This is a genomic window from Pseudomonas sp. AS2.8, from assembly GCF_014190935.1.
Taxonomy (GTDB): domain Bacteria; phylum Pseudomonadota; class Gammaproteobacteria; order Pseudomonadales; family Pseudomonadaceae; genus Chryseomonas.
On record NZ_JACHVV010000003.1, the window covers coordinates 449445 to 560304 of the forward strand.

Sequence of the window (110860 nt, forward strand, 5' to 3'; positions counted from 1 at the left end):
AACCAAGACGACTAAAAAAGTCGGGAGGAAAGATGGAAACTGTAGTTGGTTTGACCGCGATCGCCGTTGCTCTGCTGATTGGCCTGGGCGCTCTGGGTACCGCCATTGGCTTCGGTCTGCTGGGTGGCAAGTTCCTCGAAGGCGCCGCTCGTCAGCCGGAAATGGTTCCGATGCTGCAAGTCAAGATGTTCATCGTCGCCGGTCTGCTCGACGCCGTGACCATGATCGGTGTTGGTATCGCCCTGTTCTTCACCTTCGCTAACCCCTTCGTTGGTCAGATCGCCGGCTGATCACCCTCACGGGTGTAGGCAGGACTGATGGACAACGAACGAGCGAGGTGTTGGCGTGAACATTAATGCAACCCTGATAGGCCAGTCCGTTGCCTTCTTCATCTTCGTGCTCTTCTGCATGAAGTACGTGTGGCCGCCGATCATCTCGGCGCTGCGTGAGCGTGAGAAGAAGATTGCCGATGGCCTTGACGCTGCCAACCGCGCGGCTCGTGATCTGGAAGTGGCACAGCAGCAAGCCAACCAGAAAGTGAACGAAGCCAAGGGCCAGGCAGCCGAGATCATCGAGCAAGCCAACAAGCGTGCCGCTCAGATCGTCGAGGACGCACAGGCCAAGGCCCGTGCCGAAGGCGACCGGATCAAGGCGCAGGCTCAGGCGGAAATCGAGCAGGAAATCAACACCGCGAAGGACGCTCTGCGTGCTCGCGTCGGCGTGCTGGCCGTGGCCGGCGCCGAGAAGATCCTCGGATCGACCGTTGATGCCAATGCTCATGCCCAGTTGGTCGACCGACTGGCAGCGGAAATCTAAGCGAGGCCACCAATGGCAGAACTGAACACGCTGGCCCGGCCCTATGCCAAGGCGGCTTTCGAGTTCGCACAGTCCCAGCAGCAGCTGACCCAATGGTCGGCCGCGCTAGGGCTGCTCGCCGCGGTATCCCAAGATGGGACCGTGCGCCAGCTGCTTCAGCAGCCGCAGTTGACTGCGGACGCCAAGGCCGGATTGCTCATCGATGTATGTGGCGATCAGCTGGATGCACAGTCCCAGAACTTCGTTCGGACCGTGGCAGAAAACAACCGGATCGACCTGTTCCCGGCCATCGCCGAGATCTACGAGGCGTACAAGGCCGAGCAGGAAAAATCCATCGAGGCGGAAGTCACCAGTGCTTTCGCCCTGAGCGACGAACAGCAAGACAAACTCGCCAAGGCTCTCAGCGCAAGGCTAGGTCGACAAGTGCGACTAAATGCATCCGAGGATGCGAGCCTGATCGGTGGTGTGGTTATCCGCGCCGGCGACTTGGTAATCGATGGCTCCGTTCGCGGCAAGCTCGCGCAACTGGCCGAAGCGTTGAAACCTTGAGTTTGAAGGGGCAGTAGCATGCAGCAACTCAATCCTTCCGAAATTAGTGAAATCATCAAGGGTCGCATCGATAAACTCGACGTGACCTCGCAAGCCCGCAACGAAGGCACCATCGTCAGCGTGTCTGACGGTATCGTGCGGATCTTCGGTCTGGCCGACGTCATGTACGGCGAAATGATCGAATTCCCCGGCGGCATCTACGGCATGGCGCTGAACCTGGAGCAGGACTCCGTCGGCGCTGTGGTCCTGGGTAGCTACCTGGGTCTGGCCGAAGGCATGAGCGCCAAGTGCACCGGCCGCATCCTGGAAGTCCCGGTTGGTCCGGAACTGCTGGGCCGCGTCGTCGACGCCCTGGGCAACCCCATCGATGGCAAGGGTCCGCTGAACGCCAGCGCCACCGACGCCGTCGAGAAGGTCGCACCGGGCGTGATCTGGCGTCAGTCAGTCGACCAGCCGGTGCAGACCGGCTACAAGGCCGTCGATGCCATGATCCCGGTAGGCCGCGGTCAGCGTGAGCTGATCATCGGTGACCGTCAGATCGGCAAGACCGCCATGGCGATCGATGCCATCATCAACCAGAAGAACAGCGGCATCCGCTGCGTCTACGTTGCCATTGGTCAGAAGCAATCGACCATCGCCAACGTGGTGCGCAAGCTGGAAGAGAACGGCGCTCTGCACAACACCATCGTGGTGGCAGCCAGTGCGTCCGAATCGGCTGCCCTGCAGTTCCTGGCGCCCTACTCGGGTTGCACCATGGGCGAATACTTCCGCGACCGCGGTGAAGACGCCCTGATCGTCTATGACGATCTGTCCAAGCAGGCCGTGGCCTATCGCCAGATCTCCCTGCTGCTGCGTCGTCCGCCGGGCCGCGAAGCCTATCCCGGCGACGTGTTCTATCTCCACAGCCGTCTGCTCGAGCGCGCTTCCCGCGTTTCCGCCGACTACGTCGAGAAGTTCACCAACGGCGCCGTGACCGGCAAGACTGGCTCGCTGACCGCATTGCCGATCATCGAGACCCAGGCCGGCGACGTGTCCGCCTTCGTTCCGACCAACGTGATCTCCATCACCGACGGCCAGATCTTCCTGGAAGCCGGCCTGTTCAACTCGGGCATCCGCCCGGCGGTCAACGCCGGTGTCTCGGTATCCCGTGTGGGTGGTGCGGCCCAGACCAAGATCATCAAGAAGCTGTCTGGCGGTATCCGTACCGCGCTGGCCCAGTACCGTGAACTGGCGGCCTTCGCCCAGTTCGCCTCGGACCTGGACGAAGCCACCCGCAAGCAGCTCGAGCATGGTCAGCGCGTCACCGAGCTGATGAAGCAGAAGCAGTACGCGCCCATGTCCATCGCCGAGATGTCCCTGAGCCTGTACGCCGCCGAGCGTGGTTTCCTGAGCGATGTGTCCCTGGACAAGATCGGTAGCTTCGAGCAGGCCCTGATCGCCTACTTCAACCGCGATCACGCCGACCTGATGGCCAAGATCAACGTGAAGGGCGACTTCAACGACGAGATCGACGCCGGCATCAAGGCGGGAATCGAGAAGTTCAAGGCCACGCAAACCTGGTAAGCCGCGACGGGGGCGCCAGCCCCCGTTTGCCAACCCGATAGGTGTCACATGGCAGGCGCAAAAGAGATTCGCGGCAAGATCGCGAGCATCAAAAGCACACAGAAGATCACCAGCGCCATGGAAAAGGTTGCGGTCAGCAAGATGCGTAAGGCTCAGGCCCGCATGGCTGCCAGCAAGCCTTATGCCGAGCGCATCCGCGCTGTGATCGGCCACCTGGCCAACGCCAACCCCGAGTACCGCCATGCCTTCATGGTGGATCGCGAGGTCAAGCGCGTCGGCTACATCGTGGTCAGCTCCGATCGGGGTCTGGCCGGTGGTCTGAACACCAACCTGTTCAAGGCTCTGGTTCGCGACATGAGCGACCAGCGCGGCAAGGGTGTGGAGATCGATCTGGCGGTGATCGGGGCCAAGGGTGCCTCCTTCTTCCGCAGCTTCGGCGGCAACGTGGTCGCGGCCATCAGCCACCTCGGCGAAGCCCCGGCGATCAGCGATCTGATCGGCAGCATCAAGGTGATGCTGGATGCCTACCTGAACGGCCGTATCGACCGTCTGTACGTGGTGTCCAACGTCTTCGTCAACACCATGACCCAGAAGCCGACCATCCAGCAACTGGTGCCCCTGGTGCCGGGTGAGGGCGGTGAGCTGCAGGGCAAGCACTGGGACTACCTCTACGAGCCCGACGCCAAGACCCTGCTCGACGGTCTGCTGGTGCGCTACGTGGAATCCCAGGTGTATCAGGCCGTGGTCGAGAACGCTGCCAGCGAACAGGCCGCGCGGATGATCGCGATGAAGAACGCCACCGACAACGCCGGCGATCTCATCAAGGAGCTGCAGCTGGTCTACAACAAGGCTCGCCAGGCTGCGATCACCCAAGAAATTTCGGAAATCGTCGGCGGCGCCGCCGCGGTCTGACGGACAGCTTAAACATTCGAGGAACGCGAAATGAGTAGCGGACGTATCGTACAAATCATCGGCGCCGTGATCGACGTGGAATTCCCGCGCGACGCGGTACCGCGCGTCTTTGACGCCCTCAAGGTGCAGGGTGCCGAAACCACCCTGGAAGTCCAGCAGCAGCTGGGCGACGGCGTGGTCCGTACCATTGCCATGGGTAGCACCGAAGGCCTCAAGCGCGGCCTGAACGTGGGCAACACCGGCGAGGCCATCAAGGTCCCGGTCGGCGTCAAGACCCTCGGCCGCATCATGGACGTGCTGGGCAACCCCATCGACGAAGCCGGCCCCATCGGCGAGGAAGAGCGCTGGGAAATCCACCGCAAGGCCCCGTCCTATGCAGAGCAGGCCGGTGGTAACGACCTGCTGGAAACCGGCATCAAGGTCATCGACCTGGTCTGCCCCTTCGCCAAGGGCGGCAAGGTCGGCCTGTTCGGCGGCGCCGGCGTGGGCAAGACCGTCAACATGATGGAACTCATCCGTAACATCGCCATCGAGCACAGCGGTTATTCCGTGTTCGCCGGCGTGGGCGAGCGTACCCGTGAAGGGAACGACTTCTACCACGAGATGAAGGACTCCAACGTTCTGGACAAGGTCGCCCTGGTCTATGGCCAGATGAACGAGCCGCCGGGCAACCGTCTGCGCGTGGCCCTGACCGGTCTGACCATGGCCGAGAAATTCCGTGACGAAGGCCGTGACGTCCTGCTGTTCGTCGACAACATCTACCGCTACACCCTGGCCGGCACCGAAGTGTCCGCGCTGCTGGGTCGTATGCCGTCCGCGGTGGGCTACCAGCCGACCCTGGCAGAGGAGATGGGTGTCCTGCAGGAGCGCATCACCTCCACCAAGCTGGGTTCGATCACCTCCGTGCAGGCCGTCTACGTCCCTGCGGATGACTTGACCGACCCGTCCCCGGCAACCACCTTCGCCCACCTGGACGCCACCGTGGTTCTGTCCCGTGACATCGCCTCCCTGGGTATCTACCCGGCAGTCGATCCCCTGGACTCCACCTCGCGCCAGCTGGACCCGAACGTGATCGGCCAGGAGCACTACGACACCGCTCGCGGCGTCCAGTACGTGCTGCAGCGCTACAAGGAACTGAAGGACATCATCGCGATCCTGGGCATGGACGAACTGTCCGAGTCCGACAAGCAGCTGGTATCCCGTGCTCGTAAGATCCAGCGCTTCCTATCCCAGCCGTTCTTCGTGGCCGAGGTCTTCACCGGTTCGCCCGGCAAGTACGTGTCCCTCAAGGACACCATCGCCGGCTTCTCCGGGATCCTGCGTGGCGACTACGATCACCTGCCCGAGCAGGCGTTCTACATGGTCGGCGGCATCGACGAAGCCATCGAGAAAGCCAAGAAACTGTAACTGCCGCGCCCGGCGACGGGCGCTTTTAGAGGCACGCTATGGCCAAGACAGTCCAATGCGACATCGTCAGCGCGGAAGGGGAAATCTTCTCCGGCGCGGTGGAGATGATCATCGCCCACGGCCACCTGGGTGATCTGGGTATCGCCCCGGGCCATGCGCCGCTGCTCACCGATCTGAAACCGGGCCCCATCCGCCTGGTCAAGGCCGGGGGCGCCGAGGAGGTGTTCTACATCTCCGGCGGTTTTCTGGAAGTGCAGCCGAATGTCGTCGAAGTGCTGGCCGATACCGCCAGCCGCGCCGGTGACATCGACGAAGCTGCCGCTCTGGAAGCCAAGCAGCGCGCCGAGGCAGCGCTGAGCGACAAGGGCACGGAGTTCGACTACACCGCTGCCGCCACTCAGCTCGCCGAAGCCGCCGCCCAGCTGCGCACCATCCAGCAGCTCAAGCGGCAAGCCAAGCGCTAAGCGCAAGGTCAGGCTGTAACGACAAGGGTAGCTTCGGCTACCCTTTTCTTTTGTCGCCCGAAAAGTGGGCGAGAAATTTCGCGTAGTCGGACTTGGAAGGCGCCTGTCGCCTTCGGTTGCCGGCTCGTCTCTTCCTCCTGTCTCCGAGGTTCCGATGTCCCTGGAAATCGTCATCCTGGCTGCTGGCCAGGGCACCCGCATGAGATCCGCTCTACCCAAGGTGCTGCATCCCGTAGCCGGTCGCAGCATGCTGGGGCATGTCCTCGACCGTGCTCGTGAGTTGCAGCCGGCCGGCATCCATGTCGTCATCGGTCATGGCGCCGACCAGGTCCGCAGCCAGCTGGCCGCGGACGACGTCAGCTTCGTGGTCCAGGCCGAGCAACTCGGCACCGGCCATGCCGTAGCTCAGGCGGCGCCGGCGCTGACGGCGGAGCGGGTGCTGATCCTCTATGGCGATGTACCCCTGATCCAGACCGAGACCCTGCAGCGCCTGTTGCAGCAGGTGGATGACGGTCACCTGGCGCTGCTGACCGTGGAGCTGGACGATCCCACCGGCTATGGGCGGATCCTGCGCGATGAGCAGGGGCGGGTAACCGCCATCGTCGAGCACAAGGACGCCAGCGACGCCCAGCGCGCCATTCGCGAAGGCAATACCGGCATCCTCGCGGTACCCGGTCGGCGCCTGGCGGATTGGCTGGGTCGCCTGTCCAACAGCAATGCCCAGGGCGAGTACTACTTGACCGACGTCATCGCCCTCGCGGTGGCGGACGGCCTGACCATCGCCACCAGCCAGCCGGCGGATGCCATGGAAGTGCAGGGCGCCAACGATCGCCGGCAACTGGCCCAGCTGGAACGGCACTTCCAGCAGCGCGCCGCCGAGCGCCTGATGCTGCAGGGCGTGACCCTGCTGGATCCCCTGCGCTTCGATCAGCGTGGCCAGGTCGAGGCGGGTCGCGACGTCTCCATCGACGTCAATGTCATTCTCGAAGGCCGGGTGGTGCTGGAAGACGGCGTGAGCATCGGTCCGAATTGCGTGATCAAGGACAGCGTGCTCAAGCGCGGCGCCATCATCAAGGCCAACAGTCATCTGGACGGCGCCGTGGTAGGGGAGGGCGCCGACGTCGGTCCCTTCGCCCGCCTGCGACCGGGCAGCGAACTGGGCGCCAAGGCCCATGTAGGCAATTTCGTCGAACTGAAGAACGCCCACCTGCAGGCCGGCGCCAAGGCCGGGCACCTGAGCTACCTGGGTGATGCCAGCATCGGCCCGGACAGCAACATAGGGGCGGGCACCATCACCTGCAACTACGATGGTGCCAACAAGTTTCGAACCGAAATCGGCGCGGATGTCTTCGTGGGTTCCAACAGCTCGCTGGTGGCCCCGGTCAGCCTCGGCGCGGGCGCGACCACCGCAGCAGGCTCGGTCATCACGGCCGATGTGCCCGCTGATGCCCTGGCCCTGGGGCGGGCCCGGCAGGTCAACAAGACCAGCTGGCAGCGGCCGAAGAAGACCCCCAAGACTTGACGGCTGCTCGCTATTAGGTTTTGATTCGATCCATTATCTTTCGAATCGAAATTTATGACCCGTCGCAATACCGCGCAGCGCCGTCACGCCATCCTCGCCCAGCTCCAGGAGCAGGGCGAGGTCAGCGTGGACGGGCTGGCCCGTCAGCTGGAGACCTCCGAGGTCACCATCCGCAAGGACCTGGCCGCCCTCGAGCGCAATGGCCTGCTGCTGCGTCGCTATGGCGGCGCGGTGGCCATGCCCCAGGAGCTGCTGGCCGAGGCACCGCCCCAGGCGTCGCCCTTCAAGCAGGCCATCGCCCGGGCCGCGGCCCAGCGCCTGCGCGAACATGCACGGATCATCATCGACTGCGGCAGCACCACGGCGGCGCTGATTCCCCAGCTCGATCGCCGTCCCGGCCTGGTGGTCATGACCAATTCCCTGCAGGTGGCCATGGCGCTGCGCGAGCTGGAGCAGGAACCCATGCTGCTGATGACCGGCGGCACCTGGGATCCGCACTCGGAATCCTTCCAGGGCCAGGTTGCCGAGCAGGTGCTCCGCTCCTACGACTTCGACCAGCTGTTCATCGGCGCTGACGGCCTCGATCCGGAGCGTGGCACCACTACCTTCAACGAGCATCTGTCGCTGTCGCGGGTGATGGCCGAGGTGGCGCGGGAGGTGGTGGTCATGGCCGAAGCGAGCAAGCTGGGCAGGCGAATTCCCAATCTGGAACTACCTTGGGAAAGGGTGGACGTGCTCATTACCGACGAGCGCCTGCCCGCCGAAGCGGCCCGGGCGATCGAAACCCAGGGGGTACAGGTGGTCTGCGCCCCTGTGGAAAACTAGACAATCAGGTCATCCACAGCTGGCCCCGCTGGGTCGCTGTGGATAAACCAGCAACGGGAGGTAAGCATGTGTGGAATCGTCGGCGCCATTGCCGAGCGTAACATCACCGCCATTCTGGTCGAGGGTCTCAAGCGCCTGGAATATCGTGGCTACGACAGCGCCGGCCTGGCCCTGCTGGATGCCCAGGGCGAGTTGCAGCGTCTGCGCCGTATCGGCAAGGTCAGTGAACTGGAAGCGGCCTTGCTGGCCGATCCCCTGGCCGGTCGCCTGGGCATTGCCCACACCCGGTGGGCGACCCACGGTGCGCCCACCGAAGCCAATGCCCACCCACATTTCTCCCAGGGTGACGTGGCCGTGGTGCACAACGGCATCATCGAAAACCACGAAGCCCTGCGCGCCCAGCTCAAGGCTCAGGGGTATGTCTTCACCTCCCAAACCGATACCGAGGTCATCGTCCACCTGCTGCACCTCAAGCTGCAGGACAGTGGCGACCTGACCACGGCGCTCCAGTTGGCGGTCAAGGAGCTGCACGGCGCCTACGGCCTGGCGGCGGTCTGGCGCCAGCAGCCGGATCGTCTGGTGGCGACCCGTAGCGGCAGTCCCCTGGTGATCGGCCTGGGCCTGGGCGAGAACTACCTGGCTTCCGACCAGTTGGCGCTGCGTCAGGTGACCGATCGCTTCGTCTATCTGGAAGAGGGCGACGTGGCCGAGATTCGTCTGGATCAGGTCCAGCTCTGGGACGTGAACGGGGTGCCGGTCCAGCGCGAGACGGTGCAGTACCACGAAGGCAGCGAGGCGGCCGACAAGGGCGCCTATCGCCACTTCATGCTCAAGGAGATCCACGAGCAGCCCAGCGTGGTCCAGCGCACTCTGGAAGGGCGCCTGGGTGATGGACAGGTACTACCCGAGGCCTTTGGTCCCTCGGCGTCCGCCTTGTTCGCCAAGGTGCGCCAGGTGCAGATCGTCGCCTGTGGTACCAGCTTCCACGCCGGTTCGGTGGCGCGCTACTGGATCGAGGAATACGTAGGGATTCCCTGCCAGGTGGAGGTGGCCAGCGAATTCCGCTACCGCCGTGTCGCCGTCAGCCCGGACACCCTGTTCGTCACCATCTCCCAGTCCGGTGAGACCGCCGATACCCTGGCCGCGCTGCGCATGGCCAAGCAATCCGGCTATCTGAGCAGCCTGGCGATCTGCAACGTGGCGACCAGCTCCCTGGTGCGCGAATCCCAGCTGAGCTTCCTGACCCAGGCGGGTCCGGAGATTGGCGTGGCCTCGACCAAGGCCTTCACCACCCAGCTGGTCTCCCTGCTGCTGCTGACCCTGAGTCTGGGACGCTGCCAGCAACGCCTGGATGCCGGTGTCGAAGCCGAGCTGGTGGCCGAGCTGCGACGGCTGCCGGCGCGCCTGGACGAAGCCCTGGCCATGGACAAGACCGTCGAGAAGCTGGCGGAGTCCTTTGCCGAGAAGCACCACACCCTGTTCCTGGGACGCGGCGAGCAGTACCCGGTGGCGATGGAGGGCGCGCTCAAGCTCAAGGAGATCTCCTACATCCACGCCGAGGCCTATCCGGCCGGCGAACTCAAGCACGGTCCGCTGGCGCTGGTGGATGCCGACATGCCGGTAGTGACGGTGGCGCCCAACAACGAGCTGCTGGAAAAGCTCAAGTCCAACCTGCAGGAGGTGCGGGCGCGGGGTGGTCAGCTGATCGTCTTCGCCGACGAGCGCGCTGCCTTCGAGGAAGGCGAAGGCACGCGGATCGTGCCGATGCCGCACATCCATGACGCCCTGTCGCCGATCCTCTACACGATCCCGCTGCAGTTGCTGTCCTACCACGTGGCCGTGTTCAAGGGCACCGACGTGGATCAGCCCCGCAACCTGGCCAAGTCGGTAACCGTGGAATAAGTGGTTCCACGTGGAACCTCAGGGCACGCGCCAGCGGCCCTGATTCTGCTGGCTGCAGGCGACGGCCAGAAAGCGGCCGTCGCCGGGCTCGCCGTAATAGTGGATGTCCTGTCGATAGGGCACGCCAGGACTGCGTGCACCCTGGCAGATACCGATCTCGCCGACCGGGCAGCGGTCGACGAAGCTGACCTCGGTCTGCTGACCCTTGAGCTGCGGCTGGCAGAAGCCGTCGCGAAACAGCGGGGCGGGGATGTCGATGTTGCTCTGGCAGATCTGCACGTCCACACTGCCCTGACGACTGCGGATCACGCAGGCATCGGCGAGTGCCAGTGACGGCAACAGCAGCAGCGGGATCAGCGATCGCCACATTCCAGCCCATCTCCTCGATCAAATCGCCACTCTAGCATTCGACCTCTCGCCATGCGCCTCGCCGATATCAAGACCCATGTGATCGCCGGTCCTCTGGGGGCCGGCAAGACCACCCTGATCCGCCAGTTGTTCGCCCAGCGTCCCGCCCATGAGCGTTGGGCGATCCTGGTCAACGAATTCGGCCAGGTCGGACTCGACGCGGCGCTCATGACTCCGGACGACGAGGGCCTGAGTATTGCTGAGGTCCCGGGCGGTTGCCTGTGCTGCGTCCAGGGTGTGCCCCTGCAGGTGGCCCTCACGCGGTTGTTGCGGCGCGCTCGGCCGCAGCGGCTGATCATCGAGCCCTCAGGTCTTGGCCATCCCGCCAGCCTCTGTCGGCTACTCCAGGCCTCGCCCTGGGCCGGGGTGCTGAGCTTGCAACCCCTGGTCTGGGTAGTGGACGCCCGGCAGGTGCTGGAACGCCAGCCCCTGCCGGAGGCCCAACAACAGGCGCTGGAGCAGGCCGGTCTGGTCGTGCTCAACAAGAGCTCCGGTCTGGACCGCACCCTCCTGCCTGCGCAACTGGGCAACCGGCCGCTGTACTGGACCGAAGAAGGGCGGATCCCCCTGGCCGAACTGCCCCTGGCAAACACCGAGGCATCGGCTGGCGGCGAGTTGCCCGAGCCTGGCACCGCCACCAGCCCGCAGGCACTGCTGCTGCCGGGGCGTCCGCTGCGCTTCAGTCATACCCAAGAGGGACACCAGGCCGTCGGTTGGCGCTGGCATCCCAGCCACAGCTTCGATGGGCTGGCGCTGCTGGCCCTGCTGGGTGGTCTTCCTGGGCTGATCAGGCTGAAGGCGGTCCTGCAGCTGGCGGATGGCTGGCAGGCCTACAACGGTCTCGCCGGGGAAGGTCGCTGGGAACCGACCCTATGGCGGCGTGACAACCGGCTGGAGCTGATCCTGGAGGAGAGGCCGGACCTAGAGGCCCTCGAAAAGGATCTGCGCGGGACCATTCGCGACATTTGAGGTTGCCAAATTTGTTCAGTTAATGATAATGATTATTAAATTTACTTCCTCTGCGTATTGCTCACATGGCTCCGACGTCGCTTGCCAAGCCTGAACCCTTCGTAATTGCCGCGCGTTCTGACGGTGACGAGGTGGAATCCGTCCAGGGACCCGTTAGGGCCGGCGACGTGGAGCCGGTGGCAGGGGTCAATGCCGAGCGAAGCGAGCCTTCGGCCACCATCTTGTCGTTCCGCATGCCCGAGCGTAATGAAGAGATCCTGACCCCGGTACTGACCCCGGTCGGTGCGGCCGAGCCGGGCGAGCAGCCACCGCGTGGCCGCGGCTGGGGCGCCGCCTCGGCGCTGTCGCTGATCATGCACGCCAGTATGGCAGCGGCCCTGTTCCTGGTGGTCCAGGCGCCGCCGGAGTTGAAGATCGCCAAGGGTGACGAACCCATGCAGGTCAGCTTCATCCAGTTGCCCAAGCCGGTTCCCGAACCCCCGGCGCCGACCCCGGCACCGCCCGCGCCGCCGCCACCACAACCCGAACCGCCGCCCCCGGAGCCACCCAAGCCCGTGGAACCGCCGAAGCCGGTGGAGCCGCCCAAGCCGGTGGTGGAAAAGCCCAAACCCAAGCCGAAGCCCAAGCCGGTCGAGCACAGCCAGCAGAAGCCGCTGCCGAAAAAGGTCGAGCCTGCACCGGAGCCCGTCGCCCAGGCCGCGCCGTCACCGGCACCCGCGCCTGCGGCCAGCGCCGCACCCAGTCAGCCGGCACCCGCCGCGGCACCATCCGGCCCGCCAAAGACCGCGGGCCTGCCTACCGGCAGCATCGACGACGCCGATATCCGGCCGGTCAAGATGACACCGCCGGAATATCCGGAAATGCTCCGTCGTCGCGGTGTGGGTGGCGAGGTGCGGGTGATGTTCACCGTGACCGCGGACGGTCGACTGGCCGATATCCAGGTGCTGGAAGCCTCCAACAAGCAACTGGAGCGCGCCGTGCTCGAGGTACTGGGTGAATGGCGCTTCGCCCCGCGTGTCTCCGGTGGTCAGATCGTGCCGCGCAAGGCCACCAAGACCTTCAACTTCAAGATCCAGCGCCGCTAGGTCGTCAGGCGACGGAGCCCCTGGGCTGGGCCTCGTGCTCCCCGGGCCGCTCCAGGCCCAGATAGCGGAACATGCCATGGGCGATCTCGCGTTCGCCCATGATCACCTCGTCCACGCCATTGGCTTCCAGATGCCGGATCTCGTCGTCGTGATGGGCGCGGGCGAGGATGTGCAGATCCGGCGCCAGCTCCCGCGCCCGGCGACCGATCTCGGCAGCTTCGAAGCCGTTGGGAATCGCCAGCAGCAGCGCCCGCGCCTCCTTGAGCCTGGCCCGCGCCAGTACCTTGTCCTGGGTCGCGTTGCCGAGGATCACCTTGAACCCCTGCTGGCGTAGCGCCGTGACGTGCTCGGGCTCGTCCGAGATGACTATCAGCGGCGGACCCTGGTGGTCCAGGCGATCGCAGATGTAACGACCCACCCGCCCATAGCCCACCAGCACCAGGTGACCGCTCTGCTCGACCGGCTCGGGTTCGTCGTCCAGTTCCGGGGCATGCTTGCCCTTGGCATTGATCAGCCGTCGGCCTTCGCGGCGTTCCATCCAGGGCTGCAGGCGATCGATGCCGTGAAACAGCAGCGGATTGAGGATGATGGAGATGATGGCGGCGGCCAGGATGAGGTCGTGAGCGCTCTGGTCGAGCAATTTCAGCGACAGGCCGAGACTAGCGAGGATAAAGGAGAACTCGCCGATCTGCGCCAGGCTGGCGGCGATGGTCAGGGCCACGCTCAGCGGTCGGCGATAGGCCAGGACGATCAGGGTCGCGGCGATCGACTTGCCAAGGACGATGACTGCCACCGTGGCCAGTACCGCCAGGGGTTGTTCCAGCAGGATCTCCGGATCGAACAGGCAACCCACCGAAAAGAAGAACAGCACGGCGAAGGCTTCGCGCAGAGGCAGCGAATTCTCCGCGGCGTCGTGGCTGAGTTCCGACTCGTTGAGCACCACGCCGGCAAAGAAGGCGCCCAGGGCGAAGGACACCCCGAACAGCGAGGCCGAGCCGTAGGCGATGCCCATGGCGATGGCCAGGGTCGCCAGGGTGAAGAGCTCGCGCGAACCGGTACGGACCACCCGGGCCAGCAGCCAGGGGATTACCCGCCGGCCCACCAGCAGCATCAGGGCGATGAAGGCACCGACCTTGAGCGCGGTGAGGCCTAGTTCCAGGCCCAGGCTCTGGCCCGACTCTTCGCCGCTGTCGCCACCCAGCGGCCCGGCCAGCGCCGGCAGTACCACCAGGGCCAGCACCATCAGCAGGTCTTCCACGATCAGCCAGCCCACGGCGATCCGTCCGCGCCGGCTCTCCACCATCTGCCGTTCTTCCAGCGCCCGCAGCAGCACCACGGTACTGGCTACCGACAGCGACAGGCCAAAGACCAGGCCGCTGCCCAGGCCCCAGCCCAGGAAATGGCTCACGCCCATGCCCATCAGGGTGGCGGCGGCGATCTGCACGATGGCGCCGGGAATGGCGATGCGTTTGACCGCCAGTAGATCCTTGATGGAGAAGTGTAGACCCACGCCGAACATCAGCAGGATGACGCCGATCTCGGTCAATTCCTTGGACAGCTCGGGATCGGCGACGAAGCCGGGCGTGAAGGGGCCGGCGGCCACTCCGGCGAGCAGATAGCCGGCGATGGGCGGCAGGCGCAGGCGGGTGGCCAGGGTGCCGAAGGCGAACGCCAGGACCAGGCCGATCGCCAGGGTGGATATCAGGGGGGTGTCATGGGACATGCTGGCTCCAAGGATTTGGATTGCCAGATCCTGGAGCCGCTGCCGTCGAACGACGGCGACCTAGCCGGCAAAACTCAAAAGGTTTCCTTGAGTGCCTGATAGCGCTCTTGAAGTTCCCGACGGATCTGCCGGCGCTGCTGGGCCTGCACACAGCGCCGCTTCTCGTCCGCGGTCACGGGTTCGAGCTGGGGGACGGGGCAGGACTTGCCGTGCTCGTCCACCGCCACCATGGTGAAGAAGCAGCTGTTGGTGTGGCGCACCGAGCGTTGCTGGATGTTCTCGGTGATGACCTTGACGCCGATCTCCATGGAGGTGGTCCCGGTGTAGTTCACCGAGGCGAGAAAGGTCACCAGTTCGCCGACATGCACCGGCTCGCGAAAGATCACCTGATCCACCGACAGGGTCACCACATAGCGTCCGGCATAGCGGCTGGCACAGGCGTAGGCCACCTCGTCGAGGTGCTTGAGCAGGGCGCCGCCGTGGACATTGCCGGAAAAGTTGGCCAGGTCCGGGGTCATCAGGATGGTCATGCTCAACTGGTGGTTGCCGGCTTCCATGGGCGAATCCTCGAGGGGGAAATCCTGTAGACGGCGCAGCGGCGCCGTCTGTCACAGCCATCAACGGCCGGCGGAGAGCCCGAAGTCGATGGGCAGGTCGGCGCCGGAAATGGCCGCCGCCTGGGGCTGGCAGAGGAAATAGACGAACTCGGCCACCTCTTCCGGCTGGATGAAGCGCGCGGTTTCGCCCTGCGGATAGCGATTGAGCAGGTTGCGACGATAGCCCGCCGGATCGCCGCTGCCGTAGTGGGCAGCCTGGAAGTCCAGCATGGGGGTGTCGATATCGCCTGGCGAGACGGCGTTGACCCGCACGCCATCGCGCGCCAGTTCCACCGCCAGATTCTGGCTGAAGAAGCGCACCGCCGCCTTGGCGGCACCATAGGCCGCCGCACCGGCGATGGGCTGACGCCCGGCGCCGCTGGCGACATTGATGATGACGCCGCGGTTTTCCTTGAGGAAGGGGATGGCCGCCGAGCACATGAAGAAGGTGGCCTTGAGATTGACCGCCATCACCAGGTCGTAGTCGTCCTCGGTAAAGGTCTCCACCTCGCCTTCGCGCCAGATGCCTGCGGCGTTGATCAGGGCATCCAGGCGCCCGGTGCGGGCCATGACCTTGCTGACCAGGGAACGGCAGCCCTCGGCGCTGGAGATATCGGCGGTCACGCTGGAATCCAGGCCGACGATGCCGTTCAGCCCATGCAGGCCCTCGGCATCGCGGTCGGCGGCGGCAACGCGCCAGCGACTCTGGGCGAAGCGTTGCGCCAGGGCGCGGCCGAGGCCGCCCGCGGCGCCGGTGATCAGGACGACGGGAGTGCTCATGACGCTTCCTCCGGAGTAATGGCCTTATCCAGACCCGTGTCGGGCAGGGTCGTTCAGTACCGGCCCGGTCAGCCTTCCAGCCAGACGTCGCGGGCCCAGATCCAGACCGAATCCCAGGATTCGTCGGTCAGGTCGCCGTCTTCCCACAACAGTACCTCGCCTTCCTGGCTGACGCAGTAGTAGCCGTCGTCGCTGGCGCAGAGGGGAATGTACTCCCGCGGCAGGCCTTCGTCCCAGGCAGTGGCGGCCACTTCCGGCAGATAGGTATGGGACTGGGGGTCGGTGACGGTCACCGGCTCGATACGGCCATAGACCACGTCGCTGACGGTCAGCAGGAATTCACGGAATTCCGGCGGCAGGCTGATGAGCAGCTCTTCCTCAATCTCGACCAGCAGGTCTTCGTCGGGCAGCTCCAGGGGTACGGGAACGGGTTCGTTTTCTTCACGCAGGCGTTCGATGACGTCTTCCATAGCAGGCCTCTCTCGAAATGCGCACCGGATAAAGGGAAAAGAGGCGCGCAAGGTTAGCAGTTCAGTCCGGGATAACGGCAGCTTCCGTGCGGACTTGATAGCGGTTTCGAGAGATGTTCGGCAGGCGGCGCCCATGAAAAAGCCCGGCGTAGAGCCGGGCTTTTCGGTGCAGCGCTGTTATCAGGCGTTCTGGCGGATACCGGCCAGCAGCCAGGGCTGGTTCTCGCCAGCCATGCGCTCCATGCGCCAGCTTTCGCTGAACGGCTGGCCCTGGTCGAAGCGCGATTCCTTGGATACACCGTTGAAGGTGATGGTGGCGATGGTCTTGCCTTGCAGGTCCTCGACACCGTCCAGGGTAGCGTTCAGGTTCTCGATGTAGGTGGACTGAAAGCCTTCGCCCAGGGCCGCGCGCTCGTCACGCAGCCACTGCAGCATCTGCGGGGTGACGAACTCGGAGATCTTGTCCATCTCGTTGGCGTCCCAGTGCTGCTGCAGGCTCATGAAGTGATCACGACCGGCGGCCACGAAGCGCTCGGCATTGAACCAGCTCGGCGCGTTGATCACCGGTGCGGCACCGGCAGCGGCACCGCCGAACAGACCGCCATTGTTGGGCTGGTTGGGCATCTCGCGCTGCATGGGCGCATGACCGGCGACGGCGGGCTGCGGACCAGCCTGCTGCTTGCGACGGGCGATCAGGCGGAAGATCACGAAGGCGATGAGGGCCAGGATCAGGAAGTCGAAGAACTGGAAGCCTTCGAAGCCGTCACCCATGAACATGGAGGCCAGCAGACCACCGGCGGCGATACCGGCCAGCGGGCCGAGCCAGCGCGAAGCGCCACTCGGACGGGCAGCGGCGGCGGCGCCAGCACCGGCGGCAGGAGCGGCCATGCCCGGCTGCTGGGTCGGTGCGGCCTGGCGGGTCTGGTGGATGGGCGCGGCGCCAGCGGACTTGCCGGCGCCCATGCGTTTGGCATTGGCATCCAGGCTGAGCGTGAGGCCCAGGCACAGGATCATGAAGAAGCTCATCAGGCGTTGCATGTGGTGTTCTCTCTGTGAAGAGTCTGGTGTTGGATACATCTTGCGCTGCCCGGTCAAGTACAGCCAGCGTGAATTGTTTCGGTATTTTGCCCTGTCGGCGTTCCCTGGAAGCAGGCCGCCAAGTGCGTGCGACCGTTGAAAATTTCCAAGCACATCAATCTATTACAGATTTTTGCAAAATCCGTCACAAGAGTTTACAGATGCTAGTCTGGGTCTCCAGTCAGCGCAGGTGTCGGGAGAGTGCCCGGCCCGTCATAGGAGGGCCCGGCCGATGCATGCTTTAGCTTTTATCCAGGACATGGCCGTCATCATGCTGGTGGCCGGCGTGGTGACCATCCTCTTCCACCGCCTCAAGCAGCCCGTGGTCCTGGGCTATATCCTCGCCGGCTTCATCATAGGACCCCACACCCCGCCATTCGGTCTGATCCACGACGAAGAAAGCATCAAGACCCTCGCCGAGGTGGGGGTCATCTTCCTGATGTTCAGCCTCGGTCTGGAATTCTCGCTACGCAAGTTGTTCCGGGTGGGCGCCACGGCCTTCATCGCCGCCTTCCTGGAGATCAGCCTGATGCTCTGGCTGGGTTATCAGGTGGGGCAGATGTTCGGCTGGTCGCACATGGATTCCCTGTTCCTCGGCGCCATCCTGGCCATCTCCTCGACCACCATCATCGTCAAGGCGCTCAACGAGCTGAAGATGAAGCACGAGCGCTTCGCCCAGCAGATCTTTGGCGTGCTGATCGTCGAGGACATCCTCGGCATCGGCATCATCGCCCTGCTGTCGGGTCTGGCGGTGAGCGGCTCGGTGGAGCCGGGCGCGGTGGCCTCGACCCTGGGCAAGCTGAGTCTGTTCATGATCGTCGCCCTGGTCATCGGCATCCTGCTGGTGCCGCGCCTGCTGGCCTACGTGGCCAAGTTCGAAAGCAACGAGATGCTGCTGATCACGGTGCTGGGACTCTGCTTCGGCTTCTGCCTGCTGGTGGCCAAGCTGGAATACAGCGTGGTGCTGGGCGCCTTCCTGATCGGCGCCATCATGGCCGAATCGCGCCAGCTGCTGCAGATCGAAAAGCTGGTGGAGCCGCTGCGCGACATGTTCAGCGCCATCTTCTTCGTCGCCATCGGCCTGCTGCTCGATCCCAAGGTGCTGGTGGAGTACGCCTGGCCGATCACCGTGATCAGCGTGGCCGTGGTACTGGGCAAGATCCTCGCCTGCAGCCTGGGTACCCTGATCGCCGGCAACGACGGCCGGACTTCGCTGCGGGTCGGCATGGGGCTGGCGCAGATCGGCGAGTTCTCCTTCATCATCGCCACCCTGGGGATCACCCTGGGCGTCACCAGCCACTTCCTCTATCCGGTGGCGGTGGCCGTGTCGGCGGTCACCACGCTGCTCACCCCCTATCTGATCAAGGCCGCCGATCCGCTGGCGCTATGGATCGGTCGCTGGCTGCCGCAGCCGCTGCAGCGGGTGCTGGGCATCTATGGCGAATGGCTGCGCAGCATCCAGCCCCAGGGCGAGAAGGCGGTCCTGGCCGGCATGATGAGACGCATCCTGCTGCAGGTCGGCATCAACCTGTCGCTGGTCATCGCCATCTTCCTCGGCGGAGCCTATTTCGCCGGCGGACTGGCGGGCTGGCTCAGCACCTGGATCGCCGATCCCGACCTGCAGAAGGCCTGCATCTGGGGTGGCGCGTTGCTGCTGTCGCTGCCCTGCCTGATCGCCGCCTATCGCAAGCTCAAGGCCCTGGCCATGCTGATGGCCGAACTCAGCGTCAGGCAGAACCAGGCCGGGCGCTATACGCAGCCGGTGCGGCGACTGGTCAGCGAGTTGATCCCGCTGCTGTCGCTGGCCGGCATCCTGGTGCTGCTGGCCGCCCTGAGCAGCAGCATCCTGCCGCGCGGTGAGCTGTTGCTGCTGATCGGCCTGGTCGCGGTGGTGGTGATCGCGGTGCTGTGGCGCTGGTTCATCCGCGTCCATTCGCGGCTGCAGATTGCCTTCATCGAGACCCTGGAGCAGGACAAGGGCGGACATCATTAGGCCGCTTTTGCGGAATCCAGCCATTGCCGGCCGGGGATCGACGCGGCAGAATCGCTCTAAGTCGCCCGTTTGAATGAACGGGACGATGGCAAGGGAATGCGCAATGCAGGAAATGGGCTTGGCCGCTTTCTGCCGTCCGGCAATCTCCCACCGGCGGTCAGGCCCTTTTCCTGCGCCCCTTCAAGGTCGCCAGGCGAGCAACAGCACGCCCCCGCCGATGGCGGCGATGCCGCACCACTGGCGCAGGTCCAGGCGCTCACCCAGCAGCGCCACGCCAAAGATCGCCACCAGCACCACGCTCAGCTTGTCCACCGGCGCCACCAGCGACGCCGGGCCCAGCTTGAGCGCCCGGTAGTAGCACAGCCAGGACAGGCCGGTGGCCACGCCCGAGAGCAGCAGGAACAGATAGCTGCGCCCGGCGATGCTGGCCAGGGGTTGCGCCTGCCCGGTGGCCAGGACGATGGCCGCCAGGACCACCACGACCACCAGGGTGCGCAGCAGGGTGGCGAAATCGGCGTTGACGTGTTCCACGCCCAGCTTGCCGAAGATGGCCGTGAGGGCGGCGAAGGCCGCCGCCAGGAGCGCCCAGAACAGCCAGGAGGTCGTCATGGCTAGAGGGGTTCGAGCTTGGCGTAGCTTACCATCAGCCACTTGCTGCCTTCGGACTTGAAGTTCACCTGCACCCGGGCATGGGCGCCGGAGCCCTCGTAGTTGAGGATGACGCCGTCGCCGAACAGCGCGTGGCGGACCGGCTGACCGAGGCTAAAGGTGGTTTCCGGCACCGGTGCCTGGGCGAAGAGGTTGGGGCGACTGCCGGCGAAAGGCTGCTTGACCGCATTGGACAGGCGCACCTCCTGGATCAGACCGTCCGGTACCTCGCGGACGAAGCGCGACACCTTGTTGTAGGTCTCGCTGCCGTAGAGGCGGCGCGTCTCCGCATAGCTCATCACCAGGCGGCGCATGGCGCGGGTGATGCCCACATAGGCCAGGCGACGTTCCTCTTCCAGGCGGCCGGGTTCCTCGAGGCTCATCTTGTGCGGAAACAGCCCTTCTTCCATGCCGGCGAGGAACACCAGGGGGAATTCCAGGCCCTTGGCGCTGTGCAGGGTCATCAGCTGGACACTGTCTTCGTGACTGTCGGCCTGGGTGTCCCCGGATTCCAGGGCGGCGTGGTCGAGGAAGGCCGCCAGGGGCGTCATCTCCTCGTCACCGCTGAAATCGAAGGAGCGCGCGGCGCTGACCAGTTCTTCCAGGTTTTCCACCCGTGCCTGGCCTTTCTCGCCCTTTTCTTCCTTGTGGAAGGTGACCAGGCCGGTCTGCTCGATGATCTGCTGCACCAGGTTGTGCAGGGACAGGTCCTCGGCCTTGAGTGCCAGGGTATCGACCAGCTCGACGAAGACGTTGAGCGCCGAGGCGGCGCGACCCGACACCGCGCGGGCGCCGACCAGGTCGTGCAGCGCCTGCCACAGCGAGGTGTTCTGGGCCCGCGCGGCGCTGCGCAGCGCCTCCACGGTCTTTTCACCGATGCCCCGCGGCGGCACGTTGATCACCCGCTCCAGGGCGGCGTCGTCGTGGCGATGCTGGATCAGCCGCAGATAGGCCATGGCGTTCTTGATCTCGGCGCGCTCGAAGAATCTCAGACCGCCATAGATGCGATAGGGGATCTTCTCGCGCAGCAGCGCCTCTTCCAGCACCCGCGACTGGGCGTTGGAGCGGTAGAGGATGGCCATCTCGCTGCGCCGGCTGCCCTTCTTGAACTCGCTCTCGATGGTTTCGACGATGTAGCGGGCTTCGTCGTGCTCGTTGAAGCCGGCATAGAGGGTGATGGCCTCGCCTTCACCGGTATCGGTCCACAGCTCCTTGCCGAGGCGGCCGAAGTTGTGGGCGATCAGGCCGTTGGCGGCCTTGAGAATGGTGTCGGTGGAGCGGTAGTTTTGCTCCAGACGGATGATCTCGGCCGAGAAGTCCTCGTTGAACTGCTGGATGTTCTCGATCTTGGCACCGCGCCAGCCATAGATGGACTGGTCGTCGTCGCCCACCACCATGAGGCTGGCGCCGTTCTGGGCGAGGTGCTTGAGCCAGGCGTACTGGACGGCGTTGGTGTCCTGGAATTCGTCCACCAAGAGATGCTGGAAGCGCCGCTGGTAGTGCTCCAGCAGGCTGGGATTGTTGCGCCAGAGATCCAGGGCGCGCAGCAGCAGCTCGGAGAAGTCGATCACCCCGGCGCGGGCACAGGCGGCCTCGTAGGCTTCGTAGATGCTGCGCATGGTGCTGAGGAAGAGATCGCCGGCGGCCTGGATATGCTGTGGCCGCAGGCCTTCGTCCTTCTGGCCGTTGATGAACCACTGTGCCTGGCGCGCCGGCCAGCGCTGCTCGTCGAGGCCCAGCTCGCGGATCACCCGCTTGACGATGCGCTGCTGGTCGTCGCTGTCGAGGATCTGGAAATTCTGCGAAAGCCCCGCTTCCTGCCAGTGGGCCCGCAGCAGGCGATGGGCGAGGCCGTGGAAGGTACCGACCCACATGCCCTGGGGACTCATGCCCAGCAATTGCTCGATGCGGTGGCGCATCTCGGCGGCGGCCTTGTTGGTGAAGGTCACCGAGAGGATGGAGTGCGGCGAGGCGCGCTCGACCTGGATCAGCCAGGCGATGCGGTGCACCAGCACCCGGGTCTTGCCCGAGCCGGCACCGGCCAGGACCAGTTGGCGACCCAGGGGCGCGGCCACGGCCTGACGCTGGGCATCGTTGAGGGAATTGAGCAGCAGGGAGATGTCGTCATTCATCGCCGCATTCTACCGATGCGGTAGAAGGAGCGCCAAACCGGACGGATGGGAGGCGAGGCGGGTGGCACAGGGCGGCCGAACCCCCAGCCAGCAGGGCTGGCCGGGGGTCAGGGAAAGGCTTGGGAATGGTGCGTCAGGCGGCGATCGGCGAGCGCCAGTCGTCGGAACCGGAGGTGCCGGAGACCTCGTGGGTCCAGACGATCTTGCGGTAGGTGAAGTAGACGTCTTCCAGGTGGGTAAAGTGCGCCATGCTCGGGTCCTGGCAGTTGGGCATGCGCGACTGGACGTCGACGATGATGGCGTCCTCTAGCTCGATGGTGAAGTAGTGCTCCTGGGTGCCGGTGGCCGAGGTGCGGTACCACTCCAGGCGGCACTTGCCGAGGCGTTCGCCGGAGGTGAGGGCGTTGAAGATCAGCGGCGAGGCCTTGTCGAAGACCTTGGTGATCATCAGCGGCTTGTGCACCCGCTGGCCGGTGGGCTGACCCGACTGGGGATCGCGGGGAATGATCACCTGGTGATTGAAGGCCTGGACCAGGATCTGGTCTTCGTGGCCTTCCTGGAAAATGTTGCCGACCGAGTCTTCGGTAAAGGTACCAGCGGTGATCAGGCCTTGCTTGGTGCCTTCGAGGGACAGATACGCGGGGGTTGGCATGGTGCTCTCCTTGCCTGGTGATAGGCCTTCATGGCCCGGTACCAGCACCTAACAAGGGCCATGCCAGAACTGAAAATTTCTTTCTGATCAGTGGATTGCAAAAGCACTACAAGGTGGAGGCCGGGTAACTGTGCGCCACTACGCAGGAATCTGTGCAAGGCCTTGCGCAGAGCGGTTCAAAAGCTGCTCCGGCTCAGGTAGCCGATTTTTGAGGCGACTACCAAGTGCCTGAGCCAGCTCGAAAAAGACCGTGCTGAATCGTAATGACCAAGAGCCTTGGCGACCGTTATGTAGTATAAGTACGACGCACTACATCCGCCCGCTAGACGAGATACGCCTGTGAACCTCATGCAACACATTGCTCAATCCCGCCACCTGCTGCGCAAGTCGGAGCTCAAGGTCGCCGAGCAGGTCATGGTGGATCCGGCTGCCGTCATGCACAGCTCCATGGCCGACCTCGCCCACAACGTCGGCGTCAGCGAGCCCACCATCGTGCGTTTCTGCCGCGCCATCGGCTGCGATGGCTTCCAGGATCTCAAGCTGCGCCTGGCGCAGAGCCTGGCGGCGGGGGCCAGTTTCGGCCAGTTCGCCATCCACGAGAACGATGCGGTAGAAGACTTCAGCCTGAAGATCTTCGACACTACCCTGCACACCCTCATGGACGTGCGCGAGCGCCTGGACATGCGGGCGCTGGAAACGGCCATCGAGGCGATCGCCAAGGCGCAGCGGGTGATGTTCTACGGCTTCGGCGCCTCGGGCTCGGTGGCCAACGACGCCCAGCACAAGTTCTTTCGCCTGCAGCTCAGCGCCACCGCCTATTCCGATCCACACATGCAGGCCATGTCGGCGGCGACCCTGACGCCTTCCGACGCCGCCATCTGCATCTCCCAGTCGGGGCGTTCCAAAGACCTGCTGATCACCGCCAATCTGGTGCGCGACAACGGCGCCGCGCTGATCACCATCTGCCCGGGGCAGACGCCGCTGGCGGACCTGTCCACGGTCAATATCGCCATCGACGTGCACGAAGACACCGACATCTATGTGCCCCTGACCTCGCGCATCGCCCACCTGGTGGTGATCGATGTGCTGGCCATGGGCGTGGCCATGTCGCGGGGGCCGGCGCTGGTCGAGCATCTCAAGAGCGTGAAGCGCAGCCTGCGCAGTCTGCGGCTGTCGTCGAAGTCGACCAAGCACAGCGACACCCAATAGTCGTCTAGCTGTCGCCAAACCGTCACCTGTTGGGGTGAAGCTGCCCATTCCGATCCAGCCCGGAGGAATTGGCATGACCGCTCTCATCCAGCAATCCAGCGTTCGTCTCGACAGCAAGACTCGCCGAAAGCTACAGGATCAACGGCGGATGAAATTCCGCCGCGCCATCGAAGCCCGTGCCGAAGAACAGCGACTCGCCGTGGAACTCGATGAACTGCTGTTTCTCAATCAGCTGCTGGACGAACGCCAGGCCCAGCGCCGGCAGCAGGCTCCAGGGCAATACCTAACGCATTGATCAGGCTGCGCTGGCCGCGCAGATAGTCGACGAAGGCCTGGGCCACCGGCGACAGCGGCTTGCCGCGGACCTGGACCACGCACCAGGAACGGCGCAACGGCAGCTCGGCGACATCCAGCTCGACCAGGCTGCCCGCGGCGAGATCGCTGCGAATGGCCTGGCGCGGCAGCAGGGCCAGGCCGAGTCCGGCGCGGACCGCCTCGCGTTGCGCTTCGAAGGCGCCGATCTCCAGCTGTTCGGCGAAGTGCGCGCGCTTCTGCTTGAGGTAGTCCTCGCAGGCCTGGCGCGTGCCGGAGCCGACCTCGCGCACCAGCAGCGGATAGGCCGTCAGGTCGCGCAGGCTGAGTCCTTTCCGGCCGGCCAGGGCATGGCCCGGACGCGCCACGGCGACGATGGCATTGTCCAGCAGTGGCAGGAAATCCAGGTCCGCGTTGCTCGGCACCCCGGACATCAGCGCCACGTCTTCGCGATTCTCCGTCAATCGCCGCAGCACCCGGGCATGGTTGCCCACGGTCAGCGCCAGGTCGACCTGGGGATGGCTGCTGCGGAACTGGCTGAACAGGTGCGGCGCCAGGTACTGGGCGCTGCTTTCCACCCCCAGCCGCAGCTGACCGTGCAGGGCGCCGCGCAGATTCGACAGCTGCATGTCCAGGCTGCCCAGTCGGGCGAAGAGATCGCGTCCGGTCTGGCGCAGGGCCTCGCCGGCCTCGGTGAGGTAGAGGGTGCGATTGACGTAGTTGAACAGGGGCGCGCCCACCACCTCTTCCAGCTGACGCACCTGCAGGCTCACCGCCGGCTGGGTCAGCGCCATGATGTCGGCCGCACGGCTGTAGGAGCGGGCCTCGCAGACGGCCTCGAATACCTGCAACTGGCGAAAGGTGAGCCGCATTAGGGGCTTCCGCATAGGCATCTTCGAGATCCATAAGGAATGACTTATGGAGTATCCAACAATTATTTATTTTCCATAAGAGAGACCCTGGCGTAGCTTCAGGTCACCGGCAATAACAAGCGGCTGCAGGCTGCAGCAGACAAGGAGCCAGGTGTGATCAAGAAGATACTTATCGCCAATCGGGGCGAGATCGCCGTGCGCATCGTGCGTGCCTGTGCCGAGATGGGCATTCGCTCGGTGGCGGTCTACTCCGATGCCGATCGCCAAGCGCTCCACGTGAAACGTGCCGACGAAGCCCATGGGATCGGCAGCGATCCGCTGGAGGGTTATCTCAATCCGCGCAAGCTGGTGAATCTCGCCGTGGAGACCGGCTGCGACGCCCTGCATCCCGGCTACGGCTTCCTGTCCGAAAATGCCGAACTGGCGGAAATCTGCGCCCAGCGCGGCATTCGTTTCATCGGGCCGTCCGCCGAGGTCATCCGCCGCATGGGCGACAAGACCGAGGCGCGGCGCAGCATGATCGCCGCCGGCGTGCCCTGCACCCCCGGCACCGAGGGCAACGTGGCGGACATCGCCGAGGCGCTGCGCGAAGGAGATCGCCTCGGGTATCCGGTGATGCTCAAGGCCACCTCCGGCGGGGGCGGTCGCGGTATCCGCCGCTGCAATTCCCGCGAAGAGCTGGAGCAGGCCTATCCGCGGGTGATCTCCGAGGCGACCAAGGCCTTCGGCTCGGCCGAGGTGTTCCTCGAGAAGTGCATCGTCAATCCCAAGCACATCGAGGCGCAGATCCTCGCCGACAGCCACGGCAATACCGTGCACCTGTTCGAGCGCGATTGCTCCATCCAGCGGCGTAACCAGAAGCTGATCGAGATCGCGCCCAGCCCCCAGCTGACCCCCGAACAGCGCGCCTACATCGGCGACCTGGCGGTGCGCGCGGCCAAGGCGGTGGGCTACGAGAACGCCGGCACCGTGGAATTCCTGCTCGCCGAGGGCGAGGTCTATTTCATGGAGATGAACACCCGGGTGCAGGTGGAGCACACCATCACCGAGGAAATCACCGGCATCGACATCGTTCGCGAGCAGATTCGCATCGCCTCGGGGCTGCCGCTGTCCTTCGCCCAGGAAGACGTCCAGCACCGCGGTTTCGCCCTGCAGTTCCGCATCAATGCCGAGGACCCGAAGAACAACTTCCTGCCGAGCTTCGGCAAGATCACCCGCTACTACGCGCCGGGCGGACCCGGGGTGCGCACCGACACCGCCATCTACACCGGCTACGTGATCCCGCCGTACTACGACTCCATGTGCCTCAAGCTGATCGTCTGGGCACTGACCTGGGAAGAGGCCATGGATCGCGGCCTGCGCGCCCTGGACGACATGCGCGTGCAGGGAGTGAAGACCACCGCGCCCTATTACGAGGCCATCCTGCGCGATCCGGAATTCCGCAGCGGGCGTTTCAACACCAGCTTCGTGGAAAGCCATCCGGAGCTGACCCAGTACTCGATCAAGCGCAACCCGACGCACCTGGCCATCGCCATCGCCGCCGCCATCGCCGCCCACGCCGGTCTGTAAGGACGACAGAACAATGAAAAGCATCCAGATCACCGACACCATCCTGCGCGACGCCCACCAATCGCTGCTGGCGACCCGCATGCGCACCGAAGACATGCTGCCGATCTGCGCCAAGCTCGACCAGGTCGGCTACTGGTCGCTGGAAGTCTGGGGCGGCGCCACCTTCGACGCCTGCGTGCGCTTCCTCAAGGAAGACCCCTGGGAGCGTCTGCGCCAGCTGCGCCAGGCGCTGCCCAACACCCGGCTGCAGATGCTCCTGCGCGGCCAGAATCTGCTCGGCTACCGGCACTACAGCGACGACGTGGTCGAGGCCTTTGTCGAGCGCGCCGCGGCCAATGGCACCGACGTCTTCCGCATCTTCGACGCGATGAACGACGTGCGTAACCTGGAAACCGCCATCCGCGCGGTCAAGGCCAGCGGCAAGCATGCCCAGGGCACTCTCTGCTACACCACCAGCCCGGTGCACACCGTCGCGGCCTTCGTCGACCAGGCGCGGCGCATGGCCGACTTGGGCGTGGACTCCATCGCCATCAAGGACATGGCCGGTCTGCTGACGCCCTATGCCACCGGCGAGCTGGTCAAGGCGCTCAAGGCGGCCCTGAGCCTGGACGTGGTGGTGCACTCCCATGACACCGCCGGGGTGGCCGCCATGTGCCAGCTCAAGGCGGTGGAGAACGGCGCCGATCGCATCGACACGGCCATCTCCAGCCTGGCCTGGGGCACCAGCCACCCGGGGACTGAATCCATGGTCGCGGCCCTGCGCGATACGCCCTACGACACCGGCCTGAACCTGGAGCTGCTGCAGGAGATCGGCCTGTACTTCCATGCGGTGCGCAAGAAGTACCACCAGTTCGAGAGTGAATTCACCGGGGTCGACACCCGGGTGCAGGTCAACCAGGTGCCGGGCGGCATGATCTCCAACCTGGCCAACCAGTTGCGCGAGCAGGGCGCGCTCAATCGCATGAACGAGGTGCTGGAAGAGATCCCGCGGGTGCGCAAGGACCTGGGCTATCCGCCCCTGGTGACCCCGACCTCGCAGATCGTCGGTACCCAGGCCTTCTTCAATGTCCTGGCCGGCGAGCGCTACAAGACCATCACCAACGAGGTGAAGCTTTATCTGCAGGGCCGCTACGGCAAGGCGCCGGGCGCCATTTGCGAGCAACTGCGCAAGCAGGCCATCGGCCAGGAAGAGGTGATCGAGGTACGGCCGGCCGATCTGCTCAGCCCCGAGCTCACACGGCTGCGCACCGAGATCGGCGACCTGGCCAAAAGCGAAGAGGATGTGATGACCTTCGCCATGTTCCCCGACATCGGGCGCAAGTTCCTCGAGGAACGCGCCGCCGGGACTCTGGTGCCGGAAGCCCTGCTGCCCATTCCCAGCGCGGATGGTGTGGCCGCGGTGGGTGGCCAGGGCGTGCCGACCGCCTTCAGCGTCGACGTGCACGGTGAGACCTATCAGGTGGACATCACCGGTATCGGCCTCAAGAGCGAAGGCAAGCGGCACTTCTACCTGTCCATCGACGGGGTGCCGGAAGAGGTGGTGTTCGAGGCCAGTGGCGACTTCGTCGCCGAGGGCGGTCAGCGGCGGCGCCAGGCGGAGCGTCCGGGCGACGTCAGCACCACCATGCCGGGCAACATCGTCGAGGTGCTGGTCAAGGAGGGTGATCAGGTCAAGGCCGGGCAGGGCGTGCTGGTCACCGAAGCCATGAAGATGGAAACCGAGATCCAGTCCCCCATCGCCGGCACCGTCACCGCGGTACGGGTGGCCAAGGGCGACCGGGTCAATCCGGGTGAAGTCCTGATTGAAATCGAAGGCTGAGATCCCTTCGATTTCCCTTGGGGCCACTAGGCCCCTTTTTTTATGGGCGGTTTCTATCCATTCGATTGAGAAAAAGCACTAACACCTCTCGATAGGGTCTGCTATTTAATATAGCCAAGGCTATAACGATCCCGGGAGGATTCGCGATGCTGAAAGAACTCAAGAAACGCGCCCTGCGCGGTCTGCTGGACAAGCTGCTCGACGGACACGCCGAACGTCGCGCGCTGGAAACCCCGCCCGAGCGTCCTCGCGGCATGACGGCCCACGCCGCGCACTGATCCCCGCCGATCAGGCAGGGGCCGCTCAGCCTCTACCGCACTCATAGGCGCCTTCGCTGTGTCCTGAGCGAGGCGCCTTTTCCTGTTCGTCTCTGTCCTAGACCCCTCTCATCCCAGGTTACAAAGTCTCCCTGCACCTCTGATAGGTTGTGCTATCTAATTTAGCCAAGGCTATAACCACCGAGAGGCGGGCAGGATGCTAGAGAAGACGAGACGCTGGACCCTGGTGGGTCTGCTGGGATTGCTGTTGGCGAATGCCGCCCAGGCCGCCGAGCCGTTCAAGGTGGTCACCACCTTCACGGTGATCGCCGACATGGCGCGCAACGTGGCGGGCGACGCCGCGCGGGTGGAATCCATCACCAAGCCCGGCGCCGAGATCCACAACTACCAGCCCACTCCGGGCGATCTGCTCAAGACGCGCGATGCCCAGCTGGTGCTGTGGAACGGCCTCAATCTGGAGCTCTGGTTCGAGCGCTTCTTCAGCCGCATGAAGGACGTGCCCAGCGCGGTGGTCTCCCGGGGCGTCGAGCCCATCGCCATCGCCCAGGGCCCCTATGCCGGCAAGCCCAATCCCCATGCCTGGATGTCACCCCGGGCAGCGCTGATCTACGTCGACAACATCCGCGATGCCTTGATGCAGCACGACCCGGCCCAGGCCGACACCTATCGTCGTAACGCCGAGGCCTACAAGGCGCGCATCACCGCCACCCTCGAACCCCTGCGCCAGCAACTGCAGGCGATTCCCGAACAGCGGCGCTGGTTGGTGTCCAGCGAGGGCGCCTTCAGCTACCTGGCGCGCGACCTGGGGCTCAGGGAGCTCTATCTCTGGCCGATCAACGCCGATGCCCAGGGCACGCCGCAGCAGGTCCGCCGCGTGATCGAGATGGTGCGCGCCGAGCGGATTCCGGCGGTGTTCAGCGAAAGCACGGTTTCCGCCGCACCGGCCGAGCAGGTGGCGCGGGAGAGCGGCGCCCGCTACGGCGGGGTGCTCTATGTGGATTCCCTGAGCGCGGCCGAGGGGCCGGTGCCCACCTATCTCGACCTGCTGCGGGTCACCACCGAAACCCTGGTGAAGGGGCTGGCGCCATGATCGCGCTCGACGGGGTCGGCGTGACCTATCGCAATGGCCATACCGCCCTGCGCGACGCCAGTCTGGTGGTGCCCGGCGGCTCCATCACCGCCCTGGTGGGCGTCAATGGCAGCGGCAAGTCGACGCTGTTCAAGGCGATCATGGGCTTCGTGCCCCTGCGCAGCGGCCAGGTGCGGGTCGATGACCTGCCGGTGGCCCAGGCGCTCAAGCGCAACCTCGTCGCCTACGTCCCCCAGAGCGAAGACGTGGACTGGGATTTTCCGGTGCGGGTGGAAGACGTGGTGCTCATGGGTCGCTATGGCCGGATGAATTTCCTGCGCCTGGCCCGCGCCGCCGATCACCAGGCGGTGGACGCCGCTCTGGCCCGGGTGGGGCTGACCGAATTGCGCAAGCGGCAGATCGGCGAACTCTCCGGTGGCCAGAAGAAACGCGTCTTTCTCGCCCGCGCCCTGGCCCAGGACAGCCGGGTGATCCTCTTGGACGAACCCTTCACCGGGGTGGACGCCACCTCCGAGCGCGCCATCATCGAGTTGCTCCAGGCCCTGCGCGCCGAGGGTCGCTCGATGCTGGTGTCGACCCACGACCTGGCCAGCATCGAGCGCTTCTGCGACCGCACCGTGTTGCTCGATAGGACCGTGCTGGCCCAGGGGCCGACGGCCGAGGTCTTTACCCGCGAAAATCTGGAACGCACCTTTGGCGGCGCCCTGCGGCTGTTCGAGGCTGGCCAGGCGGAGCCGCGGCGGCGGGAGCGTGCCTGATGGAAGGGCTGCTGGAACCCCTGACTTACGGCTACATGAGAAATGCCCTGGGCGCGGCGGCGCTGGTGGGCGGGTTGTGCGCCTTTCTTTCCGCCTATCTGATGCTCAAGGGCTGGTCGCTGATCGGTGATGCCCTGTCCCACGCCGTGGTGCCCGGCGTGGCCGGCGCCTATCTGCTCGGCCTGCCGCTGGCGCTGGGCGCCTTTCTCGCCGGTGGCGCGGCGGCCGGGGCCATGCTCGGCCTGCGGCAGTACACCCGGCTCAAGGAAGACGTCATCATCGGGCTGATCTTCAGCGCCTTCTTTGGCGGCGGGCTGTTCCTGGTCTCGCTGGCACCGGTGGCGGTGGACATCCAGACCATCGTCTTCGGCAACATCCTGGCCATCACCCCCGAGGCCAGTCGCCAGTTGCTGATCATCGCCGCCGTCTCCCTGCTGGTGCTGCTGCTGAAGTGGCGCGACCTGCTGCTGGTGTTCTTCGACGAAGGCCAGGCGCGCGCCTGCGGCCTCAATCCCACCCTGTACCGGCTACTGTTCTTTACCCTGCTAGCGCTGAGCACCGTGGCGGCGATGCAGACGGTGGGCGCCTTTCTGGTCATCGCCCTGGTGGTGACGCCGGGGGCGACGGCCTATCTGCTCAGCGACCGCTTTTCCCGGGTGGTGCTGATCAGCGTGGCCATCGGCGTCGGCAGCGGACTGCTGGGCACCTACCTCAGCTACTTCCTTGACGGCGCCACCGGGGGCTGCGTGGTGGTCTTGCAGACCCTGATCTTCCTGCTGGCCTTCGTCCTGGCGCCGCGGCACGGCCTGCTGGCCAACCGCCGCCGGGCGCGCCAGACGGCGGAGGCGGGCTGATGGACTGGCTGCTGCTGACCCTGGAAGTCGATTTCCTGCGCCAGGCGCTGTTGATGGCCGTGCTGGTGGCGGTGCCCACGGCGCTGCTGTCCTGCTTCCTAGTGCTCAAGGGCTGGGCGTTGCTGGGCGATGCCATCGCCCACGCGGTGTTTCCCGGCCTGGTGCTGGCGTCGGCGCTGGGGGCGCCGCTGGTGGCGGGCGCCTTTGTCGCGGGACTGGGTTGCGCCCTGGCGACCGGCTATCTCAAGCGCCACAGCCGGGTAAAGCAGGACACCCTGATGGGCGTGGTCTTTTCCGGCATGTTCGGCCTGGGTCTGGTGCTGCACGCCAGGCTGCCCACCGAGTTGCACCTGGACCACATCCTGCTCGGCGACCTGCTGGGGGTGACCCCGGCGGCCTTCTGGCAAATGGCGGTGATCGCCGGCCTGGTGGTGCTGGCGCTGGGCTGCCGCTGGCGTGACCTGCTGGTGCTGGCCTTCGATGCGGCCCAGGCCCAGGCCCGGGCCCTGGGCCTGCGGGTAGGGCTGCTGCACTACGGCCTGCTCGGCCTGATCGCCCTGACCGTGGTGGGCGCCCTGCAGGCGGTGGGCATGGTGCCGGTGGTGGCCTTGCTGATCGCCCCGGGTGCCACCGCCTTCCTGCTGACCCGCTCCTTTGGCTGGATGCTGCTGGTGGCCACGGCGCTGGCCGTGACGGCGGCCCTGGGCGGGGTGCTGCTGAGCCTGGTGTGGGACAGCGCCCCGGCGCCGACCCTGGTGGTGCTGCTGACGGCCGGCTTCCTGCTGGCCCTGGCATGGCGCCTGTGGCGGGATCGACGTCGTTCGGGCGACAAGGGCGTTCAGGTGGCCTGATGTAATCGGCTGACCGGCCCTGCCAGGCACCTCCGGTCATGCTCGCCTCACCTCAGGAGAACCACAATGAAAACCGTCGCCCAGTTGCTCGCCTTGAAGACCCAGCAGGACGTCTACACCATCGCCCCCGACGCCTGGGTGCTCGATGCCCTGCGGCTGATGGCGGAAAAGAACGTCGGCGCGCTGCCGGTGATGCGCGACGGCGAGCTGGTGGGCATCGTCAGCGAGCGTGACTATGCGCGCAAGGTGGCCCTGCAGGGGCGCTCCTCCTACGCGACCCCGGTCAGCGAGATCATGACCGAGGCGGTCATCATCGTACTGCCGCAGCAGACCGTGGGTGATTGCATGCAGATGATGACCGACCACCACCTGCGCCACCTGCCGGTGATGGGCAACGGCAAGCTGATCGGGCTGCTGTCCATCGGCGACCTGGTCAAGGCCACCACCGTCCAGCAGGCGGAGCTGATCCGCCATCTGGAGGGTTATATCCGCGGCGAGTGACGGGTCAGCCGGTCCGTCCGGCCGTCACGGCGAGGGCGCTGAGCTGGCGCCCTTCGGCATCGAAATTCTCCGCCGCCAGCCAGCGCCGGAAGCCGGCGTCCACGGCGGGCCATTCGTGATCCAGCAGGCTGAACCAGGCGGTGTCCCGGTTGCGGCCCTTGACCACCCGGTGCTGTCGGAACAGCCCCTCATGGCGCATGCCCAGCCGTTCGGCCGCCCGCTTCGAACGGGCATTGGCGTTGTCGCACTTCCACTCCAGGCGCCGATAGCCCAGAACGAAGGCTTCCTGCATCAGCAGATAGAAGGCTTCGGTGGCCAGGGGCGTGCGTTGCAGGCGCCCGCCAAAGGCGACATGGCCGATCTCGATGCTGCCGTGTTCGGGGACGATGCTCATCAGGCTGAGTTGCCCCAGGGCGCGGCCATCGCGGGGATCCACCACGACGTAGAACAAGGGATCACGACCCTGGGCCAGGCCGGCCAGCCAGGTGTCGAAGGCGGCCCGCTCGGTGAAGGGGCCATAGGGCAGATAGTCCCACAGGGCCGGATCCTGGTCGTGCAGGGCCTCCCAGAGATCGTCGCCGTGACGCGGCGGGTCCAGGGGTTCCAGGCGTACATGGCGACCCTGCAGCAAACGGGGCTGGGGCGGAAGGGCCGGGGTCCAGTCGAGAGGGGTCATATTCTGTCTCCCAGCAGGTGGCGGTACTGGATGAAGCCGGAGCGGGTGGCGATGCGATCGTACAGCTGACGCCCCGGGTAGTTGGTCTCCTGGGTCAGCCAGTGCACCCGGTCGCAGCCATCCGCTTCGGCGCGGGCATAAACGTGCTCGATCAGGGCGCGGCCCAGGCCGCCGCCGCGGTGGTCCTGGGCGACATAGAGATCCTGCAGGTAGCAGTAGTCAGTTTCGGTCCAGCAGGAGGGGTGATAGATGAAGTGCACCAGGCCCAAGGGCTGCTCGCCGTCCCAGGCCAGGGCGCCATGCAGGGGCTGGGCGGGGTCAAGCAGCCGTTGCCAGGTGCGGGCATAGGTGGTTTCCGGCAGAACGGTCTCGTAGAAGGCCAGGTAGGCCTGCCAGAGGTCATGCCAGGCGGCGTGATCGGCTTCGCTCAGGGGGCGGATGGTCATGGGTGGCTCCAGGGTCAGGCGGGAGAGGGGATCAGGGCGGCCAGGGCCTGGTCGCCGGGTACCGGGCTGGCGGCCAGGCCCTGGCGGACGCCTTCGCGATCGGCGGCGTTGCGATTCTGGCTGAGCTTGGCGATGCCCTGGAGGCTGTCGAGGGGCAGGCGCAGGCCGCGGATGGCCCGCAGCATGCCCTGGACATAATCCGCGGGCGCATCCGCGACCCGCCAGGGGCGGGCACGCCCGGCTTCGTGCTGGTCGGTGAGGCGCTCCAGCAGCTGCAGCAGGCGCTCGGGGTCATCGAACACCTCGACGCTGCCGCGGGCGTGCACCGCCTGGTAGTTCCAGGTCGGCACCACTCGTCCATGTTCGGCCTTGCCGGGATAGAAGACCGGGCTGACATAGGCCTGGGGACCCTGGAACACCGCCAATACCTGTCCCGCTTCGACCAGCGCCTGGGCCTGGGGATTGCTGCGCGCCAGATGGCCGTAGAGGGTGCCATAGGGACCCTCGTCGGGCGCCAGCCAGAGCGGCAGATGGCTGACCAGCGGACCAGCCTCGGTCTGGCTGATGAGCAGCGCCAGGGCATGATCGCGCAGGTGCTGGTGCAGCCCGGGCAGGTCTTCGAGGCGAAAGGCGGGATTGGGATACATGGGCAGGAACTCCGGCAACGTCCGGCCATGCTAAGGTCGGCTTTGGCTCCCTGTAAGAGCCAATTTCCATGACTTTCAGGGTGCCAATCCATGCTGGGATTCGAGCCGTCGGGGCTGTTGCTGGAGCCGGGTCAGGGGCTTGCACGCCAGCTTTACCAGGGCCTGCGCGAGCGCATCCTGGCCGGCGAGCTGGCCGCTGGAGTGCGGCTGCCCGCCAGTCGCGAACTGGCACGGCTCCTGGACGTGTCGCGCAATACCGTAACCGCCGCCTACGAGCAGCTGCTGGCCGAGGGTTTTCTCGACAGCCGTCCGGGTGACGGCACCTATGTCGCGCCCGTGACCCGGGCGCTGGCCGCTCCCGAAGCTACGGCCAGGACCACACCCGTGCCTCTGGCCAGCGTGCCGCCCGGCGCGCCGTGCGCCTTTCGGGTCGGCCTGCCGGCGGTGGATCTGTTTCCCTTCGCCACCTGGGCGCGGCTGCAACAGCGTTTCTGGCGCCAGCCGGAACCGGCGCTGCTGGGCTATCGCGAACCCGGCGGCGAACCACGGCTGCGCCGCCTGCTCTGTGCCTATCTGCGCCAGGCGCGGGGCCTGGTCTGCGCGCCCGAGCAGATCCTCATCACCAGCGGCGCCCAGCAGGCCATCGAGCTCTGCGCGCGGTTGCTGCTGGCGCCGGGAGCCCTGGCGGCCATGGAGGACCCCGGCTATCGCGCCGCGGGCCTGGCCTTGCAGAGTGGCGGGGCACGGCTGCAGGGAATCGCGGTGGATGGGGCAGGGCTGGTGGTGGAGCAGTTGGCAGGGCAGCGGGACTGCCGGCTGGTCTATGTCACCCCTTCGCACCAGTATCCCACCGGCGCGGTACTGTCGCTGCCGCGACGCTTGGCGCTGCTGGACTGGGCGCGGCAGGCGGACGGCTGGATCGTCGAGGACGACTACGACGGCGAATACCGCTACCAGGGCGCGCCGCTGGCGCCCCTGGCCGCGCTGGATCGCCACGGTCGGGTGCTCTATGTCGGCACCTTTTCCAAGATCGCCTTTCCCGGCCTGCGCCTGGGTTATCTGGTGGCTCCGCCCGCATTGGTGCCGGCGCTGCTGGAGCTGCAACGGGCCGGCATCCGCCATCTAGACAGTGCCACCCAGACGGTCATGGCCGATTTCATCGAGCAGGGTCATTTCCAGCGCCATATCCGGCGCATGAGACGGGCCGCGCGCAATCGCCGCGATGCCCTGCTGGCCGGCTGGCCAGAGGTTGCCGGCTGCGCCTCGCCCGGTGTCCCGGTGGCCGGCCTGCATCTGTGCCTGCCGGTCACCCGCCTGGCCCGCGAAGCCGAGCTGGTAGAGCGGGCGGCCGCGGTCGGGGTGGAACTCAACGCGCTGTCGCGCTACTGGCTGCCCGAGGGCCCGACCCCGCCCGACGCCCGCGCCGGACTGGTGCTGGGCTTCGCGGCGGTGCCGGAGGCGCGGATCAAGGAGGCGCTGGCCAGGCTGCGGGGGGCCTGGGCCTGGGCCTGAGCGCTGCCGTCAGAGGCTTTTCGACTCCAGGTTGAGACGGTCCAGCAGGCCGGCGGCGCCCGCGGGATCCAGGGCCGCGGTCAGCGCGACTTCCAGGGTGTCGCTCAGACGCACGCGTTCCTTGGGCGCAAGACTTACCCGCAGACCGTCTTCCTCGCCGGAGGCCAGATCGACCAGGCCCTTGCAGAGGTCCTTGCCGCGCGCGCCCAGGTTCTGGAGGTCCTGCAGGCAGTCATTGCGCTGCTGCTGGTGCGCCGCGGCCAGGGCCCGGTCACGCTGCTTGTCGAAGTCGCCCGCGGTAGGGTCGAGCGGCAGGTAGCGGCGGGTCAGGGCCAGGCTGCGCTTGAAATAGCCTTGATCCTTGACGTCCACCTGCAAGCCCTTGAGTTCGGCGCGTTGCGCGCTCTGCTGCAGCTTGCCCAGCAGGCCGAAGGATGACAGCAGACCGCGCTGGCCAACCTGCTGGCCATTTTCGGCCATATCACTCAGGTCTTCGGCCAGACGGCGGACCTGAGCCAGCGACAGGCTCGCATCCACGTCCAGCAGCTCCGGCAGGTCCAGGGTCAGGCCGATGTCCGCCAGCTCATCCTCGACGTTCCATTTCAGCCGGCCGGAAAAGGGCGCCAGTTCGGCGCGCCCGCTGGCGAGCAGCAGACTGCCAACCAGGGGCAGGTGCAGCGCCGTCGAGCGCCCCTTGGCGTCGGGCGGAAAAGCCACGCCTTCGAACTGGACATCGGCCCGGCGGTGAGCGGGTTCATCCTTGAGGTCGGAGAGGGTCAACTGGGCGATGCTCGGCCCATCGCTGATGCGCACCTCGTGCAGCTTGATCGTGCCGCCCAGCGGTGAGGAGGACAGCGACTGCCAGCTGATCTTGTCCTGCAGGCGGTGTTCGAACAGCCAGTCGCGCAGACGTCCGTCGGCGACATGAGCGGCGTAGGCCTTGAGACCGAAATAGCCACCGACCACCACGACCAGCGCCGCACCGGCCAGGAGTTTGACGTTGAGAGTCCGTTTCATCAGAAGCGCTCCTCGCCGAGACCGGCATCCTTGAGCTGTTGGCGGGCCGCCTCGGGGGTCCAGGCGGGATCTTCGAATTGCACTCGTGCCAGCGCCAGGGGGTCGCGCAGGTCGCTGCAGCCTTCGCTGGTGCAGGGCTGCACGACCTTGGCCGTCAGGTGCGTCAGGGGCAGGTCGTCGGCATCACGCGCCTTCGGATCGAGCTGCAGGGTGCCGCTCAGGACATACCAGCCGGTCTTGGCCGGGATGCCGGCCGGTACCTGCGCCTGGATCGGATAGGGATAGTCGAGGGTCCAGCCGTCGCTATTCGTTTTGGTCACCCTGGCGATCAGGCGTACGGGATGGGTAGCGCCGCGCACCAGGTCGCCATAGTCGCCACCACTGCCCAGCGAGTAGTCCACATCGTTGACCTGCCGAGCCAGTAGCGCCTGGGGATTGCTACGCGCTTCCTGGGTCAGGCGTTCGTAGGTATCGAGCTGGTCACGGGCACGGAACGCCTGCTGCATCCGTGCCTGCCGGGCTTCGCGCTCACGCTCGCGTGCGGCCTGCTCGCGCTGGCGCGCCTGCTTCTCGTCCCACATGAACAGGTAATTGGTGGCCTGCTCGGGATTGAACTGCCAGGCCTTGCTGCGCCAGTTGCGGTCGACATTGACGCGATACAGCCAAAAGTCCTGACTGGATTCGTTGCTGTTCCAGGGGCGGGGAAAGATGCCCTTGGTGAAGTCGCGCACGGCCAGGAAGGTGAAGTGCGGAATCATCGTACCCAGCGCGTCGAGCTGTTGCTGGGTCTTGGCGATGATGGGGCGGATCTGGTCGAGCTGCCTGAATTGCTCGCTGTTGCCGGTCACGAACAATACATCCGGACCACTGGTCGACCACTGGCCGCGATAGCTGTAGCCGAGACGCAGCAGGCTGTAGCTGGCGGTCGCCGGATCGCTGGCCAGCAGGAACAGCGCCTGCTTCTGGCTATCGAAACCGACAAAGCGCAGCGGCGGCAAGGGCTTGTCCAGCGGCAGTCCGTTGAGGAAGAAACCCTTCCAGCGTTGCAACTGCTTGCCATCGCTCCGCTCCACGGCGAGTTCACCCTCGCCCTGGGCCAGGCCGTTCTCGCAACGGATACCGCTGGAGCGAACCTGCAGGTAGCGGCTGTCTTCGTCGGCCTTGAAGGGAACGCGGAAGGCGCAGCCCTGGTTGTCCTTGAGGGTGGTCATGAAATCGCTCTTGGCCAGTTCGGCTTCGCCATCGCCCGGGCGCCAGCCGGCGACATCGAAATCGGTGGCGATCTGACCGGCAGGCGCCTTGGCTGCCGCAGGTTCAGCTGCAGGTGCAGGCTCGACCTTGGCCGGCGCGACAGGTTTCGATTCGGCGACCGGGGCCGGTGGCGCTGCGGGTGCCGGTGCCTCTGGAACTACCGGAGGAGTGGCGGGCTTGGCTGTCTCAGGCGGCGCCGCCTTGGGCGGCTCGACGGGGGCCGGGGCAGGAGCTGCGGCGACGGCAGCCGGATTCTGTACCTGCGCGGTCCAGGCCGCAGCCTTGGTGGCCGTCCCGTTCAGCCGGGCGTCGGTGCTACCGGTCGCCGTCCAGGTCAGGCGTTCGGCCTGGTCGCACTGCTTGCCGAGCAATGCGCCGATCTTGGGCATCAGGCGTTCGACGGCCACGGCCTCGGCAGGCTTGCCATAGACGAAGCGCAGCGCCAGGTCGGGCGCGCACCAGGCGGCCGCAGGGTGATCGACGAAGACCTCGACGTCTTCGGCCTTGGAATAGGCGAGGCGGGTGCTTTCGGCCTGGGCAGCCGTGGCCGTGGCCAGCAGCGTCAGGGCCAGCAGGGTGGGTTTCATGGTCATCCTTCCTTAGATCAGTTCCCAGGCACCGTCAGCGGCCTGGCAGGCCTTGGTGGTCTGCTGATCCTGCTGACCGTCCTGGCTCAGGCTGTAGTTCAGGGTGCGGCAGGTGGTCTTGGCGGCGACCTTGTCCTGCACCGGCGCGGCATCGAGATCGGCCGCATCGAGGTCCACGCCCTGCTGCTTGGCGCTGGCCACGTCCAGGGTGTCCAGATCCACCGCAGGTGCCGGTTGAGCCTTGGTCTTGCCAGCGGTCGCCACTGTGGCAGCCGTCGCCGGAGTCACCAGGGGCGCGTAGACATAGCCGATGGTCACGCCCTTGCGGCCCACGGCAATCCAGTCGTTGCCGGTACGGCCCAGGGCAGTGAAGCGCGTACCCGTGGGCAGTCCACCGACCTTGGCGGCATTGTCGTTGGGCGCGGCGCGCAGATTGGCCGACTTGATTGACTGATAGGGCTTGTTGAGCAGGGTCAGCTGCTCGACCTTCTGCACCTTGGGTGTGCGCTTGACCGCCACCTGGCGGGCTTCGGTCTCGGTCGCCACCGGCACGATACGGGCGGTGGCGCCACTGTGGTCGGAGGTCCAGGTGGTCACCTGACCATCCTGGGCGTGCTCCAGCGCCTTTTGCGTCTGCACGGCCAGGGCCTCGCGATCACGCTGGTCGAGCTTGGCCCCCAGGGTCTTGCCCAGGGCGCCACCGGCGAGGGCGCCGGCCAGCATTGCGGCGGTACGGCCACTGCCACCACCGATCTGGCTGCCGATGAGGATGCCGGCCGCCGCTCCGACCACGGTGCCGACGTTTTCCTGATTGAGCCATTCGTTCTGCGACATGTTGGAGCAGCCAGTGACGGCGAGGCTGCCACCCAGGCAGAGAACGGCAAGGCGATGACGAGGCTTCATGGTGAGTCCTTTCCGAAGCAGGAATTTAGGAGAAGGGAATGGTAGAGGCTTGATCCAGGGGTGTTGTGATCGGGTTCACCGAAATCCGGTTTGGTATCAAAGGGCTAGCACAGTCCAGCAGGAACATCGGGAGGCTCTACCGCCCCCGATACGCTTTCCCGTAGTGCCGTTCCAGGCGCGACTGCATGAATTCCATGGCCAGGGACATCAGCCAGTAGAGCACCGCCGCGGTGGTCAGCATTTCCAGATAGCGATAGCTGGAGCGGCCATAGGACTGGGCAAGGAACATCACCTCCCAGACACCCATCACCGAGACCAGGGAGGAGTCCTTGAGCATGGAGATGAACTGGCTGGTGGTGGGCGGGATGATGCTGCGCATGGCCTGGGGCAGGGTGACGCGCCAGAAGATCACCCGTGGCGACAGGCCCAAAGCCAGCGCCGCCTCGCGTTGACCGGCGGGGACGCCGAGCAGGCCGGCGCGAAAGATCTCGCTGAGGTAGGCGCCATAGTTCAGCGACAAGGCGAGGATGCCGGCGCTGATGGCGCCGGGCACCACGCCGATCTGTGGCAGGCCCAGGTAGATCAGCAGGATCTGGATCAGCAGCGGGGTGCCGCGAAAGAAGGAGGCGTAGAAGGTCGCCACGCCATAGGCCAGGGCGCTGGACGACAGTCGGCCCAGGGCCGCGGCGAAGCCCAGCAGCACCGACACCAGGATGGAGCTGAGGCTGAGGAACAGCGTCAGGGCCGCGCCCTGCAGGAAGCCGTTGGGCCCCAGGCGCCAGCCCACCAGGTTGGGCAGGCGCGGCCAGACGCTGGCGAACTTGAGATCGAAGCCGAGCACGAAGACCACGCCCCCGGCCAGCAGCGCCAGCCAGGTCAGCCAGACACGGGTACGAAAGCTCAGCAGCGGACGCGATTCGACCGGGGGCGGTAGCTGACTCATTGGCTGATGTCGGCACCGATCCACTTGTCGGAGATCCGCTTCAGGGTGCCGTCCTGGCGCAGCCCGTCGATGATCTCGCGCAGCGTGGCGGCGAATTCCGGGTCACCCTTTTCGATGGCCACGGCGTTGGGCTCGGCATAGAGCGGCGCACCGGCCAGCTTGAACTTGCTGTCCTGGGCCAGGCGCGGCTGGGCGGTCACCAGGTTGGTCAGCACCGCGTCCAGGCGCTTGCCAGCGCCCAGGCCGAGGTCCTGGAAGGCGACGTTGTCGTCGGGGAAGGGCACCACCTGGACGTCGTCGAAGGGATAGCTCAGCGGTTTGTCCTCCTGGCCTTCGATGGTCAGGTCCTTGTTCAGGTAGCTCTCGTAGGAAGAAGCGCTAGTGACGCCGACCTTCTTGCCGGAGAGGTCCTTGGCGCCGTGGATGCGGTCGTCACCGGCGTTGACCACGATCACCGCTGGCGAGGCGTAGTAGTTGACCGGGAAGTCGAACACCTGGGCGCGCGCCTGGCTGGGCGTCATGGAGCAGATGCAGACGTCGTAGCGACCGCTCCAGCGACCGGCGGCGATTACGTCCCAGGAGGGGGTTTCCAGGCGCAGCTTGACGCCGAGCTTGTCGGCCACAGCCTTGGCCACGTCCACGTCGAAGCCTTCCAGCTGGTTCTGGGCATTGAGCTGGGAGAAGGGCGGATAGCTCTCCATGAGCACATTGACCAGCTCGCCCTTGGCCTTGATGCGGTCCAGGGTGGCCCCGGCCGAGGCCGAGGTAGCGACCAGCGCCAGGGTCAGGCCTAAGGCCGATAGCAGAGCGGTTCTCATGGGGGCGTCCTTTGCAAAGGGAAAGAGGGCCTGGTATTAGAGAGATATGAGAACCGATATTGAACTCTGTTTTGGTTATAAGGAAAAGTGAAATAGCTATATGGCTAACATGAATTTAGTTCTGCTCGACGGTGGCATGGGCCGTGAGCTGCAGCGCCGCGGCGCGCCCTTTCGTCAGCCGGAGTGGTCGGCCCTGGCCCTGAGCGAGGCGCCGGAGCAGGTGGAGGCGGTGCATCGTGCCTATATCGAGGCCGGTGCCCAGGTGATCACCAGCAACAGCTATGCGGTGGTGCCCTTCCATATCGGCGAAGCGCGCTTCGCCGCCGAAGGCGAGGCGCTGGCCGCGCGGGCCGGTCAGCTGGCAAGGCAGGCAGTGGTGGCCAGCGGTCAGCCGGTGCGGGTGGCGGGGTCACTGCCGCCGCTGTTCGGCTCCTATCGTCCCGACCTGTTCGAGCCGGCGCGGGTGGACGAGGTGCTGCAGCCATTGATCCGCGGCCTAACGCCCCACGTCGATCTCTGGCTGGCGGAGACCCAGAGCTCCCTGGCCGAGGTGCGCGCCATCGCCGCCGGGCTGCCCAGGGATGGTAAGCCGCTGTGGCTGTCCTTCACCCTCAAGGACGAAGACGTCGACGAGACCCCGCGGCTGAGATCCGGCGAGCCGGTGGCCGCGGCGGCGCAGCTGGCGGTGGAGCTGGGCGCCGGAGCGCTGCTATTCAATTGCAGCCAGCCCGAGGTGATGGCCGCGGCGCTGGATACCGCACGGGCGACCTTTGCGACGGCGGGGATCGAGATTCCCTTTGGCGCCTATGCCAACGCCTTCCCACCCCAGCCGGAAGAGGCCACCGCCAACGACGGCCTCGACCCCCTGCGTCCGGACCTGGATCCGCCCGGCTACCTGAGCTTCGCCCAGGACTGGCAGGCACGTGGCGCGAGTCTGATCGGCGGCTGCTGCGGCATTGGCCCGGAGCATATCGCGGTGCTGAATCAGCGACTGCGCGGCTGACCTTCGCGCTCAGTCGGCAAAAAAGCGGACAGCGCCCTAAGCGCTATCCGCTTTTTTCTTACCGCCAGATGCCGTTCAGACCTGCGCCTGGCCACCATCGGCGAACAGCTCGGCGCCGTTGACGAAGCTGGAATCGCTGGAAGCCAGGAACAGGGCGACCCTGGCGATTTCCTCCGGCTCGCCGACGCGACCCAGGGGGATCTGGCTGGCCAGGTGGTCCAGCAGGCCCTGTTGCTGGGTGGCATCCGGGCCGGCCAGTTCCACCAGACCCGGGGTGCGGGTGGCGCCGGGACTCAAGGTGTTGATGCGGATGCCGCGGCCCTGCAGCTCCAGGATCCAGTTGCGGGCGAAGGCGCGCACGGCGGCCTTGGACGCGCCATAGACGCTGAAGGCCGGGGTACCGGTACTACCCGCCGTGGAGCCGGCCAGGATCACCGAGGCATGGTCCGCCAGCAGCGGCAGGGCCTTCTGCACGGTGAACAGCACCCCCTTCACATTGCGATCGAAGGTGTCGTCGTAGTGGGCCTCGGTCACCTCGGCGAGGGGCAGCATGCTGCCACCCCCGGCATTGACGTAGAGCACGTCGAGGCGTCCGTGCTCGCGGCGAATGTGCTCATAGAGGGCATCGAGCTGGTCCAGTCGAGACGAATCCACAGCGATGCCGGTGGCGTTGCCGACCTGGGCGACCGCGGCGTCCAGTTCCGTCTGGCGCCGACCGGTGAGGATGACGTGGGCGCCCTGCTGGGCGAAGAGTTTGGCAGCGGCCAGGCCGATGCCACTGGTGGCGCCGGTGACGAGGGCGATCTTGTCGGCGAGCTTGAGGGTCATGGCTGAATCTCCGAGCGGTTGTGATCAGGTGGAGTCAGCCTATCGACCCTGGCTGTCTTGCAAAATAGAATGATTGGCAAGCCATCGTTGTAGAAATGAAATGAGCAGATTGCCGGATTTCGAAGGGTTGGCGATGTTCGCCAAGGTTGCCGAGGAGGGCTCCTTCGCCGCCGCGGCGCGGGTGCTGGGCGTGTCGGTGGCCACCGTCTCGCGGGCGGTGACGCGCCTGGAGGAGCGCCTCGGCGGGCGGCTGTTCAATCGCACCTCACGGCAGCTGGCGCTGACCGAATTCGGCCACGAGCTGGCCGCCCAGGCCGGCGATCTCTATCGCCAGGCGGAGGCGACCGAAAGCGCCGCCCAGGCGCGCGCCGTGCAGCCACGCGGGCAGGTGCGGCTGGCGGTGCCCATGGCCTTCGGCCTGCGGTGGGTGGCGCCGCTGCTGCCCGAGCTGCTGCGCCGCTATCCCCAGCTGACGGTGGATCTGCACCTGTCCGATGCCACCGTGGATCTGGTGGCGGAGGGCTTCGACGCCGCCCTGCGCATCGCCGCCTTGCCGGACTCCTCACTGGTCGCCCGGCGGCTCTGCGCGGTCAGCCAGCTGCTAGTGGCGGCGCCGGCCTATGTCGAGCGCCACGGCTGGCCAAGCCATCCGCAAGAGCTGACCGAACACGCCTGCCTGAGCTACGCCTACCGGGCGCGCAGCCAGGTGTGGCGCTTCAGCGGGGACGAGGGTCGCGAGGCAAGCGTGCTGCCGCGTGGCCCCCTGCGTGTCACCAATTCCGAAGCCCTGCTGCCGGTGCTGCTGGAAGGCCTGGCCATCGCCGAGTTGCCGGACTTCATCGCCGCCGACTACCTGGCCGATGGCCGGTTGGTGCAGCTGCTGCCGGACTGGCAGCTGACCCGTGGCGGCCTCTACTTCGTGACCCCCTCGGCGCGCAGTCGCCCGACCAAGATCCAGGTACTGCTCGATTTCTTCGTCGAGCACCTGAGCACCCCGGGCTGGCAGCGAGGCGAACAGCTCCTATCCGTGTCGGCTTCGTGACATCCGGCAACATCCACTCGCCTCCGCGCAAGGCTGGCGAAAGGTTGACCTCTTAGGATCCGCTCAAGACCCGCCCCCGTGAGCGGGCGACGTGCCTACAAAAATAACCAGGATTCTTGCCATGTCGTATCTGTCCCTCCAGGCGTCCCCGCGCGCCCGTCTCCCCTGGATTTTCGCACTCTCCGCGCCGCTGCGCCGCGGCTGAACCCTCCTTCTCTTCGCGAAAATTCAGAGGTATTCCCATGCTGACTTTCCTCGGCTTCGCCATGGTCATGACCTTCATGTACCTGATCATGACCAAGCGCCTGTCTCCGCTGATCGCCCTGACCATGGTGCCGATCGCCTTCGCCGTGCTCGCCTGGGCGCTGTCCAGCGAATTCGCCAGCCTCGGCCACGTCAAGCTCGACGCCCTCGGCCCGATGATGCTCGACGGCATCCGCAAGCTGGCGCCCACCGGCGTGATGCTGCTGTTCGCGATCCTCTACTTCGCCGTGATGATCGACACCGGCCTGTTCGACCCGGCGGTGCGCTGGATCCTCAAGCTGGTCAAGGGCGATCCGCTCAAGGTGGCCATGGGCACCGTCTTCCTGACCCTGGTGGTCTCCCTGGACGGTGACGGCTCGACCACCTACATGATCTGCGTGGCGGCCATGTTCCCGCTGTACCGCCGCCTGGGCATGAATCCGCTGATCATGACCTGCCTGATGCTGCTCTCCAGTGGCGTGATGAACCTGACCCCCTGGGGCGGTCCGACCGCCCGCGCCGCCAGTGCCCTGCACGTGGATCCGGCCGACGTCTTCGTGCCCATGATCGCGCCGATGCTGTTGGCCATCGCCTGGCTGTTCTTCCTGGCCTACCTCTATGGCCGCAGTGAGCGCGCGCGCCTGGGCATCCTGCAGATCGGCGAGACCGAAGGCGCCGACGTCACCGTCTCCCAGTGCGTCGAGGCCCGCCGCCCGCACCTGCGCTGGTTCAACGGCCTGCTGACCCTGGCGCTGATGGCCGCGCTGATCGTCGGCGTGCTGCCGATGCCGGTGCTGTTCATGATCGCCTTCGGCATCGCCATGACCGTCAACTACCGTTGCCTGAACATGCAGAAGCAGCGCATCGCCGCCCACGCCGAAAACGTCCTGGCGGTGGTCTCGCTGATTTTCGCCGCGGGCATCTTCACCGGCATCCTCTCGGGTACCGGCATGGTCGACGCCATGTCCAAGGGCCTGCTGGCGGTGATCCCGGACGCCCTGGGTCCGTACATGGCGGTGATCACCGCCCTGGTCAGCCTGCCGTTCACCTTCTTCATCTCCAACGACGCCTTCTACTTCGGCGTGCTGCCGGTGCTGGCCGAGGCCGCCGCGGCCTATGGCATCAGTCCGGTGGAGATCGCCCGGGCTTCCATCGTCGGTCAGCCCGTGCACCTGCTCAGCCCGCTGGTGCCCTCGACCTACCTGCTGGTGGGCCTGGCCAAGGTGGAGTTCGGCGACCACCAGCGCTTCACCCTGAAATGGGCCACCGTGACCTGCATGTTCCTGCTGGTCGGCGCTTTGTTACTGGGTGTGTTTCCGCTGTACAGCCGCTAGAGTTTTGCCAGAGCTACGACTAGCCTTGCCGGCTGTTCGAAAACGGCGCATCGCCCGATGCGCCTTTTCCATTGGAGCGCGCGCCCGAGCGCGCCTCAGCTAAGAGAGGATTCGCAATGGAATGGTTGACCAACCCGGAAATCTGGGTCGCCTTCTTTACCCTGACGGCCCTGGAGATCGTCCTCGGCATCGACAACATCATCATGATCTCCATCCTGGTCAGCCGCATGCCCAAGCACATGCAGGCGCGGACCCGTTTCTTCGGCCTGGCCCTGGCCATGGTCACCCGCATCCTGCTGCTGCTGTCGATCACCTGGGTGATGCGCCTCACCGCCGACCTGTTCTTCGTCTTCGGCCAGGGCATCTCCGGGCGTGACCTCATCCTCTTCTTCGGCGGCCTGTTCCTGCTGTGGAAGAGCAGTGCCGAGATCTACGAAGGCCTGGAAGGCGAAGACGAGCACGACGAGGACGCGCCCCAGAAGAAGGGCAGCGGCTTCATCGGCACCATCATCCAGATCGCCATCATCGACATCGTCTTCTCGCTGGACTCGGTGATCACCGCGGTGGGCATGGTCAGCCACGTGCCGGTCATGGTCGCGGCGATCATCGTCGCCGTGCTGGTGATGATGCTGGCGGCCGGCGGCATCAGCAATTTCATCGACAAGCACCCAAGCCTGAAGATGCTGGCGCTGTCCTTCCTGATCGTGGTCGGCACCGTGCTCATCGCCGAGGCCTTCGAAGTCCACGTGCCCAAGGGCTACGTCTACTTCGCCATGGCCTTCTCGCTGGCGGTGGAAGCCATCAACATCCGCCTGCGCGGCAAGGCCAAGGCGCGCGAGGCGGTCAAGCTGCGCAAGGAGCAGATCTGATCGCAGCGGCGGAACCCACCCGGCTCTCCGCCGCCTAAATCAGCAAGTCCCCACGAGCCCGAAGGTGCCCTGCCTTCGGGCTCGTGCGTCTGTGCAGAACGGTCATTACGATTTTGTGACAAGCTCGCCAGGAGCTCTTGGACACGCGCCGGGAGGGCGCCACGATGCTGACACTGCTCAATCTGCTATCCGCCGTCGCCCTGCTGGTGTGGGGCACCCATATCGTGCGCACCGGTATCCTGCGGGTATACGGCGCCAGCCTGCGCCGGGTGCTCAGCCGCAGCATGCAGCGCATGCCACTGGCCTTTCTCTCCGGCATCGCCGTTACCGCTCTGGTGCAGAGCAGCAATGCCACCGCGCTGCTGGTGACCTCCTTCGTCGCCCAGGGCCTGGTGCCGCTCACTCCGGCGTTGGCCATCATGCTCGGCGCCGACGTGGGCACCGCGCTGATGGCGCGGGTGCTGACCTTCGACCTGTCCTGGCTGTCGCCGCTGCTGATCTTTCTTGGCGTGGTGTTCTTTCTCGGGCGCAAGCAGACCCGCGCCGGCCAGCTCGGCCGGGTCGCCATCGGCCTGGGGCTGATCATCCTGGCGCTGCAGCTGATCGTCGAGGCGGCCTCGCCCATGACCCACGCGGCCGGGGTCAAGGTGCTGTTCTCTTCGCTGACCGGCGACCAGTTGCTCGACGCCCTGACCGGCGCGGTGTTCGCCATGGTTTCCTATTCCAGCCTGGCGGCGGTGCTGCTGACCGCCACCCTGGCCGGCTCCGGGGTCATCTCGCTCAAGGTGGCGCTGTGCCTGGTGGTGGGCGCCAACCTGGGCAGTGGCGTGCTGGCCTTGATGGGCGCCGCCAAGCAGGGCGTGGAAGCACGGCGGGTGGCGGTGGGCAGCCTGCTGTTCAAGCTCGCCGGCTGCATCCTGGTGCTGCCCTGGATCGGCCTGCTGGCCGACTGGCTGCAGGGCTATGACTTCAACGACGCCGAGGTGGTGATCGGCTTCCACGTCGCCTACAACCTGGTGCGCTGCCTGCTGTTCCTGCCGCTGACCGGGCCCCTGGCGCGCTTTTGCACCGCCATGCTGCCGGCCAAGGACAGCGCCGAGACCATCCTGCGGCCGCGCCACCTGGATACCGCCGCCCTGGACACCCCGGCTCTGGCGCTGACCAACGCCTCCCGCGAGCTCTTGCGCATGGGCGACGTCATCGAGCAGATGCTGCAGCACCTGCTGGTGCTGATCAACGCCGGCGACAAGCAACTGGCTCGCGAGGTGCGTCGTCTCGACGACGACGTCGATGCGCTCTACACGGCGATCAAGCTGTACCTGGCGCGCATGCCGCGCGACGACCTGGACGAGCGCGACAGCCGGCGCTGGGCCGAGACCATCGAACTGGCGATCAACCTGGAGCAGGCCGGCGATCTCATCGAGCGCATGGCCAGCGACGTCGACAGCAAGAAGATCGCGGCCCGGCGGTCCTTCTCGGCTTCCGGAGTGGACGAACTCTCCGCCCTGCACCGGCTGCTGGTAGACAGCCTCAAGCTATGCCTGTCGGTCTATCTCTCCGGCGACCTGGACGCGGCGCGGCGCCTGCGCCGGCTCAAGCAGCGCTTCCGCCTGCTGGAGCGGCGCTACGCCCATGCCCACGTCGAGCGGCTGCACCAGCAGGTGGTGGAGAGCTTCGAGACCAGCTCCCTGCACCTGGGCCTGCTCAGCGACATGCGCCGGGTCAATTCGCTGTTCTGCAGCATCGCCCACGGCGTGCTGGAGGCGGCCGATGCCGGCTACGCCACCGAGCACGAGCTGCCGGTGGAAGGGCGCGAGGAGTCGGGCGGGATTTGAGGCCGCGGTTTGATGCGCGGGTTCGTGGATGAGGCTGCTCCGTCATCCACCCTACGGGGCTGTTTCGATCATAGCGGTCATGGGCCGTAGGTTGGGTTGAGACAGTGCCATCGTCGAAGCCTAACATTGCCTAGGTCTGGGCGATGTTGGGCTTTGCTGCGCTCAACCCAACCTACGGCCGCCTCGGCGGAGCGCCATGGCCGCGATAACCCCTTCGCTCACTGCACCCGGCTATCGAGCTTCTGCAAGATTCGCCAGGCCGCCTCGATCCGTGCGGAATTCGGGTAGTTGCGATTGGCCAGGATCACCAGGCCGAGCTGCCGCTCCGGAATGAACAGCGCATAGGCGCCGAAGCCGTTGGTGGAGCCGGTCTTGTTCAACAGCCGGGCGCCGCTCGCCGGCAGCGGCGGATGCTGCCAGTCCACTGGTTGCGACTCCAGGGCCATCGCCGGGGTGTTGCCGGCCAGCAGCCGGGCCTTGGGCAGCGGATAGGCATAGGCCTCCCACGCCAGTCCCTGGGTCATGGGGCCGCTGCGGTAGTAGCCCTGCTGGGTGGCGTCGAGCGCCTTGGCCAGGGGCGCCGGCAATCGGTCAGGGTGCAGGTTCGCCTCGACGAAGGCGAGCAGATCGCCCGCGGTGGTCTTGATGCCATAAGCCTCTTCGGCATAGGCGCCCGGATTGACCCGCAGCGGCTGGTCGTTCTTGCCATGGCCCCAGGCGTAGTGGGCCTGCTCCGCCGCTGGCACCTGCAGATAGGTATGGCCGAGGCCCAGGGGCGTGAGCACGTGGCGCTGCAGGGCCGTGGCGAAGGGCTCGTCGAGCCGCTGGGCCGCCAGGGCGCCGAACAGGCCGATGCTGGGATTGGAGTAGAGGCGGCGGCTGCCGGCGGGGAAGGGCGGCTGGAAGGCGCGGTAGAAGGCCGTCGTCTGATCGTCCTGGGTCACGCTGTCGGGAAATTGCAGCGGCAGGCCGCCGGCGCTGTAGGTGGCCAGTTGCAGCAGGCTGGCCTGGCCGATGGCGCTGCCGGCCAGGGCCGGGCGCACCTCAGCGGCGGACTCGTCCAGCCGCAGGCGACCGGTCGCCGCCGCGTAGCCACCCAGGGTGGCGGTATAGGTCTTGCTCAGGGAGCCGATCTCGAACAGGGTGGCGGCGTCCACCGGCTGGCCGCTGCGGCGGTCGGCGGTACCGAAGTAGTAGAGCCGACGCAGGCCTGGGGAAGTAACGCCTATCGCAAGGCCCGGGATGTCCTGCTCGGCCATCACCGCGCGGGCGGCGGCGCGGACCTCGTCGTCGAGGGGATTGGCCGCGTTGGCCAGGAGTGGCAGGGTCAGGCCCAGGCCGAGCAGCAGGGAAAGACGCGGGAAAGCCGACATGCGGGAGCCATTCCTGAAGAGGGGAGGCCAGGAGTCTAGCCGAGCGTTGCCGCACCGGTATGAGACGTGGCCGGCGTTGGAAGATTTTGCAGCCGGCGCTGTCCATGGCTGGCTGGAGCCCGGTCCTCGACTGGACTACAGTCGCCTCTCACCTTTTCCAGGAGTCATCCCATGTCCGCAGCCCCCCTCGTCGAACAGATCCAACTGGGCCAATTGCCCGTCTGGCGCATCCGCGTCGGCCAGGCCGAAGCCCTGGTGGCCTGCCAGGGCGCCCATGTGCTGCGCTACGGCTTCGACGGCGAGCCGGACATCGTCTGGGGTAATCCGGAAGCCGTGTTCGAGCCCGGTACCCCGATCCGTGGCGGCATCCCGGTCTGCTGGCCCTGGTTTGGCGACCTGCTGAAGAATCCGGCCGAGGTGCAGGCCATGTGCACCACCACCGCGGACGCCCCGGCCCACGGCCTGGCGCGCCAGATCGCCTGGCAGGCCGGCGGCGTCGAGGTGGACACCGACCGGGTGCGCCTGGACTTCCACCACCGCACCTCCGCCGAGACCACCCCGGGCTGGCCCCATGCCACCGAGCTGACCCTCAGCCTGAGCGTGGGTGAGCGCCTGGAGCTGACCCTGAGCGTGCGCAACCTGGAAGATCACCCGCTGGTGCTGAGCCAGGCGCTGCACACCTATTTCGCCGTGAGCGACGTCCGTGAAGTAGGTATCGAGGGTCTGGCCAATGCCGACTACTACGACTGCCTGGACGGCTGGACCCGCAAGCGGCAGAACGGCGAGCCGACCATCACCGGCGAGACCGATCGGGTCTATGTCGGCCTGCCGGCCCGCCTGGCGATCCGTGATCCCCAGTGGCAGCGCCGGCTGTTCGTCGAGACCCGCAACAGTCATTCGGCGGTGCTGTGGAATCCCTGGATCGACAAGGCCGCGCGCTTGAGCCAGTTCGCCGATGACGCCTGGACCGGGATGCTCTGCATCGAGACCGCCCGGGTGATGGACGACGTCCTCACCGTGGCGCCGGGCGCCTCGGCCGAGATGGCAGTGAGCGTATGGCGCGAAGCGCTGTAAGGCACCGAGCGGGCGTCTCGGGCAGCCCTCACCCTGGTCTTCTCGGAGGGTGAGGGAGCGGCCAGCCCCTAGCCGATGATCACAACTCCTCGCACAGATTGCGTCCGATCCACTTGGCCACCGCCGCGCGCTCCAGTCCGCAGCCGAGCAGAGCGTGCAGTTTGCCCAGGGCGGCCTCGCGGGTCATACCGCGACCGGAGATGACCCCAGCGTTGGCCAGGCCGCTGCCGGCGGCGTAGGTGCCTAATTCCACTGTCCCGCGAGCGCCCTGGCTGAGGGCGACCACAGGGACTCCGGCGTCGCGCCATTCGGCGAGGGCGGCAAGAAAGTCGGCGTCGTCCGCCGGCCCCGTGCCGCTGCCGTAGCACTCCAGCACCAACCCCTGCACACCGCTGCTCGCCAGACCGCGCAGAGTGGCGCCGTCGACGCCCGGAAACAGCGGCAGCACCGCGACTCGCACCGGCTGACGTGGCTGGTCGAAGCGCAGCGCTGGTGGTGTTGCGACCAAGGCCTCGCCACTGCGCGGCCGGGCGCTTTCCACAAAGGCCTTCCAGCCGCTGCTGGCCTGCTTGGTGCAGCGTGCCGCCGGCAGGCGTTCGCCATGGAATTGCACCTGCACCCCCGGCGCTAGCCCACTGGCGAAGGCGGCGAAGCTATCCGCCAGGTTGCCGTCGGCATCGCTATCCGGCACGCCGGCCGGCAGCATGGAGCCGGTCAGCAGCACCGGAATGGCCAGGCCCAGCAGACGGAAGGCCAGGGCGGCCGCGCTGTAGGCCAGGGTGTCGGTGCCGTGCAGCACCAGCACGCCGCGGCAGGCGGGGTCGGTGGCTGCCGACAGGATCGCCTGGGCCATGCGCTCCCAGGCGGCGGGGGTCATGTTGGCGCTGTCGATCAGCGGCAGCAGCTCCTGCAGCCGCCAGGCCGGCGTGCCCAGGTCCGGACGGCTGGCCAACAGGGCGTCGATGCGCGCCTCGAAACCAGCGGCGGGGGCCAGGCCGGCGGCGGTCGCCTGCATGCCGATGGTGCCGCCGGTGTAGAGGATGTGCAGGTAGGGTGAGCTCATGAGGGACTTCCTGATAAGACTGCCCCCACACGAGGTGGGGGCAGGAAAACGGTCGCGGTCCGGGTCAGCGCGACCCGGCAGCGGCATCAGTGCGCCTGGCGCGGCTGGGCGGCGCGGGCTTCGGCGACGGTCTCTTCCAGACGCTCCAGCGCCGGCCAGGCCTGGCGATCCAGGTCCAGGTCGCGGAACTGATCGGCGTCGAACACCGGCTGGTCGACCCCGGCACGGCGCTGGGCGTCGTAGTCGTTGAGGATGCGCATGCCGACCTTGATCAGCATGGCCAGGGCGATCAGGTTGACGAAAGCCAGGCAGGTCATGGTGATGTCGGCGAAGGCGAACACTGTGGTCAGGTTCTGCATCGAGCCCCAGCAGATCAGCACCAGCACTAGGCCCCGATAGCCGAGCAGCACGGCCTTGCCGCGGCCGAGCAGGTAGCGCAGGCCGTTTTCGCCCAGGTAGATGTTGTAGAGGATGCAGGTGAAGACGAACAGCGACAGGGCGACGCTGATGAAGATACGGCCCCAGTCACCGACCACCGCGGCCAGCGAGTTCTGGGTCAGGACAATGCCGTCGCCTTCGAAGCCCGGAGTGTAGAAACCCGACAGCAGGATCAGCAGCGCGGTGCAGGTGCAGATGACGAAGGTATCGAGGAAGACGCTGAAGGCCTGCACTACGCCCTGGGCAGCCGGGTGCTTGACCGCGGCCACGGCGGCGACGTTGGGCGCAGCGCCCAGGCCGGCTTCGTTGGCGAAGACGCCACGCTTGACGCCCATGGTGATGGCGGCGCCCAGCAGACCGGCGAAGGCCGGCTCCAGGCCAAAGGCGCTCTTGACGATGGTCAGCAGGGTGCCGGGGACCAGATCGATCTGGGTGATGATCACATAGAGGGTGACGGCGATGTAGGCCAGGGTCTTGACCGGCACCAGAATGTCGGAGACCGCGGCGATGCGCTTGATACCGCCGATGAACACCAGGCCCAGCAGGATGGCGAGGGCGATCCCGGTGTACTGCACCGGCAGACCGAAGGCGTTTTCCAACGAATGGGTCACGGTAAAGGACTGCAGACCGACGAAGGCGAAGCCGTAGGTCACCAGCAGCAGTGCCGAGAAGATCAGCGCCATCCAGCGCTTGTTGAGGCCGTGCTGGATGTAATACGCCGGACCACCCACGTAGAGGCCGTCACCGTCGGCGCGCTTGTAGACCTGCGCCAGGGTGCACTCGAAGAAGCTGCTGGCCATGCCGACCAGGGCGGTCACCCACATCCAGAACACCGCGCCCGGGCCACCCAGGGTCACGGCCAGGCCGACGCCGGCGATGTTGCCGGCACCGACGCGACCGGCCAGGCTGAGCATCAACGCCTGGAAGGAACTCAGGCCGTCGCCGCTGTTGCGCAGGGAGTCCTTGAAGACGGTGAACATGTGCGGGAAATGGCGCACCTGCACGAATCGCGAGCGCAGGGTGAAATAGCTGCCCAGGCCGACGATCAGCACGATGAGCACGTGGCCGGACAGGAAGTCGTTGAGCATTTCTAGGTAGTGCATGAAGAATCCTCGAGCATGCTAGTGATGCTCCAAGGCCGGCTCGCAAGCCTTGGGGCTATTATTGTGGAATATCCCGCCAGGGCCTGCTCCCGGCGTGGGGAGACGACGGCAACAGGCTCTGGAACGGATCGGTCCGGGTGGAACGGGCAGTAAGACGGACCGGGCGCCTAGATTCGGCTATCCCACCGGCGTGAACAATTCCGCGCCTCGCTTCAAAATGGCGCGACTTGATGCTAGTTTTCTCGCCGTCTGTCAAGCTCGGGCCGGATTCATGAGCGACTTTTCCGCCAATTTGCAGCTGCTCTGCCAGCGCCACCGCTCGATTGCCGCCGTCTGTCGCGCCGTCGGCATCAACCGCGCCCAGTTCAATCGCTACCTCAACGGGCAGAGCCGTCCGTCGCCTTACAACCTGCAGCGCCTGGCGGAATTCTTCGGGCTGCCGGTGGGCGATCTGCAGCTGCCGCAGCGGCAATTCGCGGCGCGCCTGGGGGCGCCGGTCGGTCAGGAAACGGGGTGGGCCGGGCAGGCACTGGCCCTGTTTGGCGAGCGTCAGGAGGGCCTGGCGCGCTACCAGGGCTATTACCACGAATACTATCCGTCGCTGTCCACGCCGGGCGTGGTGCTCTGCGGACTGGTCTGGCTGTTCGCGGAAGCGGGCGTCTTCCGCTACGTGCGTTTCGAGCGCCTGCGTCGCCGGGACGAAGCCACCAGCCAGGCGCGCTTTCGCTACCTGGGCCTGGCCATGAGCCTGGAAAGCCGACTGTTCTTTACCGACTACGAATCCCTCACCGGCAACGAGTTGTCGCAGACGGTGCTGCTGCCCAGCGCGCGCAACCGCATCGATCGCCTGAACGGACTCAAGCTCGGCGTCAGCGCCTCCGACCGGCGCGAGCCGGCCTGCACCCGAGTGGTCTGGGAGTACCTCGGTACGCGGCCGCCACGGGGTCGGGCCTATGCCCGCATCGGCCTCTACGACTGGCAGGATCCCGGCTTGGACGAGGATCTGCGCCAGCGCCTGGCCAGCGTGGCTCTGGTCGACCGGGTTTATCGCCTGGGCTAGAGGGATTCCTCGATCGCTGGGTGGCAGCGATCGCAGTCTTCGAGGATGGCGCGGTCGCGCCCGGCCTGCTTGGCCCAGTAGAGCTGGCGATCGGCGGCCTCGATAAAGGTCTCCGCGCAGTCATGATCCGGCCGGGCGCAGGCGCCGCCGATACTCACCGTCACCCGCGGCCCGGCAGGGGGGCCGAGATGGGGGATCTCCAGGCGCCGTACCGCGTCGAGCAGGCGCTGCGCCAGTTTGGCAGCATCCTCCTCGCGCGACGGCGTACAGAGGATGGCGAATTCCTCGCCGCCGTAGCGGGCCAGGCAATCGCCGGCGCGCAATTCGTCGGCCAGGGCGGTGGCGACCTGTTGCAGGCAGCGATCGCCGGCCGGATGCCCGTAGCGATCGTTGAAGGCCTTGAAGTGATCGACGTCGATCATCAGCAGGAGCAGCGGCCGGGGCGGGGGATGGGCCAGGGCGGTGCCCAGGGCCTGCATCAGCGCCCGGCGATTGGCCACGCCGGTCAGGGGATCGGTGGCGGACTGCTGCGCCAGGAAGCGATTGGAAGCGATCAGTTCTTCGTTGCGCAAGCGGTCGCGCAGGATCAGCAAATAGCCCTGACGGCGGGCGCGCTCCATCCAGAAGTTGTTGAGCAGGGTAAAGCTCGCGGTGGCGAACGCCAGGGTCATGACCAGCGACGCCTCCAGGGCCGGCAGGGTGTGCATCTGGGTGGCCAGGCCGATGGCCAGCAGGGCGAACAGCGTGTGTACCGCGGCCTGGCGCAGGGGCGGGGCGATACAGCTGTTGGTGAAGAGCGTCATCAGCGGCATCGTCGCCAGCCAGAGGGCGCGATGCGCGGCATCGGTGGCCTCGACGTCGAGCAACGGCGGGAAATAGGCCAGCAGACAGGGCAGGATGCCCAACCACTCGCGCGCGGGATGTTCGGCGCGTATTACCCCGAGCGCCAGCAAGACCAGTCCGCCGCCAATCACCACCAGCGCGCTGAGCAGACTGATGAGCCAGAAGGCATCGGTCATCAGGATCCAGTCCCAGATCGAGAAGCTGGCGTAGGCAAGGATGGCCACGGTCAAGCTGATGCGCAGGTGCCGCCGGCGCGAACGGGCGATGTCGTGCTGGTAATGCCGTTCCAATACCGGTTCGAAGCGCAGGGCCCAGAAAGGGCGAGCCAGCGCTCGGTTGAGGGCAACACTGAGGGACATGACGCCGTACCTGGCAGGTAAATCCAATAGTCACTTCAGCACAATAAGTCCCTTAGCGCGATAGAGGGTTCCCGGACGCAGGGATGTAACCGCCGAATGGTAGCCCTTGGCTACCATTCGGATAATTGTGGACGTCGTAGCCGCTAGTTGCCGGCCTTGATGCGACTCCAGGCGCGGGTCCGTACCCGCTCGATGGGCTGCGGCAGCGGCTGCACGACATAGAGCTTCTTGAGCATTTCCGGGGTGGGCACCAGGTCGTGGTTGTCGCGGATAGCGGCGGTCACCAGCGGCATGCCCGGCTTGTTGGCGTTGGGATAGCCGAGGTAGTCGCTGATCCCGGCGATCACCTTGGGTTCGAGCAGGTAGTTGATGAAGGCATGGGCCTGGTCGACGTTGGTGGCACTGGCCGGAATGGCCCAGGTGTCGAACCAGATGGGTGCGCCTTCGCGCGGCAGACGCCAGTCCACCACCACACCGTTGCCGGCTTCCTTGGCCCGGTTGCCGAACTGGTAAAAGCTGCCGGAGTAGCCCACCGCCACGCAGATGTCGCCGTTGGCGATATCGGTCATGTACTTGGTGGAGTTGAAGTAGGCCATGTAGGGGCGGATCTTCAGCATCAGCGCCGTGGCCTTTTCGTAGTCCTTGGCGTTGGCGCTGTTGGGGTCCAGGCCCAGGTAGTGCAGCACCACCGGCAGGATGTCCGAGGGTGAATCCAGCATGGCCACGCCACAGCTCTTGAGCTTGGCCATGTTCTCCGGTTTGAACACCAGGTCCCAGCTGTCCACCGGTGCGTCCGCCCCCAGCGCCGCCTTGACCTTGGCCGGGTTGAAGCCGATGAGGATGGTGCCGTACATGTAGGGCACGCCATACTGGTTGCCCGGGTCGTTGACCTCCAGCAGCTTGAGCAACTCGGGATCGAGATTCTGCCAGTTGGGCAGCTTGCTCTTGTCCAGCTTCTGGAAGACCCCGGCCTTGATCTGGGTTTCCAGGAACTGGTTGGAGGGAATCACCAGGTCATAGCCGGAGCGCCCGGTGAGCAGCTTGGCCTCCAGCGACTCGTTGCTGTCGAAGGTGTCCCAGGTGACGCGGATACCGGTCTGCTTGGCAAAGTCCTTGGGCGTCTCGGGCAGGATGTAGTCGGCCCAGTTGTAGACCCGCAGTTCACCGGGATCGGCGGCCTGGACGGCGGTGGCGAGCAGGGCACCGCCGAGCAGGGCGGTGAGCGGACGCAGGAGGCTGTACATGGTCGGATTCCTCGCGATAGGGATCAGGCGCCGTCGAAGGCGGCCAGGACGTTCACCGTATTGATGCCGATCTCCGCCACGGCGTAACCGCCTTCCATGACGAACAGGGTCGGCAGGCCGAGCCGCGCCAGGCGTTCGCCCAGGCGCAGGTAGTCGTCGCTCTCCAGCTTGAACTGGGAAATGGGATCGGCCTTGAAGGTATCCACGCCCAGGGAGACCAGCAGCAGGTCCGGGGCATAGTCCTGCACGCGCGCCAGCGCTAGCTCCAGGGCGGCGCTCCAGCTGTCCCAGGCGCTGCCGGCGGGCAGCGGCAGATTGAGGTTGAAGCCCTGGCCCGCCCCGCTGCCGGTCTCGTCGGCATAGCCGAGGAAAAAGGGGAACTCGAAACCCGGATCGCCGTGCAGCGAGAGGAACAGCACATCGTCGCGCGCATAGAAGATGTCCTGGGTGCCGTTGCCGTGGTGGTAGTCGACATCGAGGATGGCCACGCGCCGGGCGCCGCCGTCGAGGGCGGCCTGAGCGGCGATGGCGGCGTTGTTCAAATAGCAGTAACCGCCCATGACATCGGCCGCGGCGTGGTGGCCCGGCGGACGGCAGAGGGCAAAGGCGCTGCGCGCGCCCGCGGCGACCTCGGCCCCGGCACTCAGGGCCACCTGGGCAGCGCTGTAGGCGGCCTGCCAGGTCCCGGAGGTGATGGGCGCGCCGCCGTCGAAGCTGTAGTAACCGAGGCGTCCGTGCAGGCTGGTGGGCGGCAGCACCTGGCGCAGGGTACGCGCCGGCCAGGTATAGGGCAGCAGGTCCACGGTCTCGCCGCGGGCCGCCCATTCGTCCCAGGCGCCGGCGAGAAAATCGAGATAGGCCGCGCTATGGATGCGTGCCAGCGGCGCCTGACCGAAGTCCTTGGGCGCCACCACCTCGCCGAGCTGCCGGCGGTGACACTCGGCGAGGATGAATTCGACGCGCTGGGGCTTTTCGAAACAGGGCTGCAGCTGGCCATCGATCAATTCGCAGCGGCCGTGGTGCAGGGCGTGGTCGGGACTGTGGTGGATGCGCATGGCGACTCCGGGCGGCGGGCTCTACCCAGATTCTTGCCAGCCTGGTGCCTCTGGACGAGAGGCGCAGCGGCCAAAAGGGGATAGATCCGGCCAGATTGCGCCCGGCGTCGGCTATTAGCCGCCCTTGGCTTCGTAGACCACGAACCGTTTCAGGGTCGGCTCCAGCACCTCCCAGGTGCCCTGGAAGCCACGCGGCACGACAAAGCTGCTGCCGGGCCCGAGACGGGTGGCGTGGCCCTGGTCATCAGTGACCAGACTCACCCCTTCGAGGATCTGGCAGTACTCCTCCTCGGTGTAGTTCACCCGCCACTTGCCCACCTCGCTGTGCCAGTGGCCGACGGCAAAGACACCGCTGCCATCCTCGTAGTCGAGCCAGAGGCTCTGCAGCGGGTCGCCTACCAGGCGCTTTTCCGCCGGCAGGCGGTATTGGTCGGTGGGTTGGCCACGGTCCGCGAGCAGGTGCAGGGCTGGCATGGCAGAGCCTCTCGTTGTGCAGGAACCGCCAGCATACGCCAGCCGCTAGAGTCGATAACCCCGCGGCGACTGTCCGCTCCAGCGGCGAAAGGCATGGCGGAAGCTGGCCGTTTCGCTGAAACCCATCACCTCGGCGATGCGATAGATGGGCAGCCGCTCCTGGGCCAGCAGGTCCCGCGCCCGCGCGAAGCGTAACTCGTCCAGCAATTGCTGATAGCCGCTACCGCCGGCCTGCAGGTGGCGACGCAGGCTGCGCGGGGCCATGCCGAGGTGGCCGGCCAGGGCCGCGAAGGAGGGTGGGGCCGCCAGGTCGGCGCCCAGCAGGGTGCGGATGCGGGCAAGCAGGGCGCGCTGGCGATCCTGCTCGGGGGCGAGGCGGCCGCACTGCTCCAGGGCGTCGCGATGGGTCACCGGATCGGCCAGTGGCAGCCCGCGGTCAAGCCAGGCAGCGGGAAAGGCCAGGCCGTTGAAGGTGGCGGCGAAGGCCAGGGGCGTGGCGCCGAAGCAGTCGCCATAGCGCGCGCGATAGACTGGCTCGGCGTGCCGAAAGGCCACCTGCACCAGCGGCAGGGACGTACCCAGGAGGTCGCAGCAGATCGCCAGGAGCGAGGCCAGGCAGCACTCGGCATTGCAGCGCTCCAGTTCCGGCGCGAAGGGATGGTCGTCGGCCCTGAGCCAGGCCAACTCGCCGTGGCGCTCCAGACGCAGGGTGAAATAGGCACCCAGCAGGCTTTGATGGGCCAGGGCTGCCTGTAGCGCCGCGCCCAGGGTCGGGGCGCTGAGCAGGGCATAGCCGAGCAGGCCGTAGCCGGAGACGCGCAGCCGCCAGCCCAGCAGCAGTCCCAGTTCGGGCGGGGCGACCGGCAGGGCGTTGGCGATGACCCGCTGTTCCTGGGCCAGGGTGATGAGCCGATGGGGCTGTTCGAGGTCGTCCAGCCGCAGGCCGCTGCCAGCCAGCAGGGGAGCCGCCCGGGCGGGCGTGTCGGCCGCCAGTTGCTGGAGGAGCAGGGACACCAGGTTGAGATTGATCAGACCGGACTGACGCATGCGAAAACTCCCCGGGGCGGTGGTAGCCTTCCAAGCAAGAAGGATACCGCGCCCGCGGGGAGTTGCCGTCCGTTACCGCTCAGGTCTGGCGTGCGGGACTCAGACCTTGGCTTTCAGCGGTACGAGCCGGGGGGCGATCATGTTTTCCGGGCGCAGGATGTCGTCCAGGGTCGCCTCGTCCAGCAGGTTCTCCTCGCGCACCAGCTCCAGCACGCCGCGACCGGTTTCCAGCGCCGTCTTGGCGATGCGGGTGGAGGTCTCGTAGCCGAGGTAGGGGTTGAGCGCGGTGACCAGGCCGATGGAGTGCTCCACCTGGCGGCGGCAGTGCTCGACGTTGGCGGTGATGCCGGTGATGCAGTGCTCGCGCAGCATGTCCATGGCGCGCTGCAGCAGGCGGATGGAGTCGAAGATCTTGTAGGCGATCAAGGGCTCCATGACGTTGAGCTGCAGCTGGCCACCCTCTGCCGCCAGGGTCAGGGCCAGGTCGTTACCGATGATCTCGAAGGCCACCTGGTTGACCGCCTCGGGGATCACCGGATTGACCTTGCCCGGCATGATGGAGCTGCCCGGCTGGCGCGGAGGCAGGTTGATCTCGTTGATGCCGGTGCGCGGACCGCTGGAGAGCAGGCGCAGGTCGTTGCAGATCTTCGACAGCTTCACCGCGGTGCGCTTGAGCATGCCGGAGAACAGCACGAAGGCGCCCATGTCCGAGGTGGCCTCGATCAGGTCGGCCGCCGGGGTCAGCGGCTGGCCGCTGATTTCCGCCAGGCGCTGCACGGCCAGGAGCTGGTAGCCGGGGTCGGCGTTGATGCCGGTGCCGATGGCGGTGCCGCCCAGGTTGACCTCGGTGAGCAGCTCCGGCGCCAGGCTCTTGAGGCGCGCCAGGTCTTCGCCCAGGGTGGTGGCGAAGGCATGGAATTCCTGGCCGAGGGTCATGGGCACCGCGTCCTGCAGCTGGGTGCGACCCATCTTCAGCACCTCGGCGAATTCCATGCCCTTGGCGGCGAAGGCGGTGATCAGGCTGTCCAGGCTGGCGAGCAGGGCGTCATGGCCGAGCAGCAGGCCCAGGCGGATGGCGGTGGGATAGGCGTCGTTGGTCGACTGCGCCATGTTGACGTCGTTGTTCGGGTGCAGGTGGCGATACTCGCCCTTGGCATGGCCGAGCAGCTCCAGCGCCACGTTGGCGATCACCTCGTTGGCGTTCATGTTGGTCGAGGTGCCGGCCCCGCCCTGGATCATGTCCACCACGAACTGGTCGTGGAATTCGCCGCGAATGATGCGCGAACAGGCGTCATTGATCGCCTGGTGCTTTTCCGCGGGCAGGTGGCCAAGCCGGTGGTTGGCGTCGGCCGCCGCCTGCTTGACCATGGCCAGGGCCACCACCAGCTTGGGGTAGTGACCGAGGGGCACGCCGGAGAGGCGGAAGTTCTGCACGGCGCGCAGGGTCTGGATGCCGTAGTAGGCGTCGGCAGGCACGTCGAGGGTACCGAGGAGATCTTTTTCGAGGCGGACGGATGATGCAGAGTCGGACATGATAGCGTTGGGCTTCGATCGAGCGGCGGGCGCCGCGATGCCCTAGAATCTAGGCCTGCCAGCCGATCCCGGCCAATGCCGATCCGCCAAGCCTCATGCCGGATCGGCATAACTCTGGTTGTGACCTTGCGAGATCAGACGACGTATGGGTGCCATGAACATCGAATTCAAATGGCTGGAAGACTTCGTGGCCCTGGCGGCCACCCACAGTTTTTCCCAGGCCGCCGAAAAACGCTTCGTCACCCAGCCCGCCTTCAGCCGCCGCATCCGCGCGCTGGAGGAAAGCGTCGGCCTGACCCTGGTGGACAGATCCCACACCCCGGTCAGCCTCACCGAAGCCGGTCAGCTGTTCCTGGTCACGGCGCGCAGCGTGGTGGAGCAGCTGGGCGAGACGGTACGGCACCTGCACCACCTCGAAGGCGGGCAGGGCGAGGTGCTGCAATTCGCCGCCGCCCACTCCCTGGCCCTGGGCTTCTTTCCGCAATGGATCGCCGGCCTGCGCGGGCAGGGCCTGGCGCTGGCCAGCCGGCTGGTGGCCACCAACGTCGGCGATGCCATCCACGCCCTGCGCGACGGCGCCTGCGACCTGATGCTGGCCTTCCACGATCCCGACGCGGCCCTGCAGATGGACCCCGAGCTGTTTCCCTCGCTGCACCTGGCGCAGACCGCCATGCTGCCGGTCTGCGCCACCGATGGCGAAGGTCGACCCATGTTCCAGCTGGACGGGCAGAGCAGCGTCCCCCTACTGGCCTACAGCGCCGGCGCCTTCCTCGGCCGTTCGGTGAATCTGCTCTTGCGCCAGCGCAAGCTGCGCGCCGTCACCCTCTACGAAACCGCCATGGCCGACAGCCTCAAGACCATGGCCCTGCAGGGCCTGGGCGTGGCCTGGGTGCCGCAGCTGTCGGTGGCGGCCGAACTGGCCCGTGGCGAACTGGCCATCTGTGGCGATGCGGCCTGGCAGGTCGGCCTGGAGATCCGCCTCTATCGCTGTGCCCTGTTGCGCAAGCGCCTGGTACAGCAGGTCTGGCGGCATCTGGAAAGCCAGAGCCACGGCGGCTGATCGACGCTATTGAACTGTGCTGATTTCGGCATTTTACTAGCCGACGTCCTGCAAGCCTTTTGCCGTCATCTGCGCGACACTGGCACCTCTCTCACGGAGGTCAGCCATGCAGCGCATCCGCGTCATCGACTCCCACACCGGCGGCGAACCCACCCGCCTGGTGCTGGACGGTTTCCCCGATCTCGGCCACGGCAGCATGGCCGAACGCCGCAGCCGTCTGGCTGGCGAACACGACGCCTTTCGCCGGGCCTGCATGCATGAGCCGCGTGGCAACGAGGTGCTGGTGGGAGCGTTGCTCTGTGAGCCGGTATCGCCCGCGGCCAGCGCTGGCGTGGTGTTCTTTAACGAGGTCGGCTACCTGGGCATGTGCGGTCACGGCACCATCGGCCTGGTGGTGTCCCTGGCCCATCTCGGTCGGATCGGTCCTGGCGATCACCTGATCGAGACCCCGGTCGGCGACGTCACTGCCACCCTGCATGACGACGGCAGCGTCAGCGTGCGTAACGTCCCGGCCTATCGCCATCGCCATGCCGTCCAGGTGGAGATTCCCGGCCATGGCCCGGTCACCGGCGACATCGCCTGGGGCGGCAACTGGTTTTTCCTCTGTGCCGATCACGGCCAGCGCATTGCCGCCGACAACCTCGACGGTCTGCTCACCTTCAGCCTGGCCCTGCGTGGCGCACTGGAGGCCGCCGGTATCACCGGTGAGCAGGGCGGCCACATCGACCATATCGAACTCTTCGCCGAGGATCCGGACGGCGCCGACAGTCGCAGCTATGTACTCTGCCCGGGGCGTGCTTATGACCGCTCGCCCTGCGGCACCGGCACCAGCGCCAAGCTGGCGTGCCTCGCGGCCGACGGTGACCTGGCCCCCGGCGCCGTTTGGCAGCAGGCCAGTGTCATCGGCAGTCGCTTCGAAGCGCACTATCAGCCCGGCGACGAGGGGCGCATCCTGCCGGTGATCCGTGGCCGCGCCCACGTCATGGCTGAAGCGACCCTGCTGCTGGCCGCGGACGATCCCTTCGCCTGGGGTATCCCGGGGTGAAGTCCGTGGCGGAGGTCCTCGTCGTCGGCGCCGGCATCGTCGGGGCCAGTTGCGCCGCGGCCCTGGCCGCGCGCGGCTGTCGCGTGCGGGTGCTCGACGCCGGCCTGCCCGGCGCCTCAGCCGCCGGTATGGGCCACCTGGTGGTGATGGACGATGACCCCGCCGAATTGACCCTGAGCGCGCGCTCCCTGGCGCTCTGGCGCGAGCTGGTACCCCAGCTGCCGAGCGCCGCCGACTACCGCAACTGCGGCACCCTCTGGCTGGCCCGTGACGCCGCCGAACTGGATCTGATTGAGGCGAAGCGCCAGCGTCTGGACGCCCAGGGTGTCGCCAACCAGCCCCTAAACGCTGCCGCCACCGCCGCTGCCGAACCTGCGCTGACGGCCCTGGCTGGCAGCCTCGAGGTGTCCGGTGACGGTCTGCTCTATGCGCCCGTGGTGGCCGCCTGGCTGCTGCAGCGCTCGCCGCTGATCGAGTTTCAGCGTGCCCGGGCGACGGCCATCGAAGGCTCGCAGGTGCGCCTGGACGACGGGCGCTGGCTGACCGCCGACGCTGTAGTGCTCGCCGCCGGCCTGCAGGCCGCCAGTCTCTGCCCCGACCTGCCGCTGGTGCCGAAGAAGGGCCATCTGCTGATCACTGATCGCTATCCCGAGCAGGTCCGGCACCAGTTGGTGGAGATCGGCTACGGCGCCAGCGCCCATGCCAGCAGCGGCGCCTCGGTGGCCTTCAACGTCCAGCCGCGACCCACCGGCCAGCTGCTGATCGGCTCGTCGCGCCAATTCGAGCGTCCGGACATGGCGATGGAGCCTGCAGTGGTTGGCCAGCTACTGCGCCGCGCCCTGGACTTCCTGCCGGGCCTGACCCATACCTCGCTGATCCGTGGCTGGACCGGCCAGCGCGCTGCCAGCCCCGATGGCCTACCGCTGATCGGCGCTCACCCCGACCAGCCCGGTCTGTGGTTGGCGGTCGGTCACGAAGGCCTGGGCGTCACCACCGCCCCGGCCACCGCCGAAGCCATCGCCAACGGACTGTTCGCCGAGTCTTCGACGTTCCACGTGGAACCCTTCGCGCCCTCGCGCTTCGCGACCGTCCCGAGGAGTCAGGCATGCTGACCCTGTTCATCGATGGCGAGCGTCTGGAGATCCGTCCCGGCAGCCTGCTCACCGCCGCGCTGGCCAAGAGCGGCAATCCCGCCGCGCGCCGTTCGGTAGGTGGTGAAGCCCGGGCACCTTTCTGCGGCATGGGCATCTGCCAGGAATGCCGGGTACAGGTCGACGGCGTGCGCCGCCTGGCCTGCCAGACGCCGTGCCAGGACGGCATGCAGGTGGAGCGCCTGTCATGAACGCCACGCGCTGCGATCTGCTCATCATCGGCGCCGGCCCGGCCGGTCTCGCCGCCGCCCGCGCGGCCAGTGGTCGGGGCCTGAACCTGGTGCTGCTGGACGACAATCCCTTGCCCGGCGGCCAGATCTGGCGCGCCCGGGCGGGCCAGGTCGCCGCCGAAGTCGGTCAATTGCCAGCAGACGTCACCCTGCTCACTCAGACCCGCGTCGCCGCGGTCCTGGGGGCGCGCCAACTGCTGCTGGAAGACGCCCACGGCAGCCGCACCCTGGACTTCGAGACCCTGATCCTCTGCACCGGCGCCCGCGAACTGCTGTTGCCGTTCCCCGGCTGGACCTTGCCTGGAGTAACCGGTGCGGGCGGCCTGCAGGCGCTGATCAAGGGTGGCGTGGAAGTGGCCGCTGAACGTATCGTCGTCGCCGGCACCGGTCCGCTGCTGCTGGCCAGCGCCGCCACCGCGCGCCAGGCGGGTGCCCGGGTCGCCCTGGTCGCCGAACAGGCCGGGCGCCGCGCCGTACTCGAGTTCGGCCTGCAGCTCTGGCGTTGGCCGAACAAACTGCGCCAGGCGCTGAACTTGGCCACTCCTCGCTATAGTCCCGGCACTTGGGTCGAGGCGGCGCTCGGCAGCGACCGACTCGAAGCCGTGCGCCTGCGCCAGGGCGAGCGTCGCTGGGAGGTCGCCTGCGACCGCCTGGCCTGTGGCTACGGCCTGGTGCCCAATGTCGAACTGGCCCAGAGCCTGGGCTGCGCGACCCTGGACGGCGGCGTGGCGGTGGATAGCCACCAGCGCACCAGCCAGCCGCACATCCTGGCCGCTGGCGAATGCACTGGCATCGGCGGCAACGAACTGGCCCAGGCCACCGGCCGTATCGCCGGTCTGGTCGCCAGCAGCCAGCTCGACGCCATTGCCAGTGTGCAAGCCGAGGCCCGTGCCTGGCGCCGCTTCGCTGCCCAATTGGCGCACACCTTCGCCCTGAATCAGGCCATTGCCCGTCTCGCCCAGCCGGATACCCTGGTTTGCCGTTGCGAAGACGTCACCCTCGGCGCCCTGGTCGGCCATGCCGACTGGACCCAGGCCAAGCTGCGCAGTCGCTGTGGCATGGGCGCCTGCCAGGGCCGCATCTGCGGCCAGGCCACCCGCGTCTTGCTGGGCTGGACGCCGCCGACGCCGCGCTTTCCCCTGCAACCCACCCGTATCGACAGCCTGCTGGCCCTGACCGAGGACGAGAGATGAATGCCGCCACCCACCTGGACGCCCTGAGCCGCGCCCGGCCCGCCGACCTGCCCGCGCTGCTCGCCAGCCTGAGTCTGGTGGCGCCGCTGCTCGATGCCATCCCCGGCGTGGTGTTCTTCGTCAAGGACTTGGACGCGCGCTATGTGCTGGTCAACCTGACCCTGGCCCAGCGCTGCGGCTATGAGGACGTCAGCGAATTGCTCGGCAAGACCGCCGAGGAAGTCTTCCCGGCGCCTTTGGGTGGCGCCTACGCCGAACAGGATCGCCGCGTGCTGCGCGAAGGCCTGGCACTGGACGACCAGCTGGAATTGCACCTCTATGCCGGCCGTACCCCGGGCTGGTGCCTGACCCGCAAGCTGCCGCTGCACGACGCCCAGGGCCAACTGATGGGCATGGCCGGCATCTCCCACGATCTGCAAGCGCCCGCCGCCGATCATCCGGCCCACGCCAAGGTGGCCGAGGTCGATCGCTATCTGCGCGAGCACTATGCCCAGCCGCTCTCGGTGGGCGAACTGAGCCAGCGGGTCGGCCTGTCGGTCTCCCAGCTCGAACGCCAGTGCAAGCGCATCCTGCGCCTCACGCCCCAGCAGTTGCTGCACAAGGCCCGGCTCGACGCCGCCTCGCGTCTGCTGGCCCGCGATCTGCCCGTCACCGAAGTGGCCCTGGCCTGCGGCTATACCGACCACAGCGCCTTCAGCCGTCAGTTCCGCCGTCTCACCGGCCTGTCGCCCCGGCAATACCGCGACTCTCTCAAGCCCCGTTCCCGTCTGGAGGAAACCCCCGCATGAGCACTCCCCGCGTTAACTGGAGCGGCGTCTTTCCCGCCGTCACCACCCAATTCAACGATGACTTCTCGGTCAACCTGGAGAAGACCCATGGCGTGATCAGCAACCTAGTGCGCGATGGCGTCTCCGGTCTGGTGATGTGTGGCACCGTGGGCGAGAACACCTCCCTGACCCTGGAAGAAAAGATCTCCCTGGTGGAGGTCGCCAAGGACGCCGCCGGCGGTCGCGTGCCGGTGATCTGCGGCGTTGCCGAATTCACCAGCCTCAATGCCACTCGTACCGCCCAGGCGGTAGGGCGCGCCGGCGCCGACGGCATCATGCTTATGCCGGCCCTGGTCTACTCGGCCAAGCCGCACGAGACCGCCGCGCACTTCCGCAGCGTGGCCAGCGCCCTCGACCTGCCACTGATGGTTTACAACAATCCGCCGATCTACAAGAACGACGTCACCCCGGACATCCTCATCTCCCTGGCCGACGTCGACAACATCGTCTGCTTCAAGGATTCCTCCGGTGACACCCGCCGCTTCATCGACGTGCGCAACGAGGTGGGTGACCGCTTCGTGCTCTTCGCCGGTCTCGACGACGTAGTGCTGGAAAGCATCGCCGTGGGCGCCGAAGGCTGGGTCTCGGGCATGTCCAACATCTTCCCCACCGAAGGCGAAACCATCTTCCGCCTGGCCAGGGCCGGTCGCTTCGCCGACGCCATGCCGCTCTACGAATGGTTCATGCCGCTGCTGCACCTGGACGCCCGTCCGGACCTGGTGCAGTGCATCAAGCTTTGCGAAGAACTCGCCGGCCGCGGCAGCGCCCTGACCCGTCCGCCGCGCCTGGCTCTGCCCGACGCGGACCGCGCCTTCGTCGAACGCCTGATGGCCAAGGCCCTGGAAACCCGCCCGCAGCTGCCGGATGTAGGGATCTGAGGCAAGGCGGTCATGGCGGCGAACCGACATGGCCGCGATGGACCGTAGGTTGGGTTGAGACGGCGCTATCGTCGAAGCCCAACATTGCCTGGGGTCCCGAGACACTGTTGGGCTTCGCTGCGCTCAACCCAACCTACGGCGGCTTATAAGAGCGGTCACAGCGCCGAATTACCCTGGCCGCGATAAGACAGCCCTGCAGGTCAGGTCACTACGGCAGTCGCCATAGACACCCGTGCGCTTACGCCACACAGATCCGCCCCTCTCCCGCCTGCGGGAGAGGGCTGGGGTGAGGGCGCTCTTCAAGGCGATCCCTTCCGAATCACCCAGGCCTCTAGCCCGCACTTCTCACCCCACACCACCACCCATTCCATGGGCGTTACAGCCTGTCCTGCAACCGACAGGCGATACCCGGCGCAGGGGCACGCTTCGCCACGCTTTCGTCTATACTGTCCCGCTCATTTCCCAAGCCACGTCCACCGCGTGGCTTCTTCATTTCAGAGGCACGACGATGAGCGCACTCGTAGGCGTGATCATGGGCTCCAAGTCCGACTGGTCCACCCTGAGCCACACCGCCGACATGCTGGACAAGCTGGGCATTCCCCACGAAGTGAAGGTGGTCTCCGCCCACCGTACCCCCGACCTGCTGTTCCAGTACGCCGAAGAGGCTGCCGGGCGCGGTATCGAGGTGATCATCGCCGGTGCCGGTGGCGCCGCCCACCTACCGGGCATGTGCGCCGCCAAGACCCATCTGCCGGTGCTCGGCGTGCCGGTGCAGTCCTCCATGCTCTCGGGCGTCGACTCCCTGCTGTCCATCGTGCAGATGCCGGCCGGTGTACCGGTCGCCACCCTGGCCATCGGCAAGGCTGGCGCCATCAACGCGGCGCTGCTGTCCGCCAGCATCCTCGGCAGCAAGTACCCCGAGTACCACGAGCGGCTGAACGCCTTCCGCGAAGAGCAGACCCGCACCGTGCTGGACAATCCCGATCCGAGGGAGCAGGCATGAAGATCGGCGTCATCGGTGGCGGCCAACTGGGCCGCATGCTCGCCCTGGCCGGCACGCCGCTGGGCATGAACTTCGCCTTTCTCGATCCGGCGCCGGATGCCTGCGCCGCTGCCCTGGGCGAACATCTGCGCGCCGACTACGGCGACCAGGATCACCTGCGCCAGCTGGCCGACGAGGTCGATCTGGTGACCTTCGAATTCGAGAGTGTCCCGGCCGAGACCGTGGCCTTCCTTTCGCAATTCGTGCCGGTCTATCCATCCGCCGAAGCCCTGCGCATCGCCCGTGACCGCCTGTTCGAGAAGTCCATGTTCCGCGACCTGGGCATTCCCACCCCGGCCTTCGCCGACATCCTCTCCCAGGCCGACCTGGACGCCGCCGTGGCCCGCATCGGCCTGCCGGCGGTACTCAAGACCCGCACCCTGGGCTACGACGGCAAGGGCCAGAAGGTCCTGCGCCAGCCGGAAGACGTCACCGACGCCTTCGCCGAACTGGGTAGCGTACCCCTGCTGCTGGAAGGCTTCGTGCCCTTCACCGGCGAGGTCTCCCTGGTGACCGTGCGCGGTCGTGATGGCGAGGTGGCCTGCTACCCGCTGGTGCACAACACCCACGAGAGCGGCATCCTGCGCCTGTCGGTGGCCAGTTCCGACCACCCGCTGCAGGCGCTGGCCGAAGACTATGCCCGCCGCGTGCTGGAACAGCTCGACTACGTTGGTGTGCTGGCCTTCGAATTCTTCGAGGTCGAGGGTGGCCTCAAAGCCAACGAGATCGCCCCGCGCGTGCACAACTCCGGGCACTGGACCATCGAAGGCGCCGAATGCAGCCAGTTCGAGAACCACCTGCGCGCCGTGGCCGGCCTGCCGCTGGGCTCCACTGCCAAAGTCGGCGAGAGCGCCATGGTCAACTTCATCGGCTCGGTGCCGCCGGTGGCCGCCGTCACCGCCCTGGAAGACTGCCACCTGCACCACTACGGCAAGGCCTTCAAGGCCGGGCGCAAGGTCGGTCACGCCACCCTGCGCAGTGCCGATGCCGCCACCCTGCAGACCCGCATCGCCGCCCTGGAAGCCCTGATCCAGGACTGATGCCAAACGGCTTCCGCACACGGAAGCCGTTTTCCCCTGAACCTCGAAGGATCACCGGTGGTCGGAGAGTACAACGACGCCTGCTGACCGGCGTTGTCTTACCAGCACTTAAACAGGGGATTCTTCACATGGGCATCATCGCAACCATCATCATCGGTCTCATCGTCGGCCTGGTTGCCCGCTTTCTCAAGCCGGGCGACGACAGCATGGGCTGGATCATGACCATCATTCTGGGCATCGTTGGCTCCGTGGTCGCCACCTACCTGGGCCAGGCACTGGGCATCTACCGTGCCGGCGAAGGCGCAGGCTTCATCGGTGCCGTGGTCGGCGCCATCATCGTGCTGTTCATCTACGGCATGGTGACCAAGCGTCGCTAAGACGCCGCTTCGCTTCGGCGAAGCCAAGTAGCACAGCGTTTCCGCCCCTGGTGTCGCCCGTCGACCCAGGGGCTTTTTCATGGGCGAGGCTCTGCTTTGCGGCCTGGCGACTGGACCCCTGGCCTGGCGCGCCGCACACTCGGACTTTTGCCTCCGACCTGCCGACCATGCCCAGACTGCTCATCACCCTGCTGCTCGCCAGCCTGCCGCTGCTGACCCACGCCGCCAAGGGCGAACCGCCGGAAACCAACTGGCTCGACCTGCTCACCGCAGAAGATCGCCACGCCCTGGAAACCATGCCCGAGATCAGCCACAACAGCCCTGAGGCCCCGGGTGGTTTTGGCTCGCCTGGCGGACTCAAGCAGAAGGACAGTGGCCTGCCCGAGGTGATGCACTCCACCCGCACCGTGGCCGCTTTGAATGGGCAGAACGTGCGGTTGGGGGGCTTCCCGGTGCCGCTGGAGACCGACGCCAAGGGCAATTTCCGCGAATTCTTCCTGGTGCCCTATCCGGGCGCCTGCATCCATGTCCCGCCGCCCCCGCCCAACCAGATCGTGCTGGTGCGCTACCCCAAGGGCGTACCGCTCCCCGACATCTACGAGCCCTACTGGGTCATCGGCACCCTGCACACCGAGTCGGTCGACAACGCCCTGGCCGAGGCGTCCTACACCCTGGACGCCAGCAAGGTCCGCAAGGTCGAAGAAAGCGATCTCTAACGATCGTAGGTTGGGCTAAGACAGCTCCACCGTCGAAGCCCAACAGCCAGAGGTGGCAGCGTAGGGTGGACAACGGCGCAGCCTTGTCCACCAACGATCACACGCAAACCCTAGGCCGACTGCCGCTCACCGTAGCGCTGCTCCAGATAGGCGATGATGTCGTCCGACTCGTACATCCACACGCTCTGGCTGCCTTCGTCGATCCGCAGGCAGGGCACCTTCACCCGGCCACCGCCCTGTTCCAGCTCGGCGCGCAGCTGAGGGTCCTTCTTGATGTCCTTGAGGCGGATCGGCAGGTTCAGCCGATGCAGCGCCCGGCGCGTCTTCACGCAAAAGGGGCAGGCCTGGAACTGATAGAGCGACAGATTCGCCAGCTCCGCCTCGATGGCAGCCTGAGCCTGCTCAGTGCGCTTGAGCTTGCGGGGCCGGGTCACCAGATCCAGGCCGACGATCACCTGGCCGAGGCCGTTGCGTAGCAGATTGATCAACGCGATTCACCTTGAGGGTCGTTCGAGCCGGGCAGTTTACCCTATCGACCCAGGGCTGCCGCTCCGCCAGTCGTTACGGAACGTCACCCGCAGGACAGGGCTCTACTAGAGGGATTAATTCCTCGATGGAGACCTGTTGCATGCCGCTGTCTTCCGCAGAGCGCGAAGCCTTTCGCCAGCTCGCTGCCGATCTTCCGGGTGTCGATCTTCCGGTCTATGAACAGTTCGCCAAGGACCCGCTGGACCCCATCATCGGTCTGGGCGATCCCGATGCGCCGCTAGGCTTCTTTGGTCGCGATCCGGGGCGGGACGAGGTGAAATACAGCGAGCCCTTCATCGGCAGCGGCGGCCAGATCGCCCGCAAGGTCCTCTATACCCATCTGCACGGCCAGCCCCCGGCCGACTTCGAAGCCACCCGCAGCCTGAGCCAGCAATTCTTCTGGGCCAACACCGTGCCCTACAAGCCGCTTGGCAACAAAGCCTGGTCGGAACGGGTGAAAAAGACCTTCCACCCCCTGATGCGCCGCCTGCTGATAGAGCACTGGCACGGCACCCAACTCATCACCCTCGGCCGTGAAGCCTTCCTCTGGTTCGGCATCGGCCAATCCAAGGAAGAGCGCGCCCGCCTGGAAGCCTTCTGGAAGAGCGAAGAACGCTTCGAAAGCAGCATCGAGGTCACCCTGGAAACGGAGGAGGGCGCGCGTAAGACACTGACCCTCGATCCACTGCCGCATCCGTCGCCGTTGAATCAGACGTGGTATACGAGGTTTCCGGGGTTGTTAGAAAGTAGAATAAAAAAACTCGTATAGGGTTATAACGTAAGCGTACGGCGAATTCACCTTCCGAACTCCCGCTTTAAGGGCGAGCGATTCACTACTACAGTTCTAGCCGGGCAGGCTCAAGTGTAGCAAGGGGAAGGGGCGGCCCTCGCCATCCAGCGGAGAACGACCTGTTTGAACAAATCCGTAATGTAAATAGAACCCTACCGCTTCAGGGTTCTGTTCATTCACATCAACACTCATCTGACTGCGCAAACTACGGGCATGATCCAGCAGTGCGCGGCCAATCCCTTTCCCTCGAAGATCTGGTTCGATGAAGAGCATCTCTACGTGGTTTTCATTGAGCCCGATGAACCCTAGCGGGCATTTCTCGGCATCTACCGTAACCCATAATTCAACAGCGGGTAGGTAAATATCGCGGAGCTGAGGAAGCAATGCCTCGATATCGGATTCTTGCAGGAAGTGATGTGTGGCGCGAACGGAGCGCAGCCAAATGCTGAGCAGCTGCGGATGGTCGGCGTTAGTAGCCTGACGAATGATCATAGAATCATCCTTTACAATTGATATCGGAAATGAGGCGCGCTAGTAGATAGCGACCGTAAAAGTGTCGGCAACTTGTATGACCGCTTCGCGAGTTAACGCCTGGGCGGTTCACGGCAGAGGTAGCCGGAAAGGAGGGAGGAAGGACGATACTGGGAGGCTTTGGGGGTGTCAAAAAAAGTTACGGAAGGGAATGGTGGAAGCATACCTGACAGATGGTGGCCGGGCCGGTAGGGATCTCACGCGGGACGCTAGAACCGGATGATGTCAGGAGCTTACGGTGACTTACCCGGACGCTTACGTTATAACAAGATTCTTATGCCATCTTGGATGCCGAAATAAAAGGGTTCTGGTCTTTTGTATGCTCCTTGTTTGGGGTAGGTCTAGGTACCTTTCTTATAGGGTTTTTAGGAAAAACCCAGATTGAAAATCGCTTGAGGCGAGTATAGATCACGAGTATTCAAAGGATTTGGAGCGCATCAAGGATTAGATAATTAGAGATCAAGTCAAGGCCATCGAAGAGTTAAAAAGAGAAATTCAAATCAGAGATAGAGCCGCAAAGATTGCTGATCTTTTATCGGAGTGGTTTTCATGGCCTGAGAGCCGAAAAAAGCTAAATTTGCTGACTTTCGAAGCTATTTTGTGGCTTCCTGATGAGATTCTTGAGGACCTCTCTGCAGTGCTTTCACATTCTCCAGATGCGCCTAATGTCAGACAGGTCTTAAGCAAAGTAAGAAAGCATTTGCTAGGGCCTACAAATTTAGGCCCAGAAAAATTTATAATTTTCAAGGATGATACTAGTAACTGTTCCAAAAAAATTACCCAAAATAAAATTTTTTAAAATATTTCTCTAAATAGTTTTAAAAGCATTAGATTCAATAGCTAGAGCCAGCCATATTCCGCCATCGACAAGGGCTCCCCATCCCCCACGATGAAATGATCCAGCACCCGCACATCGATCAGCGCCAGGGCGTCCTTAAGTCTCGTGGTGAGCAGGCGGTCGGCCTGGCTGGGTTCGGCGATGCCGGAAGGGTGGTTGTGGGTGAGGATGACGGCGGCGGCGTTATGGGCGAGGGCGCGCTTGACCACCTGGCGGGGGTAGACGCTGGCGCCGTCGATGGTGCCGTGGAACAGGGCTTCGAAGGCCAGCACCCGGTGGCGGGTGTCGAGGAACAGGCAGCCGAAGATCTCGTGGGGTTCGTGGCGCAGGCGGGCCTTGAGATAGTCGCGGACCTGCTGAGGGCTTTCCAGGGCCGAGTCGCGCTTGAGGCCTTCGGCCAGGTGGCGGCGGCCCATTTCCAGGACCGCCTGCAACTAGCTGAACTTGGCCGGGCCGAGGCCGAGGTGGGCGCTGAAGGCGGCGAGATCGGCTTCCAGCAGGGCTCTGAGGCTGCCGAATTCCCCGAGCAGCTGGCGGGCGAGGTCGACGGCGCTTTTGCCGGCCACGTCGGTACGCAAGAAGATCGCCAGCAGTTCAGCGTCGGTAAGGGCCTGGGAACCCTGTTCCAGCAGTTTCTCCCGCGGCCGTTCCTGGGCCGGCCAATCCTTGATGCTCATGGGTGCTCCTTGTCTGGCGAGGCGCCTGCGTCCTGCAGGCGCTGTGCTATCTTAACCGGATCATTCGCGGGTGCGCGCAGGCCTCGATTGGCCGCGTAATGCCCGTCCCAGACGGTTCGAACACGGAACAAAGGCTATATGCAGCGGCTCCATCGTAAACGCATCGTGCTGGGCGTCGGAGGTGGCATCGCCGCTTACAAGAGCGCCGAACTGGTGCGCCGACTTAAGGATCAAGGCGCCGAGGTGCGGGTAGTGCTGACTCGCGGCGGTCGCGAATTCATCACGCCGTTGACGCTGCAGGCACTGTCTGGCCTGCCGGTGCATCTGGATCTGCTGGACCCGGCCGCCGAAGCGGCCATGGGACATATCGAGCTGGCCCGTTGGGCTGATCTGGTGTTGGTCGCGCCGGCCACTGCTGATGTCATGGCGCGCCTAGCCCAGGGCGTGGCGGACGATTTGCTCACCACCTTGGTGCTGGCCACCGATGCTCAGGTAGCCCTGGCGCCGGCTATGAACCAGGCCATGTGGCGCGATCCGGCTACCCTGGCTAATGCCGAGCTCCTGCGCAGCCGTGGTATCAAGCTGTTCGGTCCGGCCAGCGGCAGCCAGGCCTGTGGCGACGTCGGCCCCGGCCGGATGCTGGAAGCCACCGACCTCGCCCAACTCGCCGCCGACTGCTTCCAGCGACTCGACCTGACCGGTCGCCACGTGGTCATCACCGCCGGCCCGACCCAGGAAAACATCGACCCGGTGCGCTACATCACCAACCACAGCTCCGGCCGTATGGGCTTTGCCCTGGCGGAAGCGGCGGCGGAGGCGGGCGCGCGCGTCAGCCTGGTGAGCGGCCCGGTGCACCTGCCGACCCCCGATCGCGTCGAGCGCATCGACGTGATCAGCGCCCGCGACATGCTGGCCGCCTGCGAGGCGCTGATGCCCTGCGACGTGCTCATCGCCTCGGCGGCGGTGGCGGACTATCGCCCCGAGGTCATCGCGCCGCACAAGCTGAAGAAGGACCCCACCCGCGGTGACGGTCTCCTGCTGGAGCTGGTGCGCAACCCGGACATCCTCGCTACCCTGGCAGGGCGCCCGGATCGGCCCTTCAGCGTCGGCTTTGCCGCGGAAACCCAGAACCTGCTGGAGTACGCCCAGCGCAAGCTGCGCGACAAGAATCTCGACCTCATCGTCGCCAACGACGTGGCCAATCCGGCCATCGGTTTCAACAGCGAAGACAACGCGGTCACCGTGATCGACCGTGGCCTGCACGAGATCCGCTTCGAGCAGACCAGCAAGGGCAAGATCGCCCGGCAACTCATCGCCCTGATTTCCACCCACCTGAAAGACACTGCCCAGACCCATGCATAGCCTTCAAGCCAAGATCCTCGACCCGCGCCTGGGGCGCGATTTCCCGCTGCCGTCCTATGCCACTCCCGGTTCGGCCGGCCTCGACCTGCGCGCCATGCTGCAGGAGGATCTGTTGCTGGAGCCGGGGCAGACCGTGCTGATTCCCACTGGGCTCGCCATCCATGTGGCCGATCCGTCGCTGGCGGCGCTGATCCTGCCGCGCTCGGGCCTGGGCCATAAGCACGGCATCGTGCTGGGCAATCTGGTCGGCCTGATCGACTCGGACTACCAGGGCGAGCTGATGGTCTCCTGCTGGAATCGTGGCCAGACCACCTTCACCGTGAGCGTGGGCGAACGTATCGCCCAGCTGATGCTCGTACCTGTGGTCCAGGCGCACTTCGATATCGTCGACAGCTTTACCGAGACCGAGCGGGGCGCTGGCGGCTTCGGGCATTCCGGTACCCGCTGACGCCAGACACGCAAGACGCGCCGTGACATAAAGGAGAAGAACGGCATGGCTAGGGGCAAGAACGGCAAGGATGTGCGCAAGGCGGCCCCCCGGGTCGCGGTTTTGCCCGGCATGGGCGCGGGGCTGCTGCTGGCGCTCGCGGGCCTGCTGCTGGCCGCGCTACTACTGTGGTTTCTGGTGTTGCAGCCGCAGGGCGCGCGCAACCAGGAGCAGCAGGCGGATCAGGCACTGCAGGCCCAGGCCGCCTCCCTCAATCAGCTGCTGGTCGGCCTGACCCGTCGGCTGCAGGGTGCCGCCGGGGATGCCCTGGTGCTACAGGCCTTGCAGGGCGACGATCCGGCGGCGCGCAAGGCGGCCGAAAGCCAGCTGCGCGAGCGCCTCGGCGTGGTCGATGTGCTGGTGGTGCCGGCCGGCATGCGCCAGATCGAAGACGGTCGCCCCGGTCCCCTCAACTATGCCGCCCTCGATCTGCTCAAGCGCCTGGAAAGCGGTCAGCGGACGCCGCCGGAAGCCTATCGGCTGGGCGATCGCTGGCTGGTCTACAGCGCTCAGCCCATCCGCCGCGGCGATCAACTGCTCGGCAGCGCCGTACTGGTGGAAGAACTGCCCGCCGTACTGCAGGGCTGGGCCACGCCACCGGCGAACGTCGGCCAGTGGCGCCTGCTGCAGCAATTCCCCGGCGGCAGCGTGCAGGTGCTGGCCAGTGGCGGCACCTCGGGCGATCCGGCGCTGACCCGCCGGCTTGCCACCGGCAGCCCGCTGTGGACGCTGGAGCTGGCACCCGCCGCCGAGGCCGGTGCCGATACGCCCCTGGGCCTTCCGCTGGTGGCGCTGCTGCTGGCGCTGTTTGGCGTGCTGACAGGCTTTTGGCTGTTTTCCCGGGAGCTGTCACGTCGGCTCCGTGACGACGTCCGCAGTCTGACGGCCTATGCCGAGGAACTTGAATCCAATCAGATAGCCAAAAGCCCGACTTTGCGCCTGGCGGTAATGGAACCCGTGGCCAAGTCGACGGCCCGATTGGCCAGCCGATCGGCCGGGTCGTCGCCGGACCTGTACGCCACCGCTCCCAACGATGCGGTGGCCAAGACCCTGGCGGAGTTTGCCGACAGAGGCCGCACCCAACAGAGCGAGCCGCTGTTCCAGACCACCGACATCCTCGATATCAGTATCCTCGACGAAGACCAGGATCTCCTGGGATTGGAGAAACCCCCGATGAGCACTACCCCGCAAGCCCCCCAACTCAACGCCAGCATCTTCCGCGCCTACGACATCCGTGGCGTGGTGGGTGACTCCCTGACCGCCGAAGCCGCCTACTGGATCGGGCGCGCCATCGGCTCGGAGAGCCTGGCACGTGGCGAGCCCAACGTGGCCGTCGGCCGTGATGGCCGCCTGTCCGGCCCCGAGCTGGTCGCCCAACTGATCAAGGGCGTGGCCGACAGCGGCGCCAATGTCAGCGATGTCGGCATGGTGCCGACCCCGGTGCTCTACTACGCAGCCAACGTGCTCGAAGGCAAGTCCGGCGTCATGCTGACCGGCAGCCACAACCCGCCAGACTACAACGGCTTCAAGATCGTCATCGCCGGCGAGACCCTGGCCAACGAATCCATCCAGCGTCTGCGCGAGCGCATCGAGACCGGCGACGTGGCCAGCGGCCAGGGCCAGATCAAGCAGGTCGACGTGCTCAAGAGCTACGCCGACTACATCCGCAACGACGTGGTGCTGGCCAAGAAGCTCAAGGTGGTGGTGGACGCCGGCAACGGTGTCGCCGCGGTCAATGCGCCCCAGCTGATCGAATCCCTGGGCTGCGAGGTCATCCCGCTGTTCTGCGAGGTGGACGGCAACTTCCCCAACCACCATCCGGATCCGGGCAAGCCCGAGAACCTGGAAGACCTGATCGCCAAGGTAAAGGAAACCGGTGCCGACCTGGGCCTGGCCTTTGACGGCGACGGCGACCGCGTCGGCGTGGTGACCAACGAAGGCAAGATCATCTATCCCGACCAGCTGCTGATGCTGTTCGCCAAGGACGTGGTCTCCCGCAACCCGGGCGCCGACATCATCTTTGACGTCAAGTGCACCCGCCGCCTGAACAACCTCATCGCCGGCTACGGCGGTCGTCCCATCATGTGGAAGACCGGCCATTCGCTGATCAAGAAGAAGATGAAGGAAACCGGCGCCCTGCTGGCCGGCGAGATGAGCGGCCACGTGTTCTTCAAGGAACGCTGGTTCGGTTTCGACGATGGCATCTACAGCGCCGTGCGTCTGCTGGAGATCCTCAGCCAGGAGAAGAACAGCGCCCAGCAGGTATTCGATACCTTCCCGGTAGACATCTCCACTCCGGAGATCAATATCCAGGTGACCGAAGAGAGCAAGTTCGGCATCATCGAGACCCTGCAGCGCGACGCCCAGTGGGGCGATGCCCAGATCACCACCCTGGACGGCGTTCGCGTCGATTACCAGAACGGTTGGGGTCTGGTGCGTGCGTCCAACACCACGCCGGTGCTGGTGCTGCGCTTCGAGGCAGAAACCCTCGAGGAGCTGGAGCGCATCAAGACGGTGTTCCGCAAGCAACTGCTGGCGGTGGAGCCGGATCTGAATCTGCCGTTCTGACCTCGGGTCAGCGGTAGCACAGAGGGCGCCTAGGCGCCCTCTGTCTTTTCTTAGTCGACCTTGAGAGGTGAGCCATGACCCTGAGCCGCGAGGATGCCTCGCACGTCGCCGAGGTGCTGTCCGAGGCGCTGCCCTATATCCGCCGGTTCGTCGGCAAGACGCTGGTGATCAAGTACGGCGGCAACGCCATGGAGAGCGACGAGCTCAAGGCCGGCTTCGCCCGTGACATCGTGCTGATGAAGGCGGTGGGCATCAACCCGGTGGTGGTGCACGGCGGCGGTCCGCAGATTGGCGACCTGCTCAAGCGGTTGTCCATCGAGAGCCACTTCATCGACGGCATGCGCGTCACCGACGCCCAGACCATGGACGTGGTGGAGATGGTCCTGGGTGGCCAGGTCAACAAGGACATCGTCAACCTGATCAACCGCCATGGCGGCAAGGCCATCGGCCTGACCGGCAAGGACGCGGGCCTGATCCGCGCCACCAAGCTCAAGGTCAGCCGGCAGACGCCAGAGATGACCAAGCCGGAGATCATCGACATCGGCCATGTGGGCGAGGTTACCGGGGTTAACATCGACCTGATCAACATGCTGGTGCGTGGCGACTTCATCCCGGTCATCGCGCCCATCGGCGTGGGTCCGGACGGCGAGTCCTACAACATCAACGCCGACCTGGTGGCGGGCAAGGTGGCCGAGGCGCTCAAGGCCGAGAAGCTGATGCTGCTGACCAACATCGCCGGTCTGATGGACAAGCAGGGCCAGGTGCTCACTGGGCTGTCCACCGAGCAGGTGAATTCGCTGATCGCCGACGGCACCATCTACGGCGGCATGCTGCCGAAGATCCGCTGCGCGCTGGAAGCAGTGCAGGGCGGCGTGCAGAGCGCCCACATCATCGACGGCCGGGTGCCCAACGCGGTGCTGCTGGAAATCTTCACCGACGTCGGCGTCGGTACGCTGATCTCCAACCGCAAGCGCTGAGCGCTTTCGGTCGGACCCAAAACGGCGCCCCAGGGCGCCGTTTTCATTGCTGGCCCGGGCTTACTGCTCCCAGCTGGCCTTAGGCAACGTCAGGCCGTGCTGGCCGTTGTAGGTCGCCCGCTTGGGCGACTCCCAGCCCTGCAGCAGCGCCTCCTCGACCCGGTAGATCTCCACTCCCAGCGGACGACAGACCTTGAGCGGGTCCTCAGCGTCCGGGCCCCACATCGCCAGGGACAGGTCGCCGCCCGGGCAGGTGGACAGGGCGCAGAGCACGTCGATCTCGGCGAAGAATTCCAGGTAGTCGCCGGGCTTGGCCGGGCAGGCCTTCATGAAGTACAGGTCGTCATGGTTGAGGCCGGTGCACTGGAAGATGTTCAGCACATCGTGGACATCGAACTCGGTGAGGCCGTGGGGCAGCACTGCGCGGGTCAGATTCGAATGGCAGTGGTGGTGGAAGTCCTCGCCGGTGAGCATCTTGTTGACGTAGGGATCGCAACGGGTGCCGAGCAGATCGTGCAGGCGGCCACCGTGTTCGTCGATGCCATAGCCGGCCAGGCTGTCGTCGGTGATGGTCAGCAGCGGACGCAGGAAGGGCAGGTTGGACCAGAGGCGGTCGTAGGTACTGACGTGGGCGCCCTGCAGTTGCCGGGTACGCGCGGCCCACATCCGTTCGCGCGGATCCTCGGCGTTCCACACGTTGAAATCTCCGACCTGAGGCCCGTGCGGAGTGGTGACGCGGAACAGATGGCCAGCGGGGACCTTCCAGGCGCGACCGGTACGGATCGGAATCTCGAATTGCTCGATCAGGGTGCGCCCGTCCTTGCGTTCACGCAGCCGATCGTAAAAGGCCTGATCGACCTGCAGGGCGGAGCCCTGGGTGGACTGGTAGGCAGCGGGGTAATCCTTGTACATGGGAGGTCTCCTCGGTCAGAGCGGCCTGGCTGCGCTGAGCAGATCCAGTAGCCGATTTTCGGAATCGTCGAGATAGCTGGCCATGGCCTCGCCCGCCGCCTGGCGGTGCCCGGCGGCGAGCAGGTCGTGGATCTGGCGGTCGCGGGTTATCCAGGGCCGCTGGAAGTGTTCCTCGTCGGGCGCGAGGGAAAACAGCAGGCGCATTTGGGCGGCAACGGTGGCGAAGAATTCATCGAACAGCGGACTGCGTAGCAGGCCGACTATGTGCTGATGGAAATGCAGGCTGTGGGTGCCGAGGGCGCGCCAGTCCTCGCGCGACTGCGCCAGTTCAGCCGCCTCCAGGGCATCCAGCATCCGGTCGGACTGGTATTCGCGCAGCGGGCGGCTGGTGAGGATGGCCTGCAGTTCCAGGGTACGACGCACCTTGAAGAGGTCGCGCACCTCGGCCAGGCCCAGGCGCCGCACCATGACCCCCTTGTGTCGCACATAGGTGGCCAGGCCCTCGCGATCCAGCTGGTGCAGCGCCTCGCGGATGGTGTTGCGCGAGGCGTTGTAGGCCTTGACCAGTTCAGCCTCGACCAGCGCCGTACCGGGTAGGAGGTGGCCGCCGATGATGTCTTCGCGCATTTCCAGAAGCAGCTGAGCCCCCAGGGACAATGCCGCCGTTTCCTTGCCGCTCATGAGTCTTGGCTATCCGATTGTTCAACAATGCATTGAAATCGGGCTTGCACGGTGCGTGCCAAGACTCTTGGGTGCAGGAGGCCGATCGCCCTGCATCAGGACGTCGGCTACTGGCAGTTGAGGGGGGTGATAGGCAGCCAGGCGTATGCCAGGTGTCAGGCGCAGGTCCGGGTGCTGCGCCCTGCCGGCTCAGCGCTCCGCGTCGGGAGCGCCTTCCAGCCGCTGCATGCGCGCGCGATCGGTGTCGAAGGCGGCGCTGGTGCTGGTGCGCAATTCGGCGTAGCGCTGCAGATCGGCCTGCAGACGCACCTGATCGGCCGCTGCGGCGTCCAGTCGTGCCTGCAGATCCGCCGGGAGCGCCTGGCCATTGCGCTGCTGCACCGCCGCCTGCTCCATCAACTGGCTTTGCAGCTGGCGTGCGGCCTCAAGGTTGGCCTTCTTGATCTGCATCAGGCCATCGAGCTCCGTCAGCTTGCGCGCCTTGGCACGGTCGACGTCCTCCACATTGCTGTAGAGCTTGCGCAACTGGCCATCGACGACCGCCTGCTGGCGCTCGCGCGCCTGGCGATCGAGTTCTGCGGCGGGCAGCGCTGGTGCGACCTTGCGGATCACCCGGCCCTGCTCGTTGAGCACGTCGTAGCCCTTGCCGGCGTACTCCGGCGGCACGCCCTGGCGATCGATGACCAGGGTGCCGTTACGGTCCAGATAGCGATACAGCTCGGCCGCCTGGCCGGCCAGCGGCAGGGCGATGAGCAACAGGCTGGCAGCGGCGCGACGTACGACCATGGCCGTCTCTCCTGGGGCTGGCGGCTAGATGCCGTATTGAGCGCGATAGTCCTGGACAGCGGGCAGGTGACGCTTGAGCTCGGCATCCTCGGCCAGGTATTCGAGCACCTGATCCAGGGCGACGATGCTGAGCACCGGAATGCCGTAGTCACGCTCGACTTCCTGGATGGCCGACAACTCGCCGCGACCACGCTCCTGGCGATTCAGGGCAATGAGCACCCCGGCCGCGCTGGCACCCTGGCCTTCAATGATCTGCATGACCTCGCGAATGGCGGTGCCGGCGGTGATGACGTCATCGATGATCAGCGCCCGACCGGTCAGGGGCGCGCCCACCAGCAGGCCGCCTTCGCCGTGATCCTTGGCTTCCTTGCGGTTGAAGCACCAGGGCACGTCGCGGCCATGGTGCTCGACCAAAGCCACCGCCGTAGCCGCAGCCAGGGGGATGCCCTTGTAGGCCGGCCCGAAGAGGACGTCGAACGGCAGATTGGCCTGGACCAGCGCATCGGCGTAGCAGCGACCGAGCTGGGCCAGCGCCGAACCGCTGTGGAACAGGCCGGCGTTGAAGAAATAAGGGCTGATGCGACCCGATTTCAGGGTGAATTCACCAAAGCGCAGAACTCCGCGCTCGATGGCGAAACGAATGAAATTACGCTGATACGCCTGCATATAAGTCCTTGCGCGGCTTGTATTTAGCTAAACCGGTTTAGCTCGGGTATCATACATCCACGATTTTTTGGGGGCCATTTATGCGGATCATCAGCTTGAACGTCAATGGTATTCAGGACGCTGTGGAGCGGGGCCTGTTGCCTTGGCTCAAGGCGCAGAATGCCGACGTGATCTGCTTGCAGGATACCCGCGCCTCTTCTTACGACATGGACGACCCGGCCTATGCGCTGGAGGGTTACATCCTCTATGCCTGCGACGCCGAAGTGCCGTCCCAGGGCGGCGTCGCGCTCTATACGCGGGTCCAGCCCAAAGCGGTGATCAGCGGCCTGGGCTTCGAGTCCTGCGATCGTTTCGGTCGCTATCTGCAGGCGGACTTCGACAAGGTCAGCATCGCCACCCTGCTGCTGCCTTCGGGCAAGCGCGGCGATGAAGATCTGAACATGAAATTCAAGTTCATGGACGACTTCACCCACTACCTGAACAAGCAGCGCCGCAAGCGCCGCGAGTACATCTATTGTGGCTCGCTGTATGTGGCGCATCAGAAGCAGGACGTGAAGAACTGGCGCGACTGCCAGCAGATCCCCGGTTTCCTGGCGCCCGAGCGGGCCTGGATGGACGAGGTGATCGGCAACATGGGCTATGTGGATGCCCTGCGCGAAGTGAGCCGCGAAGGCGACCAGTTCAGCTGGTGGCCGGACAGCGACCAGGCCGAGCACCTGAATCTGGGCTGGCGCTTCGACTACAACATCCTCACCCCGGGTCTGCGTCGCTTCGTCCGCTCGGCGCGCCTGCCGCGGCAACCGCGCTTCTCCGAGCACGCGCCGCTGATCGTCGACTACGACTGGACCCTGAGCATCTGATCCACACGGTGCCCTGAAACGAAAAAACCAGCCTGCGGGCTGGTTTTTTGTTGGGCGGCTATTTCACCAGGATCACTGGCAGCGGCACCTGATGGACCACGCGGTGCGCCACCGAGCCGAGCAGCAGGCCGCTGAGCGAGCCCAGGCCGCGGGTGCCCATAACCACGGTGTCCACCTGCAGTCGCCGCGCCGTCTCGCCGATGGTCTCGGCGATGCCGCCGAAACCGACGTGGGTCTGGGCCTCGATGCCGGCTTCTAGCAGAGCAGGGCGCGCTCTGACCAGGATGTCCTCGGCCTTGTCCTGCAGGCTGCCGCGCCATTCGCGCAGGATGCGGTCGTCGAAGGGCGCGCCATAGATCTCCGGCTCGTTCTGAACGTTGAGCAGATGCAACTCCAGCGTCAGCCCCGCCTTCACCAAGTCGAGGATATAGCGCAGGGCGTTGTCGGCGCTGGGGGAACCGTCGTAGGCGACCAGGACAGTGTGCATGGGGCATCTCCACGAGAGGGGTATGCCTTCATGCTAGACCCTGGCTGTCAGGGTCGCTTGATCCCGATCAAGCCCGTGGCCTCAATGCCCCACCCAGTTGCGCGCGCCCTTGGGAATCACCTCGGATTCGTCCAGCTTGCTGGCGAACATGCTCACGGCTTCCACGGCGTCGCTGGCGCCATCGCGGATCTGCACGATCACCGCGCCGGCCTGGTCCGCCAGCTCGACGCCCTTGGCCGCCCGGCCCTGGGTGCTCTCCATGCTGGCGACCGCCTGCTGGGTTTCACTGAGAATCCGGCCGATCATCTCGGCAATCTCCGCCGTTGCGCTGCTGGTGCGTCCTGCCAGCTGACGAACTTCGTCGGCGACCACGGCGAAGCCGCGACCCTGGTCACCGGCGCGGGCCGCTTCGATGGCGGCGTTGAGCGCCAGCAGGTTGGTCTGGTCGGCGATGCCGCGAATGGTGTTGACGATGGCGGTGATCTGCTCGGAACGCTGACCCAGCTGGCCGATCACCTCGGCGGAGGCGCTGACGTTGTGCGCGATCTCGCGCATCTCGCCCGCGGCGGCCTGGATGATCCGGGTGCCGTGCTCGGCGACCTTCTCGGTCTCGGCGGAGATGTGATAGGCCCGCGAGGCGCTGCGCCCGTCGCTTTCGTGCTTTTCCACCCGCTCGCTGATGTCGCTGGCGTACTTGACCACCTTGTACAGCCGGCCGGTGGCGTCGTACACCGGGTTGTAGCTCGCTTCCAGCCAGATCACCCGCCCATGCTTGCCCAGGCGCTTGAACTGGCCGCGAAAGAATTCGCCGGCATTGAGGCGGCGCCAGAAGTCGGCGTATTCGCTGCTGTTGACCAGGGCCGGCTCGCAGAACAGGCGATGCGGCTGGCCCTGGATCTCCTTCAGGCTGTAGCCCAGGGTGGCCAGGAAGTTGTCGTTGGCATCCAGGATGCGTCCGTCCAGGTCGAACTCGATGCGCGCCAGAGCGCGGTCCAGCGCCTTGAGTTTGCTCTGGGCTTCGCTGTCGCGCTCGACCTGGGCGGTGACATCGAGGGCGTACTTCACCACCTTGGCGATCTTGCCGCTGCTGTCGGGCAGCGGGTTGTAGCTGGCTTCCAGCCAGAGCGTACGGCCCTGGGCGTCCAGCCGCTGGAAGGTGCCGGAGACGAAATCGCCACGCTTGAGGCGCGCCCAGAAATCGCCATAGTCGCGACCCTGGACCACGGTGGCGGGGCAGAGACGACGATGGTGCTGGCCGACCAGCGCGTCGGCGCGGTAGCCGGTCAGGCGGAGGAAGTTGTCGTTGGCGCGCAGGACGGTGCCGTCGAGATCGAACTCGATCACCGCCATGGAACGCTCCAGTGCCTGGGTCAGGCCCTGATTGGCATGCTGCTCGGCTTCCAGCCGAGCGATGGTCTTCTTTAGATGCGCATTGAACATGGCAGAACTCGCTGGCTGGGACAAAGATGTAACCAGCCTATCGGCGCCAACGGAGCCGACTTGATAGGACCCGGCGAACGGCAGAACTCGCCCGTTGAGTGGCTGTCGCAAACGCGCCGGCCCGGGGCGTAAACAGGCATCTTGGGGTCTGGGGCGGGGCCTACCATCGCGGCAAGGGGGTGGTTTTCACCGCCACAGACTTTAGGAGCGCCGCGATGTTCAGCAAGCAGGACCAAATCCAGGGCTACGATGATGCGCTGTTCGCCGCCATGGGCGAGGAAGCGCGGCGCCAGGAGCATCACCTGGAACTGATCGCCTCCGAAAACTACACCAGCCAGCGCGTCATGGAAGCCCAGGGCAGCGTGCTGACCAACAAGTACGCCGAAGGCTATCCGGGCAAGCGCTACTACGGTGGCTGCGAGCATGTCGACAAGGTCGAGCAGCTGGCCATCGAGCGCGCCAAGCAGCTGTTCGGCGCCGACTACGCCAACGTCCAGCCGCACTCCGGCTCCCAGGCCAACTCGGCGGTCTACCTGGCGCTGCTGCAGCCCGGCGACACCATCCTCGGCATGAGCCTGGCCCATGGCGGTCACCTGACCCACGGCGCCAAGGTCAGCTCCTCCGGCAAGCTCTACAACGCCGTGCAGTACGGTATCAACACCGACACCGGCCTGATCGACTACGACGAGGTCGAGCGCCTGGCCCAGGAGCACAAGCCCAAGATGATCGTGGCGGGCTTCTCCGCCTACTCCAAGACCCTGGATTTCCCGCGCTTCCGCGCCATCGCCGACAGCGTGGGTGCCCTGCTGTTCGTCGACATGGCCCACGTGGCCGGTCTGGTCGCCGCAGGTGTCTATCCCAACCCGGTGCCCTTCGCCGACGTGGTGACCACCACCACCCACAAGACCCTGCGCGGCCCGCGTGGCGGCCTGATCCTGTGCAAGGCCAACGCCGACATTGAGAAGAAGCTCAACGCCGCGGTGTTCCCGGGCGCCCAGGGCGGCCCGCTGATGCACGTCATCGCCGGCAAGGCGGTGTGCTTTAAGGAAGCCCTGGAGCCGGGCTTCAAGACCTACCAGCAGCAGGTGATCAGGAACGCTCAGGCCATGGCCGGTGTGTTCAAGGCGCGCGGCTACGACGTGGTCTCCGGCGGCACCGACAACCACCTGTTCCTGGTCAGCCTGATCAAGCAGGGCATCACCGGCAAGGATGCGGACGCCGCCCTGGGTCGCGCCTGCATCACCGTGAACAAGAATGCCGTGCCCAACGATCCCCAGTCGCCCTTCGTGACCTCGGGTCTGCGCATCGGCACCCCGGCCCTGACCACCCGTGGCCTGGGCGTCAGTGAAAGCGAACGCGTCGCGGGCTGGATCTGCGACATCCTCGACCACCTCGGCGATGCCGATGTGGAAGCCCAGGTGGCGCGCCAGGTGGCTGCGCTGTGCCGCGACTACCCGGTTTACCGCTAGTCGCCGCGCGCCTGACGCAACCCTTATCCAACCCCTTTCCCTCTCGCGGAAAGGGGCGTCGTCTGCAGGAGTCTCCAGATGCAACGCTATTCCGGCTTCGGCCTCTTCAAGCACTCCCTGAGCCATCACGAGAACTGGCAGCGGATGTGGCGCACCCCGACGCCCAAGCCGGTGTACGACGTGGTCATCGTCGGTGGTGGCGGTCACGGCCTGGCCACCGCCTACTACCTCGCCAAGCAGTTCGGCGTGAAGAACGTCGCGGTGATCGAGAAAGGCTGGCTGGGCGGCGGCAACACCGCGCGCAACACCACCATCGTCCGCTCCAACTACCTGTGGGACGAATCGGCGCACCTCTATGAGCACGCCATGAAGCTGTGGGAAGGCCTGTCCCAGGACCTCAACTACAACGTCATGTTCTCCCAGCGCGGCGTCTACAACCTCTGCCACACGCTACAGGACATGCGCGATTCCGAGCGCCGGGTCAGTGCCAACCGCCTCAACGGCGTGGACGGCGAACTGCTCGACACCCGCCAGGTGGCCGAGGAGATTCCCTACCTAGACTGCAGTAAGAACACCCGCTACCCGATCTTCGGTGCCACCGTGCAGCGCCGCGGCGGCGTGGCCCGTCACGACGCCGTGGCCTGGGGCTTCGCCCGCGCCGCCGACGCCCTGGGCGTCGACCTGATCCAGCAGACCGAGGTCACCGGCTTCCGCAAGCAGGACGGCAAGGTAATCGGCGTGGAAACCAACCGCGGCTTCATCGGCGCCCGTCGCGTCGGCGTGGTCACCGCCGGCAACTCCGGGCACATGGCCAAGCTGGCTGGCTTCCGCCTGCCGCTGGAATCCCACCCGCTGCAGGCGCTGGTGTCCGAGCCGATTAAGCCCATCATCGACAGCGTCATCATGTCCAACGCGGTGCACGGCTACATCAGCCAGTCCGACAAGGGCGACCTGGTGATCGGCGCCGGTATCGACAGCTGGGTCGGCTATGGCCAGCGCGGCTCCTACCCGGTGATCGAACACACCCTGCAGGCCATCGTCGAGATGTTCCCGATCCTCTCGCGGGTACGCATGAACCGCCAGTGGGGCGGCATCGTCGACACCTCGCCTGACGCCTGCCCGATCATTTCCAAGACCCCGGTGGAAAACCTGTTCTTCAACTGCGGCTGGGGGACCGGCGGCTTCAAGGCCACCCCTGGCTCGGGCAACGTCTTCGCGGCGTCCCTGGCCTCCGGCGAGATGCATCCGCTGGCCAAGCCCTTCTCCATCGACCGTTTCCACACCGGCGCGCTGATCGACGAACACGGCGCAGCGGCCGTCGCGCACTAAGGAGCCCGAGCATGTTGTACATCCACTGCCCCCACTGCGGGGAATTGCGCTCCGAAGAAGAATTCCACGCCGCCGGCGAGGCGCACATCCCGCGTCCGCTGGATCCCGAGGCCTGCAGCGACGCGGAGTGGGGCGATTACATGTTCTTCCGCGACAACCCGCGCGGCCTGCGTCACGAGCTGTGGGTCCACGCTTCGGGCTGCCGCCAGTACTTCAACGCGACCCGCAACACCGAGACCTACGAAATTCTCGAAACCTATCCGATCGGCGAGCAACCCCGCTTCACCGAGCGAGGAGAGCGCACATGAGCCAGGTCCATCGACTCACCCAGGGCGGCCGCCTGGACCGCAGCCAGGCCATCACCTTCACCTTCAACGGTCAGACCTACCAGGGCTTCAAGGGTGACACCCTGGCCTCGGCGCTGCTGGCCAACGGCGTGGACGTGATCGGGCGCAGCTTCAAGTATTCCCGACCGCGCGGCATCGTCGCCGCGGGTGCCGAAGAACCCAACGCCATCATGCAGATCGGCGCCACCGAGGCCACCCAGGTGCCCAACGTGCGGGCCACCCAGCAGGCGCTGTACCAGGGCCTGGTCTCCGCCAGCACCAACGGCTGGCCGAGCGTCAACAACGACCTCATGGGCATCCTCGGCAAGGTCGGCGGCAAGATGATGCCGCCCGGGTTCTACTACAAGACCTTCATGTATCCGCAGAACCTGTGGATGACCTACGAGAAGTACATCCGCAAGGCTGCCGGCCTCGGCCGTGCGCCGACCCAGGTCGATCCGGACACCTACGACAACTTCAACCAGCACTGTGACGTGCTGGTGGTGGGCGGTGGCGCTGCCGGTCTGGCCGCGGCCCTGGCCGCCGGTCGCAGCGGCGCCCGGGTGATCCTGGCCGACGAACAGGAAGAATTTGGTGGCAGCCTGCTGGACAGCCGCGAGCGTCTCGATGGCGCCCCGGCCGCCGACTGGGCCGCCAAGGCCGTGGCCGAGCTGCAGGGCCTGGGCAACGTGGTGCTGCTGCCGCGCGCCACGGTCAACGGCTACCACGACCACAATTTCCTCACCATCCACGAGCGACTCACCGATCACCTGGGTGATCGCGCGCCCCATGGCCAGGTGCGTCAGCGCCTGCACCGTGTCCGCGCCACCCGCGTGGTGCTGGCCACCGGCGCCCACGAGCGGCCGCTGGTGTACGCCAACAACGACCTGCCAGGCAACATGGTGGCCGGCGCCGTGTCCACCTACATCCGCCGCTATGCCGTGGCCCCGGGTCAGCGCCTGGTGCTGTCCACCAACAATGATTATGCCTACCGCGTGGCCCTGGACTGGCTCGAAGCCGGTCGCCAGGTGGTGGCCGTGGCCGATGCGCGGCCCAACCCCCGCGGCGCCTGGGTCGAGGAAGTGCGCAAGCGTGGCGTGCGCGTCATGGGCGGTACCGCCGTGAGCGAAGCCCGTGGCAACACCCGGGTGACCGGGGCCAAAATCGCCACCATCGACCTGACCGCGTTCCGCACCCTGGGTGGTGGCGAGTGGGTCGATTGCGACCTCATCGCCACCTCCGGCGGCTACAGCCCGGTGGTCCACCTGGCCTCGCACCTGGGCGGTCGTCCGCAGTGGCGGGAAGACATCCAGGCCTTCGTGCCCGGTCCGGCGCCGCAGAAGCGCGTCTGCGCCGGTGGGGTGAATGGCGTATTCGCCCTGGGCGATGTCCTGGCCGACGGTTTCGAGGCGGGCGCCACTGCCGCAGCCGAAGCCGGCGCCAAGGTGGTCAGCGGCGAGCTGCCCCAGGTCGAGTTCCGCCAGGAAGAGCCGAGTCTGGCACTGTTCCAGGTGCCCCACGACAAGCCGTCGTCGCGCGCCCCCAAGCAATTCGTCGACCTGCAGAACGATGTGACCGCTGCCGGCATCGAGCTGGCCTGCCGCGAGGGCTTCGAGTCCATCGAGCACGTCAAGCGCTACACCGCCATGGGCTTCGGCACCGACCAGGGCAAGCTGGGCAACATCAACGGCTTGGCCATCGCTGCCCGCATCCAGAGCAAGGCCATCCCGGAAGTCGGCACCACCATGTTCCGCCCGAACTACACGCCTATCACCTTCGGCGCCATCGCCGGACGGCATTGCGGCCACCTGTTCGAGCCCAAGCGCTACACCGCGCTGCACGCCTGGCACCTCAAGCAGGGCGCCCTGTTCGAGGACGTCGGCCAGTGGAAGCGCCCTTGGTACTTCCCCAAGGCGGGCGAGGACCTGCACGCCGCGGTCAATCGCGAGTGCCTGGCCGTGCGCCGCAGCGTCGGCCTGCTCGACGCCTCGACCCTGGGCAAGATCGACATCCAGGGCAAGGATGCGCGGGAATTCCTCAACCGCGTCTACACCAACGCCTGGACCAAGCTGGACATCGGCAAGGCCCGCTACGGCCTGATGTGCAAGGAAGATGGCATGGTCTTCGACGACGGCGTTACCGCCTGTCTCGCCGACAACCACTTCCTGATGACCACCACCACCGGTGGCGCCGCGCGCGTCTTCGAATGGCTGGAGCTCTACCACCAGACCGAATGGCCGGAACTGGAGGTGTACTTCACCTCGGTCACCGACCACTGGGCGACCCTGACCCTGTCCGGTCCCAACAGCCGCAAGCTGCTGGCCAAGCTGACCGACATCGATCTGGACAACGCCGCCTTCCCCTTCATGGCCTGGAAGGAAGGGCAGGTGGGCGGGGTGCCGGCGCGGGTGTTCCGCATCTCCTTCACCGGCGAGCTCTCCTACGAGATCAACGTGCCGGCCAACTACGCCATGGGCGTGCTGGAGCAGGTGGTCGCCGCCGGCAAGGAATTCGACCTCACCCCCTACGGTACCGAGACCATGCACGTGCTGCGGGCGGAGAAGGGCTTCATCATCATCGGTCAGGACACCGATGGTTCGGTCACGCCCCAGGACTTGGGCATGGGCTGGGCGGTGAGCCTGAACAAGAGCTTCTCCTTCATCGGCAAGCGCGGCATGCATCGCGTGGACTGCGTCCGCGAGAATCGCAAGCAACTGGTCGGCCTCAAGCCCCTGGATGCCCGCGACGTCCTGCCGGAAGGCGCGCAACTGGTGTTCGAGCGCAACCAGCCGATCCCCATGGACATGGTTGGTCACGTGACCTCCAGCTACCACAGCGCGACCCTGGGCTACGGCTTCGCCATGGCCATGGTCAAGGGTGGGCTGGGCCGCATGGGCCAGACCGTCTACGCCCCGCTGGCCGATGGCCGCTACATCGCTGCCGAGATCGTCTCGCCGGTGTTCTACGACCCCAAGGGTGAGCGGCAGAACGTCGCCTAACGAGGATAGCGCCCCATGAACAACATCAATGTGTACGACCAATACTCCGCCAAGGCGCGCGCCGAATCCCCGCTGTTCCACGCCGAGCTGAACAAGCTCGTCGGTCGCGGCCCGGCCACTGCCGGGGTGACCCTGCGCGAGCGGGCCCTGCTGGGTCACCTGGTGCTGCGTGGCGACGCCCATGACGAAGGCTTTACCGGCGCCGTGCAGAGCGTAGTCGGCTTGGAAGTGCCCGGTCCGCTGGCGATCACCCAGAAGGGCGAGAGCTCGCTGCAGTGGCTTGGCCCGGACGAGTGGCTGCTGGTGGTACCCGGTGGCAGCGAGTTCGCCACCGAGCAGGCCCTGCGCCAGGCGCTGGGCGAGCGCCATGTCGCCATCATCAACGTCGGTGGCGGCCAGACGCTGGTCGAGCTCAAGGGACCCAAGGTGCGTGAAGTGCTGATGAAGTCCACCTCCTACGACGTCCACCCGGACAACTTCCCGGTGGGCAAGGCCGTGGGGACGGTGTTCGCCAAATCCCAGCTGGTGATCCGCCACACCGCGGAAGACACCTGGGAACTGGTGGTGCGCCGCAGCTTCGCCGACTACGTCTGGCTGTGGCTGCAGGACGCGAGCGCCGAGTACGGACTGCGCATCGAGGCCTGATCGGTCGCTGCGTCTAGTCGCTCTCTCGAACCCGACCTGCGTGATGCGCAGGTCGGGTTTTGTGATTCTGGCTTCATCTCCATGCAAAGGAATTCATCATGAGCCGCACGCCCGATACCTGGATTCTCACCGCCCAGAGCCCGAGTCGCCTCGGCACCGTGGACGTGGTTACGCGCTATCTGTTCGAGCAGGGCTGCTATGTCACCCAGCACCACAGCTTCGACGATCGCGAAGCCCAGCGCTTCTTCATCCGGGTGGAATTCCAGGTGCCCAGCGACTTCAACGAAGGCCTGTTCCGCGTCGGCCTGGACCTGCGCTTCACGCCCTTCGACATGACCTTTGAGCTGACTCCGCCCGGCTATAGAGCCAAGGTCGCCATCATGGTCTCCAAGGCCGACCACTGCCTCAATGACCTGCTCTATCGCCAGCGCATCGGCCAGTTGCCCATGGACGTGGTGGCGGTCATCTCCAACCATCCGGATCTGGAGCCGCTGGCGGCCTGGCACGGCATTCCCTATCACCATTTCCCGCTGGACCCCCAGGACAAGCCGGCCCAGGAAGCCAGGGTTTGGCAGGTGCTGCAGGAGACCGGTGCCGAGCTGGTGATCCTCGCGCGCTACATGCAGGTACTGTCGCCCGAGCTGTGCCGCCGCCTCGATGGCTGGGCGATCAATATCCACCATTCGCTGCTGCCGGGCTTCAAGGGTGCGCGGCCCTATCACCAAGCCTATGCCAAGGGCGTCAAGCTGGTGGGCGCCACCGCGCACTACATCAACAACGACCTGGACGAGGGCCCCATCATCGCCCAGGGCGTCGAGTCGGTGGACCATGCCCACTACGCCGAGGATCTGGTGGCCCGCGGCCGCGACATCGAGTGCCTGACTCTGGCCCGCGCGGTGGGCTATCACCTGGAACGCCGCGTCTTCCTCAACGCGGGGCGGACGGTAGTGCTCTAGGTCTTCCCGCTACCTCTCCAGGCAGGCTGTGAGATCGCCGAGGCGCTCGCAGCCTGCCTGTCTTGTGTCATCTCAATCCTGTCCCCGTCGCTCGGCAGCACTCATCAGGCGCTGCCGAAGAAGGCGCCTGCGCGTCTTTTGGCCAGGGCCAAAAGCGGTGCTCAGGATCATGGGAGGCGGGAGCCGGCCAGGCGGGCCTGCTAGCTCTGTTGGCAGTGGAGCAGGAGGGAGATGCGCACCCGCCTCTGCAGCGGAGAGACGGGTGGCGAGCGGGCGATCAGCCCGCCTGGGACAGGGTCGAGCGGACCGCGGGCGGGGCAACGTCTTCGCCGGCCTTTTCCAGATTCTTGCCCAGCAGGGCGTGGTAAAGCTCCTTGTCGCCGAGGATGCCCACGGCGCGGCCGTCGGTCTCCAGCACCAGCTTGTGCCCGGTGTGGTAGCGGATCTCCAGGGCGTCGCGCATGCGGATGTCGGCCGGTGCCAAGGTCGGCTGGCGCTGCAGGCTGGTGACCGGCATACCCGGGGTCCAGCGTTGCAGGGCCAGGCTCTCGCCGCCGCGGCGCAGGGCCTTGACCGTCTGGTTGTCTAAGGCGAGCCAGATGTCGTGGCTGCGCTCCAGGCAGATCTCGTTGCCCTCGCGCCCGCACTTGTCCAGGCCACGCATCAGGCTGTAGCCGCTGAGCACGTTGAGCGGATTGGTGTGGGCGACAAAGGTGCGCACGTATTCGTCCGCCGGGTTGAGCACGATGTCTTCGGGACGGCCGTGCTGGATGATGCGACCGTCCTTCATGATGGCGATGTTGGTGCCGATCTTGAGGGCTTCGTCGAGGTCATGGCTGACGAAGACGATGGTCTTGTTGACCTTGGCCTGCAGCTGCAGCAATTCGTCCTGCAGTTGCTGGCGGATCAGCGGATCGAGGGCGGAGAAGGGCTCGTCCATCAGCAGGATGTCGGCATCCATGGCCAGGGCGCGGGCCAGACCGACGCGCTGCTGCATGCCGCCGGAGAGGGAATCGGGCTTCTTGTTGCGCCACTGGGTCAGGCCGACCAGCTCGAGCTTCTCGTCCACCAGCTTCTTGCGTTCGGCAGCCGAGCGACCCTGCATTTCCAGGCCGAAGCCAACGTTCTCAGCCACGGTCAGCCAGGGCATCAGGGCGAACTTCTGGAACACCATGGCGATGCGCGTGGTGCGCATGTCCTTGAGTACCGCGGGCGAGCAGTTGGCGATGTCCACTTCGCTGCCTTTGTGCTCGATTAGCAGCTTGCCGCGGCTCACGGTGTTGAGGCCGTTGATGCAGCGCAGCAGGCTGGATTTACCGGAGCCGGACAGGCCCATCAGCACGCAGATCTCGCCCTTTTGGACCTCCAGGCAGGCGTCCTCGACACCCAGTACCTGCCCGGTTTCCTGGAGGATCTCGCTGCGACCCTTGCCCTGGTCGAGCAGCTCCAGGGCACGCTTGTTCTGCTTGCCGAAGATGACGTCGACGTGTTCGAAACGAATGGCGGTCATGACTTATTTAACCTCGCGTGGGGCGGGTTGCTTGCACACCCGGTCGAGCAGGATGGCGATCAGGACGATGGACAGGCCGGCTTCGAAGCCCAGGGCGATGTCCGCGGTGTTGAGGGCGTTCACCACCGGCTTGCCGAGGCCGTCGGCGCCTACCAGGGCGGCGATCACCACCATGGACAGCGACAGCATGATGCACTGGGTGATGCCGGCGCCGATGCTGGGCATGGCGTGGGGCAGCTCAATGCGGGTCAGCAGCTGCCAGCGCGAGCAGCCGAAGGCCTTGCCGGCGTCCATCAGCTCGGCGGGAACGTCCTGGATGCCCAGGCAGGTCAGGCGGATCGGCGCGGCCACGGCGAAGACCACCGTGGAAATCAGCCCGGGAACCACGCCCAGGCCGAACAGGGTCAGGGTCGGAATCAGATAGACGAAGGTGGGGACCGTCTGCATCAGGTCCAGGACCGGGCGCAGGCCGGTGTAGAACCAGGGCTTGTGCGCGGCGATGATGCCCAGCGGCACGCCCACGGCGATGCACACCAGGGTGGCGAAGACCACTTGGGCCAGGGTTTCCATGGTTTCCTGCCAGTACCCCAGGTTGAGGATCAGCAGCAGGGAGACGAGGGCGAAGATCACCAGGCCGATGCTGCGTTGCAGCAGATAGACCCCTACCGCGACCAGGGCAATGAAGGCCAGCGGGTTGAACCACATCAGGCCGGCGGTGAGGCCGTGGATGAGGCCGGACAGCACATCGGAGATCTTGTCGAAGACGCTGGCGCCATGCAGCGTCAGCCAGTCGATGAAATCGGCGATCTGCTGGCCGAGAGGGAGCTTGTGGTCGGTGATTAACATAACGGTGCCCGTCAGGTAGGAGTGGACAGGTCGAAGCACGAGAACCGCTGATTCGTGCTTCGGCTGTGGCAGTACCCGCCCGAACTGGCGCGGGACAGTCGAATGTTAGTGTTCGATCAAGGGGCCAGGGCGGTCTTCGCCGCCTCCAGCGCAGGCTTGCCATCGCGGGTGGTCACGCCGGCCAGCCACTGGTCGAGCACCTGCGGATGCGCCTTGAGCCAGGCCTTGGCGGCGGCGCTCGCGGCTTGTTTTTCGTTGAGGACCTTGTCCATCAGCTGGTTTTCCATGTCCAGGGTGAAGGACAGATTGGTCAGCAGCTTGCCCACGTTGGGGCATTCTTGGACGTAGCCCTTGCGGACGTTGGTGTAGATGGTGGCGCCGCCATAGTTGGGACCGAAGACGTCGTCGCCGCCTTGCAGATAGGCCATCTTGAAGCGGGTGTTCATCGGGTGGGGTTCCCAGCCGAGGAAGACCACCCACTGCTGGCGCCGCTCGGCGCGCTGGATCTGCGACAGCATCCCGGCCTCGCTGGACTCCACCAGCTTGAACTTGCCCAGGTCGAAGGTGTTCTTGTCGATCATGCCCTGGATCAGGCGATTGCCATCGTTGCCCGGCTCGATGCCGTAGATTTTGCCGTCGAACTTGTCGGCATTCTTGGCGATGTCGGCGAAGCTCTTGACCCCGGCGTCGTAGACGTACTGGGGGACGGCCAGGGTGTACTTGGCGCCTTCCAGGTTGGCGCGCACGGTCTCGACGCTGCCGTTGTCGGCATACGGCTTGATGTCTGCCGCCATGCTCGGCATCCAGTTGCCGAGGAAGACGTCGATATCCTTGTTCTGCAAGGACTTGTAGGTAACCGGTACGGAGATCATGTTGGTCGTGGTCTGGTAGCCGAGGGCGTGCAGCACCTCGCTGGTCACGGCCGTGGTCACGGTGATGTCGGTCCAGCCGACGTCAGCAAAGCGCACCTTGGCACAGGAAGCCGGCTCGGCCGCCTGAACAGCGAGTGGCGCCAGCAGGGCAGCACTCAAGAGCCAACGGGAACAACCTTTCATGGACACATCTCCTTGCGTTTGGCGGGGTACCTTTCGGTGCGCCCCACGTGTATTTATCTGTAACCCATCCCCCCAGGCTCGCCTACCGCCTGCGTCGCTACCAGTGTACGCGGCGTCGTAACCAGAAGCGGAAATGTCGTATCCAGCGTGAGCCCCGGGGCACGTCCGCACCCAGAGCGCGGCGGCCGAGCGAAAGAGGCGGGCAGCAGTGCTCTTTGCGGCGGCGGGCCGCTACCCAGAGGTGTCGGCGGTGGCTGAAGCGACCGCGAATCAGTTGGCCAGACTGGCCTTCACCGCAGCGCTGCCCGGTGCGCCGCTGCGGGTGGCGACACCCTTGAGCCAGGCATCGAGCCGTTCGGGATTGCGCTTGATCCAGTTGCGCACAGCGCGGCGCGGATTGTCCTTTTCGTTGAGCACCCGATCCATCAGCTGGTTTTCCATGTCCAGGGAAAACTCCAGGTTGCCCAACAGCCGTGCTACGTTGGGGCACTGCTGGGCATAGCCCTTGCGCACCACCGTGTAGACCGTCGCCCCGCCCTGATTTTGCCCGAAGTAGTCATCGCCGCCGTCGAGGTAGGCCAACTTGTGCCGGACGTTCATCGGATGGGGTTCCCAGCCAAGAAAGACGATCCACTGGTGGTCCAGCAATTCCTTCATCCGCACCTGGGTCAGCATGCCCTGCTCGCTGGATTCGTCGAGCTTGAAGTCGCCTAGGCCAAACGCGTTGCTGGCGATCATCTTCTTGACCAGGGCGTTGCCGTCATTGCCGGGCTCGATGCCGTAGAGGGTGTGATCGAAGCGGTCGGCGAAGCGGGCGATGTCGGCGACGTTCTTCACGCCGGCGTCATAGACGTACTGGGGCACCGCGAGGGTGTAGCGGGCGCCTTGCAGGTTGGCGTGCAGGCGTTCGACCGTACCCGCATCGACCAGCGGCTGGCTAAGCTTGGCCTGCGCCGGCATCCAGTTGCCGAGAAAGACATCGGCCTCGCCCGCGGCCAGGGCGTCGTAGGTCTGCGGCAGGGACAGGCGCAGTACCTCGGTCTCGTAACCGAGGGCGCTGAGCAGATAGCGGGCCGTGGCGTTGGTGATATTGAGATCCGACCAGCCGACATCGGCCAGGCGCACCTGCTGACAACTCTCGGCCTCGCCCGCTTGCACGGTCGAACTCAGCAATAGGCCGGACAACCACAGCGCTTGGGGGATTTTCATCCTGAACTCCAGGGTTCGCGAAGGGGAAGGGCACGGGTCACTGCACGTACCGGTCCGTCTGGCTCGGGCCTTGGTGGCTTTTCGCCATAAGTAGCCAGAAGGGCGACAGACGGTTGAAAAGCCTGACCTACAACCGTGCCCACTGAGTCGCCATGCCACATTTTGGCGCGCGTTGGTTACGTCCTGGTGTTACCGATGGAATACATCTGGCGAAGTGCCATCGGTAAAAGGTCGGTCTCGGACCCGAAAGGTCGCAAATAAAAACCCTAGCTAATCAACGCCATTGAGCGCTGCTGAATGGGTTATTCGCCCCAGACAGCCTGCCTGCGTGGGGGTTCACCCATTTTCGGCATGGGAATTGCGACATGACTTATGCGTCCGCGACACATCTTTCGCCCAACGTTGTCCGCCGCACCTCATTAGAGCCCAGCCAAGGGCCCCAGCCTGCGTGAAGGAGATTCAAACCATGTCGCCCATTCCCACCTCGTCACAGGCCCGTGCGATCCAGTCCATCGGCTTTCTGCTGCTGGACAATTTCACACTCATCTCCCTGGCGTCGGTGGTGGAGCCGTTGCGCATGGCGAATCAGTTATCGGGACGGGAGCTCTATCGCTGGTGCACCCTGAGCCTGGATGGCCGCCCGGTGCGCGCCAGCGATGGCCTGCAGATCACTCCGGACAGCGCTGTGAGCGCCGCTCCGGTCATGGACATGGTGATCGTCTGTGGTGGCGTGGGCATCCAGCGCAGCGTGTCGCGCGAACATTGCACCTGGCTGCAGAGCCAGGCGCGCCAGGGCCGCAAGCTTGGTGCGGTCTGTACCGGCAGCTGGGCCCTGGCCCGGGCCGGCCTGCTCGACGGCTACGACTGCAGTGTTCACTGGGAAACCCTGGCGGCCCTGCAGGAAGCCTATCCGCGCGTGGTGCTCAGCACCCGGCTGTTCACCATCGACCGCAATCGCTGCACCGCCTCGGGCGGTACCGCACCAATGGACATGATGCTGCACCTGATCGGCCGCGAGCATGGCCGCGAGCTGTCGGCGGCGATTTCGGAAATGTTCATCTACGAGCGCATCCGCAACGAGCAGGATCACCAGCGCGTCCCCCTCAAGCACATGCTGGGCACCAACCAGCCTAAGCTGCAGGAAATCGTGGCGCTGATGGAAGCCAACCTCGAAGAACCCATCGACCTCGACGAACTGGCGGTCTATGTGGACGTGTCCCGGCGCCAGCTGGAACGCCTGTTCCAGAAGTACCTGCACTGCTCGCCGTCGCGCTACTACCTCAAGCTGCGGCTGATCCGCGCCCGGCAGCTGCTCAAGCAGACCACCCTGTCGATCATCGAGGTGGCCTCGGTGTGCGGCTTCGTCTCCACCCCGCACTTCTCCAAGTGCTACCGCGAATACTTCGGCATCCCGCCGCGCGACGAGCGCCAGGGTCCGACCATCCAGCAGCCCATCGCGCTGATGCCGCTGTCCCAGGAGCTGTCGCTGATGCCGGCCTCGTCCGCGCTGGCGGCCCTGAGCCAGGCCCAGGGCGAATCCACCTTTGCCAGCGTACGGCTGTAAGTCGCCTCCGGCCGCCTAGCGACCGCTGGGCAGGCTGAGCAGCAGCGCCGCCGTCTGCAGATCCGGCTGGCCGTCGAAACGGCCCGGCCGGTACTTCATCTGGAAGGCGCCGATGACGTCGCGGGTGGCCGCATCGAGCACGCCGGTGCGGGGCACCGCATAACCGATCCGAGCCAGCTGATCCTGGAACCAGGCCGGCGGCGGCAGCACGCTGCCCAAGCTGGCCTGGCGCTGGGCAACCACCGCCGGATCCGGCCAGTTGATCAGGCCCGCCGCGGCCAGGCGCGCCCAGGGAAACAGCGGGCCTGGGTCCTGCTTGCGCCCCGGAGCGATGTCGCTGTGCCCGATGATGGCGCGGCGATCCAGGCCATGGCGTTGTTCGATGTCCTTGAGGAGCGGAATCAGCGCTTGGATCTGGGCTTCGCTGAAGGGATACCACTGGCGTCCGGCCGGGGTGTCGCGAAAGCCCAGGTTGACCATCTCGATGCCGATCGAAGTGGAGTTGAGCCAGGTGCGGCCTTCCCATTCGCTCACGCCCGCGTGCCAGGCACGGCGATTCTCGTCCACCAGGCGATAGACCGTGCCATCGGTGTCGATCAGGTAGTGGGCGCTGACGCCGGCCTGGGTCAGCAGCTTGAGCGATTGCTGGGAGCCGGCCGCGGTGTAGTGCAGCACGATGTACTGCACCCGGCTGTCCTGATCGCGGGCGGTATAGTCGTCATTGATGCGCGGACCGCTGGAGCAGCCGGCCAGGAGCAGGCCGCAGATCAACCAGGGGAGGAGCTTGAAGGGCTTTCGCACGATTACCTCGCGAACGTGGAAGGGGTCAGGCCACGTCCAGGCGATCGCGTCCGGCGCGCTTAGCGCGGTAGAGCGCCTGGTCGGCACGTTCGAATACGGTATCGGCATCCTCGCCCGGCGCAAAGGCCGCGAGACCAGCGGACAGGGTGATCACCACCCGTTCGCCCTTGAAATGGAAGGGACAGGCGGCGACTGCGGCGCGTAACTGCTCGATCAAGGTGACCCCGCCGGCAACCGGTGTGGCGCCCAGCAGCATGACGAATTCCTCGCCGCCGAAGCGGGCGATGAAATCGGTCTTGCGCAGGCGGCGCTGCAATTCGCTGGCGATGATCTTGAGCACCTTGTCACCGGCCAGGTGGCCGTAGCCATCGTTGATGCGCTTGAACAGATCGACGTCGAGCACCGCCAGCAGCAGGTCGCCGCCATGGCGTTGCCAGCGGGCCACCTCGAGGTCCAGTCGCTCGCTCCAGGCGGCGCGATTGGGCAGGCCGGTGAGGGGATCGCAGAGCGCCTTCTGCCGCTGCTCTTCCAGATGGCCGCGATACTGCTGGGCTTCGCGCTCCATGCCGGCGACGCGCTCGGTGAGGGCGCTGAGCCGTTCGCTGGCTTCCTGCTCGCGGGTCTCACGCTGGCTCTGCTGGTCGGCCAGGCTGGTCAGCAGGCCTTCCAGACGGCTGTCCAGCGACAGCTTGAGGCTGTCCAGGTCCGTCGCCTCCTGTACTTCGCTCTGCAGTTCGCTGACCTGGCCGCGCAGGGCGTCACCAAAGGCACGCTCCTGGGTCTGGCCATCCTGGCGCCCCGTATGGACGTCGTGCAAGCCGATCTGGAAAGCGGCAAGGCGCTCATTGAGGCGGCGCAGGTAGAGCTGGAATTCGCTCTGCCCGGAATGGTTAAGCGCCAGCACCAGCACCGAAAGGTCGTCGAGCACCGGCACCAGTTCGTACCAGTTCAGACTGCCCTGGATACGCTGGCGCAGGTGCTCGGCCTGAGGCTTGTGGCTGTCCGGCAGCGCCAGGTCGTCGAGCAGCCGCAGCAGGGTGGCTTCCAGATGGGGCGCAATGGCGCTGTAACCGGGTTCAGGTACCGGAGGCAGGGCATAGGCCGGATCGGCCTGGGCTGCCAGGGGCTCTGCTGCGGTTTCAGGTGGCGCGGCGGGGACACCTTCGACCGGCAGCGGCGGCGGTTCCGGCGTTTCCGCCGCTGGCGCGGCTGCCGTCGCCGGCGAGGCGTCTTCTACTACCGGACTCGACGTTGTCGCCGGCGCCTCTTCCGCAACCTCGCCTCGACCGCCCAGCAGGCGCTGCAGAAAGCCGGCGCGGGCGGGCTGTTCGGGGTGCAGATGGCTCAGCGCCTGTTGCTGCAGACGACTGAATTCGCCGAGCAGCGCAGGCAGTTCGCCCGGTTGGTCGGCTGCGGCCTGGGCGCGCTTGGCAAAGCCCTTGAGCGCCTTGCGCTGGTCGCGCGGCAATTCCAGGGTCTGCAAGAGCCGGCAGAGTTCGGCGAAGGCCTCGGCCACCTGACGCGCACGCAATTCGCGGCGCTGCTCGGAGTCGAGCACGGTGCGCTCCAGGCGCGGAATCAGCTTGGCGAGATCGGCGTCACTGTCGTCACGGCGGAGGATGTCGCGCAATTCGACCAGGCAGGCGTCCACCGCCGCGTCGTTGCCTTCGGCGGCCAGGCTGCTGCGCACGAGGCCACGACGCACCAGGTCCAGGCGGTTTTCCCACCGGCTTTCCAGGCGCTCGAGATTCTCGAGGCTCTCCAGGTATTTGCTTTTCCAGCGTTCGATGTCCGCGCGCTCCATCCGCCCGCTCCAAAGGCTTGAGGGTGGCCAGCAGGCAGGCGCCACGGGGCGGCCAGCCGACTTGATAGTGGCTAGGGTATCGGCGGTTGCGGGGAAAGTTTGAGCAGGACGACCGGAGGCCGCTTGAGAGGGACGAGCTGAGGAGCCGCCGCCGCGGGACGCGGCGGCGGGTGGCGCTTACTTGGCGGCGCGTTCTTTCTGGATCAGGAAGTCGGCGACCTTCAGGGTCTCGTCCGGACCACCCGAGGAGCCCAGGTCGAAGCGGTACTTGCCATTGACCACCATGGTCGGCACGCCGGTGATCTGGTAGGCCATGGCCAGTTTCTTGTCCTTTTCCACCTGACCCTTCACGGCGAAGGAGTTGTAGGTGCTGAGGAATTTTTCCCGATCCACGCCCTGGGTGGCGAGGAAGTCGGCCATCTCCTCGGGGGTGGCCAGCTTCTTGTGCTCCTTGTGGATGGCGGCGAAGACGGCGTCATGCACCTTGGCTTCCACACCCATGGCTTCCAGGGTCACGAACAGCTGACCGTGGACGTTCCAGATGCCGCCGAACATGGCCGGCACGCGCTTGAAGGAGACGTCGTCGGGCAGCTTCTTGGACCAGGCGTTGAGGGTGGGCTCGAAGGCGTAGCAGTGCGGGCAGCCGTACCAGAACAGCTCAACCACTTCGATCTTGCCGGGTTCGGACACCGGAACCGGACTGCTCAGTTCGGTGTACTGCTTGCCGGCCTGGATGTCGTCGGCATGGGCGGCCGCGCCGAACAGACTGGCGGCGGCGAACACGGCGGAGAAAAGCAGGTTGCGCATGAGACTACTCCTGGAAGAAAGCACGCCCACCAACCGGGCATGACGGATTGCGGGCATTGTAGCCGGGCGCATCGCCGCGCCTAGTCGCCGCAGCGCCCGAGGCCGGCCATGTTCAGGCTTCGTTCAGGTTACCAGGGGCGCGGCTCTCGCCCGGCGCATCCGATATACTGCTGACTTTGCCGCGCGCTCGCGAGTACCCCCATGTCCAGCTTCAAGAATCCCATCGTCGGTCTGTGCCAGCAGGCGTCCTTTCTCATCAGCGCCGCTAAGGTCGATCAGTGCCCGCTCGACAGCGGTCGCGAAGTGGCCTTCGCCGGTCGCTCCAATGCCGGCAAGTCCAGTGCGCTGAACACCCTGACCCACGCCAGCCTGGCGCGTACCTCGAAGACGCCCGGACGTACCCAGCTGCTTAACTTCTTTACCCTCGACGACGAGCGGCGCCTGGTGGACCTGCCCGGCTACGGCTACGCCAAGGTGCCGATCCCGCTCAAGCAGCACTGGCAGGAGCACCTGGAGGCCTATCTGAGCAGCCGCAATTCGCTTAGCGGCGTTGTGCTGATGATGGATATTCGCCATCCGCTGACCGAATTTGACCGCCTGATGCTGGACTGGGCCCAGGCCAGTTCCATGCCGTTGCACATCCTCCTGACCAAGGCCGACAAGCTGGCCTTCGGGGCCCAGAAGAATGCCCTGCTCAAGGTGCAGCGCGACGTACGCCAGGGCTGGGGCGATACCGCCAGCATCCAGCTGTTCTCGGCGCCCAAGCGCCAGGGGGTAGAGGATGCCCAACGCGTGCTGGCCCGCTGGCTGGGCCTCGACGAACCCAGCGCCGAGGCATAAAAAAACTCCGGACTTCCATTAGGGGAGGGGAGAAGTCCGGAGTTCAAGACTGGACCGCCAAGCAGGGGTCCAGCATCTGCCAACACTAAACAGCAAAGGAGCAGAACGGCTATCCACGCCGTTCAGCAGTTCAGACGGGGCACCAGGAAAAAGGTTCGCCCCGGCCGAACAGAAAGCCGGCGCCCTGACTAGCGGCCGCTGGCGAGCCCCAGACCCTCGTCGGCGCCCAGGTGCACGTTCATGCACTGGACCGCAGCACCCGCCGCGCCCTTGCCCAGATTGTCCAGCCGCGCCACCAACGTCATCCGCTCGGCATTGCCGAAGACGAAGAGATCGGCGCGGTTGGTGTCGTTGCTGGCCTGGACGTCGAAGAAGCCATTGTCCAGCTCCTCCTCGGCGGCCACCGGCGCCACGCGAATGAAGGATTCGCCGTCATAGTGACGGGCCAGCGCCGCCTGCAGATCGGCGGCAGTGGTACCCGGGCGCAGCTGGCTGGCGTGCAGCGGAATGGTCACCGCCAGGCCCTTGAGGAAGGGACCGACGATGGGGCTGAATACCGGCGCGGCGGTCAGACCGCTCTGTACCCGCATTTCCGGCAGGTGCTTATGGCCCTGGCCCATGGCATAGGGACGCGGACTCAGCAGGCGGGCGTCGCCGCCGGCTTCGTAGGCGGCGATCATCTGCTTGCCGCCACCGCTGTAGCCGGTCAGGGAAAAGGCCGACAGCGGGGTGTCCGGGGCCAGCAGGCCCGCGTCCACCAGCGGCCGGGCCAGCAGGATGAAGCCGGTGGCGTGGCAGCCGGGATTGGCGATGCGCTTGCTGGCGCGCAGCGCTTCGCGCTGACCGGGCGCCAGTTCCGGCAGGCCGTAGGTCCAGCTGCTGTCGGTGCGGAAGGCGGTGCTGGCGTCGATGATGCAGGTGTTGGGATTGGTCACCAGGCTCACCGCTTCCCGGGAGGCGGCATCGGGCAGGCAGAGAAAGGCCACATCGGCGGCGTTGAGGAAGCGCGCGCGTTCGGCCGGGTCTTTGCGCTTGCTCTCGTCGATGCGCAGCAGTTCGATGTCCGAACGACCGGTCAGGTAGTCCAGCAGACGCAGGCCGGTGGTGCCTTCCTGGCCGTCGACGAAAACTTTGAAGCTCATGGCGGTGCCTCTCGCGGATGGGCGCTGAAAGCCTCGATTGTAGCGACTCAGGCAGATCAGGCATACGTCGCGGAAAGCGGATACAGCCGTGTCTCGTCTGACCGGCGCAGTAAGCCGGATCAGAGCGGTTCAGGCAGGATCGATAGGTACAGATACAAAACTAAATGTTTTGTACGGATACAGTGTTCTGCAGCTGTAAGTGGTTCGGTCCTGCGTCAGCGGCGAAGCTGGGATACCTCCACTGCTTCGCTGGATATCGCCATGGATCGCCTCTTGCCTACCCTTACTTCCGTTCGCTTTCGTGCCTACCCGCTCGGCGTGCGTCCCCTACTCAGGTTGTTCATCCTCTGGCACCAGCGGGCCGTAACCCGCCGCCAACTGCAACAGCTGGACGCCCGGGCCCTGGCAGATCTGGGTCTAAATCAGGTTGATCAGTACCGAGAGGGCAGCAAGGGCTTCTGGCAGCGATGAAAATCCGCGGCAGGGTGAGACTTCCTCGGGCAGACGGTAGTCTTACTCAGGCCTATCCAGACGGGAGTCATCCATGAAAGCCTTGCACCTGGGCGCCGCTGCGGCGCTGTTCTGCCTGTCCACCGCCGCCTCGGCGTCGAGCTTCTATGTCACCACCGACATCATCGTCAACGCCATCGATGCGACCTCGGACACCACCTCGTCCATCACCGGCTCCTTCAAGAACGACAAGCTGGTACAGGAAGCCCGTGACGATGCGGCCACTTTCGTCGGCAGCGCCGGCGACATCCGCGGCGTACGCCTGGAGGCGGCGCTGGACCACCTGCGCAGCCAGGCACCCGCACTGCGCGAGGCTAGCGATGACCAGTTGGCCCAGGCGATCCTGGCGATCTGACGCGCAACACCGCGATACCCCCCGCGCCCCGTGCCTGCTAGCCCGGAGCGGGGGGCTGCGTTAGCCTTGGCGACCATCTGCCACCGGAGGGTCGTCATCTATGTATATCCGTCGTTCTGCCGCGCTGCTGCTCGGTCTCTGTGTTGCCACGCCGGTCCTGGCGTTCGACTCCACCACCGAGGGTCTGGTGAAGACCATCTACGGCACCAGCCAGCTCACCACTGGCCCCTTCCAGAACAAGCTGGTCCTGGCGGCGCGTGACGATGCCGCGGCCTTCGTCGCCACCGACGGCGCCCTGCGCGGTGCCCAGCTGGAGGAAACCCTCCGCGCCCTGCGCGCGGCTGATCCGGCGCTGCACGCCTCCGACCGGGAACTCGCCCAGGCGATTCTGAGTCAGTAGTCCGTTTCAATTCCGTGACATCCCTGGAGTATCCATGCGCCGTTCCCTGCTTATCGCCGCTGCCCTGACCCTGGGCGTTTCGAGCCTGGCTCAGGCCCAGACCCTGGTGGCCACCAGTAACATCGTGGTGCGGGCGCTGCAGCGCAGCATCGACTTCACGTCCGATACCACCACCTCCATTCGCGACGCCAAGATGATCCAGGCCGCGCGTGGCGATGCCGCCAGCTTTGTCGCCACCGACGGCGACATCCGTGGCGTCCAACTGGAAGAAGCCTTCCGTAGCCTGCGCGACCAGTTCCCGGCCGCGCGCCAGGCCAACGACTTGCAGCTGGCCCAGGCCATCCTGGCGCTGTGATGAACCGCGCCGGCCGGCTGCGGCAGTGGCTGGCTGGCCTTGCGGCCGGCCTGGCCCTCGGCGGGGCTCAGGCCGCCCTGCACCTCGAACTCGATACCCAGGGCCTGACGCCCGCGCAGATCCAGGCGACCCAGCAACTGCTGGCTGAAGCCCAGGCGCTGTTGCCACCCAAATTCAAGGCGGCGCTGGATGAGCGCATCCCGGTGCGCTGGAGCAGCGAGCTGCTGGAAGAAGCCTATGGCGAGGCGGACCGGCGCAATCTGCTGCTCAATCGCCGCCTGCTGCCCAGTCTGGTGGACGGCAGCGACACCCGCATCCAGACCGGCCGACCCCATGGCACCCAGCACCGCGAACTGCTGGCCACGGTGCTGCACGAGCTGACCCACTTCTATGACCGCGAGCGCGTCTGGACGCCTGAGCAGCGCCAGCTGATCCTCTCGTGCGGCGGCCTGGGACTGACTTCCGACCAGCTGCCAGTGAAATGCCAGGGCCAGGCCGGGCGCAGCTACACCCTGTCCGACGATCCACGGCTGCTGGACCTGGCCGGCTGGCAGGTAAAGACGCGTAAGCACGGCAATCGCGAGTCGAAGAATCTCTTCATCGCCCGCAGTCCCGATCTCTATGAAGTCACCAACCCGAAGGAATTCGTGGCGGTGAACATGGAGTACTTCCTGCTCGACCCCAGCTACGCCTGCCGGCGGCCGGCGCTGCAGCGCTACTTTGCCGAGCACTTCGGCTGGTCGCCTGCGCATGACGCCTGTCCAGGACGCTATCCCTATCTCAACGCCGGCAACGACTTTGGCGAGGCGCCTCTGGGCTGGCTCGATCCGGAGCGGGTCTATGCGGTCGACTACCTGTTGGCCGAGGGCAACGAGAAGGTCATGAGCCGCTGGGGCCACAGCATGCTGCGCCTGGTGGTCTGCGCCCCGGGCCGGCCGCGCGGCCCGGATTGCCGGCTGGACTTGCAATACCATCTGGTGCTGTCGTTCCGCGCCTTCGTCAACGACGTCCAGCTCTCCAGTTGGCGCGGCCTGACCGGCTCCTACCCGTCGCGGCTGTTCGTGCTGCCGCTGGCTCAGGTGGTGGACGAGTACACCAAGGTGGAGCTGCGCGGCCTGCAATCCGTGCCGCTCAAGCTGACCCGTCCGGAGATCGCCGACTTCCTCGAGCGGACCGCCCAGGTGCACTGGAGCTATGACGGCCAGTACTACTTCGTGACCAACAACTGCGCGGTGGAAACCTTCAAGCTGCTGCACGACGGGGTGCCGCGCCTGGCCGATGCCCAGCTCGATGTCATCACCCCCACTGGGCTGATGGATGCGCTGAGGTTCAAGGACCTGGTGGACACCTCAGTGCTGGACGATCCACGTGAGGCGCTGCGGCTGGGCTATCGCTTCGACAGCTTCCGCGAGCGCTTCCAGGCGATGTTCAAGGTGGCCCGGGAGCGCCTGAAGCTGCCCCAGGCGGATGTCGAGGCCTGGCTGGCACTGACTCCGCAGCAGCGTCGCGAGCAGTTCCAGCGCGCCGACCTGCGCGCCAGCGCCGCCTTGCTGCTGTTGGAGCAGGCGGCCTATCGCCGGGCGCTGCTGCAGGCGCAGACCGAGCTCAAGGATCGCTACCTGGGCCAGGACGCGGTGGACAAGGCGCGTTTCGGCAAGGCCGGTGGCGCCCTGGAGCAGATCCTCAAGGACAGCGGCTACCTGAGCCGTCCGGCCGAGCTGCTCGGCACCGACGGCTATGGCCTGCCGCAACCGGGCGAGTGGGAACAGTTGACCGCCGAGAGCCAGAAGCGCCAAGCGCACCTGCGCAGCCTCCGAGACACCCTCAACAACGAGGTCCGCCAACTGCTCTCGCCGGAGGCCCGCGATGGCCTGGACCTGACCGAAGCCAACCTGGACCTACTCGGCAAGCACCTGCGTGAGCTGAACAAGGCCAGTGGCGGGTTAGAGCTCAAGTAAGGCGGTTAAAGCGTTGGGCTTCGCGTTGCTCAATTCAACCTACGAGATTGGTGACGTAGGTTGAATTGAGGCGGCTCTATCGCCGAAGCCCAACAGCCCAAGCATCCGCTAGCGCTTCGGCGCCTTACCCTGGGGTTTGGCGGGTGCCGCGGGTTGCGGGCGCTCCAGCAGGGCCAGCAGCTGTTCTGGCGGGACTTCCTGGCCGTTGAGCATCAGCCGCCCAGCGCTGTAATTCAGGGTAGCCACCAGATCCTCGCCTTCAGCCTTGAGCAGGCCGCTGTTCAGGCCGATGCCGGCCAGCGCTTCGGCGGTGGCCTGAGCCTGCTGCTGCATGGCCGGCTGGGTGCGCTGGGCGCCCGCCTGGAACAGCACGCCATCCACCAGGCTGCCTCGCGCCACCGACAGGCGCGCATCGAGACCGGCCAGCATCTGGGCCGCGAGTTGCTCGGGCGGCAGATCGTAGGTCGCCGGCTTGGCCAGGGTCAGGTCCAGGCGCAGGTGGTTGCTGCCGCCTGGGGTGTCGAGACGCAGATCATCCACCACCAGCTGGGGACGCGCGGCGAGCACATCGCCGAGATGTTGCTGCAGGGTAGCCTGGGTGGTGGGGTCGAGGCCTTGCTCGGTATCCAGCTGCAGGTGCTGCAGCAGGGCATTGAGCTGAGCCAGGGCCGGGCTGTCGAGATTGCTGTAGTGACTGCTCAGGGTCGCCTTGCCCAGGGTCTGGCCGGCGATATTAAGCTGACTGAGGCTCGCGTTGAGCGTACCTGCCAGTTGCTGGCCCTGTTGCCGGGTGTCGCCCTGAATCTGCAGATCTCGCAGCTCGACTGCGGGCTTACCGGGCATGGCCAACAGCAGGCGGCCGAGACGCAGCTGCCCTGGACCAAGCCAGAAGCCATCGGCATTGCGACGGTTGTCGCCGGTCAGGCCGAAGCCTTCGGTCTCCAGCTTGGCCCAGCCATCCGGCGTGCGCACATTGAGGCTGAATTGCCCGACGGTGCTGTCCAGGCGCAGCCGACTGGCTTCCATGTCGGTATTGAAGGTGGCATTCAGGCCGGAGAAGGCCACCGCGCCCTGGGGCTGGTCCACGTGCAGGGCGGCCAGGGCGAGACCGCCGTCCACCGCGCGGTCGTAGCCCAGGGTGGCGTCGAGCTGTACAGGTTCGGCGCCCTTGGCCAGGGTGAAGAGATCGGCCGTGACCGGCGTGCGCGCCAGGGTGAAGCGGTTGACCGCCATGACCGGCGCCAACTGCAGGGACTTAAGGCGGGTCAGGGGGAGGGGGCCATGCTGGATGTTGTCGAGCACCCGCAGCACCTCTACGGGCGGCCGATCCTCGGCCTGTACGCTCAGACTGAAGGTGGCGGTGCTGCTGAAGATACCCCGCTGCAACTCGACCAGCTGGAGCTGCAAGGGGTACTCGGGGAGTTGCGCCTGCAGAGCCAGCTGGGCCTGACTGGAGGCCTGGCGCAATTCGCCTTCCAGCCGAGTGCCGGTGTACCAGGCGCCACCCACGGCGGTGCCGACGGCGACCAGGGCCACACCGGCGAGAGTGGTAAGTAGCGGTTTCTTCATGGTGACCAAATCCCTTTGTATGAGGCTCACGGCGGCGCGCGGCCGATAGGAGGCGGAGTGTACGAGAGCGCCAGGTGGATGCCGAGGGGGAGCAGCCGGTATCGGCTCGCCGGGCTGCAGACTGTGATGGCTTTCCGACCATGCCGGCGCAGAGTCGACGACCAGCTCCGCTGGGTGCTAGCGTGCCGCGATCCCCACTGCCGGAACCTCCGCCATGACCGCTCTCCTGTGCCTGCCTGCCATTTCCATCCTTGCGCTGCCGGGGGTGCCGGCATGAGCAGTCAGCGTCCGGTCGAGGGTCTGCAACTCCCCGCTGAACTCCTGGCCCGCGCCGAGGCGCTGCTGGCCCAGGGTGGACGTCGCCTGCTGGGTATCGCCGGTACTCCCGGCGCGGGCAAGTCGACCGTCGCTGAACTCTTGGCCGCAGCGCTGGGCGAGCGCGCCGTGGTCGTGCCCATGGACGGCTATCACCTGGCCAATCGCGAGCTGGCTCGTCTGGGCCGCGCCCAACGCAAAGGCGCGCCGGACACCTTCGACGCCCGCGGCTATCGCGCCCTGTTGCAGCGGCTGAAGACGCCAGTGGCCGGAGAGACCGTCTATGCGCCGTTGTTTAATCGCGAGATCGAAGAACCCATCGCCAATGCCATCCCGGTCCACGCCGAGACCCAGCTGGTGATCAGCGAGGGCAACTACCTGCTCTTGACCCAGGCGCCCTGGAGCGATGTCGCCGAGGTGTTCGACGAGTGCTGGTATGTGCGTGTCGATCCTGAAGAGCGTCGCGAACGGCTGGTCGCCCGCCACATGCACTTTGGCCGCAGCCGTGCGGACGCCGAAGCCTGGGTGGAAAGCACCGATGAGCCTAATGCACGACTGATCGACGGCGACCGGGCGCGGGCGGATCTGGTGGTGGAATGGCGGGATGGGGCGGCTGCCGGCAAGGCCTAAGCCTGTGCCCGCTGCCATTCGGTCGGACTCGCGCCGGTGATGCGGCGAAAGGCGCGGGCCAGGGCCGAGGGACTATCGTAGCCGACCTCGT

At 65.9% G+C, this 110860-nt stretch carries 107 protein-coding genes and 3 pseudogenes (1 of these 110 running past the window's edge); 62 read left to right on the plus strand and 48 right to left on the minus strand.

The window, feature by feature from the left end; genetic code table 11:
- Window positions 1–32: 32 nt before the first annotated feature.
- The 10 genes from atpE (at window position 33) to glmS (ending at window position 9960) form a co-directional block, all read left to right on the plus strand.
- On the plus strand, window positions 33–290 hold the full coding sequence (gene atpE / locus FHR73_RS14495) for a F0F1 ATP synthase subunit C (RefSeq protein WP_003097235.1): 258 nt from the start codon (window positions 33–35) through the stop codon (window positions 288–290).
- A gap of 55 nt (window positions 291–345) precedes the next feature.
- Complete coding sequence (locus FHR73_RS14500; protein WP_007160122.1) at window positions 346–816, plus strand: F0F1 ATP synthase subunit B; 471 nt, start codon at window positions 346–348, stop codon at window positions 814–816.
- A gap of 12 nt (window positions 817–828) precedes the next feature.
- Window positions 829–1365, plus strand: a complete 537-nt coding sequence (locus FHR73_RS14505) for a F0F1 ATP synthase subunit delta (RefSeq protein ID WP_007160121.1) — start codon at window positions 829–831, stop codon at window positions 1363–1365.
- 18 nt (window positions 1366–1383) lie between these two features.
- On the plus strand, window positions 1384–2928 hold the full coding sequence (gene atpA / locus FHR73_RS14510) for a F0F1 ATP synthase subunit alpha (protein ID WP_017641467.1): 1545 nt from the start codon (window positions 1384–1386) through the stop codon (window positions 2926–2928).
- A 48-nt stretch (window positions 2929–2976) separates the two neighbouring features.
- Entirely contained in the window at window positions 2977–3840 is an 864-nt protein-coding gene (gene atpG / locus FHR73_RS14515; protein WP_183632191.1) for a F0F1 ATP synthase subunit gamma, read from the plus strand.
- Between the two features lie 30 nt (window positions 3841–3870).
- Window positions 3871–5247: a F0F1 ATP synthase subunit beta gene (atpD, locus tag FHR73_RS14520; RefSeq protein WP_017641466.1), complete on the plus strand. Its 1377-nt coding sequence runs from the start codon at window positions 3871–3873 to the stop codon at window positions 5245–5247.
- Window positions 5248–5285: 38 nt separating this feature from the next.
- Complete coding sequence (locus tag FHR73_RS14525) at window positions 5286–5711, plus strand: F0F1 ATP synthase subunit epsilon (RefSeq protein WP_007160117.1); 426 nt, start codon at window positions 5286–5288, stop codon at window positions 5709–5711.
- A gap of 154 nt (window positions 5712–5865) precedes the next feature.
- Window positions 5866–7233 (plus strand): bifunctional UDP-N-acetylglucosamine diphosphorylase/glucosamine-1-phosphate N-acetyltransferase GlmU, encoded by a 1368-nt coding sequence (glmU, locus tag FHR73_RS14530; protein ID WP_183632192.1) that lies wholly within the window; start codon window positions 5866–5868, stop codon window positions 7231–7233.
- A gap of 54 nt (window positions 7234–7287) precedes the next feature.
- Window positions 7288–8058: a DeoR/GlpR family DNA-binding transcription regulator gene (locus tag FHR73_RS14535; protein WP_183632193.1), complete on the plus strand. Its 771-nt coding sequence runs from the start codon at window positions 7288–7290 to the stop codon at window positions 8056–8058.
- A 66-nt stretch (window positions 8059–8124) separates the two neighbouring features.
- Window positions 8125–9960, plus strand: a complete 1836-nt coding sequence (glmS, locus tag FHR73_RS14540) for a glutamine--fructose-6-phosphate transaminase (isomerizing) (RefSeq protein WP_183632194.1) — start codon at window positions 8125–8127, stop codon at window positions 9958–9960.
- An 18-nt stretch (window positions 9961–9978) separates the two neighbouring features.
- Here the strand turns inward: glmS and FHR73_RS14545 are convergent, their stop codons facing one another.
- Window positions 9979–10329 (minus strand): NADH:ubiquinone oxidoreductase, encoded by a 351-nt coding sequence (locus FHR73_RS14545; protein ID WP_183632195.1) that lies wholly within the window; start codon window positions 10327–10329, stop codon window positions 9979–9981.
- Window positions 10330–10380: 51 nt separating this feature from the next.
- On the opposite strand from FHR73_RS14545, the gene FHR73_RS14550 reads away from it, so the two are divergent.
- Window positions 10381–11337 (plus strand): GTP-binding protein, encoded by a 957-nt coding sequence (locus tag FHR73_RS14550; RefSeq protein ID WP_183632197.1) that lies wholly within the window; start codon window positions 10381–10383, stop codon window positions 11335–11337.
- Between the two features lie 233 nt (window positions 11338–11570).
- Window positions 11571–12422 carry an energy transducer TonB gene (locus tag FHR73_RS14555; protein WP_260175709.1) on the plus strand — a complete coding sequence of 284 codons (852 nt, stop codon included), beginning with the start codon at window positions 11571–11573 and terminating at the stop codon, window positions 12420–12422.
- 4 nt (window positions 12423–12426) lie between these two features.
- On the opposite strand, the gene ybaL is transcribed toward FHR73_RS14555, so the two are convergent.
- The 5 genes from ybaL to FHR73_RS14580 form a co-directional block, all read right to left on the minus strand.
- Window positions 12427–14145: a YbaL family putative K(+) efflux transporter gene (gene ybaL, locus FHR73_RS14560; protein WP_183632201.1), complete on the minus strand. Its 1719-nt coding sequence runs from the start codon at window positions 14143–14145 to the stop codon at window positions 12427–12429.
- 74 nt (window positions 14146–14219) lie between these two features.
- The gene (locus FHR73_RS14565) at window positions 14220–14702 is read right to left on the minus strand and encodes an acyl-CoA thioesterase (RefSeq protein WP_183632203.1); all 483 of its coding nucleotides are present in this window, start codon (window positions 14700–14702) and stop codon (window positions 14220–14222) included.
- 60 nt (window positions 14703–14762) lie between these two features.
- Entirely contained in the window at window positions 14763–15521 is a 759-nt protein-coding gene (locus tag FHR73_RS14570) for an SDR family NAD(P)-dependent oxidoreductase (RefSeq protein ID WP_027598710.1), read from the minus strand.
- A gap of 68 nt (window positions 15522–15589) precedes the next feature.
- Window positions 15590–15991: an SMI1/KNR4 family protein gene (locus tag FHR73_RS14575; RefSeq protein ID WP_133860206.1), complete on the minus strand. Its 402-nt coding sequence runs from the start codon at window positions 15989–15991 to the stop codon at window positions 15590–15592.
- A 180-nt stretch (window positions 15992–16171) separates the two neighbouring features.
- Window positions 16172–17029 (minus strand): Tim44 domain-containing protein, encoded by an 858-nt coding sequence (locus tag FHR73_RS14580; protein WP_183632204.1) that lies wholly within the window; start codon window positions 17027–17029, stop codon window positions 16172–16174.
- Window positions 17030–17300: 271 nt separating this feature from the next.
- On the opposite strand from FHR73_RS14580, the gene FHR73_RS14585 reads away from it, so the two are divergent.
- Window positions 17301–19061, plus strand: a complete 1761-nt coding sequence (locus tag FHR73_RS14585; protein ID WP_183632205.1) for a cation:proton antiporter — start codon at window positions 17301–17303, stop codon at window positions 19059–19061.
- 180 nt (window positions 19062–19241) lie between these two features.
- Here the strand turns inward: FHR73_RS14585 and FHR73_RS14590 are convergent, their stop codons facing one another.
- The 3 genes from FHR73_RS14590 to FHR73_RS14600 all read right to left on the minus strand — a co-directional run bounded on the left by FHR73_RS14590 (window position 19242) and on the right by FHR73_RS14600 (window position 22493).
- Window positions 19242–19670 (minus strand): EamA family transporter, encoded by a 429-nt coding sequence (locus tag FHR73_RS14590; RefSeq protein WP_007160104.1) that lies wholly within the window; start codon window positions 19668–19670, stop codon window positions 19242–19244.
- A gap of 2 nt (window positions 19671–19672) precedes the next feature.
- The gene (gene uvrD / locus FHR73_RS14595; protein ID WP_183632206.1) at window positions 19673–21841 is read right to left on the minus strand and encodes a DNA helicase II; all 2169 of its coding nucleotides are present in this window, start codon (window positions 21839–21841) and stop codon (window positions 19673–19675) included.
- A gap of 133 nt (window positions 21842–21974) precedes the next feature.
- The gene (locus FHR73_RS14600) at window positions 21975–22493 is read right to left on the minus strand and encodes an Hcp family type VI secretion system effector (RefSeq protein WP_017639168.1); all 519 of its coding nucleotides are present in this window, start codon (window positions 22491–22493) and stop codon (window positions 21975–21977) included.
- Window positions 22494–22832: 339 nt separating this feature from the next.
- On the opposite strand from FHR73_RS14600, the gene hexR reads away from it, so the two are divergent.
- Together hexR and FHR73_RS14610 are read left to right on the plus strand one after the other, a co-directional pair.
- Complete coding sequence (gene hexR / locus FHR73_RS14605) at window positions 22833–23702, plus strand: transcriptional regulator HexR (protein ID WP_017639169.1); 870 nt, start codon at window positions 22833–22835, stop codon at window positions 23700–23702.
- A 73-nt stretch (window positions 23703–23775) separates the two neighbouring features.
- Window positions 23776–23997, plus strand: a complete 222-nt coding sequence (locus FHR73_RS14610; RefSeq protein WP_081594569.1) for a PA3496 family putative envelope integrity protein — start codon at window positions 23776–23778, stop codon at window positions 23995–23997.
- Here the strand turns inward: FHR73_RS14610 and FHR73_RS14615 are convergent.
- Window positions 23927–24901 (minus strand): LysR family transcriptional regulator, encoded by a 975-nt coding sequence (locus FHR73_RS14615; protein WP_183632207.1) that lies wholly within the window; start codon window positions 24899–24901, stop codon window positions 23927–23929. The genes FHR73_RS14610 and FHR73_RS14615 overlap by 71 nt on opposite strands.
- 138 nt (window positions 24902–25039) lie before the next feature.
- Between FHR73_RS14615 and FHR73_RS14620 the strand changes: the two genes are divergently transcribed.
- From FHR73_RS14620 to FHR73_RS14650, 8 genes are all read left to right on the plus strand, one after another.
- Entirely contained in the window at window positions 25040–26455 is a 1416-nt protein-coding gene (locus FHR73_RS14620) for an acetyl-CoA carboxylase biotin carboxylase subunit (RefSeq protein WP_058777129.1), read from the plus strand.
- A gap of 13 nt (window positions 26456–26468) precedes the next feature.
- Window positions 26469–28274, plus strand: coding sequence for a sodium-extruding oxaloacetate decarboxylase subunit alpha (gene oadA / locus FHR73_RS14625; protein WP_183632208.1), 1806 nt, complete (start codon window positions 26469–26471; stop codon window positions 28272–28274).
- 146 nt (window positions 28275–28420) lie between these two features.
- Window positions 28421–28552 (plus strand): hypothetical protein, encoded by a 132-nt coding sequence (locus FHR73_RS22570; RefSeq protein ID WP_260175710.1) that lies wholly within the window; start codon window positions 28421–28423, stop codon window positions 28550–28552.
- Between the two features lie 196 nt (window positions 28553–28748).
- A complete protein-coding gene (locus FHR73_RS14630) occupies window positions 28749–29642 on the plus strand; it encodes a metal ABC transporter substrate-binding protein (RefSeq protein WP_183632209.1) in 894 nt (297 codons plus the stop codon).
- Complete coding sequence (locus tag FHR73_RS14635; protein WP_183632211.1) at window positions 29639–30400, plus strand: metal ABC transporter ATP-binding protein; 762 nt, start codon at window positions 29639–29641, stop codon at window positions 30398–30400. Before FHR73_RS14630 ends, FHR73_RS14635 begins: the two co-directional genes overlap by 4 nt.
- On the plus strand, window positions 30400–31254 hold the full coding sequence (locus tag FHR73_RS14640) for a metal ABC transporter permease (protein ID WP_183632213.1): 855 nt from the start codon (window positions 30400–30402) through the stop codon (window positions 31252–31254). Before FHR73_RS14635 ends, FHR73_RS14640 begins: the two co-directional genes overlap by 1 nt.
- The gene (locus tag FHR73_RS14645; RefSeq protein WP_183632215.1) at window positions 31254–32105 is read left to right on the plus strand and encodes a metal ABC transporter permease; all 852 of its coding nucleotides are present in this window, start codon (window positions 31254–31256) and stop codon (window positions 32103–32105) included. Before FHR73_RS14640 ends, FHR73_RS14645 begins: the two co-directional genes overlap by 1 nt.
- A gap of 66 nt (window positions 32106–32171) precedes the next feature.
- Complete coding sequence (locus FHR73_RS14650; RefSeq protein ID WP_007160094.1) at window positions 32172–32606, plus strand: CBS domain-containing protein; 435 nt, start codon at window positions 32172–32174, stop codon at window positions 32604–32606.
- Between the two features lie 4 nt (window positions 32607–32610).
- Here FHR73_RS14650 and FHR73_RS14655 read toward each other — a convergent pair whose 3' ends face one another.
- Genes FHR73_RS14655 through FHR73_RS14665 form a run of 3 tightly spaced genes read right to left on the minus strand, consistent with a single transcriptional unit; the run spans window position 32611 to window position 34375 of the window.
- Entirely contained in the window at window positions 32611–33282 is a 672-nt protein-coding gene (locus tag FHR73_RS14655; protein ID WP_183632217.1) for a GNAT family N-acetyltransferase, read from the minus strand.
- Window positions 33279–33728, minus strand: a complete 450-nt coding sequence (locus FHR73_RS14660) for a GNAT family N-acetyltransferase (RefSeq protein WP_183632219.1) — start codon at window positions 33726–33728, stop codon at window positions 33279–33281. Before FHR73_RS14660 ends, FHR73_RS14655 begins: the two co-directional genes overlap by 4 nt.
- A 14-nt stretch (window positions 33729–33742) precedes the next feature.
- Window positions 33743–34375, minus strand: coding sequence for an FMN-binding negative transcriptional regulator (locus FHR73_RS14665; RefSeq protein WP_183632221.1), 633 nt, complete (start codon window positions 34373–34375; stop codon window positions 33743–33745).
- Between the two features lie 90 nt (window positions 34376–34465).
- On the opposite strand from FHR73_RS14665, the gene FHR73_RS14670 reads away from it, so the two are divergent.
- Entirely contained in the window at window positions 34466–35887 is a 1422-nt protein-coding gene (locus tag FHR73_RS14670; protein WP_183632223.1) for a PLP-dependent aminotransferase family protein, read from the plus strand.
- A 9-nt stretch (window positions 35888–35896) separates the two neighbouring features.
- On the opposite strand, the gene FHR73_RS14675 is transcribed toward FHR73_RS14670, so the two are convergent.
- The 5 genes from FHR73_RS14675 to FHR73_RS14695 form a co-directional block, all read right to left on the minus strand.
- A complete protein-coding gene (locus FHR73_RS14675) occupies window positions 35897–36904 on the minus strand; it encodes a hypothetical protein (protein ID WP_183632225.1) in 1008 nt (335 codons plus the stop codon).
- The gene (locus tag FHR73_RS14680; RefSeq protein ID WP_183632227.1) at window positions 36904–38742 is read right to left on the minus strand and encodes a hypothetical protein; all 1839 of its coding nucleotides are present in this window, start codon (window positions 38740–38742) and stop codon (window positions 36904–36906) included. Before FHR73_RS14680 ends, FHR73_RS14675 begins: the two co-directional genes overlap by 1 nt.
- Window positions 38743–38754: 12 nt before the next feature.
- Window positions 38755–39645, minus strand: a complete 891-nt coding sequence (locus tag FHR73_RS14685) for an SH3 domain-containing protein (RefSeq protein WP_169854594.1) — start codon at window positions 39643–39645, stop codon at window positions 38755–38757.
- A gap of 136 nt (window positions 39646–39781) precedes the next feature.
- Window positions 39782–40588, minus strand: a complete 807-nt coding sequence (locus FHR73_RS14690) for an amino acid ABC transporter permease (RefSeq protein ID WP_173148819.1) — start codon at window positions 40586–40588, stop codon at window positions 39782–39784.
- The gene (locus FHR73_RS14695) at window positions 40585–41406 is read right to left on the minus strand and encodes a transporter substrate-binding domain-containing protein (protein WP_183632229.1); all 822 of its coding nucleotides are present in this window, start codon (window positions 41404–41406) and stop codon (window positions 40585–40587) included. Before FHR73_RS14695 ends, FHR73_RS14690 begins: the two co-directional genes overlap by 4 nt.
- Window positions 41407–41506: 100 nt before the next feature.
- Here FHR73_RS14695 and FHR73_RS14700 point away from each other — a divergent pair, with 100 nt between their 5' ends.
- Window positions 41507–42409 (plus strand): homocysteine S-methyltransferase family protein, encoded by a 903-nt coding sequence (locus FHR73_RS14700; RefSeq protein ID WP_183632231.1) that lies wholly within the window; start codon window positions 41507–41509, stop codon window positions 42407–42409.
- A 75-nt stretch (window positions 42410–42484) separates the two neighbouring features.
- Here the strand turns inward: FHR73_RS14700 and FHR73_RS14705 are convergent, their stop codons facing one another.
- Window positions 42485–43237 carry an SDR family NAD(P)-dependent oxidoreductase gene (locus tag FHR73_RS14705; RefSeq protein WP_183632233.1) on the minus strand — a complete coding sequence of 251 codons (753 nt, stop codon included), beginning with the start codon at window positions 43235–43237 and terminating at the stop codon, window positions 42485–42487.
- Between the two features lie 100 nt (window positions 43238–43337).
- On the opposite strand from FHR73_RS14705, the gene FHR73_RS14710 reads away from it, so the two are divergent.
- From FHR73_RS14710 to FHR73_RS14725, 4 genes are all read left to right on the plus strand, one after another.
- The gene (locus FHR73_RS14710) at window positions 43338–44279 is read left to right on the plus strand and encodes a LysR family transcriptional regulator (protein ID WP_183632235.1); all 942 of its coding nucleotides are present in this window, start codon (window positions 43338–43340) and stop codon (window positions 44277–44279) included.
- Window positions 44280–44521: 242 nt separating this feature from the next.
- Window positions 44522–45856 (plus strand): CitMHS family transporter, encoded by a 1335-nt coding sequence (locus FHR73_RS14715; protein WP_183632237.1) that lies wholly within the window; start codon window positions 44522–44524, stop codon window positions 45854–45856.
- Window positions 45857–45972: 116 nt separating this feature from the next.
- On the plus strand, window positions 45973–46725 hold the full coding sequence (locus tag FHR73_RS14720) for a TerC family protein (RefSeq protein WP_183632239.1): 753 nt from the start codon (window positions 45973–45975) through the stop codon (window positions 46723–46725).
- Between the two features lie 164 nt (window positions 46726–46889).
- Window positions 46890–48560 carry a Na/Pi cotransporter family protein gene (locus tag FHR73_RS14725; protein WP_183632241.1) on the plus strand — a complete coding sequence of 557 codons (1671 nt, stop codon included), beginning with the start codon at window positions 46890–46892 and terminating at the stop codon, window positions 48558–48560.
- A gap of 218 nt (window positions 48561–48778) precedes the next feature.
- Here FHR73_RS14725 and ampC read toward each other — a convergent pair whose 3' ends face one another.
- A complete protein-coding gene (ampC, locus tag FHR73_RS14730) occupies window positions 48779–49933 on the minus strand; it encodes a class C beta-lactamase (RefSeq protein WP_183632244.1) in 1155 nt (384 codons plus the stop codon).
- Window positions 49934–50104: 171 nt separating this feature from the next.
- Between ampC and FHR73_RS14735 the strand changes: the two genes are divergently transcribed.
- Complete coding sequence (locus tag FHR73_RS14735; protein ID WP_183632246.1) at window positions 50105–51007, plus strand: D-hexose-6-phosphate mutarotase; 903 nt, start codon at window positions 50105–50107, stop codon at window positions 51005–51007.
- 79 nt (window positions 51008–51086) lie between these two features.
- Here FHR73_RS14735 and FHR73_RS14740 read toward each other — a convergent pair whose 3' ends face one another.
- The gene (locus FHR73_RS14740) at window positions 51087–52070 is read right to left on the minus strand and encodes an asparaginase (protein WP_183632248.1); all 984 of its coding nucleotides are present in this window, start codon (window positions 52068–52070) and stop codon (window positions 51087–51089) included.
- An 86-nt stretch (window positions 52071–52156) separates the two neighbouring features.
- The gene (locus FHR73_RS14745; RefSeq protein ID WP_183632250.1) at window positions 52157–53611 is read right to left on the minus strand and encodes a sodium:alanine symporter family protein; all 1455 of its coding nucleotides are present in this window, start codon (window positions 53609–53611) and stop codon (window positions 52157–52159) included.
- Window positions 53612–53882: 271 nt separating this feature from the next.
- Between FHR73_RS14745 and FHR73_RS14750 the strand changes: the two genes are divergently transcribed.
- Entirely contained in the window at window positions 53883–54671 is a 789-nt protein-coding gene (locus FHR73_RS14750; RefSeq protein WP_183632252.1) for a helix-turn-helix transcriptional regulator, read from the plus strand.
- Here the strand turns inward: FHR73_RS14750 and FHR73_RS14755 are convergent.
- The 6 genes from FHR73_RS14755 to FHR73_RS14780 form a co-directional block, all read right to left on the minus strand.
- Window positions 54668–55873, minus strand: coding sequence for a diguanylate cyclase (locus tag FHR73_RS14755; RefSeq protein ID WP_183632254.1), 1206 nt, complete (start codon window positions 55871–55873; stop codon window positions 54668–54670). The genes FHR73_RS14750 and FHR73_RS14755 overlap by 4 nt on opposite strands.
- A 143-nt stretch (window positions 55874–56016) precedes the next feature.
- On the minus strand, window positions 56017–57117 hold the full coding sequence (locus FHR73_RS14760) for a polyamine ABC transporter substrate-binding protein (RefSeq protein WP_183632256.1): 1101 nt from the start codon (window positions 57115–57117) through the stop codon (window positions 56017–56019).
- 23 nt (window positions 57118–57140) lie between these two features.
- Entirely contained in the window at window positions 57141–58172 is a 1032-nt protein-coding gene (locus FHR73_RS14765) for a histone deacetylase family protein (protein ID WP_183632258.1), read from the minus strand.
- A 114-nt stretch (window positions 58173–58286) separates the two neighbouring features.
- Window positions 58287–58646 carry a cupin domain-containing protein gene (locus FHR73_RS14770; RefSeq protein ID WP_183632260.1) on the minus strand — a complete coding sequence of 120 codons (360 nt, stop codon included), beginning with the start codon at window positions 58644–58646 and terminating at the stop codon, window positions 58287–58289.
- Between the two features lie 45 nt (window positions 58647–58691).
- A complete protein-coding gene (locus FHR73_RS14775) occupies window positions 58692–59693 on the minus strand; it encodes an AraC family transcriptional regulator (protein WP_183632262.1) in 1002 nt (333 codons plus the stop codon).
- Window positions 59694–59792: 99 nt separating this feature from the next.
- Complete coding sequence (locus FHR73_RS14780) at window positions 59793–61226, minus strand: aspartate ammonia-lyase (protein WP_183632264.1); 1434 nt, start codon at window positions 61224–61226, stop codon at window positions 59793–59795.
- Between the two features lie 154 nt (window positions 61227–61380).
- Here FHR73_RS14780 and FHR73_RS14785 point away from each other — a divergent pair, with 154 nt between their 5' ends.
- The 11 genes from FHR73_RS14785 to FHR73_RS14835 all read left to right on the plus strand — a co-directional run bounded on the left by FHR73_RS14785 (window position 61381) and on the right by FHR73_RS14835 (window position 70785).
- Window positions 61381–62286, plus strand: coding sequence for a LysR substrate-binding domain-containing protein (locus FHR73_RS14785; RefSeq protein ID WP_183632266.1), 906 nt, complete (start codon window positions 61381–61383; stop codon window positions 62284–62286).
- 106 nt (window positions 62287–62392) lie between these two features.
- A complete protein-coding gene (locus tag FHR73_RS14790) occupies window positions 62393–63331 on the plus strand; it encodes a 4-hydroxyproline epimerase (protein ID WP_183632268.1) in 939 nt (312 codons plus the stop codon).
- Window positions 63328–64443, plus strand: a complete 1116-nt coding sequence (locus tag FHR73_RS14795) for an FAD-binding oxidoreductase (RefSeq protein ID WP_183632270.1) — start codon at window positions 63328–63330, stop codon at window positions 64441–64443. Before FHR73_RS14790 ends, FHR73_RS14795 begins: the two co-directional genes overlap by 4 nt.
- A complete protein-coding gene (locus tag FHR73_RS14800; protein WP_027600458.1) occupies window positions 64437–64673 on the plus strand; it encodes a (2Fe-2S)-binding protein in 237 nt (78 codons plus the stop codon). The genes FHR73_RS14795 and FHR73_RS14800 overlap by 7 nt, the downstream gene beginning before the upstream one ends.
- The gene (locus FHR73_RS14805; protein WP_183632272.1) at window positions 64670–65905 is read left to right on the plus strand and encodes an FAD/NAD(P)-binding oxidoreductase; all 1236 of its coding nucleotides are present in this window, start codon (window positions 64670–64672) and stop codon (window positions 65903–65905) included. The genes FHR73_RS14800 and FHR73_RS14805 overlap by 4 nt, the downstream gene beginning before the upstream one ends.
- Window positions 65902–66693: an AraC family transcriptional regulator gene (locus tag FHR73_RS14810; protein ID WP_183632274.1), complete on the plus strand. Its 792-nt coding sequence runs from the start codon at window positions 65902–65904 to the stop codon at window positions 66691–66693. Before FHR73_RS14805 ends, FHR73_RS14810 begins: the two co-directional genes overlap by 4 nt.
- A complete protein-coding gene (locus FHR73_RS14815; protein WP_183632276.1) occupies window positions 66690–67610 on the plus strand; it encodes a dihydrodipicolinate synthase family protein in 921 nt (306 codons plus the stop codon). Before FHR73_RS14810 ends, FHR73_RS14815 begins: the two co-directional genes overlap by 4 nt.
- Window positions 67611–68118: 508 nt before the next feature.
- Window positions 68119–68613, plus strand: a complete 495-nt coding sequence (gene purE, locus FHR73_RS14820; protein WP_183632278.1) for a 5-(carboxyamino)imidazole ribonucleotide mutase — start codon at window positions 68119–68121, stop codon at window positions 68611–68613.
- Window positions 68610–69692 (plus strand): 5-(carboxyamino)imidazole ribonucleotide synthase, encoded by a 1083-nt coding sequence (locus FHR73_RS14825; RefSeq protein ID WP_183632280.1) that lies wholly within the window; start codon window positions 68610–68612, stop codon window positions 69690–69692. Before purE ends, FHR73_RS14825 begins: the two co-directional genes overlap by 4 nt.
- Before the next feature lie 128 nt (window positions 69693–69820).
- A complete protein-coding gene (locus tag FHR73_RS14830) occupies window positions 69821–70069 on the plus strand; it encodes a GlsB/YeaQ/YmgE family stress response membrane protein (RefSeq protein ID WP_007160058.1) in 249 nt (82 codons plus the stop codon).
- A 167-nt stretch (window positions 70070–70236) separates the two neighbouring features.
- Window positions 70237–70785, plus strand: a complete 549-nt coding sequence (locus FHR73_RS14835) for a DUF3299 domain-containing protein (protein ID WP_183632282.1) — start codon at window positions 70237–70239, stop codon at window positions 70783–70785.
- A 110-nt stretch (window positions 70786–70895) separates the two neighbouring features.
- Here FHR73_RS14835 and FHR73_RS14840 read toward each other — a convergent pair whose 3' ends face one another.
- Window positions 70896–71273: a glutathione S-transferase N-terminal domain-containing protein gene (locus FHR73_RS14840; protein ID WP_058790760.1), complete on the minus strand. Its 378-nt coding sequence runs from the start codon at window positions 71271–71273 to the stop codon at window positions 70896–70898.
- Between the two features lie 140 nt (window positions 71274–71413).
- Between FHR73_RS14840 and FHR73_RS14845 the strand changes: the two genes are divergently transcribed.
- Window positions 71414–72082 carry a uracil-DNA glycosylase family protein gene (locus FHR73_RS14845; protein WP_183632284.1) on the plus strand — a complete coding sequence of 223 codons (669 nt, stop codon included), beginning with the start codon at window positions 71414–71416 and terminating at the stop codon, window positions 72080–72082.
- A 75-nt stretch (window positions 72083–72157) separates the two neighbouring features.
- On the opposite strand, the gene FHR73_RS14850 is transcribed toward FHR73_RS14845, so the two are convergent.
- Together FHR73_RS14850 and radC are read right to left on the minus strand one after the other, a co-directional pair.
- Window positions 72158–72595: an acetyltransferase gene (locus FHR73_RS14850; protein ID WP_183632286.1), complete on the minus strand. Its 438-nt coding sequence runs from the start codon at window positions 72593–72595 to the stop codon at window positions 72158–72160.
- An 879-nt stretch (window positions 72596–73474) separates the two neighbouring features.
- A pseudogene (radC, locus tag FHR73_RS14855) lies at window positions 73475–74149 on the minus strand (RadC family protein).
- Window positions 74150–74287: 138 nt separating this feature from the next.
- Here radC and coaBC point away from each other — a divergent pair.
- The 4 genes from coaBC (at window position 74288) to argB (ending at window position 79543) form a co-directional block, all read left to right on the plus strand.
- A complete protein-coding gene (gene coaBC, locus FHR73_RS14860) occupies window positions 74288–75511 on the plus strand; it encodes a bifunctional phosphopantothenoylcysteine decarboxylase/phosphopantothenate--cysteine ligase CoaBC (RefSeq protein ID WP_183632289.1) in 1224 nt (407 codons plus the stop codon).
- The gene (gene dut / locus FHR73_RS14865) at window positions 75504–75959 is read left to right on the plus strand and encodes a dUTP diphosphatase (protein WP_158890681.1); all 456 of its coding nucleotides are present in this window, start codon (window positions 75504–75506) and stop codon (window positions 75957–75959) included. Before coaBC ends, dut begins: the two co-directional genes overlap by 8 nt.
- Window positions 75960–77171: 1212 nt before the next feature.
- Entirely contained in the window at window positions 77172–78566 is a 1395-nt protein-coding gene (gene algC / locus FHR73_RS22445; RefSeq protein ID WP_218568701.1) for a phosphomannomutase/phosphoglucomutase, read from the plus strand.
- A gap of 74 nt (window positions 78567–78640) precedes the next feature.
- The gene (argB, locus tag FHR73_RS14875) at window positions 78641–79543 is read left to right on the plus strand and encodes an acetylglutamate kinase (protein WP_017639223.1); all 903 of its coding nucleotides are present in this window, start codon (window positions 78641–78643) and stop codon (window positions 79541–79543) included.
- 60 nt (window positions 79544–79603) lie between these two features.
- Here argB and FHR73_RS14880 read toward each other — a convergent pair whose 3' ends face one another.
- The 4 genes from FHR73_RS14880 to pyrE form a co-directional block, all read right to left on the minus strand.
- A complete protein-coding gene (locus tag FHR73_RS14880; protein ID WP_183632291.1) occupies window positions 79604–80455 on the minus strand; it encodes a DUF1989 domain-containing protein in 852 nt (283 codons plus the stop codon).
- A gap of 15 nt (window positions 80456–80470) precedes the next feature.
- Window positions 80471–81136 (minus strand): GntR family transcriptional regulator, encoded by a 666-nt coding sequence (locus FHR73_RS14885; protein WP_183632292.1) that lies wholly within the window; start codon window positions 81134–81136, stop codon window positions 80471–80473.
- A gap of 189 nt (window positions 81137–81325) precedes the next feature.
- The gene (locus tag FHR73_RS14890) at window positions 81326–81922 is read right to left on the minus strand and encodes a DUF4124 domain-containing protein (RefSeq protein WP_183632293.1); all 597 of its coding nucleotides are present in this window, start codon (window positions 81920–81922) and stop codon (window positions 81326–81328) included.
- A gap of 24 nt (window positions 81923–81946) precedes the next feature.
- Entirely contained in the window at window positions 81947–82588 is a 642-nt protein-coding gene (gene pyrE, locus FHR73_RS14895; protein ID WP_158890670.1) for an orotate phosphoribosyltransferase, read from the minus strand.
- A gap of 80 nt (window positions 82589–82668) precedes the next feature.
- Between pyrE and FHR73_RS14900 the strand changes: the two genes are divergently transcribed.
- Window positions 82669–83448: an exodeoxyribonuclease III gene (locus FHR73_RS14900; RefSeq protein ID WP_027598631.1), complete on the plus strand. Its 780-nt coding sequence runs from the start codon at window positions 82669–82671 to the stop codon at window positions 83446–83448.
- A 58-nt stretch (window positions 83449–83506) separates the two neighbouring features.
- On the opposite strand, the gene FHR73_RS14905 is transcribed toward FHR73_RS14900, so the two are convergent.
- The 3 genes and pseudogenes from FHR73_RS14905 to FHR73_RS22830 all read right to left on the minus strand — a co-directional run.
- Entirely contained in the window at window positions 83507–83935 is a 429-nt protein-coding gene (locus tag FHR73_RS14905; RefSeq protein WP_183632294.1) for a universal stress protein, read from the minus strand.
- Between the two features lie 81 nt (window positions 83936–84016).
- A complete protein-coding gene (locus FHR73_RS22825) occupies window positions 84017–84604 on the minus strand; it encodes a methyl-accepting chemotaxis protein (protein ID WP_409258688.1) in 588 nt (195 codons plus the stop codon).
- A pseudogene (locus tag FHR73_RS22830) lies at window positions 84605–85375 on the minus strand (PAS domain-containing protein); the annotation flags it as partial.
- A 215-nt stretch (window positions 85376–85590) separates the two neighbouring features.
- On the opposite strand from FHR73_RS22830, the gene glyA reads away from it, so the two are divergent.
- The 6 genes from glyA to purU all read left to right on the plus strand — a co-directional run bounded on the left by glyA (window position 85591) and on the right by purU (window position 93099).
- A complete protein-coding gene (gene glyA, locus FHR73_RS14915; RefSeq protein ID WP_183632297.1) occupies window positions 85591–86844 on the plus strand; it encodes a serine hydroxymethyltransferase in 1254 nt (417 codons plus the stop codon).
- Between the two features lie 78 nt (window positions 86845–86922).
- Window positions 86923–88173 (plus strand): sarcosine oxidase subunit beta family protein, encoded by a 1251-nt coding sequence (locus FHR73_RS14920; protein ID WP_017639231.1) that lies wholly within the window; start codon window positions 86923–86925, stop codon window positions 88171–88173.
- Between the two features lie 11 nt (window positions 88174–88184).
- On the plus strand, window positions 88185–88481 hold the full coding sequence (locus FHR73_RS14925; RefSeq protein ID WP_183632299.1) for a sarcosine oxidase subunit delta: 297 nt from the start codon (window positions 88185–88187) through the stop codon (window positions 88479–88481).
- Complete coding sequence (locus FHR73_RS14930; protein WP_183632301.1) at window positions 88478–91498, plus strand: sarcosine oxidase subunit alpha; 3021 nt, start codon at window positions 88478–88480, stop codon at window positions 91496–91498. The genes FHR73_RS14925 and FHR73_RS14930 overlap by 4 nt, the downstream gene beginning before the upstream one ends.
- Window positions 91499–91513: 15 nt before the next feature.
- Window positions 91514–92143, plus strand: coding sequence for a sarcosine oxidase subunit gamma (locus tag FHR73_RS14935; protein WP_183632302.1), 630 nt, complete (start codon window positions 91514–91516; stop codon window positions 92141–92143).
- A gap of 98 nt (window positions 92144–92241) precedes the next feature.
- On the plus strand, window positions 92242–93099 hold the full coding sequence (purU, locus tag FHR73_RS14940; RefSeq protein WP_042134842.1) for a formyltetrahydrofolate deformylase: 858 nt from the start codon (window positions 92242–92244) through the stop codon (window positions 93097–93099).
- A 277-nt stretch (window positions 93100–93376) separates the two neighbouring features.
- Here the strand turns inward: purU and choV are convergent, their stop codons facing one another.
- The 4 genes from choV to choX form a co-directional block, all read right to left on the minus strand.
- The gene (gene choV / locus FHR73_RS14945; RefSeq protein WP_007160037.1) at window positions 93377–94609 is read right to left on the minus strand and encodes a choline ABC transporter ATP-binding protein; all 1233 of its coding nucleotides are present in this window, start codon (window positions 94607–94609) and stop codon (window positions 93377–93379) included.
- Window positions 94610–94612: 3 nt separating this feature from the next.
- Window positions 94613–95455, minus strand: a complete 843-nt coding sequence (choW, locus tag FHR73_RS14950; protein WP_007160036.1) for a choline ABC transporter permease subunit — start codon at window positions 95453–95455, stop codon at window positions 94613–94615.
- A 116-nt stretch (window positions 95456–95571) separates the two neighbouring features.
- Window positions 95572–96510: a choline ABC transporter substrate-binding protein gene (locus FHR73_RS14955; protein ID WP_017639238.1), complete on the minus strand. Its 939-nt coding sequence runs from the start codon at window positions 96508–96510 to the stop codon at window positions 95572–95574.
- Window positions 96511–96780: 270 nt separating this feature from the next.
- The gene (gene choX / locus FHR73_RS14960; protein WP_183632303.1) at window positions 96781–97719 is read right to left on the minus strand and encodes a choline ABC transporter substrate-binding protein; all 939 of its coding nucleotides are present in this window, start codon (window positions 97717–97719) and stop codon (window positions 96781–96783) included.
- Window positions 97720–98185: 466 nt separating this feature from the next.
- Between choX and FHR73_RS14965 the strand changes: the two genes are divergently transcribed.
- Complete coding sequence (locus FHR73_RS14965; protein WP_037006569.1) at window positions 98186–99283, plus strand: GlxA family transcriptional regulator; 1098 nt, start codon at window positions 98186–98188, stop codon at window positions 99281–99283.
- 15 nt (window positions 99284–99298) lie between these two features.
- On the opposite strand, the gene FHR73_RS14970 is transcribed toward FHR73_RS14965, so the two are convergent.
- From FHR73_RS14970 to FHR73_RS14980, 3 genes are all read right to left on the minus strand, one after another.
- Window positions 99299–100084 carry an N-acetylmuramoyl-L-alanine amidase gene (locus tag FHR73_RS14970; protein ID WP_183632304.1) on the minus strand — a complete coding sequence of 262 codons (786 nt, stop codon included), beginning with the start codon at window positions 100082–100084 and terminating at the stop codon, window positions 99299–99301.
- Between the two features lie 25 nt (window positions 100085–100109).
- Window positions 100110–101888, minus strand: coding sequence for a GGDEF domain-containing protein (locus tag FHR73_RS14975; RefSeq protein WP_183632305.1), 1779 nt, complete (start codon window positions 101886–101888; stop codon window positions 100110–100112).
- A 177-nt stretch (window positions 101889–102065) separates the two neighbouring features.
- Entirely contained in the window at window positions 102066–102695 is a 630-nt protein-coding gene (locus tag FHR73_RS14980; protein WP_133860131.1) for a thiol:disulfide interchange protein DsbA/DsbL, read from the minus strand.
- Between the two features lie 201 nt (window positions 102696–102896).
- Between FHR73_RS14980 and yihA the strand changes: the two genes are divergently transcribed.
- Window positions 102897–103535: a ribosome biogenesis GTP-binding protein YihA/YsxC gene (yihA, locus tag FHR73_RS14985; protein WP_183632306.1), complete on the plus strand. Its 639-nt coding sequence runs from the start codon at window positions 102897–102899 to the stop codon at window positions 103533–103535.
- A gap of 188 nt (window positions 103536–103723) precedes the next feature.
- On the opposite strand, the gene argC is transcribed toward yihA, so the two are convergent.
- Complete coding sequence (gene argC / locus FHR73_RS14990; RefSeq protein ID WP_183632307.1) at window positions 103724–104677, minus strand: N-acetyl-gamma-glutamyl-phosphate reductase; 954 nt, start codon at window positions 104675–104677, stop codon at window positions 103724–103726.
- A 261-nt stretch (window positions 104678–104938) separates the two neighbouring features.
- Between argC and FHR73_RS14995 the strand changes: the two genes are divergently transcribed.
- The 5 genes from FHR73_RS14995 to FHR73_RS15015 all read left to right on the plus strand — a co-directional run bounded on the left by FHR73_RS14995 (window position 104939) and on the right by FHR73_RS15015 (window position 108255).
- The gene (locus FHR73_RS14995; protein ID WP_183632309.1) at window positions 104939–105148 is read left to right on the plus strand and encodes a DUF1127 domain-containing protein; all 210 of its coding nucleotides are present in this window, start codon (window positions 104939–104941) and stop codon (window positions 105146–105148) included.
- A gap of 73 nt (window positions 105149–105221) precedes the next feature.
- Window positions 105222–105542: a DUF2388 domain-containing protein gene (locus FHR73_RS15000; protein ID WP_183632311.1), complete on the plus strand. Its 321-nt coding sequence runs from the start codon at window positions 105222–105224 to the stop codon at window positions 105540–105542.
- Between the two features lie 100 nt (window positions 105543–105642).
- Window positions 105643–105942, plus strand: a complete 300-nt coding sequence (locus FHR73_RS15005) for a DUF2388 domain-containing protein (RefSeq protein WP_183632314.1) — start codon at window positions 105643–105645, stop codon at window positions 105940–105942.
- A 34-nt stretch (window positions 105943–105976) separates the two neighbouring features.
- The gene (locus FHR73_RS15010) at window positions 105977–106297 is read left to right on the plus strand and encodes a DUF2388 domain-containing protein (protein ID WP_007160025.1); all 321 of its coding nucleotides are present in this window, start codon (window positions 105977–105979) and stop codon (window positions 106295–106297) included.
- A complete protein-coding gene (locus FHR73_RS15015) occupies window positions 106297–108255 on the plus strand; it encodes a DUF4105 domain-containing protein (protein WP_221191553.1) in 1959 nt (652 codons plus the stop codon). The genes FHR73_RS15010 and FHR73_RS15015 overlap by 1 nt, the downstream gene beginning before the upstream one ends.
- Window positions 108256–108363: 108 nt before the next feature.
- Here the strand turns inward: FHR73_RS15015 and FHR73_RS15020 are convergent, their stop codons facing one another.
- Window positions 108364–109824: a YdgA family protein gene (locus FHR73_RS15020; RefSeq protein ID WP_183632318.1), complete on the minus strand. Its 1461-nt coding sequence runs from the start codon at window positions 109822–109824 to the stop codon at window positions 108364–108366.
- 273 nt (window positions 109825–110097) lie between these two features.
- On the opposite strand from FHR73_RS15020, the gene FHR73_RS15025 reads away from it, so the two are divergent.
- Complete coding sequence (locus FHR73_RS15025; RefSeq protein ID WP_183632320.1) at window positions 110098–110769, plus strand: nucleoside/nucleotide kinase family protein; 672 nt, start codon at window positions 110098–110100, stop codon at window positions 110767–110769.
- Here the strand turns inward: FHR73_RS15025 and FHR73_RS15030 are convergent.
- Window positions 110766–110860: pseudogene (locus tag FHR73_RS15030) on the minus strand (helix-turn-helix domain-containing protein); its annotated part runs 19 nt beyond the window's last position; the annotation flags it as partial. The gene FHR73_RS15025 and the pseudogene FHR73_RS15030 sit on opposite strands and share 4 nt — an antisense overlap.

Bases quoted from the DNA above. Each gene is read 5' to 3' on its own strand.
- atpE (WP_003097235.1), top strand. From the start codon at position 33: ATGGAAACTGTAGTTGGTTTGACCGCGATCGCCGTTGCTCTGCTGATT.
- FHR73_RS14505 (WP_007160121.1), top strand. From the start codon at position 829: ATGGCAGAACTGAACACGCTGGCCCGGCCCTATGCCAAGGCGGCTTTC.
- atpA (WP_017641467.1), top strand. From the start codon at position 1,384: ATGCAGCAACTCAATCCTTCCGAAATTAGTGAAATCATCAAGGGTCGC.
- atpG (WP_183632191.1), top strand. From the start codon at position 2,977: ATGGCAGGCGCAAAAGAGATTCGCGGCAAGATCGCGAGCATCAAAAGC.
- atpD (WP_017641466.1), top strand. From the start codon at position 3,871: ATGAGTAGCGGACGTATCGTACAAATCATCGGCGCCGTGATCGACGTG.
- FHR73_RS14525 (WP_007160117.1), top strand. From the start codon at position 5,286: ATGGCCAAGACAGTCCAATGCGACATCGTCAGCGCGGAAGGGGAAATC.
- glmU (WP_183632192.1), top strand. From the start codon at position 5,866: ATGTCCCTGGAAATCGTCATCCTGGCTGCTGGCCAGGGCACCCGCATG.
- FHR73_RS14535 (WP_183632193.1), top strand. From the start codon at position 7,288: ATGACCCGTCGCAATACCGCGCAGCGCCGTCACGCCATCCTCGCCCAG.
- glmS (WP_183632194.1), top strand. From the start codon at position 8,125: ATGTGTGGAATCGTCGGCGCCATTGCCGAGCGTAACATCACCGCCATT.
- FHR73_RS14545 (WP_183632195.1), bottom strand. From the start codon at position 10,329: ATGTGGCGATCGCTGATCCCGCTGCTGCTGTTGCCGTCACTGGCACTC.
- FHR73_RS14550 (WP_183632197.1), top strand. From the start codon at position 10,381: ATGCGCCTCGCCGATATCAAGACCCATGTGATCGCCGGTCCTCTGGGG.
- FHR73_RS14555 (WP_260175709.1), top strand. From the start codon at position 11,571: ATGCCCGAGCGTAATGAAGAGATCCTGACCCCGGTACTGACCCCGGTC.
- ybaL (WP_183632201.1), bottom strand. From the start codon at position 14,145: ATGTCCCATGACACCCCCCTGATATCCACCCTGGCGATCGGCCTGGTC.
- FHR73_RS14565 (WP_183632203.1), bottom strand. From the start codon at position 14,702: ATGGAAGCCGGCAACCACCAGTTGAGCATGACCATCCTGATGACCCCG.
- FHR73_RS14570 (WP_027598710.1), bottom strand. From the start codon at position 15,521: ATGAGCACTCCCGTCGTCCTGATCACCGGCGCCGCGGGCGGCCTCGGC.
- FHR73_RS14575 (WP_133860206.1), bottom strand. From the start codon at position 15,991: ATGGAAGACGTCATCGAACGCCTGCGTGAAGAAAACGAACCCGTTCCC.
- FHR73_RS14580 (WP_183632204.1), bottom strand. From the start codon at position 17,029: ATGCAACGCCTGATGAGCTTCTTCATGATCCTGTGCCTGGGCCTCACG.
- FHR73_RS14585 (WP_183632205.1), top strand. From the start codon at position 17,301: ATGCATGCTTTAGCTTTTATCCAGGACATGGCCGTCATCATGCTGGTG.
- FHR73_RS14590 (WP_007160104.1), bottom strand. From the start codon at position 19,670: ATGACGACCTCCTGGCTGTTCTGGGCGCTCCTGGCGGCGGCCTTCGCC.
- uvrD (WP_183632206.1), bottom strand. From the start codon at position 21,841: ATGAATGACGACATCTCCCTGCTGCTCAATTCCCTCAACGATGCCCAG.
- FHR73_RS14600 (WP_017639168.1), bottom strand. From the start codon at position 22,493: ATGCCAACCCCCGCGTATCTGTCCCTCGAAGGCACCAAGCAAGGCCTG.
- FHR73_RS14610 (WP_081594569.1), top strand. From the start codon at position 23,776: ATGACCGCTCTCATCCAGCAATCCAGCGTTCGTCTCGACAGCAAGACT.
- FHR73_RS14615 (WP_183632207.1), bottom strand. From the start codon at position 24,901: ATGCGGAAGCCCCTAATGCGGCTCACCTTTCGCCAGTTGCAGGTATTC.
- oadA (WP_183632208.1), top strand. From the start codon at position 26,469: ATGAAAAGCATCCAGATCACCGACACCATCCTGCGCGACGCCCACCAA.
- FHR73_RS22570 (WP_260175710.1), top strand. From the start codon at position 28,421: ATGCTGAAAGAACTCAAGAAACGCGCCCTGCGCGGTCTGCTGGACAAG.
- FHR73_RS14630 (WP_183632209.1), top strand. From the start codon at position 28,749: ATGCTAGAGAAGACGAGACGCTGGACCCTGGTGGGTCTGCTGGGATTG.
- FHR73_RS14635 (WP_183632211.1), top strand. From the start codon at position 29,639: ATGATCGCGCTCGACGGGGTCGGCGTGACCTATCGCAATGGCCATACC.
- FHR73_RS14640 (WP_183632213.1), top strand. From the start codon at position 30,400: ATGGAAGGGCTGCTGGAACCCCTGACTTACGGCTACATGAGAAATGCC.
- FHR73_RS14645 (WP_183632215.1), top strand. From the start codon at position 31,254: ATGGACTGGCTGCTGCTGACCCTGGAAGTCGATTTCCTGCGCCAGGCG.
- FHR73_RS14650 (WP_007160094.1), top strand. From the start codon at position 32,172: ATGAAAACCGTCGCCCAGTTGCTCGCCTTGAAGACCCAGCAGGACGTC.
- FHR73_RS14655 (WP_183632217.1), bottom strand. From the start codon at position 33,282: ATGACCCCTCTCGACTGGACCCCGGCCCTTCCGCCCCAGCCCCGTTTG.
- FHR73_RS14660 (WP_183632219.1), bottom strand. From the start codon at position 33,728: ATGACCATCCGCCCCCTGAGCGAAGCCGATCACGCCGCCTGGCATGAC.
- FHR73_RS14665 (WP_183632221.1), bottom strand. From the start codon at position 34,375: ATGTATCCCAATCCCGCCTTTCGCCTCGAAGACCTGCCCGGGCTGCAC.
- FHR73_RS14670 (WP_183632223.1), top strand. From the start codon at position 34,466: ATGCTGGGATTCGAGCCGTCGGGGCTGTTGCTGGAGCCGGGTCAGGGG.
- FHR73_RS14675 (WP_183632225.1), bottom strand. From the start codon at position 36,904: ATGAAACGGACTCTCAACGTCAAACTCCTGGCCGGTGCGGCGCTGGTC.
- FHR73_RS14680 (WP_183632227.1), bottom strand. From the start codon at position 38,742: ATGAAACCCACCCTGCTGGCCCTGACGCTGCTGGCCACGGCCACGGCT.
- FHR73_RS14685 (WP_169854594.1), bottom strand. From the start codon at position 39,645: ATGAAGCCTCGTCATCGCCTTGCCGTTCTCTGCCTGGGTGGCAGCCTC.
- FHR73_RS14690 (WP_173148819.1), bottom strand. From the start codon at position 40,588: ATGAGTCAGCTACCGCCCCCGGTCGAATCGCGTCCGCTGCTGAGCTTT.
- FHR73_RS14695 (WP_183632229.1), bottom strand. From the start codon at position 41,406: ATGAGAACCGCTCTGCTATCGGCCTTAGGCCTGACCCTGGCGCTGGTC.
- FHR73_RS14700 (WP_183632231.1), top strand. From the start codon at position 41,507: ATGGCTAACATGAATTTAGTTCTGCTCGACGGTGGCATGGGCCGTGAG.
- FHR73_RS14705 (WP_183632233.1), bottom strand. From the start codon at position 43,237: ATGACCCTCAAGCTCGCCGACAAGATCGCCCTCGTCACCGGCGCCACC.
- FHR73_RS14710 (WP_183632235.1), top strand. From the start codon at position 43,338: ATGAGCAGATTGCCGGATTTCGAAGGGTTGGCGATGTTCGCCAAGGTT.
- FHR73_RS14715 (WP_183632237.1), top strand. From the start codon at position 44,522: ATGCTGACTTTCCTCGGCTTCGCCATGGTCATGACCTTCATGTACCTG.
- FHR73_RS14720 (WP_183632239.1), top strand. From the start codon at position 45,973: ATGGAATGGTTGACCAACCCGGAAATCTGGGTCGCCTTCTTTACCCTG.
- FHR73_RS14725 (WP_183632241.1), top strand. From the start codon at position 46,890: ATGCTGACACTGCTCAATCTGCTATCCGCCGTCGCCCTGCTGGTGTGG.
- ampC (WP_183632244.1), bottom strand. From the start codon at position 49,933: ATGTCGGCTTTCCCGCGTCTTTCCCTGCTGCTCGGCCTGGGCCTGACC.
- FHR73_RS14735 (WP_183632246.1), top strand. From the start codon at position 50,105: ATGTCCGCAGCCCCCCTCGTCGAACAGATCCAACTGGGCCAATTGCCC.
- FHR73_RS14740 (WP_183632248.1), bottom strand. From the start codon at position 52,070: ATGAGCTCACCCTACCTGCACATCCTCTACACCGGCGGCACCATCGGC.
- FHR73_RS14745 (WP_183632250.1), bottom strand. From the start codon at position 53,611: ATGCACTACCTAGAAATGCTCAACGACTTCCTGTCCGGCCACGTGCTC.
- FHR73_RS14750 (WP_183632252.1), top strand. From the start codon at position 53,883: ATGAGCGACTTTTCCGCCAATTTGCAGCTGCTCTGCCAGCGCCACCGC.
- FHR73_RS14755 (WP_183632254.1), bottom strand. From the start codon at position 55,873: ATGTCCCTCAGTGTTGCCCTCAACCGAGCGCTGGCTCGCCCTTTCTGG.
- FHR73_RS14760 (WP_183632256.1), bottom strand. From the start codon at position 57,117: ATGTACAGCCTCCTGCGTCCGCTCACCGCCCTGCTCGGCGGTGCCCTG.
- FHR73_RS14765 (WP_183632258.1), bottom strand. From the start codon at position 58,172: ATGCGCATCCACCACAGTCCCGACCACGCCCTGCACCACGGCCGCTGC.
- FHR73_RS14770 (WP_183632260.1), bottom strand. From the start codon at position 58,646: ATGCCAGCCCTGCACCTGCTCGCGGACCGTGGCCAACCCACCGACCAA.
- FHR73_RS14775 (WP_183632262.1), bottom strand. From the start codon at position 59,693: ATGCGTCAGTCCGGTCTGATCAATCTCAACCTGGTGTCCCTGCTCCTC.
- FHR73_RS14780 (WP_183632264.1), bottom strand. From the start codon at position 61,226: ATGTCCGACTCTGCATCATCCGTCCGCCTCGAAAAAGATCTCCTCGGT.
- FHR73_RS14785 (WP_183632266.1), top strand. From the start codon at position 61,381: ATGAACATCGAATTCAAATGGCTGGAAGACTTCGTGGCCCTGGCGGCC.
- FHR73_RS14790 (WP_183632268.1), top strand. From the start codon at position 62,393: ATGCAGCGCATCCGCGTCATCGACTCCCACACCGGCGGCGAACCCACC.
- FHR73_RS14800 (WP_027600458.1), top strand. From the start codon at position 64,437: ATGCTGACCCTGTTCATCGATGGCGAGCGTCTGGAGATCCGTCCCGGC.
- FHR73_RS14805 (WP_183632272.1), top strand. From the start codon at position 64,670: ATGAACGCCACGCGCTGCGATCTGCTCATCATCGGCGCCGGCCCGGCC.
- FHR73_RS14810 (WP_183632274.1), top strand. From the start codon at position 65,902: ATGAATGCCGCCACCCACCTGGACGCCCTGAGCCGCGCCCGGCCCGCC.
- FHR73_RS14815 (WP_183632276.1), top strand. From the start codon at position 66,690: ATGAGCACTCCCCGCGTTAACTGGAGCGGCGTCTTTCCCGCCGTCACC.
- purE (WP_183632278.1), top strand. From the start codon at position 68,119: ATGAGCGCACTCGTAGGCGTGATCATGGGCTCCAAGTCCGACTGGTCC.
- FHR73_RS14825 (WP_183632280.1), top strand. From the start codon at position 68,610: ATGAAGATCGGCGTCATCGGTGGCGGCCAACTGGGCCGCATGCTCGCC.
- FHR73_RS14830 (WP_007160058.1), top strand. From the start codon at position 69,821: ATGGGCATCATCGCAACCATCATCATCGGTCTCATCGTCGGCCTGGTT.
- FHR73_RS14835 (WP_183632282.1), top strand. From the start codon at position 70,237: ATGCCCAGACTGCTCATCACCCTGCTGCTCGCCAGCCTGCCGCTGCTG.
- FHR73_RS14845 (WP_183632284.1), top strand. From the start codon at position 71,414: ATGCCGCTGTCTTCCGCAGAGCGCGAAGCCTTTCGCCAGCTCGCTGCC.
- FHR73_RS14850 (WP_183632286.1), bottom strand. From the start codon at position 72,595: ATGATCATTCGTCAGGCTACTAACGCCGACCATCCGCAGCTGCTCAGC.
- coaBC (WP_183632289.1), top strand. From the start codon at position 74,288: ATGCAGCGGCTCCATCGTAAACGCATCGTGCTGGGCGTCGGAGGTGGC.
- dut (WP_158890681.1), top strand. From the start codon at position 75,504: ATGCATAGCCTTCAAGCCAAGATCCTCGACCCGCGCCTGGGGCGCGAT.
- algC (WP_218568701.1), top strand. From the start codon at position 77,172: ATGAGCACTACCCCGCAAGCCCCCCAACTCAACGCCAGCATCTTCCGC.
- argB (WP_017639223.1), top strand. From the start codon at position 78,641: ATGACCCTGAGCCGCGAGGATGCCTCGCACGTCGCCGAGGTGCTGTCC.
- FHR73_RS14880 (WP_183632291.1), bottom strand. From the start codon at position 80,455: ATGTACAAGGATTACCCCGCTGCCTACCAGTCCACCCAGGGCTCCGCC.
- FHR73_RS14885 (WP_183632292.1), bottom strand. From the start codon at position 81,136: ATGAGCGGCAAGGAAACGGCGGCATTGTCCCTGGGGGCTCAGCTGCTT.
- FHR73_RS14890 (WP_183632293.1), bottom strand. From the start codon at position 81,922: ATGGTCGTACGTCGCGCCGCTGCCAGCCTGTTGCTCATCGCCCTGCCG.
- pyrE (WP_158890670.1), bottom strand. From the start codon at position 82,588: ATGCAGGCGTATCAGCGTAATTTCATTCGTTTCGCCATCGAGCGCGGA.
- FHR73_RS14900 (WP_027598631.1), top strand. From the start codon at position 82,669: ATGCGGATCATCAGCTTGAACGTCAATGGTATTCAGGACGCTGTGGAG.
- FHR73_RS14905 (WP_183632294.1), bottom strand. From the start codon at position 83,935: ATGCACACTGTCCTGGTCGCCTACGACGGTTCCCCCAGCGCCGACAAC.
- glyA (WP_183632297.1), top strand. From the start codon at position 85,591: ATGTTCAGCAAGCAGGACCAAATCCAGGGCTACGATGATGCGCTGTTC.
- FHR73_RS14920 (WP_017639231.1), top strand. From the start codon at position 86,923: ATGCAACGCTATTCCGGCTTCGGCCTCTTCAAGCACTCCCTGAGCCAT.
- FHR73_RS14925 (WP_183632299.1), top strand. From the start codon at position 88,185: ATGTTGTACATCCACTGCCCCCACTGCGGGGAATTGCGCTCCGAAGAA.
- FHR73_RS14930 (WP_183632301.1), top strand. From the start codon at position 88,478: ATGAGCCAGGTCCATCGACTCACCCAGGGCGGCCGCCTGGACCGCAGC.
- FHR73_RS14935 (WP_183632302.1), top strand. From the start codon at position 91,514: ATGAACAACATCAATGTGTACGACCAATACTCCGCCAAGGCGCGCGCC.
- purU (WP_042134842.1), top strand. From the start codon at position 92,242: ATGAGCCGCACGCCCGATACCTGGATTCTCACCGCCCAGAGCCCGAGT.
- choV (WP_007160037.1), bottom strand. From the start codon at position 94,609: ATGACCGCCATTCGTTTCGAACACGTCGACGTCATCTTCGGCAAGCAG.
- choW (WP_007160036.1), bottom strand. From the start codon at position 95,455: ATGTTAATCACCGACCACAAGCTCCCTCTCGGCCAGCAGATCGCCGAT.
- FHR73_RS14955 (WP_017639238.1), bottom strand. From the start codon at position 96,510: ATGAAAGGTTGTTCCCGTTGGCTCTTGAGTGCTGCCCTGCTGGCGCCA.
- choX (WP_183632303.1), bottom strand. From the start codon at position 97,719: ATGAAAATCCCCCAAGCGCTGTGGTTGTCCGGCCTATTGCTGAGTTCG.
- FHR73_RS14965 (WP_037006569.1), top strand. From the start codon at position 98,186: ATGTCGCCCATTCCCACCTCGTCACAGGCCCGTGCGATCCAGTCCATC.
- FHR73_RS14975 (WP_183632305.1), bottom strand. From the start codon at position 101,888: ATGGAGCGCGCGGACATCGAACGCTGGAAAAGCAAATACCTGGAGAGC.
- FHR73_RS14980 (WP_133860131.1), bottom strand. From the start codon at position 102,695: ATGCGCAACCTGCTTTTCTCCGCCGTGTTCGCCGCCGCCAGTCTGTTC.
- yihA (WP_183632306.1), top strand. From the start codon at position 102,897: ATGTCCAGCTTCAAGAATCCCATCGTCGGTCTGTGCCAGCAGGCGTCC.
- argC (WP_183632307.1), bottom strand. From the start codon at position 104,677: ATGAGCTTCAAAGTTTTCGTCGACGGCCAGGAAGGCACCACCGGCCTG.
- FHR73_RS14995 (WP_183632309.1), top strand. From the start codon at position 104,939: ATGGATCGCCTCTTGCCTACCCTTACTTCCGTTCGCTTTCGTGCCTAC.
- FHR73_RS15000 (WP_183632311.1), top strand. From the start codon at position 105,222: ATGAAAGCCTTGCACCTGGGCGCCGCTGCGGCGCTGTTCTGCCTGTCC.
- FHR73_RS15005 (WP_183632314.1), top strand. From the start codon at position 105,643: ATGTATATCCGTCGTTCTGCCGCGCTGCTGCTCGGTCTCTGTGTTGCC.
- FHR73_RS15010 (WP_007160025.1), top strand. From the start codon at position 105,977: ATGCGCCGTTCCCTGCTTATCGCCGCTGCCCTGACCCTGGGCGTTTCG.
- FHR73_RS15015 (WP_221191553.1), top strand. From the start codon at position 106,297: ATGAACCGCGCCGGCCGGCTGCGGCAGTGGCTGGCTGGCCTTGCGGCC.
- FHR73_RS15020 (WP_183632318.1), bottom strand. From the start codon at position 109,824: ATGAAGAAACCGCTACTTACCACTCTCGCCGGTGTGGCCCTGGTCGCC.
- FHR73_RS15025 (WP_183632320.1), top strand. From the start codon at position 110,098: ATGAGCAGTCAGCGTCCGGTCGAGGGTCTGCAACTCCCCGCTGAACTC.